General features: G+C 68.5%; 111 protein-coding genes and 1 pseudogene (2 of these 112 only partly in view). 58 read left to right on the top strand and 54 right to left on the bottom strand.

Annotated elements, in window-relative coordinates; all coding sequences use genetic code 11:
- The 3 genes in view from AB8M46_RS16440 to AB8M46_RS16430 are tightly spaced (at most 59 nt apart) and all read right to left on the bottom strand, a layout consistent with a single transcriptional unit that may run on beyond the window.
- Positions 1-199 carry the 5' portion of an ArsR/SmtB family transcription factor gene (locus AB8M46_RS16440; protein WP_394360900.1) on the bottom strand. Its footprint begins 119 nt before the window's first position, so only the first 199 of its 318 coding nucleotides appear in the window; it begins with the start codon at positions 197-199; its stop codon lies off the left edge, out of view.
- A 59-nt stretch (positions 200-258) separates the two neighbouring features.
- Positions 259-957, bottom strand: coding sequence for a lysoplasmalogenase family protein (locus AB8M46_RS16435; protein WP_394360632.1), 699 nt, complete (start codon positions 955-957; stop codon positions 259-261).
- A gap of 52 nt (positions 958-1,009) precedes the next feature.
- Positions 1,010-2,020: a GlxA family transcriptional regulator gene (locus AB8M46_RS16430; protein WP_199750085.1), complete on the bottom strand. Its 1,011-nt coding sequence runs from the start codon at positions 2,018-2,020 to the stop codon at positions 1,010-1,012.
- A gap of 43 nt (positions 2,021-2,063) precedes the next feature.
- Between AB8M46_RS16430 and AB8M46_RS16425 the strand changes: the two genes are divergently transcribed.
- From AB8M46_RS16425 to AB8M46_RS16375, 11 genes are all read left to right on the top strand, one after another.
- Positions 2,064-2,834 carry an NAD(P)H-dependent oxidoreductase gene (locus tag AB8M46_RS16425; RefSeq protein ID WP_037332307.1) on the top strand — a complete coding sequence of 257 codons (771 nt, stop codon included), beginning with the start codon at positions 2,064-2,066 and terminating at the stop codon, positions 2,832-2,834.
- 52 nt (positions 2,835-2,886) lie between these two features.
- Positions 2,887-3,705: an SRPBCC family protein gene (locus AB8M46_RS16420; protein WP_394360631.1), complete on the top strand. Its 819-nt coding sequence runs from the start codon at positions 2,887-2,889 to the stop codon at positions 3,703-3,705.
- Positions 3,706-3,773: 68 nt separating this feature from the next.
- The gene (locus AB8M46_RS16415; protein ID WP_037332310.1) at positions 3,774-4,925 is read left to right on the top strand and encodes a sensor histidine kinase; all 1,152 of its coding nucleotides are present in this window, start codon (positions 3,774-3,776) and stop codon (positions 4,923-4,925) included.
- Positions 4,922-5,584 (top strand): response regulator transcription factor, encoded by a 663-nt coding sequence (locus AB8M46_RS16410; protein WP_037332311.1) that lies wholly within the window; start codon positions 4,922-4,924, stop codon positions 5,582-5,584. Before AB8M46_RS16415 ends, AB8M46_RS16410 begins: the two co-directional genes overlap by 4 nt.
- Positions 5,585-5,993: 409 nt before the next feature.
- A complete protein-coding gene (locus tag AB8M46_RS16405; RefSeq protein WP_037332312.1) occupies positions 5,994-7,631 on the top strand; it encodes an acyl-CoA carboxylase subunit beta in 1,638 nt (545 codons plus the stop codon).
- Complete coding sequence (locus AB8M46_RS16400; protein WP_037332313.1) at positions 7,628-7,846, top strand: acyl-CoA carboxylase subunit epsilon; 219 nt, start codon at positions 7,628-7,630, stop codon at positions 7,844-7,846. Before AB8M46_RS16405 ends, AB8M46_RS16400 begins: the two co-directional genes overlap by 4 nt.
- Positions 7,847-7,907: 61 nt before the next feature.
- Positions 7,908-8,741, top strand: a complete 834-nt coding sequence (locus AB8M46_RS16395; protein ID WP_394360630.1) for a helix-turn-helix domain-containing protein — start codon at positions 7,908-7,910, stop codon at positions 8,739-8,741.
- Between the two features lie 197 nt (positions 8,742-8,938).
- Positions 8,939-9,145, top strand: a complete 207-nt coding sequence (locus AB8M46_RS16390) for a DUF397 domain-containing protein (RefSeq protein WP_378423586.1) — start codon at positions 8,939-8,941, stop codon at positions 9,143-9,145.
- Positions 9,142-9,462 (top strand): hypothetical protein, encoded by a 321-nt coding sequence (locus AB8M46_RS16385; protein WP_394360629.1) that lies wholly within the window; start codon positions 9,142-9,144, stop codon positions 9,460-9,462. The genes AB8M46_RS16390 and AB8M46_RS16385 overlap by 4 nt, the downstream gene beginning before the upstream one ends.
- Before the next feature lie 100 nt (positions 9,463-9,562).
- Entirely contained in the window at positions 9,563-10,189 is a 627-nt protein-coding gene (locus AB8M46_RS16380) for a PadR family transcriptional regulator (protein WP_037332318.1), read from the top strand.
- Positions 10,170-11,780, top strand: a complete 1,611-nt coding sequence (locus tag AB8M46_RS16375; protein ID WP_394360628.1) for a DHA2 family efflux MFS transporter permease subunit — start codon at positions 10,170-10,172, stop codon at positions 11,778-11,780. The genes AB8M46_RS16380 and AB8M46_RS16375 overlap by 20 nt, the downstream gene beginning before the upstream one ends.
- Positions 11,781-11,904: 124 nt before the next feature.
- On the opposite strand, the gene AB8M46_RS16370 is transcribed toward AB8M46_RS16375, so the two are convergent.
- Entirely contained in the window at positions 11,905-13,710 is a 1,806-nt protein-coding gene (locus tag AB8M46_RS16370) for a glycoside hydrolase family 3 protein (protein WP_394360627.1), read from the bottom strand.
- A 166-nt stretch (positions 13,711-13,876) separates the two neighbouring features.
- Between AB8M46_RS16370 and AB8M46_RS16365 the strand changes: the two genes are divergently transcribed.
- Both AB8M46_RS16365 and AB8M46_RS16360 read left to right on the top strand, forming a co-directional pair.
- On the top strand, positions 13,877-14,503 hold the full coding sequence (locus AB8M46_RS16365) for a nucleoside triphosphate pyrophosphatase (protein ID WP_037332324.1): 627 nt from the start codon (positions 13,877-13,879) through the stop codon (positions 14,501-14,503).
- Between the two features lie 100 nt (positions 14,504-14,603).
- Positions 14,604-15,968 carry a dicarboxylate/amino acid:cation symporter gene (locus tag AB8M46_RS16360; protein WP_394360626.1) on the top strand — a complete coding sequence of 455 codons (1,365 nt, stop codon included), beginning with the start codon at positions 14,604-14,606 and terminating at the stop codon, positions 15,966-15,968.
- A gap of 291 nt (positions 15,969-16,259) precedes the next feature.
- On the opposite strand, the gene AB8M46_RS16355 is transcribed toward AB8M46_RS16360, so the two are convergent.
- Positions 16,260-16,943 carry a hypothetical protein gene (locus AB8M46_RS16355; RefSeq protein WP_394360899.1) on the bottom strand — a complete coding sequence of 228 codons (684 nt, stop codon included), beginning with the start codon at positions 16,941-16,943 and terminating at the stop codon, positions 16,260-16,262.
- Between the two features lie 83 nt (positions 16,944-17,026).
- Here AB8M46_RS16355 and AB8M46_RS16350 point away from each other — a divergent pair, with 83 nt between their 5' ends.
- From AB8M46_RS16350 to AB8M46_RS16330, 5 genes are all read left to right on the top strand, one after another.
- The gene (locus tag AB8M46_RS16350; protein WP_037332331.1) at positions 17,027-17,311 is read left to right on the top strand and encodes an SAV_915 family protein; all 285 of its coding nucleotides are present in this window, start codon (positions 17,027-17,029) and stop codon (positions 17,309-17,311) included.
- A gap of 149 nt (positions 17,312-17,460) precedes the next feature.
- Positions 17,461-19,251 carry an acetyl/propionyl/methylcrotonyl-CoA carboxylase subunit alpha gene (locus tag AB8M46_RS16345; protein ID WP_394360625.1) on the top strand — a complete coding sequence of 597 codons (1,791 nt, stop codon included), beginning with the start codon at positions 17,461-17,463 and terminating at the stop codon, positions 19,249-19,251.
- 46 nt (positions 19,252-19,297) lie between these two features.
- A complete protein-coding gene (locus AB8M46_RS16340) occupies positions 19,298-19,762 on the top strand; it encodes a DUF1707 domain-containing protein (RefSeq protein WP_394360624.1) in 465 nt (154 codons plus the stop codon).
- A gap of 41 nt (positions 19,763-19,803) precedes the next feature.
- A complete protein-coding gene (locus AB8M46_RS16335; protein WP_037332336.1) occupies positions 19,804-20,178 on the top strand; it encodes a DUF1707 domain-containing protein in 375 nt (124 codons plus the stop codon).
- A gap of 21 nt (positions 20,179-20,199) precedes the next feature.
- Entirely contained in the window at positions 20,200-20,730 is a 531-nt protein-coding gene (locus tag AB8M46_RS16330; protein WP_125732402.1) for a GNAT family N-acetyltransferase, read from the top strand.
- Positions 20,731-20,808: 78 nt separating this feature from the next.
- Here AB8M46_RS16330 and AB8M46_RS16325 read toward each other — a convergent pair whose 3' ends face one another.
- Positions 20,809-22,272: an aldehyde dehydrogenase family protein gene (locus tag AB8M46_RS16325; protein ID WP_394360623.1), complete on the bottom strand. Its 1,464-nt coding sequence runs from the start codon at positions 22,270-22,272 to the stop codon at positions 20,809-20,811.
- A gap of 97 nt (positions 22,273-22,369) precedes the next feature.
- Positions 22,370-24,109, bottom strand: coding sequence for a glycerol-3-phosphate dehydrogenase/oxidase (locus AB8M46_RS16320; protein WP_052120197.1), 1,740 nt, complete (start codon positions 24,107-24,109; stop codon positions 22,370-22,372).
- Between the two features lie 235 nt (positions 24,110-24,344).
- On the opposite strand from AB8M46_RS16320, the gene AB8M46_RS16315 reads away from it, so the two are divergent.
- The 3 genes from AB8M46_RS16315 to AB8M46_RS16305 all read left to right on the top strand — a co-directional run bounded on the left by AB8M46_RS16315 (position 24,345) and on the right by AB8M46_RS16305 (position 27,323).
- The gene (locus AB8M46_RS16315) at positions 24,345-25,100 is read left to right on the top strand and encodes an MIP/aquaporin family protein (protein ID WP_174492067.1); all 756 of its coding nucleotides are present in this window, start codon (positions 24,345-24,347) and stop codon (positions 25,098-25,100) included.
- Positions 25,101-25,114: 14 nt separating this feature from the next.
- Entirely contained in the window at positions 25,115-26,626 is a 1,512-nt protein-coding gene (gene glpK, locus AB8M46_RS16310; protein WP_394360622.1) for a glycerol kinase GlpK, read from the top strand.
- A gap of 85 nt (positions 26,627-26,711) precedes the next feature.
- The gene (locus AB8M46_RS16305) at positions 26,712-27,323 is read left to right on the top strand and encodes a hypothetical protein (RefSeq protein WP_394360621.1); all 612 of its coding nucleotides are present in this window, start codon (positions 26,712-26,714) and stop codon (positions 27,321-27,323) included.
- On the opposite strand, the gene AB8M46_RS16300 is transcribed toward AB8M46_RS16305, so the two are convergent.
- From AB8M46_RS16300 to AB8M46_RS16285, 4 genes are all read right to left on the bottom strand, one after another.
- The gene (locus AB8M46_RS16300) at positions 27,302-27,844 is read right to left on the bottom strand and encodes a hypothetical protein (protein ID WP_125732397.1); all 543 of its coding nucleotides are present in this window, start codon (positions 27,842-27,844) and stop codon (positions 27,302-27,304) included. The two genes, AB8M46_RS16305 and AB8M46_RS16300, sit on opposite strands and share 22 nt — an antisense overlap.
- A 5-nt stretch (positions 27,845-27,849) precedes the next feature.
- Positions 27,850-28,503 (bottom strand): class F sortase, encoded by a 654-nt coding sequence (locus AB8M46_RS16295; protein WP_378423637.1) that lies wholly within the window; start codon positions 28,501-28,503, stop codon positions 27,850-27,852.
- 151 nt (positions 28,504-28,654) lie between these two features.
- Entirely contained in the window at positions 28,655-29,095 is a 441-nt protein-coding gene (locus AB8M46_RS16290; RefSeq protein ID WP_052120347.1) for a hypothetical protein, read from the bottom strand.
- A 102-nt stretch (positions 29,096-29,197) separates the two neighbouring features.
- Positions 29,198-30,601 (bottom strand): NAD(P)H-quinone dehydrogenase, encoded by a 1,404-nt coding sequence (locus AB8M46_RS16285; protein WP_016331316.1) that lies wholly within the window; start codon positions 30,599-30,601, stop codon positions 29,198-29,200.
- A gap of 127 nt (positions 30,602-30,728) precedes the next feature.
- Here AB8M46_RS16285 and AB8M46_RS16280 point away from each other — a divergent pair, with 127 nt between their 5' ends.
- Positions 30,729-31,181 (top strand): gamma-glutamylcyclotransferase, encoded by a 453-nt coding sequence (locus AB8M46_RS16280; protein WP_179948472.1) that lies wholly within the window; start codon positions 30,729-30,731, stop codon positions 31,179-31,181.
- Positions 31,182-31,243: 62 nt separating this feature from the next.
- Here the strand turns inward: AB8M46_RS16280 and AB8M46_RS16275 are convergent, their stop codons facing one another.
- From AB8M46_RS16275 to AB8M46_RS16250, 6 genes are all read right to left on the bottom strand, one after another.
- Entirely contained in the window at positions 31,244-32,086 is an 843-nt protein-coding gene (locus AB8M46_RS16275) for a DUF559 domain-containing protein (protein WP_378422315.1), read from the bottom strand.
- Positions 32,087-32,324: 238 nt separating this feature from the next.
- Positions 32,325-33,623, bottom strand: coding sequence for an amidohydrolase (locus tag AB8M46_RS16270; RefSeq protein WP_394360620.1), 1,299 nt, complete (start codon positions 33,621-33,623; stop codon positions 32,325-32,327).
- Positions 33,624-33,861: 238 nt separating this feature from the next.
- Entirely contained in the window at positions 33,862-34,161 is a 300-nt protein-coding gene (locus AB8M46_RS16265) for a hypothetical protein (RefSeq protein WP_038519335.1), read from the bottom strand.
- A 57-nt stretch (positions 34,162-34,218) separates the two neighbouring features.
- Complete coding sequence (gene meaB / locus AB8M46_RS16260; protein WP_125732394.1) at positions 34,219-35,217, bottom strand: methylmalonyl Co-A mutase-associated GTPase MeaB; 999 nt, start codon at positions 35,215-35,217, stop codon at positions 34,219-34,221.
- Positions 35,218-35,220: 3 nt separating this feature from the next.
- Positions 35,221-37,389, bottom strand: a complete 2,169-nt coding sequence (gene scpA, locus AB8M46_RS16255) for a methylmalonyl-CoA mutase (protein WP_394360619.1) — start codon at positions 37,387-37,389, stop codon at positions 35,221-35,223.
- The gene (locus AB8M46_RS16250; protein WP_394360618.1) at positions 37,389-39,260 is read right to left on the bottom strand and encodes a methylmalonyl-CoA mutase family protein; all 1,872 of its coding nucleotides are present in this window, start codon (positions 39,258-39,260) and stop codon (positions 37,389-37,391) included. The genes scpA and AB8M46_RS16250 overlap by 1 nt, the downstream gene beginning before the upstream one ends.
- Positions 39,261-39,410: 150 nt before the next feature.
- Between AB8M46_RS16250 and AB8M46_RS16245 the strand changes: the two genes are divergently transcribed.
- Entirely contained in the window at positions 39,411-41,177 is a 1,767-nt protein-coding gene (locus AB8M46_RS16245; protein ID WP_394360617.1) for a serine/threonine-protein kinase, read from the top strand.
- Here AB8M46_RS16245 and AB8M46_RS16240 read toward each other — a convergent pair.
- On the bottom strand, positions 41,121-41,843 hold the full coding sequence (locus AB8M46_RS16240) for a MerR family transcriptional regulator (protein WP_394360616.1): 723 nt from the start codon (positions 41,841-41,843) through the stop codon (positions 41,121-41,123). The two genes, AB8M46_RS16245 and AB8M46_RS16240, sit on opposite strands and share 57 nt — an antisense overlap.
- A gap of 75 nt (positions 41,844-41,918) precedes the next feature.
- Here AB8M46_RS16240 and AB8M46_RS16235 point away from each other — a divergent pair, with 75 nt between their 5' ends.
- The 3 genes from AB8M46_RS16235 to AB8M46_RS16225 are packed head-to-tail and all read left to right on the top strand — an operon-like array spanning position 41,919 to position 44,099.
- Entirely contained in the window at positions 41,919-42,893 is a 975-nt protein-coding gene (locus AB8M46_RS16235; protein ID WP_394360615.1) for a hypothetical protein, read from the top strand.
- The gene (locus AB8M46_RS16230; protein WP_350597188.1) at positions 42,890-43,321 is read left to right on the top strand and encodes an ABA4-like family protein; all 432 of its coding nucleotides are present in this window, start codon (positions 42,890-42,892) and stop codon (positions 43,319-43,321) included. Before AB8M46_RS16235 ends, AB8M46_RS16230 begins: the two co-directional genes overlap by 4 nt.
- Positions 43,314-44,099, top strand: a complete 786-nt coding sequence (locus AB8M46_RS16225; RefSeq protein ID WP_037332359.1) for a purine-nucleoside phosphorylase — start codon at positions 43,314-43,316, stop codon at positions 44,097-44,099. Before AB8M46_RS16230 ends, AB8M46_RS16225 begins: the two co-directional genes overlap by 8 nt.
- Before the next feature lie 72 nt (positions 44,100-44,171).
- Here AB8M46_RS16225 and AB8M46_RS16220 read toward each other — a convergent pair whose 3' ends face one another.
- A complete protein-coding gene (locus tag AB8M46_RS16220; RefSeq protein WP_394360614.1) occupies positions 44,172-45,329 on the bottom strand; it encodes a glycosyltransferase in 1,158 nt (385 codons plus the stop codon).
- A gap of 29 nt (positions 45,330-45,358) precedes the next feature.
- Here AB8M46_RS16220 and AB8M46_RS16215 point away from each other — a divergent pair, with 29 nt between their 5' ends.
- The 8 genes from AB8M46_RS16215 to hisS all read left to right on the top strand — a co-directional run bounded on the left by AB8M46_RS16215 (position 45,359) and on the right by hisS (position 52,797).
- On the top strand, positions 45,359-46,996 hold the full coding sequence (locus tag AB8M46_RS16215) for a phospho-sugar mutase (protein WP_394360613.1): 1,638 nt from the start codon (positions 45,359-45,361) through the stop codon (positions 46,994-46,996).
- Position 46,997: 1 nt separating this feature from the next.
- Positions 46,998-47,450, top strand: coding sequence for a flavodoxin family protein (locus AB8M46_RS16210; RefSeq protein WP_394360612.1), 453 nt, complete (start codon positions 46,998-47,000; stop codon positions 47,448-47,450).
- A 358-nt stretch (positions 47,451-47,808) separates the two neighbouring features.
- Positions 47,809-48,201, top strand: coding sequence for a helix-turn-helix domain-containing protein (locus AB8M46_RS16205; RefSeq protein WP_125732375.1), 393 nt, complete (start codon positions 47,809-47,811; stop codon positions 48,199-48,201).
- The gene (locus tag AB8M46_RS16200) at positions 48,198-48,719 is read left to right on the top strand and encodes a hypothetical protein (protein ID WP_037332365.1); all 522 of its coding nucleotides are present in this window, start codon (positions 48,198-48,200) and stop codon (positions 48,717-48,719) included. The genes AB8M46_RS16205 and AB8M46_RS16200 overlap by 4 nt, the downstream gene beginning before the upstream one ends.
- On the top strand, positions 48,716-49,849 hold the full coding sequence (locus tag AB8M46_RS16195) for an MAB_1171c family putative transporter (RefSeq protein ID WP_394360898.1): 1,134 nt from the start codon (positions 48,716-48,718) through the stop codon (positions 49,847-49,849). The genes AB8M46_RS16200 and AB8M46_RS16195 overlap by 4 nt, the downstream gene beginning before the upstream one ends.
- Positions 49,846-51,024 carry an amidohydrolase family protein gene (locus AB8M46_RS16190; RefSeq protein ID WP_394360611.1) on the top strand — a complete coding sequence of 393 codons (1,179 nt, stop codon included), beginning with the start codon at positions 49,846-49,848 and terminating at the stop codon, positions 51,022-51,024. The genes AB8M46_RS16195 and AB8M46_RS16190 overlap by 4 nt, the downstream gene beginning before the upstream one ends.
- A gap of 60 nt (positions 51,025-51,084) precedes the next feature.
- The gene (locus AB8M46_RS16185) at positions 51,085-51,474 is read left to right on the top strand and encodes a hypothetical protein (protein ID WP_037332369.1); all 390 of its coding nucleotides are present in this window, start codon (positions 51,085-51,087) and stop codon (positions 51,472-51,474) included.
- 36 nt (positions 51,475-51,510) lie between these two features.
- Positions 51,511-52,797, top strand: coding sequence for a histidine--tRNA ligase (gene hisS, locus AB8M46_RS16180; protein WP_394360610.1), 1,287 nt, complete (start codon positions 51,511-51,513; stop codon positions 52,795-52,797).
- Positions 52,798-52,846: 49 nt separating this feature from the next.
- On the opposite strand, the gene AB8M46_RS16175 is transcribed toward hisS, so the two are convergent.
- Genes AB8M46_RS16175 through AB8M46_RS16165 form a run of 3 tightly spaced genes read right to left on the bottom strand, consistent with a single transcriptional unit; the run spans position 52,847 to position 55,255 of the window.
- A complete protein-coding gene (locus AB8M46_RS16175; RefSeq protein ID WP_394360609.1) occupies positions 52,847-53,848 on the bottom strand; it encodes an aldo/keto reductase in 1,002 nt (333 codons plus the stop codon).
- Between the two features lie 25 nt (positions 53,849-53,873).
- The gene (locus tag AB8M46_RS16170) at positions 53,874-54,857 is read right to left on the bottom strand and encodes an aldo/keto reductase (protein WP_394360608.1); all 984 of its coding nucleotides are present in this window, start codon (positions 54,855-54,857) and stop codon (positions 53,874-53,876) included.
- Entirely contained in the window at positions 54,854-55,255 is a 402-nt protein-coding gene (locus AB8M46_RS16165; RefSeq protein WP_037332376.1) for a MerR family transcriptional regulator, read from the bottom strand. The genes AB8M46_RS16170 and AB8M46_RS16165 overlap by 4 nt, the downstream gene beginning before the upstream one ends.
- Positions 55,256-55,339: 84 nt before the next feature.
- Between AB8M46_RS16165 and AB8M46_RS16160 the strand changes: the two genes are divergently transcribed.
- Positions 55,340-55,936 carry a TetR/AcrR family transcriptional regulator gene (locus AB8M46_RS16160; RefSeq protein WP_394360607.1) on the top strand — a complete coding sequence of 199 codons (597 nt, stop codon included), beginning with the start codon at positions 55,340-55,342 and terminating at the stop codon, positions 55,934-55,936.
- Positions 55,937-56,216: 280 nt separating this feature from the next.
- Here AB8M46_RS16160 and AB8M46_RS16155 read toward each other — a convergent pair whose 3' ends face one another.
- From AB8M46_RS16155 to AB8M46_RS16140, 4 genes are all read right to left on the bottom strand, one after another.
- Complete coding sequence (locus AB8M46_RS16155) at positions 56,217-57,497, bottom strand: hypothetical protein (protein WP_394360606.1); 1,281 nt, start codon at positions 57,495-57,497, stop codon at positions 56,217-56,219.
- Positions 57,494-58,087, bottom strand: coding sequence for an RNA polymerase sigma factor (locus tag AB8M46_RS16150; RefSeq protein ID WP_394360605.1), 594 nt, complete (start codon positions 58,085-58,087; stop codon positions 57,494-57,496). Before AB8M46_RS16150 ends, AB8M46_RS16155 begins: the two co-directional genes overlap by 4 nt.
- An 80-nt stretch (positions 58,088-58,167) precedes the next feature.
- Positions 58,168-58,791: a uracil phosphoribosyltransferase gene (gene upp, locus AB8M46_RS16145; protein ID WP_037332384.1), complete on the bottom strand. Its 624-nt coding sequence runs from the start codon at positions 58,789-58,791 to the stop codon at positions 58,168-58,170.
- Positions 58,792-58,809: 18 nt separating this feature from the next.
- On the bottom strand, positions 58,810-59,253 hold the full coding sequence (locus AB8M46_RS16140; RefSeq protein WP_125732363.1) for a protein-tyrosine phosphatase family protein: 444 nt from the start codon (positions 59,251-59,253) through the stop codon (positions 58,810-58,812).
- A gap of 105 nt (positions 59,254-59,358) precedes the next feature.
- Between AB8M46_RS16140 and AB8M46_RS16135 the strand changes: the two genes are divergently transcribed.
- From AB8M46_RS16135 to AB8M46_RS16115, 5 genes are read left to right on the top strand one after another with little or no spacing between them, the layout of a single operon-like run.
- Entirely contained in the window at positions 59,359-59,970 is a 612-nt protein-coding gene (locus AB8M46_RS16135; protein ID WP_037335839.1) for a DUF1707 domain-containing protein, read from the top strand.
- Between the two features lie 24 nt (positions 59,971-59,994).
- Entirely contained in the window at positions 59,995-61,155 is a 1,161-nt protein-coding gene (locus AB8M46_RS16130; protein ID WP_394360604.1) for a serine hydrolase domain-containing protein, read from the top strand.
- A 19-nt stretch (positions 61,156-61,174) separates the two neighbouring features.
- The gene (deoC, locus tag AB8M46_RS16125; protein WP_016331285.1) at positions 61,175-62,149 is read left to right on the top strand and encodes a deoxyribose-phosphate aldolase; all 975 of its coding nucleotides are present in this window, start codon (positions 61,175-61,177) and stop codon (positions 62,147-62,149) included.
- A gap of 3 nt (positions 62,150-62,152) precedes the next feature.
- Positions 62,153-63,586: an aldehyde dehydrogenase family protein gene (locus tag AB8M46_RS16120; protein WP_350573157.1), complete on the top strand. Its 1,434-nt coding sequence runs from the start codon at positions 62,153-62,155 to the stop codon at positions 63,584-63,586.
- The gene (locus AB8M46_RS16115) at positions 63,579-64,445 is read left to right on the top strand and encodes an aldehyde dehydrogenase family protein (RefSeq protein ID WP_394360603.1); all 867 of its coding nucleotides are present in this window, start codon (positions 63,579-63,581) and stop codon (positions 64,443-64,445) included. The genes AB8M46_RS16120 and AB8M46_RS16115 overlap by 8 nt, the downstream gene beginning before the upstream one ends.
- A 116-nt stretch (positions 64,446-64,561) precedes the next feature.
- Here the strand turns inward: AB8M46_RS16115 and AB8M46_RS16110 are convergent, their stop codons facing one another.
- Positions 64,562-65,200, bottom strand: a complete 639-nt coding sequence (locus tag AB8M46_RS16110; RefSeq protein ID WP_037332398.1) for a TetR/AcrR family transcriptional regulator — start codon at positions 65,198-65,200, stop codon at positions 64,562-64,564.
- A 216-nt stretch (positions 65,201-65,416) separates the two neighbouring features.
- Here AB8M46_RS16110 and AB8M46_RS16105 point away from each other — a divergent pair, with 216 nt between their 5' ends.
- Together AB8M46_RS16105 and AB8M46_RS16100 are read left to right on the top strand one after the other, a co-directional pair.
- A complete protein-coding gene (locus tag AB8M46_RS16105) occupies positions 65,417-66,631 on the top strand; it encodes a cytochrome P450 (RefSeq protein WP_037332399.1) in 1,215 nt (404 codons plus the stop codon).
- 8 nt (positions 66,632-66,639) lie between these two features.
- On the top strand, positions 66,640-66,834 hold the full coding sequence (locus tag AB8M46_RS16100; RefSeq protein WP_394360602.1) for a ferredoxin: 195 nt from the start codon (positions 66,640-66,642) through the stop codon (positions 66,832-66,834).
- A gap of 71 nt (positions 66,835-66,905) precedes the next feature.
- Here AB8M46_RS16100 and AB8M46_RS16095 read toward each other — a convergent pair whose 3' ends face one another.
- From AB8M46_RS16095 to AB8M46_RS16080, 4 genes are read right to left on the bottom strand one after another with little or no spacing between them, the layout of a single operon-like run.
- Positions 66,906-67,721 (bottom strand): carbohydrate ABC transporter permease, encoded by an 816-nt coding sequence (locus AB8M46_RS16095; protein WP_037332401.1) that lies wholly within the window; start codon positions 67,719-67,721, stop codon positions 66,906-66,908.
- Positions 67,718-68,653 (bottom strand): carbohydrate ABC transporter permease, encoded by a 936-nt coding sequence (locus AB8M46_RS16090; protein WP_037332403.1) that lies wholly within the window; start codon positions 68,651-68,653, stop codon positions 67,718-67,720. Before AB8M46_RS16090 ends, AB8M46_RS16095 begins: the two co-directional genes overlap by 4 nt.
- Complete coding sequence (locus AB8M46_RS16085) at positions 68,653-69,993, bottom strand: sugar ABC transporter substrate-binding protein (protein ID WP_350595101.1); 1,341 nt, start codon at positions 69,991-69,993, stop codon at positions 68,653-68,655. The genes AB8M46_RS16090 and AB8M46_RS16085 overlap by 1 nt, the downstream gene beginning before the upstream one ends.
- Positions 69,986-70,990, bottom strand: coding sequence for a zinc-dependent alcohol dehydrogenase family protein (locus AB8M46_RS16080; protein ID WP_394360601.1), 1,005 nt, complete (start codon positions 70,988-70,990; stop codon positions 69,986-69,988). Before AB8M46_RS16080 ends, AB8M46_RS16085 begins: the two co-directional genes overlap by 8 nt.
- Positions 70,991-71,119: 129 nt before the next feature.
- Here AB8M46_RS16080 and AB8M46_RS16075 point away from each other — a divergent pair, with 129 nt between their 5' ends.
- A complete protein-coding gene (locus AB8M46_RS16075; RefSeq protein ID WP_394360600.1) occupies positions 71,120-72,100 on the top strand; it encodes a sugar-binding transcriptional regulator in 981 nt (326 codons plus the stop codon).
- Between the two features lie 61 nt (positions 72,101-72,161).
- On the opposite strand, the gene AB8M46_RS16070 is transcribed toward AB8M46_RS16075, so the two are convergent.
- Positions 72,162-72,521: a helix-turn-helix domain-containing protein gene (locus tag AB8M46_RS16070; protein WP_125732343.1), complete on the bottom strand. Its 360-nt coding sequence runs from the start codon at positions 72,519-72,521 to the stop codon at positions 72,162-72,164.
- Positions 72,522-72,597: 76 nt separating this feature from the next.
- On the opposite strand from AB8M46_RS16070, the gene AB8M46_RS16065 reads away from it, so the two are divergent.
- Both AB8M46_RS16065 and AB8M46_RS16060 read left to right on the top strand, forming a co-directional pair.
- Positions 72,598-73,188: an NADPH-dependent F420 reductase gene (locus tag AB8M46_RS16065; RefSeq protein ID WP_037332412.1), complete on the top strand. Its 591-nt coding sequence runs from the start codon at positions 72,598-72,600 to the stop codon at positions 73,186-73,188.
- A gap of 54 nt (positions 73,189-73,242) precedes the next feature.
- Positions 73,243-73,869: a hypothetical protein gene (locus tag AB8M46_RS16060; RefSeq protein WP_394360599.1), complete on the top strand. Its 627-nt coding sequence runs from the start codon at positions 73,243-73,245 to the stop codon at positions 73,867-73,869.
- Between the two features lie 51 nt (positions 73,870-73,920).
- Here the strand turns inward: AB8M46_RS16060 and AB8M46_RS16055 are convergent, their stop codons facing one another.
- Together AB8M46_RS16055 and AB8M46_RS16050 are read right to left on the bottom strand one after the other, a co-directional pair.
- Entirely contained in the window at positions 73,921-74,109 is a 189-nt protein-coding gene (locus AB8M46_RS16055) for a hypothetical protein (RefSeq protein WP_394360598.1), read from the bottom strand.
- A gap of 86 nt (positions 74,110-74,195) precedes the next feature.
- Complete coding sequence (locus AB8M46_RS16050) at positions 74,196-76,700, bottom strand: DEAD/DEAH box helicase (protein ID WP_394360597.1); 2,505 nt, start codon at positions 76,698-76,700, stop codon at positions 74,196-74,198.
- A 151-nt stretch (positions 76,701-76,851) separates the two neighbouring features.
- Between AB8M46_RS16050 and AB8M46_RS16045 the strand changes: the two genes are divergently transcribed.
- Positions 76,852-78,096, top strand: coding sequence for a hypothetical protein (locus tag AB8M46_RS16045; RefSeq protein ID WP_037332421.1), 1,245 nt, complete (start codon positions 76,852-76,854; stop codon positions 78,094-78,096).
- A gap of 20 nt (positions 78,097-78,116) precedes the next feature.
- Here the strand turns inward: AB8M46_RS16045 and AB8M46_RS16040 are convergent, their stop codons facing one another.
- Together AB8M46_RS16040 and AB8M46_RS16035 are read right to left on the bottom strand one after the other, a co-directional pair.
- The gene (locus AB8M46_RS16040) at positions 78,117-79,322 is read right to left on the bottom strand and encodes an MFS transporter (RefSeq protein ID WP_394360596.1); all 1,206 of its coding nucleotides are present in this window, start codon (positions 79,320-79,322) and stop codon (positions 78,117-78,119) included.
- Between the two features lie 65 nt (positions 79,323-79,387).
- Complete coding sequence (locus AB8M46_RS16035) at positions 79,388-80,488, bottom strand: adenosine deaminase (protein ID WP_394360595.1); 1,101 nt, start codon at positions 80,486-80,488, stop codon at positions 79,388-79,390.
- 209 nt (positions 80,489-80,697) lie between these two features.
- Between AB8M46_RS16035 and AB8M46_RS16030 the strand changes: the two genes are divergently transcribed.
- Positions 80,698-81,786 (top strand): hypothetical protein, encoded by a 1,089-nt coding sequence (locus AB8M46_RS16030; protein WP_016331266.1) that lies wholly within the window; start codon positions 80,698-80,700, stop codon positions 81,784-81,786.
- Positions 81,787-82,267: 481 nt separating this feature from the next.
- On the opposite strand, the gene AB8M46_RS16025 is transcribed toward AB8M46_RS16030, so the two are convergent.
- The 8 genes from AB8M46_RS16025 to AB8M46_RS15990 form a co-directional block, all read right to left on the bottom strand.
- Positions 82,268-83,548, bottom strand: coding sequence for a thymidine phosphorylase (locus tag AB8M46_RS16025; protein WP_394360594.1), 1,281 nt, complete (start codon positions 83,546-83,548; stop codon positions 82,268-82,270).
- A complete protein-coding gene (locus AB8M46_RS16020; protein ID WP_394360593.1) occupies positions 83,545-83,934 on the bottom strand; it encodes a cytidine deaminase in 390 nt (129 codons plus the stop codon). The genes AB8M46_RS16025 and AB8M46_RS16020 overlap by 4 nt, the downstream gene beginning before the upstream one ends.
- A 1-nt stretch (position 83,935) precedes the next feature.
- Positions 83,936-85,210: an ABC transporter permease gene (locus AB8M46_RS16015; protein WP_037332425.1), complete on the bottom strand. Its 1,275-nt coding sequence runs from the start codon at positions 85,208-85,210 to the stop codon at positions 83,936-83,938.
- Positions 85,207-86,304: an ABC transporter permease gene (locus AB8M46_RS16010; protein ID WP_037332426.1), complete on the bottom strand. Its 1,098-nt coding sequence runs from the start codon at positions 86,302-86,304 to the stop codon at positions 85,207-85,209. Before AB8M46_RS16010 ends, AB8M46_RS16015 begins: the two co-directional genes overlap by 4 nt.
- Positions 86,301-87,881, bottom strand: coding sequence for an ABC transporter ATP-binding protein (locus AB8M46_RS16005; protein WP_037332427.1), 1,581 nt, complete (start codon positions 87,879-87,881; stop codon positions 86,301-86,303). The genes AB8M46_RS16010 and AB8M46_RS16005 overlap by 4 nt, the downstream gene beginning before the upstream one ends.
- Before the next feature lie 81 nt (positions 87,882-87,962).
- On the bottom strand, positions 87,963-89,102 hold the full coding sequence (locus AB8M46_RS16000; RefSeq protein ID WP_037332429.1) for a BMP family protein: 1,140 nt from the start codon (positions 89,100-89,102) through the stop codon (positions 87,963-87,965).
- A gap of 267 nt (positions 89,103-89,369) precedes the next feature.
- A complete protein-coding gene (locus AB8M46_RS15995; protein ID WP_394360897.1) occupies positions 89,370-91,340 on the bottom strand; it encodes an NPCBM/NEW2 domain-containing protein in 1,971 nt (656 codons plus the stop codon).
- A gap of 33 nt (positions 91,341-91,373) precedes the next feature.
- Positions 91,374-92,132: a Tat pathway signal sequence domain protein gene (locus tag AB8M46_RS15990; RefSeq protein ID WP_394360592.1), complete on the bottom strand. Its 759-nt coding sequence runs from the start codon at positions 92,130-92,132 to the stop codon at positions 91,374-91,376.
- A gap of 632 nt (positions 92,133-92,764) precedes the next feature.
- Between AB8M46_RS15990 and sdhC the strand changes: the two genes are divergently transcribed.
- From sdhC to AB8M46_RS15965, 5 genes are all read left to right on the top strand, one after another.
- Positions 92,765-93,208, top strand: coding sequence for a succinate dehydrogenase, cytochrome b556 subunit (gene sdhC / locus AB8M46_RS15985; protein ID WP_073847418.1), 444 nt, complete (start codon positions 92,765-92,767; stop codon positions 93,206-93,208).
- Positions 93,209-93,210: 2 nt separating this feature from the next.
- Positions 93,211-93,630, top strand: coding sequence for a succinate dehydrogenase hydrophobic membrane anchor subunit (locus tag AB8M46_RS15980; protein WP_007032045.1), 420 nt, complete (start codon positions 93,211-93,213; stop codon positions 93,628-93,630).
- 31 nt (positions 93,631-93,661) lie between these two features.
- Positions 93,662-95,416 carry a succinate dehydrogenase flavoprotein subunit gene (gene sdhA, locus AB8M46_RS15975; protein ID WP_394360591.1) on the top strand — a complete coding sequence of 585 codons (1,755 nt, stop codon included), beginning with the start codon at positions 93,662-93,664 and terminating at the stop codon, positions 95,414-95,416.
- Positions 95,416-96,186, top strand: coding sequence for a succinate dehydrogenase iron-sulfur subunit (locus AB8M46_RS15970; RefSeq protein ID WP_016331256.1), 771 nt, complete (start codon positions 95,416-95,418; stop codon positions 96,184-96,186). Before sdhA ends, AB8M46_RS15970 begins: the two co-directional genes overlap by 1 nt.
- A gap of 145 nt (positions 96,187-96,331) precedes the next feature.
- Complete coding sequence (locus AB8M46_RS15965) at positions 96,332-97,324, top strand: hypothetical protein (protein WP_394360590.1); 993 nt, start codon at positions 96,332-96,334, stop codon at positions 97,322-97,324.
- A 72-nt stretch (positions 97,325-97,396) separates the two neighbouring features.
- Here AB8M46_RS15965 and AB8M46_RS15960 read toward each other — a convergent pair whose 3' ends face one another.
- Positions 97,397-98,614, bottom strand: a complete 1,218-nt coding sequence (locus AB8M46_RS15960; protein WP_394360589.1) for a M14 family zinc carboxypeptidase — start codon at positions 98,612-98,614, stop codon at positions 97,397-97,399.
- Positions 98,615-98,775: 161 nt separating this feature from the next.
- Between AB8M46_RS15960 and AB8M46_RS15955 the strand changes: the two genes are divergently transcribed.
- A complete protein-coding gene (locus AB8M46_RS15955; RefSeq protein ID WP_394360588.1) occupies positions 98,776-99,693 on the top strand; it encodes a hypothetical protein in 918 nt (305 codons plus the stop codon).
- Positions 99,694-100,035: 342 nt separating this feature from the next.
- On the opposite strand, the gene AB8M46_RS15950 is transcribed toward AB8M46_RS15955, so the two are convergent.
- Positions 100,036-101,448, bottom strand: coding sequence for a S8 family peptidase (locus AB8M46_RS15950; protein ID WP_394360587.1), 1,413 nt, complete (start codon positions 101,446-101,448; stop codon positions 100,036-100,038).
- A 78-nt stretch (positions 101,449-101,526) separates the two neighbouring features.
- Positions 101,527-101,781 (bottom strand): SCO4848 family membrane protein, encoded by a 255-nt coding sequence (locus AB8M46_RS15945; protein WP_125732324.1) that lies wholly within the window; start codon positions 101,779-101,781, stop codon positions 101,527-101,529.
- Positions 101,782-101,824: 43 nt separating this feature from the next.
- On the opposite strand from AB8M46_RS15945, the gene AB8M46_RS15940 reads away from it, so the two are divergent.
- Complete coding sequence (locus AB8M46_RS15940; RefSeq protein WP_394360586.1) at positions 101,825-103,063, top strand: D-alanyl-D-alanine carboxypeptidase family protein; 1,239 nt, start codon at positions 101,825-101,827, stop codon at positions 103,061-103,063.
- A gap of 129 nt (positions 103,064-103,192) precedes the next feature.
- On the opposite strand, the gene AB8M46_RS15935 is transcribed toward AB8M46_RS15940, so the two are convergent.
- Both AB8M46_RS15935 and trpS read right to left on the bottom strand, forming a co-directional pair.
- Complete coding sequence (locus AB8M46_RS15935) at positions 103,193-104,215, bottom strand: YhjD/YihY/BrkB family envelope integrity protein (RefSeq protein WP_037332446.1); 1,023 nt, start codon at positions 104,213-104,215, stop codon at positions 103,193-103,195.
- 41 nt (positions 104,216-104,256) lie between these two features.
- Positions 104,257-105,276 (bottom strand): tryptophan--tRNA ligase, encoded by a 1,020-nt coding sequence (gene trpS, locus AB8M46_RS15930; protein WP_125732320.1) that lies wholly within the window; start codon positions 105,274-105,276, stop codon positions 104,257-104,259.
- Positions 105,277-105,439: 163 nt separating this feature from the next.
- Between trpS and AB8M46_RS15925 the strand changes: the two genes are divergently transcribed.
- Entirely contained in the window at positions 105,440-106,186 is a 747-nt protein-coding gene (locus tag AB8M46_RS15925) for a trypsin-like serine protease (protein ID WP_037332450.1), read from the top strand.
- Positions 106,187-106,656: 470 nt separating this feature from the next.
- On the opposite strand, the gene AB8M46_RS15920 is transcribed toward AB8M46_RS15925, so the two are convergent.
- Positions 106,657-106,986: a hypothetical protein gene (locus AB8M46_RS15920; RefSeq protein ID WP_037332451.1), complete on the bottom strand. Its 330-nt coding sequence runs from the start codon at positions 106,984-106,986 to the stop codon at positions 106,657-106,659.
- A 399-nt stretch (positions 106,987-107,385) separates the two neighbouring features.
- Between AB8M46_RS15920 and AB8M46_RS15915 the strand changes: the two genes are divergently transcribed.
- The gene (locus AB8M46_RS15915) at positions 107,386-108,270 is read left to right on the top strand and encodes a glycoside hydrolase family 19 protein (protein ID WP_037332453.1); all 885 of its coding nucleotides are present in this window, start codon (positions 107,386-107,388) and stop codon (positions 108,268-108,270) included.
- Between the two features lie 56 nt (positions 108,271-108,326).
- On the opposite strand, the gene AB8M46_RS15910 is transcribed toward AB8M46_RS15915, so the two are convergent.
- On the bottom strand, positions 108,327-108,830 hold the full coding sequence (locus AB8M46_RS15910; RefSeq protein WP_350595131.1) for a MarR family transcriptional regulator: 504 nt from the start codon (positions 108,828-108,830) through the stop codon (positions 108,327-108,329).
- A gap of 66 nt (positions 108,831-108,896) precedes the next feature.
- On the opposite strand from AB8M46_RS15910, the gene AB8M46_RS15905 reads away from it, so the two are divergent.
- On the top strand, positions 108,897-109,397 hold the full coding sequence (locus tag AB8M46_RS15905) for a cupin domain-containing protein (RefSeq protein WP_394360585.1): 501 nt from the start codon (positions 108,897-108,899) through the stop codon (positions 109,395-109,397).
- Here AB8M46_RS15905 and AB8M46_RS15900 read toward each other — a convergent pair.
- Together AB8M46_RS15900 and AB8M46_RS15895 are read right to left on the bottom strand one after the other, a co-directional pair.
- Positions 109,391-110,245 (bottom strand): hypothetical protein, encoded by an 855-nt coding sequence (locus AB8M46_RS15900; protein ID WP_125732314.1) that lies wholly within the window; start codon positions 110,243-110,245, stop codon positions 109,391-109,393. The genes AB8M46_RS15905 and AB8M46_RS15900 overlap by 7 nt on opposite strands.
- Before the next feature lie 28 nt (positions 110,246-110,273).
- Positions 110,274-111,080: an exodeoxyribonuclease III gene (locus AB8M46_RS15895; protein ID WP_394360584.1), complete on the bottom strand. Its 807-nt coding sequence runs from the start codon at positions 111,078-111,080 to the stop codon at positions 110,274-110,276.
- A gap of 46 nt (positions 111,081-111,126) precedes the next feature.
- On the opposite strand from AB8M46_RS15895, the pseudogene AB8M46_RS15890 reads away from it, so the two are divergent.
- Positions 111,127-111,620 (top strand): annotated as a pseudogene (locus tag AB8M46_RS15890) (MBL fold metallo-hydrolase).
- A gap of 60 nt (positions 111,621-111,680) precedes the next feature.
- On the opposite strand, the gene AB8M46_RS15885 reads toward AB8M46_RS15890, so the two are convergent.
- Positions 111,681-111,733 carry the 3' end of a hypothetical protein gene (locus AB8M46_RS15885; protein WP_081975676.1) on the bottom strand. The gene runs 253 nt beyond the window's last position, so 53 of the gene's 306 nt are visible here — the last part of the coding sequence; the start codon falls outside the window, past its right edge; its stop codon occupies positions 111,681-111,683.

Raw genomic sequence — 111,733 nt, 5'->3', positions numbered from 1 at the left:
GGTGGCAGGTGCGGACCCGCCCCGCCTTCTCCGACCGGACGAGCCCGCTCGCCTCCAGCACCTGGAGGTGCTGCATCACGGCGGGCAGCGACATCGACAGCGGCTGCGCGAGCTCCCCCACCGAGGCGGGTCCCCGGGTGAGGCGCTCGATCATTTCGCGGCGCGTCCCGTCGGACAGCGCTTTGAACACCTGATCCATCCGTTGGTTAGGCACATGCTTAACCATCCACTCACGCCCAGAAATAGTCAAGTAGGTGCTTAACTTTCTGCGGTCATCCCTTCGACGAGCAGCCACTGCGACGCCAGGTACGAGGTCAGCACGAAGGTTTCGAGGTTGGCTCGCACGCGTTCGCTGGTGACGAAGTTGCGGCGGATCAGGATCGCCAGATCCGACGCGGAGAACAGCAGCGCACCGGCGGCGATCCAGGTCCGGCGGTCACCCGACGGGATCACCATCCCGCCCGCGACCTTGGCCTTCGGCGCCAGCACCGGATCCGCCGCAAGGGTCGACGTCGTGCTCAGTAGGCCTCCGTAGACCGAAAGCACCGAAGACACCGGAGACGGCTTCGGCAACGCCATCGCGACCGCGGCCGCCGCCCAGGCCGCCAGCCGCGGCGGCGCGGTCGCCGCGCGCGGACGGGCACCCCGGCGCCACAGCAGCGCGGAATACAGCACCTGCATCACGCCGAACGAGGTCGCGCCCTTGATCAGCTCACCGTCTTCATCAGACCGGCCCATGAAATGGTCGCCCGCCCCGGCCGCGACCAACGCGGCGACGAGCAGCCCCTTCTCCCCCGGCGCGAGCCCCCGCGAACGCGCGACCCGGGCGGCGAGCACCGGCACCGCGGCGGGTTTGGCCGCCAGCTGCAGCTTCCGATTACCCGTCCTGGCGGAGTACACCGTGCCGATCGCGGCGGCGCCGAACAACACCCGTTCGGCGATCTTGAGGGCTTTCACGAACCACCTCCGGAACTTATTTCTGGGTAAGTTACCAGGAGGTCAGTCGGATTCAGACCGCTTCACGGAAGGTGTTCCGGTACGCGCTCGGCGAGACCCCCAGCGCCGCCTGAAGATGCTGGCGCAGCGACGCGGCGGTGCCGAAACCCGCCTCGGCGGCGACCTTGTCCACCGGCAGATCGGTCTCTTCGAGCAGCTGACGCGCCCTTTCGATCCGCTGCTGGGTCAGCCACTGCAACGCCGAAATCCCGACCTCGTCGCGGAACCGCCGCGTGAACGTCCTCGTGCTCATCGCCTCTTTCGCCGCCAGTTCGCGCAGCGTCAGCGGCCTGTCGAGGTTCTCCAGCGCCCAAGCCCGGGCCGCCGCCGTCGACGAGGACTGCGGCTCCGGCACCGGCCGCCGGATGAACTGCGCCTGCCCGCCCTCGCGATGCGGCGAGACGACCGTTCCGCGCGCGACCTCGTTCGCGACCGCGGCACCGTGATCACAGCGGATCATGTGCAGGCAGAGGTCGATCCCGGACGCGACGCCCGCCGCGGTGAGGACGTTCCCGTCGTCGGTGTAGAGCACGTTCGGGTCGAGCGCGACCTTCGGGAACTTCGCCTGGAAGTCCAGCGCCGAACGCCAGTGCGTGGTCGCCTTCCGGCCGTCGAGCAGGCCGGCGGCGGCGAGCACGAAGGCACCCGTGCAGATCGACGCGATCCTGGCCTCCGGCCGGATCAGTTCCAGCGCCCGGGCGAGCGGTTCGGTGAGGTCGTGCCCCGAGGGTTCGTATTCGGTGGAGGACGCCGGGATGACGACGGTGTCGGCCTCGGCCAGCACTTCCGGCCCGTGCGCGACCGAGATGGTGACGTCGGCGTCGGTGCGGATCTGCCCCGGCTCCGGCGTGCAGGTGACGACTTCGTAGAGCGGCTCGCCGTCGGCCGATTTGGCCGTGCCGAACAGCCGGGTGACGATGCCCAGCTCCATCACCAGCATTCCGTGCCGGACCAGCACCGCGACCCGGTGGCGGCCGGGATGCGTGAAAAAGCCCATGGCTCGATTCTTGCACATGTTGTCCATCGGGCCACTCGTTTCGGCGCCGGGACCGGGCGACGGTGGAACCATGAACGTGCTGTGGATCTTCGCCCACCCCGAACCCCGTTCCCTCGGCGGCTCACTGCGCGACGAGGGCTTGCGCACCCTCCGCGCGCAGGGCGCCGACGTCCGGGAATCCGATCTGTACGCGATGAAGTGGAAGGCCGTCGTCGACGCCGACGACTTCGGCCGGGCCGCTTCCACCGAGCGGCTCATCGTCGGCTCGACGTCGAAGGACGCCTTCCGGACGGGCGAGCTCGGCGAGGACATCCGCGCCGAGCACGAAAAGCTGGCGTGGGCGGACACCGTGATCTTCCAGTTCCCGTTGTGGTGGTACGGAATGCCCGCGATCCTCAAGGGCTGGTTCGACCGCGTCTTCGTCAAGGGTTTCGCCTACGGCGTCCAACGTCCCGACGGCCGGACGGCACGCTACGGCGAAGGAGCGTTGGCCGGGAAACGCGCCCTGGTCGTGCTGACCGCGGGCGCGCCGGAGGCCACCATCGGACCGCGCGGCGTGAATGGCGAGATCGGCGATCTGTTGTTCCCGTTGCAGCACGGAACGCTGTGGTACGCGGGCATGTCCGTGCTGCCCCCGTTGACGATCTGCGGCGCCGACCGCGTTTCGCCCGAGCAGTACGAGGCCGCCGCGGAGGCACTCCGCGCGCGGCTGCGGACACTGTCCACTCAGGACCCGATCCCGTTCCGCAGCCAGAACGGCGGCGACTACGACGACGCCCTGGTCCTGCGTGAGGAACTGGCGCCGGGGCGGAGCGGGATCGGCGTCCACCTCGCCGGTTGACCCAATATTACGTCGCGGTTATATTTCCCTCACGGCACATTAGGAGGTAACCGTGAACGCTCGCGCCCGGTTGGAAACCGTCGGAGAACGTCCGGCGCTGCGCATCGACCGCCGTCTCGCGCATCGGCCGGAACGCGTCTGGCGGGCGATCACCGAACCGTCGGAGCTGGCGAACTGGTTCCCCGCCGCGGTCACCGTCGACCTGCGACCGGGCGGGACCATCGAGTTCACCTTCGAAGGCGAAGAGAAGCCGACTGCGGGTGAAGTCCTCGAAGCCGACGAGCCCCGTGTCTTCGCGTTCAGCTGGAACGACGACGTGCTGCGCTGGGAGATCGTCCCGGAGGGTGACGGCAGCCGTCTGCTGTTCACGCATACGTTCGGCCGAGGCGAACCCGCCATCGCCAGGATCGCCGCGGGCCGCACGGCCGCCGGCTGGGACAGCTGCCTCGTCGCGCTCACCGCCCTGCTCGACGGCGAGGATCACGAGCCCCCGCAGGACTGGGTCGGCCCGATCGAGGCCTACATCGAGGAGTTCGGGCTCGCCGAGGGCGAGGTCCTGGAAACCGGCGACGGCAAGGTGATCCGCTTCCGCCGCGATCTGATCTGGAAACCGCTCGACGAGGTCTGGGCCCTTCTCGCCGCCGAAAAGGCCGCGGGGACGGTCATTCGCGAAGAGCCTCCGCGGGTGCTGGAGATCGGCCTGCCGCGAGGCGGCGTCGTCCGCTGGGAGTTCAGCCACTCCGAACTCGACGGCACCATGGTCGAGCTGACCCAGACCGTCCCCGCCGGACAGGACGACGTCGTACCCGAAGCGCTGCGAAGCTGGCGAGAGAAGCTGAAGGAGTTCTTCGCGGCGGCTCACGAGAGCTGATCTCCACCCTGGGGATGACCTCCACCGGACGGACGCGGAGACGCCGCCCGTCTGGTTGAGTTCGCCGTATGAAACAGCCGTCGGCGCTCTCCCAGCGGGTGGCGTACACGATCGACGCGCTCCTCGCGCTGGTGCTCGTCGTGGCCGTCGGCGGGAACCTCGCGGCACAGACCTGGACGTTCCTCGTCGTCATCCCGATGTGGCTCGCCTGGGCGACGGTCGCCGCCAGCGGGATCGCGATCGCGCTACGGCGGCACCGCCCTCTGCTCGCCTACGGCCTCGGCCTGGGCAGCCTCGTCCCGGCGCTGATCGCGGGCAACGGGCTGGCCCCGGCCGCGCTCCTGGCCACCGGATGCGCCCTGTACACCGTGGCGCTGGAACACCCGCGGACCCGCTCGCTGATCGCGATGGGGCTCGGGCTCGTCGTCGTCATGATCTTCGAAGTACTGCGGCTCGGGCCGAACACGATCGCTTCGACGGCCTTCGCGGGCGGCGGCGTCGCGGGCTCGTGGGCGCTGGGCTGGATGACGCGGCAACGACGCGCGAACCTGGCCCAGCTCGCCGAAACCCAGGCCGATCAGGCGGTTTCCGACGAACGGCTGCGTATCGCGCGCGAGATGCACGACGTCGTCGCGCACAGCATGAGCCTCATCGCGGTCAAGGCGGCCGTCGGCAACCACGTCGCGGAGCAACAGCCCGAAGAAGCACGTGAGGCGTTGCGGGTCATCGAACTCACCAGCCGCGAGACCCTCGTCGAACTCCGGCGGATGCTCGGCGTCCTCCGTTCCGGTGACGGCACGCCCGAGGCCGCGCTCGGACCCGCGCCGAAACTCGCCGACCTGCGGGCCCTGGCCGAACGCGCCGGACAGGCCGGGGTGCGGGTCGAGCTGACCGGCGAGGCGGTGGACGACCTGCCCGAGGGTGTCGCGCTTTCGGTCTACCGCATCACGCAGGAGGCGGTGACCAACGTCGTGAAACACGCGGGGCCGTCGGCGTGCCGGGTCACGATCACCGAAGGCCCCGGTGAGGTCAGCGTCGAAATCGTCGACGACGGGCGCGGCGAAGGCTCACCGCCCGCCGTGGGCGGCCACGGTTTGATCGGCATGCGCGAACGCGTCGCCGTCTATGGTGGCGACTTCGAGGCGGGCCCGCTGCCCGCCGGGGGATTCCGGGTGTTCGCGCGGCTTCCGTACGCCGCCAAGGAAGTGGGGACACGATGATCCGCGTACTGATCGCCGACGACCAGGCGTTGCTGCGCGGCAGTTTCCGCGTGCTCGTCGACAGCGCGCCGGACCTCGAAGTCGTCGGGGAGGCGAGCGACGGCGCGGAAGCCGCCGAACTCGCCGAGAAGGAGCGCCCCGACGTCGTGCTGATGGACGTCCGCATGCCCGAACTGGACGGGATCGAAGCGACCCGGCGGATCTGCGCGTCGCCCGCCACCGAAGGCGTCCACGTGCTGATGCTGACGACTTTCGACCTCGACGCCTACGTCTATTCGGCCCTGCGCGCGGGCGCGAGCGGCTTCCTGCTGAAGGACACCCCGCCCGCCGAGCTGCTGACCGCGATCCGCGTCGTCGCGGCGGGCGAAGGACTTCTCGCCCCTTCGATCACGCGAAGGCTCATCGCGGAGTTCGCGCGGCTGCCCGAACCCGGCCAGCGCGTCGCGGCGTCGCTGGACAACATCACCGCGCGCGAACGCGAGGTGCTGAGCCTGATCGCGCGCGGCCTGTCGAACGACGAGATCGCCGGGACCCTGCACCTCGGGCTGGCGACGGTGAAGACGCATATCGGCCATCTGCTGCACAAACTCGCGGCGCGGGACCGGGCGCAGCTCGTGATCGCGGCTTACGAGTCCGGGCTGGTGAGGGCCTCGGTCTAGCGGGTCGAGCCTTCGGGGTTCGGGGCGCTGAACGTCCTGGCTCCTCCACGCAGGGATTCGTTGATGAAGGATTTGGGACAGTGAACGTCCCAAATCCTTCATCGACAACGCTCGACCCGGTCCGGAACGGAGCGAATCCCGCTCACGCACAGGTCAGACGTAGAGCAACAAGTACCGGTCCGTGAAGACCTCCTTGAGGGACTCTGGGTCCCTCAAGGAGGCCTTCACGGACTTGCGAGGCGCCACACGAGCCCCATGAGCACCAGCAGTCACAGCGGCCGCGCGTGAAGGCCTCCTTCCCTCGGCTCAGCCGAGGGAAGGAGGCCTTCATGTACTTCAGGCCCCAGACGCCCAGGACGTTGCCTACGCCACACGCGAAGTGACCGTCGAGTAGCTAGGCTGCGGTTTCATGAGCAGTGCGACGGAGCCGCTCGGGACGCCGCCCGAGGACGAACCGGACATCCACACGACGGCCGGCAAGCTGGCCGACCTGTACCGCCGGTATGACGAGGCGGTGCACGCGGGTTCCGCGAGGGCGGTGGAGAAACAGCACGCCAAGGGCAAGAAGACCGCCCGCGAGCGGATCGACCTGCTGCTGGACGAGGGCTCCTTCGTCGAGCTCGACGAGCTGGCGAAACACCGCTCGGTCAACTTCGGCCAGGAGAAGAACCGTCCCTACGGCGACGGCGTCGTCACCGGTTACGGCACGGTCGACGGCCGCCCGGTGTGCGTGTTCAGCCAGGACGTCACCGTCTTCGGTGGTTCACTCGGTGAGGTGTACGGCGAGAAGATCGTCAAGGTGATGGACCTGGCGATCAAGACCGGCCGCCCGATCATCGGCATCAACGAGGGCGGCGGCGCGCGGATCCAGGAAGGCGTCGTCTCGCTCGGGCTGTACGGCGAGATCTTCAACCGCAACGTCAAGGCGTCCGGCGTCATCCCGCAGATCTCGCTGATCATGGGCGCCAACGCGGGCGGGCACGTCTACTCCCCCGCGCTGACCGACTTCGTGGTGATGGTCGACAAGACCTCGCACATGTTCATCACCGGCCCCGACGTCGTGAAGACCGTGACCGGCGAAGAGGTCTCCTTCGAGGAACTCGGCGGCGGTCGCACGCACAACACCCGTTCGGGTGTCGCGCACTACCTCGGTTCCGACGACGAGGACGCCATCGCGTACGTGAAGGAACTGCTCGCGTTCCTCCCGGCGAACAACCTGTCCGAAGCGCCGCTGTTCGAGACCGACTCGGCGCCCGGAGGATTCTTCGACGACGTCACCGACACCGACCGCGAACTCGACACGCTGATCCCGGACTCGCCGAACCAGCCGTACGACATGCACGAGGTCATCAACCGCGTCGTCGACGACGGTGACTTCCTCGAGGTGCACGAGCTGTTCGCGCCCAACATCCTGGTCGGCTTCGGCCGGGTGGACGGGCGCAGCGTCGGCATCGTGGCGAACCAGCCGACCCAGTTCGCCGGCTGCCTCGACATCGACGCCTCCGAGAAGGCCGCGCGGTTCGTGCGCACCTGCGACGCGTTCAACATCCCGGTGCTGACCTTCGTCGACGTCCCCGGCTTCCTGCCCGGCACCGACCAGGAGTGGAACGGCATCATCCGGCGCGGCGCGAAACTGATCTACGCCTACGCCGAAGCGACCGTCCCGCTCGTCACCGTCATCACCCGCAAGGCGTACGGCGGCGCGTACGACGTCATGGGGTCGAAGCATCTCGGCGCGGACATCAACCTGGCCTGGCCGACGGCGCAGGTCGCGGTCATGGGCGCGCAGGGTGCGGCGAACATCGTGCACCGCAAGACACTCGCCGCGGCCGCCGCCGACGGCAAGGACGTCGACGCGCTGCGGGCCGAGCTCATCCAGGAGTACGAAGACACCCTCCTGAACCCGTACGCGGCGGCCGAGCGCGGTTACGTCGACTCGGTGATCGTGCCCGCGCACACCCGCGGCCATGTCGCGAAGGCGCTCTCGCTGCTCCAGGGCAAGCGTGAGTCGCTGCCGCCCAAGAAGCACGGGAACATCCCGCTGTGACCGCGCCCGAAACCCCGCTGCTGCGCGTCGTCCGGGGCAACCCGGACGACGCCGAGCTCGCCGCGCTGACCGCCGTCGTCGCGGCCGTGGCCGGTGCGCGGGCACCGGAACCGGCGCCGAAACGGGATTCGTGGTGGGCGGACAAGGCATCGCTCGTGCGGGCCCCGCTCGCTCCCGGAGAGGGCGCCTGGCGCGCTTCGGCGCTTCCTCGCTGAGACGGGCCCGGCGGGCTATCGTGGCAGTCCTGCCGACCGCGATCGCCTCAGAAAGCCGTGCGTGACGAACCAGGACCACCTCTCCACCGAGTTGCGCCGTCTGCGCAAGGCCGCCGGGCTGTCCGGTACCGAAGCGGCGAGACTCGGCGGCCTCAGCCAGTCGAAGGTGTCGCGGGTCGAGACCGGTGCGTTCATGCCGACCGAGGAGCAGGTCGTCGCGCTGTGCCGCGTCTATCGCGCGCCCGCGAAGGTCCGGCGGGAACTGGTCGCGATCACCCGGGACCTCCGTGAAGAGGCGTCGTCCGCCCGCGTCGTCCTTCAGCGCGGTGCCTGGCGGATGCAGCAGCGCATCGGCAAGATCGAGACGGCGTCCGCCCGCATCCGGAGTTTCCAGCCGACCATCGTGTTCGGCCTGCTTCAGACCCGCGACTACATCACCGCGCTCTTCGGCGACGCGCTGCCGGAGGACGAGCGCGACCAGACGGTCGAGGCCCGGCTGGAGCGTCAGCGGATCCTCGATTCGAACCGTGAGTTCCATTTCGTGCTCACCGAAGGCGCCCTGCGCTGGAACATGGGCGGCGCGGCGACCATGCTGGCCCAGCTCGGCCACCTCATCGAGATCTCCCGCCGCGATCGCGTACGGCTCGGCGTGATCCCGTGGACCACTCCGGTGTCGGTCCCCGTCCTCCACGGTTTCGACATCTACGACTCGCGCGCGGTGCTCCTCGGGACGCAGACGGCCACGGCCCTCGTCACGGACGAACGCGAAGTCACCGACTACGAAGAGAACTTCGCCGAGGTCGAGCGCTACGCCACCTACGGCGACATCGCCTGCGGGCATCTGACGCGGATCGCCGCCGACTACCGACAGCTCGCGGCCGGTTCACTTCGGTGACCTAAGACCCTTGGCCTTATGCACTCCGAGAGTGCATCGTGTGTAAAGCAGCTGTCGGTGAAGGTCCCTTTCCGTGCGCCGAACGCGATCAGCGGAGCCGCTCACCGACCGATCGGCACAGATCACCCGATCTCGCCAACCTTGCTGCCGCGCAACCCGTCTACTTGCCGAAACAGTCACTGGGGAAAGGCCCTCCTATGACCACCTGGCACGAAAACATGACCGGCTGGCACAAGTCGACCTACACGCACTGGGAAGAGAACGCCTGCGTCGAGGTCGGCACCGCACCCGGCCTCGTGGGCATCCGGGACACCAAACAGTGGGCGCTGCCGGACGAGACCCGGCCGATCCTGGTGGTCCCGGCCGAGTCCTTCGCCGCGCTCCTCGAGCACCTCGGACGATGAACGACGTCGCCGAGCCGTACATGGTCCACGATCCGCGGGAGATGGCGGGCCAGCTGATCAACGGCAACTGGATCGTCGCGCGGTGGGAGCACCTCGGCGCGGACGAGGACCTCGACCACTGGACCGCCGTCCTGCGCGGGCACTGCGAAGAACTCGACGTCGATCCCTATGTCATCAACATCCCGCGGAAGAGCCTGACCATCGTCTTCAACGGCGCGCTCCCCGCGCCGACGTTCGAACAGCTGGAGAACTCGATCGCGGCCATCGAGTACCACCGCTTCCTCGAACGCGAGATCGGGCCGCGACCGCTCGACTAGCGGCCGGCCGAAGCACTGACACCCCCCTTGAAGGTTCAGCCCCGCTTGGCATATATTCCACGTGGAATAATCAGCAGGGAATCTTCCAAGGGGGATATTCATGGCCGCGAAGCTCACCCCGCTCGCCATGGCGGTGCTCGAACTCCTGCATGAGCGGCCCATGCATCCGTACGAGATGGCGCAGCTGATGCGCGAGCGCTTCGTCAACACACGAGTGAAGGTGAAGGCGGGCTCGCTCTACCACACGGTGGATCGCCTGGTGCAGAACGGTTTCGTCGAGGTCGTCGAAACACAGCGGGACGGGAAACGCCCCGAGCGCACCGTGTACGCGATGACGGACACCGGCCGCGACGAGTTCGTCGCCCGGGCGCAGGACATGCTGGCCACGCCCGCCGAGGAGTACCCCGAGTACCTCAGCGCGCTCGCCGTCATCGACGAGCTCGGCCCGGAAATGTCGCTCACCCAGCTCAAACACCGCGTGCTGCGGCTGCAGGCCGCCATCGCCTCCGACCAGGTCGTGCTCGAAAACCTGGTCAACGAGCACAAACTCCCCGAGATCTACTGGCTCGACTGGTCCTACGCCACCGCGCGGCGGGCCTTCGAGCTCGAGTGGACCCAGAAACTCGTCGAAGACCTGGAATCCGGCCGCATCCGGTTCCAGGGCCACTGCACGCCAAAACTGAACCTGGTCACCGAGGACGACAGCGATGAACGCAAGACAAGCTAACCCCTGGGCCGCGCTTTCCGCGCTGTGCCTGGGTTTCTTCATGATCCTGCTGGACACCACGATCGTCTCGACCGCGATCCCCGCGATGCTGCGGGAGCTCGGCGCCGGGCTGAACGCGATCGTCTGGGTGATCAGCGTCTACCTGCTCACCTACGCGGTACCGATGCTGTTCGCCAGCCGCCTCGGCGACCGCTTCGGCCCGAAACGCGTCTACCTGGCCGGGCTCGTGGTGTTCACCCTGGCCTCACTGTGGTGCGGTCTGTCCGGTTCGGTCGAGATGCTGATCGCGGCCCGCGCGGTGCAAGGCCTCGGCGCCGCTTTGATGACGCCGCAGACCCTGGCGTTCATCAGCCATCTGTTCCCGCCGTCGAAGCGTGGCCCCGCGATGGGGCTCTGGAGCGGCGTCGCCGGGATCGCGGCCATCGTCGGGCCGGTGCTCGGCGGCGTGCTCGTCGACCACCTCGGCTGGGAATGGATCTTCTTCGTCAACCTGCCGGTCGGCGTGGTCGCGATCGCGCTGGCGCTGCTCAAGGTGCCGGACTGGCAGCCGAAGCACTCGCATTCCTTCGACGTCCCGGGAATCCTGCTGTCCGGCGCCGGTTTGTTCTGCGTCGTCTACGGCGTCCAAAATGGACAGCACTACGACTGGGGACGGGTGTCCGGGCCGGTCACCGTGTTCGAGATCATCGGCTTCGGTGTCGCCCTGCTGGTCGCTTTCGTGGCGTGGCAACGGTTCAACCGCCGCGAACCGCTGCTCCCGCTCGGCGTCTTCGCGAACCGCAACTTCTCGGCGGGCACCCTGACCTCGGTCACCGTCGGTTTCGCGATGACCGGCATGTTCCTGCCGCTGGTGATCTACATCCAGGCGGTGCTGGGCGAGTCGCCGACGATGTCCGGCCTGCTGTTCGCGCCGATGTCGTTGCTGGCCGGCCTGATCGGCCCGTTCGTCGGCCGCGCTTCGGACAAGGTCAACGGGAAGGTCCTGCTGATCGTCGGGCTCACCGCGCTCGCCGCGGGAATGGGACTGGCGGCCCTGATCGCCGAGGCGGGCGCGAACGCGTGGACGCTCACCCCGGCGCTACTGGTGGCGGGTGTCGGCATCGGCTTCATCTTCCCGCCGATGGGCAATCTGGCGATGAGCTCGGTCGAACCGCGGTTCGTCGGGACCGCGTCGGGCATCTTCAACACGGCCCGGCAGGTCGGCGGCGTACTGGGCAGCGCGGCCGTCGGTGTGCTGCTGCAGGCGCGGATCGGCACGTCGATCGCCGACGAGGCGGCGTCGGCCGCGACCGCGTTGCCGGAGCAGTACCGGGCACCGTTCGCGGAAGGCGTCGCGAAGGCCGCGGAATCGACCGGGGAGTTCGGTTCTTCCGGGGCGGCCGCGTTCCCCGGCTTGCCGTCCGGGGTCGCCGAGCAGGCACAGCGGCTCGCGCTCGAAGCCGTCCACAATGGACTAACCGACGCCGCCCGGGTGACGCTGCTGCTTCCGGCCGCGGTGCTCGTGCTGGGCGTGCTCGCCGCGCTCACCATGCGCCGCACTTCCCGGGCACCACACCCGCCCGCTCGCGAACCCGCCGCCAGCGCCGCCTGACCCTCCTCCCGCATTTAGTCCTCTGAATGCGGGTCGTGGGCCCCACCACCGGTGCAATGAACGGTCCTTTCCTTGCAAATTTCGCAAGGAAAGGACCGTTCCTCTCATCCGCGGGAGGCGGAAGTTACCGGCGGTACCGCAGGCCGTAGCCGTACGGGTACAGCGCCTTCTTGCCGTCACCGACGTTCACCGGTTCCTGCGCCGCACTGACCGGCCAGCTGAACGTCAGCTTCCCGGTCGGGTTGTAGTCGCCGTAAAGGACATCGGCGACGCCGGCGCCTTCACTACCCGGCAGCCAGGCCGCGACGAGCCCGTCGAACTGCGGCAGCTGCGCGGCGATGTCGAGCGGGCGGCCGGACACGGTCACCACGACGACCGGGACACCCGAACTCTTCAGCTTGGCGATCGTGGCGAGGTCTTCCGCGTCGAGTCCGAAGCCGTTCGGCCGGTCTCCCTGTCCTTCGGCGTACGGCGTTTCGCCCACCACGGCGACGGCGACCTGGTAGCTGCCGTCGATTCCGTCACCCGCACGGTCATAGGTCACCGTGGTTCCCTTCCCCGCCCCCGACTTGATGCCGTCGAGGATGGTCGTGCCCGGGATCACCGGGCCGCTCTGTCCCTGCCAGGTGAGCGTCCAGCCGCCCGCCTGGTTGCCGATGTCGTTCGCGTTCTTGCCCGTGACGAAGATCTTGTTGTTCTTCTTCGCCAGCGGCAGCACACCGTCGTTCTTCAGCAGCACCTGGGATTCGCGGACGGCCTGGCGGGCCAATTCTCGATGTTCCTTGCTGCCGAACGTCTTCTGAAGCGACCGGTCGGTGTACGGGTGCTCGAACAGGCCGAGTTCGAACTTCTCCGCCAGGATGCGGCGGTTCGCGTCGTCGATCCGCTCACGCGAGACGCGTCCCGCCTCGACTTCGGCCTTGAGGTAGGCGATGAACTGCGGCGCGTCCCACGGGACCATGAACATGTCGATGCCCGCGTTGACCGAGAGCCGCACCTCTTCGGGGGTGAAACCCTCCTTGCCGTCGATCTGGTTGATCGCGTTGTAGTCCGAGATCACCAGCCCGCGGAACCGCAGTTCCTTCTTGAGGACGTCGGTGATGAGGTACTTCTGGGCGTGCATGCGCACTCCCTGGAAGCTGGAGAACGAGATCATCACCGAGCCGACCCCGCGGTCGATCGCCTCGCGGAACGGCGGCAGATGGATCTGGCGCAGTTCGCGTTCACTCACCTCGGTGTTGCCCTGATCGACGCCGTTCGTCGTGCCGCCGTCGCCGACGTAGTGTTTCGCCGTCGCCAGCACGGATCCCGGTTTCTCGCCGAGCCTGCGCCCTTGGAGCCCGGTGATGGCCGACGCGTTCGCGATGGCGTCACGCGGGGATTCGCCGAAGGATTCGTAGGTCCGGCCCCAGCGGTCGTCGCGGGCGACGCACAGACACGGCGAAAAGTCCCACTGCGGACCGGTTCCGGCGACTTCCAGCGCCGTCGCCCGGCCGATCTTCTCGACCAGGCGCGGATTGTTCGCGGCACCGAGGCCGATGTTGTGCGGGAAGATCGTGGCGCCGTAGACGTTGTTGTGGCCGTGCACGGCGTCGACGCCGTAGAGCGTGGGAATGCCGAGCGGCGTCGAGACCGCCGCTTTCTGATACGAGTCGACCATGTCGGCCCACCCGTTCGGCGTGTTGCTGGCGGGCACCGAGCCACCGCCGGAGAGCAAGGACCCCAGTTTGAGCGCGGCGGCCTGGCCGGGGGTGACCGCGCCGCGTTCGGCCTGGGTCATCTGGCCGATCTTGTCGTCGAGGCTCATCCGCTTGAGCAGGTCGTTCACCCGCGCGGACGTCGAAACGTGCGGGTTCTTGTAGAGCGGCCCAGGGGCGGCGGACGCCACCGGCGTCAGGGCCGAACCGGCCAGGAGCAGTCCTGCGAGCACTGTGGTTTGCGTCGTGCGAAGAGATCTTCTGACGCGGAGGCGGGACGACATTGGTTCCTCCGTAGCTCGAACAATCCATATGTTGCGCGCCACAACAAACTAACTCCACGGTCGGGTGTTCCAGGTCACAATCAGGCAACGGCGAGCCGTCGAGTACCTTCCTCACGTGCGTTTCGTTCTCGCGTCCCAGTCCCCCGCCCGCCTCGGTGTCCTGCGTTCCGCCGGCTTCGATCCGAGCGTCGTCGTGTCCGGCGTCGACGAGGACGCGGTCGCCGCGTCCCTGACCGATCCGGCCCCAGAAGAGCTGGTCCGCGCACTCGCCGCCGCGAAGGCCGAAGCGGTTTTCGAAGCCCTCGACGGGCACTCCGACATGGTCATCGTGGGCTGCGATTCGATGCTGTCGATCAACGGCGAAATGGTCGGGAAACCGATCACGCCGGAAGCCGCGCGCGAGCGCTGGGCGTCGATGGCGGGCAAGACCGGTGAACTCCTGACCGGCCACGCGATCATCCGCGTCGAGAACGGCGAGAGGACGAAGGAAGCCTCCGGGACCGAAGGGACCACTGTTCGCTTCGGCACACCGTCGCAAGAAGAGATCGAGGCGTACATCGCTTCCGGAGAGCCTCTTCAGGTGGCCGGCGGCTTCACCCTCGACGGGCTCGGCGGCTGGTTCATCGAGGGAATCGACGGTGATTTCTCGAGCGTCATCGGGATCAGCCTGCCGCTGACCCGGCGGTTGCTGACGGAGGTCGGCGTGAGTGTCATCGATCTCTGGACCCGTCCCGCATCCTGAGACGACTCCCACACGATCAGGTGATCCGGAAGAGTCCTGCTTCGCCGAACGTTCTTCACGTTCGGGAAATCAGGAAACTTTCACGCACCGGAGTCGCCCCGTGTCTTTCATTCGGACCTACACAAGGCCAAGGGTCTTCGCGGCGGCGGTCCTCGGCTCGCTCGTCGTGGGCGCCCTGCTCGGCGTCCTCGCCAGGACGACCGAGGCGAGCTGGCTGACCGACCTGCTCGACCAGATCGGCACGATCTTCACGACGCTGCTGCAGATCGCGGTGATCCCGCTGGTCTTCACGGCGATCGTGGTCGGCATCAACAGCCTGCGCAACCTCGGCGGCGGCAAGAAGGCCGCGCGACTGGGTGGCAAGACCGTCCTGTGGTTCGCGATCACCTCGTTCATCGCGTCGCTGATCGGCATCGCCGTCGCGAAGCTGTTCAACCCGGGCAGCGGCGGCCTCGGCGAAGGCGTCGCCGCGACCGCGAAGAACGCGGACAAGGCCACCAAGAGCGTCGACAACTGGGGCTCCTGGAGCGCCTTCATCGAAGGCTTCCTGCCGAAGAACTTCTTCGCCGCCTTCACCGAAGGCTCGACGCTTCAGGTGCTGTTCCTCGCCGTGCTGATCGGCGCGGCGGCCTACAGCCTCGGTGACAAGGCCAAGCCCTTCGTCGACTTCACGACCAGCGTCTTCGAGATCATCCAGCGCTACCTCGGCTGGATCGTCCGGCTCGCCCCGATCGGCATCGTCGGCCTGATCGGCGCCGCGGTCGCGAACTACGGTGACGCCCTGTTCCGGCCGCTGTTCACCACCACTCTCGCGGTGTACGTCGGCTGCCTCGTGGTGCTGCTGGTGGTCTACCCGATCCTGCTGCAGTTCGTGGCGAAGGTCAGCCCGCTGAAGTTCTTCTCGAAGGCGGGCACGGCGATCCAGTTCGCGTTCGCTTCGCAGTCTTCGGCCGCGACGCTGCCCCTCACCCGGCAGTCCGCCGTGAACCTGGGCGTCCAGCCCGCGTACGCCGCCTTCGCGACTCCGCTGGGCAGCGCGACGAAGATGGACGGCTGCGCCGCGGTGTTCCCCGCGATCGGCGCCATCTTCATCGCGAACCTGTCCGGGGTTTCGCTGAACATCTGGCAGTACGTCGGGATCGTCGTGGTCGCCGTGCTCGGCGCGCTGGCCACCGCGGGCACCACCGGCTGGCTGACCGCGCTGACCCTGACCACCGCGTTCATCGGCCTCGACGCGCAGCAGGTGGCGCTCGGGATCGCGCTGATCTACTCGGTGAACCCGATCATGGACATGATGCGGACCGCGACCAACGTCGCCGGCCAGATCGTCGTTCCGGTGGTCGTCGCTCGCGGCGAAGGCCTTCTGGACGACGAGGTGCTCAACTCGCCGACGGACCCTTCGCCGACTGAAAGCGGCGAAGCGGCTACTGCCTCCGAGAAGGAGCCTGCCACCGCTGGTGCGTGACGCTTCTGAAGTACATGAAGGCCCCCTTCCTTGCGCCTGGCGCTGTGAAGGGGGGCCTTCATGTACTTGGGCTGGGAGCGGCCGCCCGAGTGGTAGCAAAGGTCCCTTGCTCCCCGCGCTGTGGCGACTGTGTGGATTTCGGGTCATCCAACGCACCAAAATCCACACAGTCCGTACGCATCGCTACGCGGCGTACAGGGTGTGTGGAAATCGGGACACTCAACGTCCCTATTTCCACACACACCCCCGCCTCCCGCCGCCCGAGTGGTAGCAAAGGTCCCTTGCTCCCGGTCAGGGGCAGGCCCGCAGATCCGCCTTCGTCAGCCGGACATCCGGCCAGCCCCTCAGCTCCGAAGGCGCGGTGTACCGCCGCGTGCACCCCACGGAACCGCGGGCGACGTCGTAGACCTCCGCGAGCACCGGCGCCGCCTGGCACCGCGCCGAGCCGGACTGCGCGCCGGGGCATTCGTGCCGCACGACGATGACGTCCGCGACCCCGTCGGCGGTCACGTCGTTCAGGGCGACCGTCCCGGCGTCGGAGAAGTACGGCTTCCCGGTGTCCCGCCAGATGCCGCCGCGCGCGACGAACAGTTCCCCCGCCGCACCGGCACCCGTCTCGCCGCGCACCAGGCACACCGGCGTCGCCCCGTCGACACAGCGCAAAGAATCGCCCTTCAGGGTGACCCCCATGTCGTTGATCATCAGCGGGTACGCGGTGTCCGCGCCGATCCGGACCAGACCCTGTTTCCCCGCGCCGTCGGCCAGCAGCACGACGGGCAGCCCGCCGACGGTCATCGCGCCGATCTCGCGGCAGGCCGAGTCGCCGCAGTTCACCCCGGGCGCGCTCGGGGCGCCATCGGACACCGGAGGCACACCGGGGTCGCCGTCGGGCGTCGGGGCGGCCGGGCGGAGCAGGATCACGGCGACGATCACGCCCGCCGTCACCACCACCGCCAGCAGGGCGGTGAGCAGCACGGATAGTGGCGCCCGCGCTTCCTGTGTCCGCATATCCCAGAGCGTAAGTGATCTAGCGCAGAGTGCACGTCTATGTTGTTCCTGTGACGAACCCCGGACTGCCCACCGCACTGTTCCTTCCGACGGCGAAAAAGCCGAAGGACTACACGAGCGCGGAAATCGAACTCCGCGCGACCAAGGACGGCCGGATGGCGTTGATCGCCTTCAGTTCCGTGCAGCGCCTGGTCGAGTGCTGCGGGCCGCACCAGCCGTGGGCACTGGTGAAATCCGAGCACCTCGGCCGGGTCCACCAGGCCCAGCCGTACGACCTGATCGTGCTCGATTCCGATCTTCCGGAAGAACTGCGGCATCGCGAAGCCCTGGTGTAGGGCCTGTTAGAAGAACTACGCCCCCTCCAGCCGCTGCTATAAACAGTGTCACCGGGTGGCCTTGCTCTCACTAATCAGAGCGGGAACTTCCGTAAACTGCTGCGGAGCCGCATCGGGGCGGCCCGACGTGCGAACGCAGGAGGTACGGCGTGACCGAGCAGGCCGGCACAGGTGGTCCGGTGACCAAGATCCTGATCGCGAACCGCGGGGAAATCGCGGTACGGGTGATCAGGGCGGCGAAGGACGCCGGGCTGACCAGCGTCGCCGTCTACGCCGATCCTGACCGCGACGCACCCCACGTGCGCCTCGCGGACGAGGCCTTCGCGCTCGGCGGCACCACCGCGGCCGAGAGCTACCTCGTCTTCGACAAGCTGCTCGACGCCGCCAAGCGGTCGGGCGCGGACTCGGTCCACCCCGGCTACGGGTTCCTCTCCGAGAACGCGGACTTCGCCCAGGCGGTGATCGACGCCGGGCTGACCTGGATCGGGCCGAGCCCGCAGGCCATCCGCGACCTCGGGGACAAGGTCACCGCGCGCCACATCGCGCTGCACGCCGGCGCCCCGCTCGTGCCCGGCACCAAGGACCCCGTCGCGAACGCCGACGAGATCATCGCCTTCGCCGACGAGCACGGCCTGCCGGTGGCGATCAAGGCGGCGTTCGGCGGTGGCGGCCGTGGCCTGAAGGTCGCCCGCACCCGCGAAGAGATCCCCGAACTCTTCGAATCGGCGACGCGCGAGGCGATCTCCGCCTTCGGCCGCGGCGAATGCTTCGTCGAGCGCTACCTCGACAAGCCGCGCCACGTCGAGGCGCAGGTCCTCGCCGACCAGCACGGCAACGCCATCGTCGTCGGCACCCGCGACTGCTCGCTGCAGCGCCGCCACCAGAAGCTGGTCGAGGAGGCGCCCGCGCCGTTCCTGACCGACGAGCAGCGCAAGCGCATCCACGAATCCGCGAAGGCGATCTGCAAGGAAGCCGGCTACTACGGCGCCGGGACCGTCGAGTACCTCGTCGCCGTCGACGGCACGATCTCGTTCCTCGAAGTCAACACGCGACTGCAGGTCGAGCACCCGGTGTCCGAGGAGACGACGGGCCTCGACCTCGTGCGCGAGATGTTCCGCATCGCGCGCGGCGAGAAGCTGCGCATCACCGAGGACCCGGAACCGCGCGGCCACTCGATCGAGTTCCGCATCAACGGCGAGGACGCCGGCCGCGGCTTCCTGCCCGCGCCCGGCACCGTGACGAAGTTCGTCGCGCCGAGCGGCCCCGGCGTCCGCGTCGACTCGGGCGTCGAGTCCGGCAGCGTCATCGGCGGCCAGTTCGACTCGATGCTCGCGAAGCTGATCGTCACCGGCTCGGACCGGCAGAACGCGCTCGAGCGCAGCCGCCGCGCGCTGGCCGAGATGGTCGCCGACGGGATGGCGACGGTCCTGCCGTTCCACCGCGTGATCGTGAACGACCCGGCCTTCATCGGCGACGAGAACGGTTTCAGCGTCCACACCCGCTGGATCGAGACCGAGTTCGAGAACACCATCGAGCCGTTCGTGGCGCCGGAAACCGTCGAGGCCGAGGAAGAGCAGCCCCGGCAGAACGTCGTCGTCGAGGTCGGCGGCCGACGGCTCGAAGTGTCGCTCCCCGGCGGTTTCTCGCTCGACGCCGGTGGCGGCGGGACGGCTGTGAAGGCCAAGCCGCGCAAGCGCGCGGGCGGCACCAAGGCCGCGGTGAGCGGCGACGCGGTCACCGCGCCGATGCAGGGCACCATCGTCAAGGTCGCCGTCGAAGAGGGCCAGCGGGTCGAGGCGGGCGAGCTGGTCGTCGTGCTCGAAGCGATGAAGATGGAGAACCCGGTCACCGCGCACAAAGCGGGCACCGTCACCGGGCTCTCGGTCGAGGTCGGCGCCGCGGTGACGCAGGGCACGCAGCTGTTCGAGCTCAAAGACTGACGAATGTCGTGGTTGACGGGACCTCGCCCGGCCTATTCTCGAAAGGGTGAGCGAGGTTCCGTCTCCGCTGCTGCGGATCAGTGATCAGGATCGCGAGTCCGCGCTGACCGCGCTCGGCGAGCATATGACCGTGGGCAGGATCGACATCGACGAATTCGGTGACCGGTCCGCCCGGATCACCGCCGCCAAAACCCGCGGCGAGCTGGCCGAAATCTTCCTCGACCTGCCCGAGCCGCACCCCCGCTACGACGCTCCGAAGGCGGCCGTCGGCGAACCGGAGAAACCGGCGTCGCCGTGGGCGGGCATCTCCCCGACGCAACGCGTCATGGGCGCGCTCCTGCCGATCCTGTTCATCGCCACCATCGCGCTGATCATCACCACCGGCATCACCTGGTGGTTCATCCTCGTCCCGATCGGGATCAGCGCCGTCGGCGAGGGCATCTGGGGCAAGGGCTGGGAGAACTCGCACAAGAAGCTCGGGAAGCAGCGTCGGCGGGAACTCGACGGCTGATCCGCCCGTAGACTCGGGACGTGGGTGCCGAGAGACCGGACATGCGGCTGAGCGACGCCGAACGCCAAGACGCGCTCGAGGCGCTGGAAGAGCATGTCCGCACCGGCAGACTCGACCTCGACGAGTTCGGTTCGCGGTCGGCGAAGGTCAGCGCCGCGCGGATGGCGAGCGAACTCGAACCGCTGTTCACGGACCTGCCTTCACCCCGGCCCAGCGCGCTGCTCCCCCTGCCGCCGATGCCCGGCGTCGCGCAGGCGGCCGAGAAGAACGAGATCCAGCCGTCGAAATGGCTGACGGCCAGTGCCGTGCCGATCGCCGCCGCCGTCGCGATCGCGTTGTTCTTCTTCACGCGCGGGACGTTCCTGGTCTTCCTGCTGCCGCTGGCGGTCGCGCTGATCATGAGCCGCCGCCGCTGAAGCGCCGGTTACCCTCGAAGGGTGGAACCGGTGGAGATCAACGCGGGCGAGTACTACCTGCGGCAGCTGCGGGCGGACAAGGCCCTCGACGACCGTCCGGCGCTGGTCGCGGCCTTCGCGGACCCGACGCACCGCAAGTACGTCCTCAACTACCGCTTGCGGGACCTGGACGAGGCGACCGAGTACGTCGCGCTGCGCGCCGCCCAGTGGGCGGGTGACGAGCGCTGTTCCTGGGCGGTGGCCGAGCCGACGACCGGGGATCTGCTGGGCGAGGTCGGCCTGCGGGATCTCGATCTCGACGCCGGGTACGCCGAAGCGTCGGTCTGGGTGCGCGCGGCGTCGCGGGGCAAGGGGGTCGCGAGCACCGCGCTCAACGCGGCCCTGCGCTTCGGTTTCGGCGGGCTCGGCCTGCGCGAGGTCAGCTACCGCTACGAGGAGACGAACGAGGTGTCCGCCTCGGTCGCCCGCAAATGCGGGTTCACCCTGGTCGGGCCCGAACTCGATCCGGCCCCGACCGGGGAACGCCTCATCCGCTGGCGCCGCACCGCCTGACCCCCTTACGCATTTCGTCCTCTGAATGCGGTAGTACGCGACACCAACTACCGCATCCAGAGGACGAAATGCGGGCGGTCAGAAGGGGTAGGTCGGCGGCGGGTTCCGGACGGTGACCCAGCGGGTCTCGGTGAACGCCTCGATGTTCGCCGCCGCGCCGCCGAAGCGGCTTCCGGTGCCCGAAGCGGCGACGCCACCAAAGGGGCTGTTCGCCTCATCGCTGACCGTCTGGTCGTTGATGTGCACGATCCCGGTCGGGACGCGATCCGCGAGCTCCAGTCCTTTGAGGACATCGCGCGTGACGATCCCCAGCGAGAGCCCGTACTCGCTCGCCGTCGCGAGGCGGATGGCCTCCTCCGCGTCGGAGAACCGCACGACCGGCGCGACCGGGCCGAAGATCTCCTGGGCGACCGCGGGCGCCGTCGGCGGCACGTCGGCGAGCACCGTCGCGGAGTAGAACAGCCGGTCGTACTCGGCGCCGGCGGCGACCCGCGCCCCCGCCGTCACGCTGGCCGTGACCAGCTCGTGGATCTTGTCCCGCTGTCCGGCGTCGATGATCGGCCCGAGCGCGACCTCGTCCCGCGCCGGGTCGCCCACCCGCAACGCCGCCGCCTTCGCCGCCAGCCGCTCGACGAAGTCGTCGTAGAGCCGCTCGTGCACGAGGTGCCGGCCGGTGGTCATGCAGATCTGGCCCTGGTGGAAGAACGAGCCGAACGCGGCGACCCCGGCGGCCTCGTCGACGTCCGCGTCGTCGAGCACGATGAGCGCGGAGTTCCCGCCCAACTCCAGATGCGCCCGCTTCAAATGCTTCCCGGCGAGTTCGCCGACCTTGCGCCCGGCACCGGTCGACCCGGTGAACGAGATGACCCGGACCGCCGGATGCGTCACCAGTGTCTCGCCGACGTCCGCGCCGCCCGGCAGCATCTGCAGCACACCCGGCGGCAGCCCCGCCTCCTCGAAGATCCGCGCGAGGATGACGCCGCCGGTGACGGCGGTGCGCGGATCCGGCTTCAGGATGACCGCGTTCCCCAGCGCGAGCGCCGGGGCGACCGAGCGGATGCCGAGGATGATCGGCATGTTGAACGGCGAGATCACGGTGACCACACCGGCCGGGACACGGCGCGCCATCGAAAGGCGCGGCTCCTCGCTCGGCAGGAGTTCGCCGTACGGACGGCCGGGCAGGGCCGCCGCTTCGTAGCACTCCTGCTCCGCGACATGCAGCGAAAAGCCCGCGACTCCCGGCACCGCGCCGACCTCGCGGACGTTCCACCAGCGGATCTCGTCGGCGTACTGCGACCACAACGTGGCCGCCTTGCGCAGGATCGCGGCCCGTTGGACGTGCGGCGTCGCCGCCCAAGCCCGCTGCGCCTCGGCCGCCGTCTCCGCCGCTTTCGCGGCGTCTTCGGCCGAGGCGATCCCGACGCTTCCCAGCACCGCTCCGGTCGCGGGCTCCGTGACGTCACGGACGCCACCGGATCCGGGCACCCAGGCACCGCCGGCGAAGATCCGGTCCGTCCACGTCGACGCGTCGAGAAACACCACAAGGCCGCCTTCCGTCTCGGGAAGGCCGACGCTATGCCAGATTCACCGGATCAGGCAATGATCCCTGCGCGCGTGGCACACCACGCGGCAGCGGCGATCAACTCACCGGCTCGATGATCCCCGAGCGTGCTTCCGGCGCGGCGGAGCGCAACGCGTCGGCGGCCTCGTCGCTCGGCTGCGACTGGGACTCCCGTTCCGCGTCGACCCGTGCCTTGTACACCTCGACTTCCCGCTTCTCCTCGTCCTTCGACCAGCCGAGCACCTCGCCCACCAGCGTGGCGACCTGCGCCGCGCAGTCGACGCCGCGGTGCGCGTACTCGATCGAGATCCGCGTCCGCCGCGCGAGCACGTCTTCCAGGTGAAGCGCGCCCTCGTGGCTGGCCGCGTACACGACCTCGACGCCGAGGTAGTCCGGAGCGTGCTCCAGCGGCTTCAGCAGTTCCGGCCGTCCTTCGCCGAGCGCGAGGACCTCGTGCACCATCGAGCCGTACCGGTCGAGCAGGTGACGCACGCGGTACGGGTGCAGCCCGTGCTCACTGGCCAGATGATCGGCCTGGTTCACCAGCGCGTGGTAGCCGTCGGCGCCGAGCAGCGGCACCTTGTCCGTGATGGACGACTGCGGCCTGCCCGGCAGGTCGACGGCCGCGGCGTCGACGGCGTCGGCCGCCATCACCCGGTACGTCGTGTACTTGCCGCCCGCGATCGCGACCAGTCCCGGTGCGACACGCGCGACCGCGTGCTCCCGCGAAAGCTTCGACGTCTCTTCGCTTTCCCCGGCGAGCAAAGGCCGGAGACCGGCGTAGACGCCTTCGATGTCGTCGTGCGTGAGCGGTGTCGCGAGCACGGTGTTGACGTGTTCGAGGAGGTAGTCGATGTCGTGTTTGGTCGCGGCGGGATGCGCGAGATCGAGGTTCCAGTCGGTGTCGGTGGTCCCGACGATCCAGTGGTTGCGCCACGGGATGACGAACAGCACGGACTTCTCGGTGCGCAGGATCATGCCCGATTCCGAGACGATCCGGTCGCGCGGGACGACGATGTGCACGCCCTTGCTCGCCCGCACGCGGAACCGGCCGCGGCCACCGGAAAGACGCTGCAGTTCGTCGGTCCACACGCCGGTGCAGTTGACCACCGCGGAGGCGTGGATCTCGGTCTCGCGACCGTCCTCGACGTCGCGCACGCGGACACCGGAAATACGGTCCGCCTCGCGGAGGAAACCGACCACCTGGGTGGAAGTGCGCACGACGGCGCCGTAGTGCGCGGCGGTGCGGGCGACGGTCATCGTGTGCCGCGCGTCGTCGGATTGCGCGTCGTAGTAACGGATCCCGCCGATCAACGCGGACCGCTTCAGCGCCGGGACCATCCGCAGCGCGCCCGCGCGGCTCAGGTGTTTCTGGCCGGGGACCGACCGCGCGCCGCCCATCGTGTCGTACATCAGCAGGCCGGCCGCGGTGTACGGACGCTCCCAGATCCGGTGGGTCAGCGGGTACAGGAAGCTGACCGGCTTCACCAGATGCGGGGCGATCGTCGTCAGCATCAGCTCGCGTTCCCGCAGAGCTTCCCGCACCAGCCCGAATTCCAGCTGTTCGAGGTAACGGAGCCCGCCGTGGAAGAGTTTGCTGGACCGGCTCGACGTTCCCGAGGCGAGGTCGCGCGCTTCGACGAGGGCGACCCGCAGGCCGCGTGTCGCGGCGTCGAGCGCCGTGCCCGCCCCGACCACTCCGCCGCCGATGACGACGAGGTCGAATTTGTCCTCACCCAGCCGCTGCCAAGACTCTTCCCGCTTGAGCGGTCCCAGCCTGGCGGGGCTGTTTTCGGCTTCGCGCTGAGAGCTTGCCACGTGACATTCCTCCTTGGTGCCGCTGTGACTCCAGCATCGCACGATCGGCCGCGACCGGTCCGTTATGCGGGTGACACGTGTGGCGTAACCCTCGTCGATCTTGGAAGGATTGGTTCCCGCGACGCCTGGAAGGAACAAATACGCGACGGTAACGTGCCACGGACGTGGGTCGGCAAGGGCGCCGTAGCACACCGTGTTCGACCCTGCGCGGAATGTCCAAAGTGGAGGTCAAGCGGTGAGTGCAGGAGCCATATTCGTCTGGGAGCTGCTGGGAACGGCGGTCCTGATCCTGTTGGGTAACGGCGTGGTCGCCAACCACGTGTTGCGGAAGAACAACGGCCACAACGGTGGCGTCGTGATGATCACCCTCGGGTGGGCGTTCGCGGTCTTCGCCGGCGCGAGCATCGCCGCGCCGAGCGGCGCGCATCTGAACCCCGCGGTCACGCTGGGCCTCGCCATCGCGGACAAGACGAAGTGGGCGGACGTCCCGATCTACTTCGCCGGGCAGATGGTCGGCGCGATCCTCGGCGCCGTGCTCTGCTGGGCCGCCTACAAGCTGCAGTTCGACGACCACCCGCAGCGCGACGAGACGCTCGGCATCTTCTCGACCGCGCCGCAGATCCCGAACAAGGCGTGGAACCTCGTCACCGAGATCATCGGCACCTTCGTGCTGGTCGCGTGGATCCTGCTCAGCCCGGTCTACGCCAACGCCACGGGTGAGGGCGGCACGCCGAACTTCGGCAACTCCGCACTCGGCTACGCGGGTGTAGCGTTCGTCGTGCTGGTCATCGGCCAGTCCCTCGGTGGCCCGACCGGTTACGCCATCAACCCGGCCCGAGACCTCGGCCCCCGCATCGCGTACGCGTTCCTGCTGCCCATCAAGAACAAGGCCAACCCGAACTGGGGCTACTCCTGGGTCCCGGTCGCCGGCCCGCTGGTCGGCGGTGCCCTGGCCGCCCTGCTCTTCCTCGCCGTCCACAACCTCACCTGAGACTGGAGTTTTCGATGACTTCGTACGTAGCCGCGATCGACCAGGGCACCACGTCGACCCGCTGCATGATCTTCGACCACTCCGGCCGGGTGGTCGCCGTCGACCAGCGGGAGCACGAGCAGATCTTCCCGAAGGCGGGCTGGGTCGAGCACAACGCCGAAGAGATCTGGGAGAACACGCGGGCCGTCGCCGCGGGCGCGCTGGCCAAGGGCGACCTGGTCGCGAGCGACATCGTCGCCGTCGGCATCACCAACCAGCGCGAGACCACGCTGGTCTGGGACCGCACCACCGGCAAGCCGGTGTACAACGCGATCGTGTGGCAGGACACCCGCACCGACAAGATCGTCGCCGACCTGGGCGCGCTCGGCGGCGGGCAGGAGCGCTACCGCGCGAAGGTGGGCCTGCCGCTGGCGACCTACTTCTCCGGACCGAAGATCAAGTGGATCCTCGACAACGTTGACGGCGCCCGCGCGAAGGCCGAAGCCGGGGACCTGATCTTCGGCAACATGGACACCTGGGTGCTGTGGAACATGACCGGCGGGGTCGACGGCGGCGTGCACGTCACCGACCCGACCAACGCGTCGCGGACCATGCTGATGGACCTCGACACGCTGACCTGGGACGCGGAGATCGCCGAGGAGATGACGATCCCGCTGTCGATGCTCCCGGAGATCCGGTCGTCGTCGGAGACCTACGGCAAGGTCCGGGAGAAGGGCGCGCTGGCCGGGGTACCGATCTCGGGCATCCTGGGCGACCAGCAGGCGGCGACCTTCGGGCAGGCGTGCCTGTCGCCGGGTGAAGCCAAGAACACCTACGGCACCGGCAACTTCATGCTGCTCAACACCGGCACCGAGAAGGTCATGTCGGACAACGGGCTGCTCACCACGGTCTGCTACAAGATCGGTTCGAACGACACGGTGTACGCGCTCGAAGGTTCGATCGCGGTCACCGGTTCGCTCGTGCAGTGGCTGCGGGACAACCTCGGCCTGATCGGCTCCGCGGCCGAGGTCGAGCAGCACGCCCGGACCGTCGAGGACAACGGTGGCGCGTACTTCGTGCCGGCGTTCTCGGGTCTCTTCGCGCCGTACTGGCGCTCCGACGCCCGCGGCGCGATCGTCGGCCTCACCCGGTTCGTCAACAAGGGACACATCGCGCGGGCGGTCCTGGAGGCGACGGCGTTCCAGTCGCGCGAGGTGATCGACGCGATGAACGCCGACTCCGGTGTCCCGCTGAAGTCGCTGAAGGTCGACGGCGGCATGGTCGTCAACGAGCTGCTCATGCAGTTCCAGGCCGACATCCTCGGCGTGCCGGTGATCCGGCCGGTGGTCAACGAGACCACCGCGCTCGGCGCGGCCTACGCGGCCGGTCTCGCGGTGGGCTTCTGGAAGAGCGAGGACGACATCCGCAACAACTGGGCGCAGGACAAGCAGTGGGACCCGTCGATGGACGAGACCCGCCGCGAGTCGGAGTACCGGAACTGGAAGAAGGCGGTCACGAAGACCTTCGACTGGGTCGACGAAGACTGACCTGCGGTTGTCCGTGAAGGCCTCCTTGAGGGACCCTGCGGCCCTCAAGGAGGCCTTCACTTACTTGGCGCATTCAGAGGACTAAATGCCGCCGCCGGTTTGCGGGGCACCGGCGGGCTTGACCTTCACCTGCGGCGTCTTGCCCGGCGTACCGCACGGCTTCGTCAACGCGGCCGGGACGACCCGCGCCGAACTCGACGACGGCGCGCTGCTGCTCGACGGCGGTTCACTGCTGGACGGCGGCTGGCTGCTGGACGGTGGCTTGCTGCTCGACGGCGGTTTGGTGGGCGTGGTCGTCGGCGGTGGGCAGACGATCTCGAACTCGACGGTCGCCGTTCCACTGGCTGCGGGCAGGTTCGGCCCGCCGTCGCACCGGAAACTCGCCTTGAACTTGCCGGTCCTCCCCGCGGCCTTCCCGTTCCCGGTGTACGCCGCGCCGGCCTGGGCCGAGAGCGTGACCGGACCGGTCAGGCCCGGCGACGTCACGGCGGTGGGCGTGCCATGGCAACTGGCACTGAAGTCCAACGCCTGCCCCGGCGCGACCTTCGCCGGACTGACCGACAATTTCGGCGGTGGCGCGGTGGCCGACGCCTGCGGAGCGAGGAACACTCCCGCCGTCATCGCGAGCAAACCGGCGCCCGCGACGATTCCCTTCATTCCCATGATCTTTCTCCCTCAATGCGAGCCCTCGCACTGAGAACACCATCGGGAAAGGGAATCGGTTGCCCCGGTCTGCGGCGCGCCCACCGGAATTTTCGAAACCTGACGGCCCGAAGCCGGTTTTCCCGGCGAAGAAGGCTTCGGCAGAACTGTCGGCTTCGGCGCAGGCGGTTTACTCGACGACGTCGGCGTTTTGTCCGGCACGATTTCGAGATTCGCCGTGATCTTCGTGGTCTTGCAGATCGCCGTGACCGTGTAGAAGGCAGGCCGTGCCTCGGCGTCGATATGCGCGACGGCGCCCTGGATCACCGGAACCTCGTTGGTCACCGTGAATTCGCCGATGCGGTCGAACACCTTCGACTTCACCTCGCCCAGTTCGCCGACCGGACAGCCGACTGAGACCAGGATCTCCTCCCCCGCCACCGACTGCCGGGGCGAGAGACCGAGGAACGGGTACGGATCCGCCTTCGGGCTCGTGGACGGGGCGTCCTGCGCGTACGCGACGGCCGGGACGACCAGCGCGACCCCGCACGCCAGCACCAGGGCGGACCTGATCATGGAACTCACCTCGCGATCAACCGGGCGAAAACGATGATGTTGTCGAGATAGTTGCGCGACGCCTTGTCGAAGACCCCGCCGCAGGTGATGAGCCGCAGTTCCGGTTCGGCGGTGTCGCCGTAGACGGCGTCGGTCGGGAACTTGTCCTTCGCCACCCGCTCGACCTTCGTGACCGCGAACTCGGCCGTCGTGCCGTCCTTGCGGGCGACCGAGACCTTGTCGCCGGGCGCCAGTTCCTTCAGCCGGAAGAAGATGCCCTTCTGCTTGTTGCCGTCCACGTGCCCGAGGATCACCGACGGCCCGACCTCCCCCGGGGTCGGTCCGTTCACGTACCAGCCCGCCTGCAACGGCCGGGTCACCGGCGGTACCTCGATGGTGTTGTCCGCGTTGAGCCCGAGCGGGATCAGGCTGGACTTCGCCTCGATCTTCGGCACGTCGATCGACACCGGATCGGCCTTCGGCATCCCGCCGACCGGTTCGGCCTCCGGCTCGCTGCCCGGTGCCACCGGCACCTCTGTCCGCTCCGTGCTCGCCGGAGGCGCGGCCTGGCCGGTCTCTCCCGGACCGGACAGGACGATCGCCAGCGTCGCCAAGACGGCCAACAGGACGGCCGCGAGCACCAGCGGCGCCCGTCGCCGCCGCACCCAGTTCGCTTTCATGTCCACCTCCCGGGCGCACCGAGCCGGTCCCGGCCCCCAGACCGGGACCGGCTCGTCGTTCACCCCACGACTGCCAAACGCCTCACGCGGCCCGGCGGTTGCCCGCCAGGGTCACGAAATGATCGCGACCGTCGGTGCGAGAGGACGGAAGTCAGGAGGCCAGGCTGCCGTCGCCCGCGTGGGCGGCGCCCGCGGGTACCGCGCTCACCTGCCGGGGCGGCACGGAAAACGTTGCCGTATAAGACTTTCCGTTGCAGTTGACGGTCAGCGGGTAGCTGCCGGGAGCCGTACCGGCCTTGAGTTCGACGTCGGCGCTGACATTCGCCGGGACCCCGATGAGCGGGCCGTAGTCGTATTTCCCGATGGTCAGCACCGGCGAAGAGAACGTCGTCGACGTCGGTGCCTTCATGCCGTCTCCGCCGGGGCATTGCGCCAGCGCCACGTTGGCGTCGCCGTGCACGTACTTGTTGACGAGCCCGAGTTCGTACGCCGTGTCGTCGTTGAGCTGCACGGTGACACCGGGATCCGGCTGGGGTTGCTGAGCGAAACCGGTCGCCGGCCCAGCCAGCACCGCCGCACCGATCGCCACCACTCCGGCGAGCACCCTGCGAATCACGAAAACCCCTAGCTGTCAACGAAACACCGACACGCGCTAGACGCGGGCACCACCGCGAAGGTTGCTCGGCGGCGAAGATCAGTCCAAGTCGTCGTGCCGCATGAGCTGGCGGCCCGCCTCGGTGATCGACCCCGACAGCGACGGGTACACCGAAAATGTCAGTGCCAGGTGTTCCACTGTGAGCTGGTTCTGGACGGCGAGCGCGATGGGAAGGATGAGTTCGCTCGCCGTCGGCGCCACGACCACCCCACCGACGACCACGCCGGTGGCGGGGCGGCAGAACAGCTTCACGAAACCGCGTCGCAGGCCTTCCATCTTCGCGCGGGCGTTCGTCGCGAGCGGGAGCATGATGGTGCGGGCGGGCACCTCACCCGAGTCGATCGCCTGCTGGCTGATGCCGACGGTCGCGATCTCGGGGTGGGTGAACACGTTGGCGGCGACGGTCTTGAGCTTGATCGGCGCGACACCCTCACCGAGCGCGTGCCACATCGCGATGCGGCCCTGCATGCTGGCCACGGAGGCGAGCATGAGCACCCCGGTGCAGTCGCCTGCCGCGTAGATACCGGGCGCGCTGGTACGGGAAACGCGGTCGACGCCGATGAAGCCGCCGGGGCCGGGCTCGATGCCGACCTTCTCCAGGCCGATGTCGGTGGTGTTGGGCACCGAACCGACGGTCATCAGCGCGTGGCTGGCTTCGATCACGCGGCCGTCGGAGAGGTGGATCTCGACGCCCTTTTCGGTGCGCTCGACCTTGTCGGCGCGGGCCTGCTTGACGACCGTGGTGCCGCGCTGGGAGAAGACCTCTTCGAGCACGGCGGCGGCGTCGGCGTCCTCGTGCGGGAGCACGCGGTCGCGGCTGGAGACGACGGTGACCTTGACACCCATCTCGGTGTAGGCCGAGGCGAACTCGGCGCCGGTGACACCCGAACCGATGACGGCCAGGTGCTCGGGCAGTTCGCGCAGGTCGTAGAGCTGACGCCAGTCGAGGATGCGCTCGCCGTCCGGCACGGCGCCGGGCAGCACCCGCGGCGTGGCGCCGGTCGAGATGAGGACGACGTCGGCGTCGAGCACCTCGGTCGAGCCGTCGGGGGCGGTGACGGCGACCTTGTGCGTGGCGAGCCCGGCCTCTTCGTCGTCGAACCGGGCCTGGCCGATGACGACGCGGACGCCCTCGCGCTGGACGCGGGCGCGGATGTCGGCGGACTGCGCGAGCGCGAGGCCCTTCACGCGGCCGTGGACGGTCGGCAGGTCGACGCTGGTGTCGGCCATGTCGGTGTTGATGCCGAGCTCACGGAGGTCGTGCATGTTCGCGAGCGCGCCGGAGGAGGCGATGAACGTCTTCGACGGGACGCAGTCGTAGAGCACGCACGCGCCGCCGAGACCGTCCCGTTCGACGATGGTGACGTCGGCTCCGTGCTGTGCCGCGACCAGTGCCGCTTCGTAACCGGCGGGGCCTCCGCCCATGATCACGATCTTGGTCACTGGTCTCCTCCTCGCAGCGGTGTCTGTGACTGCGTTTACCGTACGCGGGCGACCGTTGGGCGGATTGAGTGGCCGGACACGGCATGTGCGTCCAGCCGGGTGAGCGGTAGGTCGCTAGGCTGTCGCCGTGCCGTTGTATGCCGCGTATGGATCCAATATGGAGCCCGCCCAGATGCTGGAGCGCGCTCCGCACTCGCCCATGGCCGGCACCGGCTGGCTGGAAGGCTGGAGGCTGACCTTCGGCGGCGAAGACCTCGGCTGGGAAGGCGCGCTGGCGACCATCGTCGAAGACCCGGGCTCCCGGGTCTTCGTGGTGTTGTACGACGTCACCTCGCTGGACGAGCCCAATCTCGACCGCTGGGAAGGCGGCGAGCTGGGCATCCACTCCAAGATCCGCCTCCGCGTGCAAACCATGGACGGCTCCGTGCTGGCGTGGCTGTACGTCCTGGACGCCTACGAGGGCGGCCTCCCGTCCGCGCGCTACCTCGGCGTACTGGCCGACGCGGCCGAGGCCGCCGGCGCCCCCGCCGACTACGTCGACGCCCTCCGCACCCGCCCCTGCCAAGGCATCTCCGGCTGACCCGCGAGTTCCGCCCCCAATCACGCGAGTTCCGCCCTCGATCACGCGAATCACGGCCTCAATCACGCGAGTCGCGCCGTACGACGCTCGAACGCGCCCCGCAACTCCGCCAGTAACCGTCGCGGATCCCGCAGGTCGGCCGCCGTCGCACGAACCGTGATCCACCCGCGTGCCGCCATCCGGGCGTCCCGCTCCGCGTCGTAGTCCTGCCTGCCCTCGTGAGCGGCGTAGCCGTCGTACTCCAGGGCGATACGCAGCTCAGGCCAAGCGAGGTCGAGGACGTACAGCTTCCGCCCGTCGATGGTGTCGATCTCGTACTGGGCCACCGGCACCGGCAGCCCGGCCTCCACGACGATCAAGCGCAGGATGCTCTCCGACGGCGATTCGGCCTCGCCCGTCGCGAGCGCGAGCAGCATCTGTGCCCTGTGGATACCTCGCCGGTCGCGACGGTCGAGAAGGCGATCCCGGACGTTGGTGTGGAGGACTGCCCGATGGTCCGGCGCGAGGTTGTGCATGGCCTCTTCGAGTGCGGCGAACGCTGTTCGCTCGTCGCCGTCGCAGAGATGATCGGCCAGCGCGCGATCCAACGAGAACAGGGGAAGTTCGTCCAGTTCGACGATATCGGACGGGTGAAATTCCGCCCTGTGCACGACGAGCCCGGGCCTCGATCCGACCCGTCTCGAGTACGGGACGGTCAGGTGGACCGTGGTGCCTTCCGCAGCCGAAATCCCATGCAGGGCAAGAGAAGTGACGCCGGACAGGACGGCGGGCGGTCCGATCGCGAGCAGTGCCGCCTGCGCCAGCGTCGGCAGCTTGAGCAGATCGGCGGCGTGGACGACGACGCCTCGCCACGGCTGCGCCAGCGCACCGCGCGCCAAGCCTTCGAGGACGGCTCTCCGCCCCAAGATCCTGTCGGCCTCACCACGCGAGACCACCCCATGACGTCCTCCCCAGTTGATCACGTCTTCGAGAATCGAAGATCGGATCGACCTTGGGAAGCCCCGATTTCCCGAGCTGTGGATAACTCGCCCAGGCTGTGGATAACCCTGTGCGCGGATGTCCGGACCCGTTAGGGCGAACATCCGTGCACAGGGGCGGAACTCGCGTGATTGAAGACGTAACTCGCGTGATTGGGGGCGGAACTCAGGCCAGGGCGGCCAGGGCGGTGTGGACCAGCGTGCGGACTCCGCACAGGAGCGAACGCTCGTCGAGGGTGAAGGTCGGGCGGTGGATGTCGGCCATCGGGCCTTCACCGGACCACACGCCGAGGCGTGCGAAGGCGCCCTGGACGTGCTCCAGGTACCACCCGAAGTCCTCGCCGCCGGACGACTGCTCGGTCCCGGCCACGGCGGTCTCGCCGAGGGCGGCCTCGACGCCGGCCCGCATCAGCGCGTGCGACTCCGGATCGGAGACGACCGGCGGCACGCCGCGGCGGTAGTCGAGGGAGAACCCGACCCCGGTCGGCGCCAGCAGCGACTCCACCGAAGCCGCGACGAGCGGCTCCAGCATCGTCCAGACCTCGTGGTCCGCCGTGCGCAGCGTGCCGCGCAGCACCCCGTCCTGCGGGACGGCGTTCGCGGCCTGCCCGGCGTGCACCGCGCCCCAGACCAGCACGGTCCCGGATCGCGGGTCGACCCGCCGCGAAAGGACCGCGGGCAGCGACGTGATCACGGTGCCGAGCGCGTGCACGAGGTCCGCGGTCAGATGCGGCCGCGAGGTGTGCCCGCCCGGCGACGTGAGCCGCAGCTCGATGAGGTCGGCGGCGGAGGTCAGCGCGCCGACGCGCAGCCCGACCTTGCCGACCTCGAGCCGCGGGTCGCAGTGCAGCCCGTAGATCCGCTCGACGCCTTCCATCGCACCCGCCGCGATCATGTCCAGCGCGCCGCCGGGCATGACCTCCTCGGCGGGCTGGAAGATCAGCCGTACGCGGCCCGGCAGCTCCGGCGCGCCCGCCAGCGCCCGGGCGGCGCCCAGGAGGATCGCCGTGTGCGCGTCGTGCCCGCACATGTGTGCGGCGCCGTCGGTCTTGGAGGCGTACGGGAGCCCGGTGGCCTCGGTCAGCGGCAGGGCGTCCATGTCGGCGCGCAGGGCGACGCAGCGGTCGCCGCTGCCGATGTCGCAGACCACGCCGGTGCCCGAGGGCAGCACCCATGGCTTGAGCCCCACCGAGCGGAGCAGGGACATGACCATTTCGGTCGTGGCGAACTCGTGGCGGGAGAGCTCCGGGTGCGTGTGGATGCGACGACGCCACGCGACGACGTCGGTGGCGTTCGCGCGGAGCCAGTCGTCGAGCCAGAAGGGGCCACGCCCGGCACCCAGATCATGCACAGGTGCCATGCTGACGCCGGCCTCGGAGATCAGCGCGGTGGGCGCCTCGATAGGGGCAACGACGCGACCCTCGGGGTCGCCTGGAATGTCCGGACGTGAATCGAGCACCGTCACGCCGCACCTCCTCCCGCAACACAGTCACCTTCGTCTACCACCGTACGAGTGGTCGCTGAAGGCACGCTGGGTGCCGTTCGATCTGTGATACGCATTTGCGATAGATCGTGCACCATGCGAATGACAAGCCGCTCGTCGAGTGATCGAGCCGGAGACGGCCGGTAGTGGATCTGCGATGAACGGCTGCGAGAGTTCGGCCCGGGCTAAGCGGAGAGTCCTTCTACTTACGGGTAGCGGTTCAGGACTTCTTCTTCTTGGAACGGGAGCGGCGCCCGAGGATCACCAAGCCGAGCAGGATGGCCGCGGCGATACCCGCGATGACCTTGTTCTTGGTCTCCTGGCTGTTGGCCTTGTCGGTCTCGGCGGGGTCGAGCACCGGCCCCGGAGGCGCCTGCTCGAGCGCTTCGTGCACCGCCGCTGCCTGCATGATCACCGGCGCGGGCGCCTGGATCTCAACGGCCTGCGCGACGGGAGCGCAGACGACGAGCCCGGCGGCGACCAGTCCGGCCAGCTGCCCGAGACGAGACCTTTTCGGCATGACTCCCTTTCGTCGGCGTAGCGCGAGTCCGATTCTGCACTCTGCCGGGTTCCCGCGTCAGCCGCCACGCGGAGGACCGGAGAACGCCTCCAGAATCCGTTGCGCGGCCAGCGTCGGAGTCAGCTCACCGTCCCGGACCGCCCGTTCGACGTCCGGAACGACCGCTCGCACGTCCGGATGCGCCGCGAGCCGCCCGAGCAGCTGTTCGCGGACCATCGCCCAGGTCCACTCCACCTGCTGCCGCCGTCGCCGCCCGTCCAGTTCACCCGAAGCGGTCAGCACGTCACGGTGGCGCCCGATTTCGGCCCAGACCTCGTCGAGCCCGACGTCGGTGAGCGCGCTGCAGGTCAGCACCGGGGGCGTCCACTCGGCGTCGCGGCCGTAGATCATCCGCAGCGCGCCCGCCAGCTCGCGAGCCGCGCGTTTCGCGTCGCGTTCGTGGTCGCCGTCGGCCTTGTTGACCGCGATGACGTCCGCCAGTTCGAGGACGCCCTTCTTGATCCCCTGCAGCTGGTCTCCGGTGCGGGCCAGGGTCAGGAACAGGAAGCAGTCGACCATGTTCGCCACGGTCACCTCGGACTGCCCGACGCCGACGGTCTCGACCAGCACGATGTCGTACCCGGCCGCCTCCATCAGCACGATCGTCTCGCGGGTCGCCCGCGCGACCCCGCCGAGCGTGCCCGAAGTCGGCGAAGGGCGGATGAACGCCTTCGGATCCACCGCGAGCCGCGCCATCCGGGTCTTGTCGCCCAGGATCGAGCCGCCGGTCCGCGTCGACGACGGGTCGACGGCCAGCACGGCGACCTTGTGCCCGGCCCCGGTCAGATCCGTGCCGAGCTGATCGATGAAGGTCGACTTGCCGACACCGGGGACCCCGGTGATGCCGACGCGCCGCGCTCCACCCGCGTGCGGGAGCAATTCGACCAAGAGCTCTTGCGCCTGCGCCCGGTGATCGTCCCGATTGGACTCGACGAGCGTGATCGCCCGCGACAGCAGGCCGCGGTCACCCGCGAGGACGCCTTTGGCCAGCGCCCCGACGTCGATCTTGCGCGGCAAGGTTCAGGACTCCTGGGCGGTCAGCTGTCCGATGAGGTCGATCGCCGCTTCGGCGATCACCGTGCCGGGGCCGAAGATCGCCGCCGCGCCCGCCGCGCGCAGCTCCTCGTAGTCCTGCGGCGGGATGACGCCGCCGACCACGACGATGATGTCCTCGCGGCCCTGCTCGGCGAGTTCCGCGCGCAGCGCGGGCACCAGCGAGAGGTGCCCGGCGGCCAGCGACGAAACGCCGATCACGTGCACGTCCGCCTCGATCGCCTGCCGCGCGACCTCGCCGGGGGTGGAGAACAGCGGGCCGACGTCGACGTCGAAACCGATGTCGGCGAAGCCGGTCGCGATCACCTTCTGGCCGCGGTCGTGGCCGTCCTGGCCCATCTTCGCGACCAGGATCCGGGGACGGCGGCCTTCTTCCTCGGCGAACTTCTCGACCAGCTCGCGCGCCTGCTCGACGTTCTCGGTCTTGCCGACCTCCTCGCGGTACACACCGGAGATGGTACGAATCTGGCCGGAGTGGCGCCCCCAGATCTTCTCCAGCGAGTCGGAGATCTCGCCGACGGTGGCCTTCGCCCGCGCGGCGTCGATGGCCAGCGCGAGCAGGTTGCCGTCGGACTCGGCGCCCGCGGTGAGCCGCCGCAACGCGTCCTGAGTGGCGTCCTCGTCGCGCTCTTCGCGCAGCCGCCGCAGTTTCTCCAGCTGCTGCGCGCGCACGCCCGCGTTGTCGACCTTGAGCACGTCGATCTGCTCGTCGTCGGTGACCTGGTACTTGTTGACGCCGATCACCGGCTGGCGGCCGGAGTCGATCCGCGCCTGGGTCCGCGCCGCGGCCTCTTCGATGCGCAGCTTGGGGATGCCGGCGTCGATCGCCTTCGCCATCCCGCCCGCCTGCTCGACCTCGGTGATGTGGCCCCATGCCTTGCGCGCGAGGTCGTAGGTCAGCTTCTCGACGAACGCGCTGCCGCCCCACGGGTCGATGACGCGCGTGGTGCCGGATTCCTGCTGCAGCAACAACTGCGTGTTCCGCGCGATACGGGCGGAGAAATCGGTCGGCAGCGCCAGCGCCTCGTCGAGGGCGTTGGTGTGCAACGACTGCGTGTGGCCCTGGGTCGCCGCCATCGCCTCGACGCAGGTGCGGACGACGTTGTTGTAGACGTCCTGCGCGGTCAGCGACCAGCCTGAGGTCTGCGAATGCGTCCTCAACGACAGGGACTTCGACGATTTGGGTTCGAAGCCCTTCACCAGCTTCGCCCACAGCAGGCGCGCCGCGCGGAGTTTCGCGACCTCCATGAAGAAGTTCATCCCGATCGCCCAGAAGAAGGACAGGCGCGGCGCGAATTTGTCGACGTCCAGCCCGGCCTCGACCCCGGCGCGGATGTACTCGACACCGTCCGCGAGCGTGTACGCCAGCTCCAGGTCGGCGGTCGCCCCGGCTTCCTGCATGTGGTAGCCGGAGATGGAGATCGAGTTGTACTTCGGCATGTTCCGCGAGGTGAACGAGAAGATGTCCGAGATGATCCGCATCGACGGCTGCGGCGGGTAGATGTAGGTGTTGCGGACCATGAACTCCTTGAGGATGTCGTTCTGGATGGTCCCGGCCAGTTTGTCCGGCGTGACCCCCTGTTCCTCGGCCGCGACGACGTAGAGCGCGAGCACCGGCAGGACGGCGCCGTTCATGGTCATCGAAACGCTCATCCTGTCGAGCGGGATGCCGTCGAAGAGCTGGCGCATGTCGTAGATCGAGTCGATCGCGACGCCCGCCATGCCGACGTCACCGGCGACACGCGGGTGATCGGAGTCGTAGCCGCGGTGTGTCGCCAGGTCGAAGGCGACCGAGAGGCCCTTCTGCCCGGCGGCGAGGTTGCGGCGGTAGAAGGCGTTCGACTCCTCGGCGGTGGAGAAACCCGCGTACTGGCGGATGGTCCACGGCTGGTTGACGTACATCGTCGGGTACGGGCCGCGCAGATACGGCGCGATACCGGGATACGTGCCGAGGAAGTCCACTCCGGACAGATCGTCGGCGGTGTACACCGGCTTGACGCCGATTCCCTCCGGCGTCTCCCACGCGAGCGCGTCGGGCCCCTTGCCGGTGGCGGCGTGCAACGCTTCGGTCCACTGAGGACGGTCGCCCGGCTCGGGGCTGCCGAGCTCGATTCCGGCGAAGTTCGGGATGGTCATCACTGCACTCCGAGCTCGTTCAACGTGCCGGTCAGGATTTCCAGGGCGTCGCAGCCCGTGAAGAGGTAGCCCGTGACGTCCGGGTGGTCGCCGGGTTTCCCGGCGAGCAGCACCGACGTCGCGCCCGCTTCCTTCAACGCCTTCGCGACGCTGTCCGCTTCTTCGGCATAGGAAGTGTTGCTGCCGCAGATGCAGGCGATCTTCGTTCCACTGGCCCGGAATTCCGCGACGACGTCCTCGGGCGCGCCGGGGTTCACCGCCTCGATCCCGCCCGCCTGGAACAGATTCGCCGCGAAACTCGCCCGTGCGGTGTGCGCCGCGACCGGGCCGAGCGTGGCGAGGAAGACGCGCGGACGGCTGGGATGCGCGTCCGCCCGGTCTCGCAGCGCCTCGAAGGCCTCGGCGTACCGGTGACGCGGCAGGCCACCGCCCGGCAGGTCGTCCAGTGGGTCGCGGACGACCGCTTTCTCCGTCAGGTTGGGGAATTCGCTGACGCCGGTGATCGGATCACGACGGGTTCCGATCCGCTTCGACCGCTTCTCCCAGGTCTCGGCGAGCCGTGCGGCGAGCGCGCCGGACGCCAGTTCCGCCTCGATCCCGCCCGCCGCCTCGATGGCGGTGAACTCGCGCCACGCGGCCTTGGCCAGCTCGTCGGTGAGGTTCTCGACGTACCAGGAGCCGCCCGCCGGGTCGATGACACCGGCCAGTTTGGACTCCTCCAGCAGCACGGCGTGCGTGTTGCGCGCGATCCGCGCGGAGAACGCGTCCGGCTGGCCGATCGCGGCGTCGAACGGGAGCACGGTGATCGCGTCCGCGCCGCCGACCCCGGCGCCGAAACAGGCGAGCGTGGTCCGCAGCATGTTCACCCACGGGTCGCGCTGGGTCAGCATCGCGGGCGAGGTGACCGCGTGCTGCCGCATACCCGAGCCCTTGCCGCCGGAAACCTCGGTGACGCGGGCCCACAGGCGCCGCGCGGCACGGAATTTGGCGATCGTGAGGAACTGGTCGGCGGTGGCGGCGAGCCGGAATTCGATCTGGCCCGCCGCGGTGTCGACGTCCAATCCCGCTTCGGTGAGCGCCCGCAGATACGCGACGCCCGCGGCGATGGCCGCGCCGAGTTCCTGCGCGTCCGAGCCGCCCGCCTCGTGGAACGGGAGGCCGTCGGCGACGATCGTCCGCACCTTCGGGTGACTGGCGGCGACGCGCGCGGCCAATTCCGCGGCGGGGGCGAGCGGATGCGCGGTGCCGGTGCGCGCGGTCGAGCCGATCGGGTCGGCGCCCAGGGTCGCGGTGACCGCGCTCGCCGGGATCTCGCGCTCGGCGAAGAGCGTGAACAACTCGTTCGCGGCGGCTTCGTACTCTTCGCCCGCGTCGAGCGTGACGGGTGCGAGGTCGACGTACACCTCGTTCAGCGCGTCGCCCAGATCGGTGACGGGAACGCCGGTCGCACCGGCACGCAGCCAGATCGAGCTGACGCCGCCTTCGAGGTCGGCGAGGATCGCGGCGTTCGTGGCCTTGGCGTCGCGGCGCGCGTACCGGGCACGGATGTCCCAGCCGGTCGTCACCGCGCCCTCGGGCCGGGCGCTTCGCACGAACGGCGGAAGGCCGGGGAAACCCGTCCCGTCGACCGTGTCTTCGGCGGTGTAGAGCGGCTGGATCTCCAGGCCGTCGTACGTCCGCGTGACCAGCTTGCTTTCGGGCAGGCCGTCGAAGGACTCGTCGATGGCGCCGCTCTTGCGCAGCACGCCCGCGACCAGCTCGCGCCACTGGTCCCGGCTCGCTTCGGGGAACTCCGCCGCGAGCTCCAATTCTTCCGGCGCGTCGGGCTCGCCAGGGGTCGGCACTGACTCCGTCTCGGCCACTTCCGTCATAGCCAACGATGCTAACGGCCCTCAAGTGGCACCACCTGTGACGCTAGTCGCGCCTAGGGGGTGATTAGGGGGCGATGCCGGGCGGCCCCGTTCACTCCGACAGGGCACGGCGCATAGGGCCGCCACGCGGGCATACGACACAATTGGGTCGTGCCGTCCGACACCACCGAGTCCAACGAGAGTCCCGGCGACGAGAAGCGGGTAGTCGCCGGGCGATATCGGTTGCGCTCGGTCATCGGATCAGGGTCGATGGGCACGGTCTGGTCGGCCTACGACGAGTTCCTGCACCGCCCCGTCGCGGTCAAGGAAGTCCGCCTCCCGCCCGGCGTCCCGGTGTCGCAGGCCGACGAACTGCGCGAACGGACCCTGCGCGAAGCCCGCGCGATCGCCGTCCTGAGCCACCCGAACGTGATCATCCTGCACGACGTCGCGCGCGAGAACGACGAACCGTTCGTGGTCATGGAGCTGCTGCCGTCGCGCAGCCTCGCGCACATCCTGCGCGACCACGGACCGCTGACGGTCGAGCAGACCGCGGCGGTCGGCATCGCGGTGGCGTCCGCGCTCGAAGCCGCGCACGCCGCCGGGATCACCCACCGTGACGTCAAACCGGGCAACGTCCTCGTCGCGGGTGACGGCCGGATCAAGCTCACGGACTTCGGCATCGCGCGCAACGTCTCCGAAGCCACCATGACCCGCACCGGGATGATGCTGGGCTCGCCCGCCTACATCGCGCCCGAGGTCGCTTCCGGCGGCGCCGTCGTCCCCGCCGCCGATCTGTGGGGTCTCGGCGCGACGCTGTTCGCCGCCATCGAGGGCTCGCCGCCGTACGACGCCGACGGCGACCCGCTCGAAACGGTCGGCAAGGTCGTCAACGGGAAGGTGCCGAAGCCCGGCCCCGGTCCGCTGGCCGACGTGATCGGCGCGCTCATGAAGAAGGAGCCGTCGAAGCGGATCACCCTGCGCGAGGTGCGGCGCCGCCTGTACCCGTTGCAGGCGAAGACGCTCATCGACCTGTTCCCCGCCGAGCTGTTCCACACGCCCGACGGCAAGAAGACCACCGCGCATCTCGACGCCACCGACACCCAGGTGATCAAGCCGGTCGCGCCGGAGAAGCCGGGCGAGGGCACGAGTTCCGAACTCGCCGCCGACCCCGGTCCGCTGCCGTTCCTCAACCAGCCCGCGCCGGCGCCTCCCGCCGAGCTCGCGCCGATGCCGACCGTCACGCCACCGCCGCCTCGGCGGCCCGGCCGGTCGACGGTGGGCACCGTGGTGCTGGCGCTCGCGTCGGTCGTCCTGTTCCTGCTGGCCGCGGGCGGCGGTTTCGTCCTGGCCAGGGCCGTCGGCGGGCAGGATCTGCGGCCGCCGGAGAAGCTGCAGCAAGGCGACACGATCATCACCCAGCCGCCGCCGAAGCTGATCACACAGCAGGGTGACGCGAGCACGGTGAACGGCCTCAAGGGCGGCCGGTTCAGCCTCGGCGTCCCGGAGGGCTGGCAGAAGTTCGTCGCGCCGCATATCACCAGGGGTGTGCCGAGCACGGTGGTCCAGTACGTCTCGCCCGACGGCCGCCAGGTCATCCGGGTCGAGCGGCTGAGCGGTTTCCTGGCCGAGAGCCCGCCGCCCGCCTACTTCAGCTGGCTGAGGAGCCAGCATCCGGAGATCGCCCCGATCGGCGGGCCCACCACCGTTCCGGGCCGGGGCGACGACAGCCAGCGGTACACCTACCGGACGACCGAGCGCGCCACCGGCAACCGGGACGCCGTGAACGAGAGCATCACGCGGACGACGTACATGGACCTGTTCAGCGGCGGCACGGATCTGTGGATCCTGTCGGTGACCTCGACGATCGAGCAGGAGAACTCAGCGAAGACCGGGATCTTCGAGCCGGTCGCCTTGTCGTTCATCGTCGACGGCTAGCCCGGCGAAGTACGCCTTCGACGCGCGCTGCTGCGCCAGCCTCCGCAGCACCGAGAGCAGCCTGTCGCCCAGAACCGTCTCCACGACGGCGATCTCGATGATCTGCTCCAGCGACTCGATCCCCGAGATCCCTTCGAGGTCCAGGTCGGCGGTCCGGTCGGCGATCTCGGCGTAGGCGTCGAGTTTCTCGAGATACCAGCCGTGCCCGACCTCGCGGATCGTGCACAGGACGCCGACCAGGGCCTGGATGACCAGGTCGTCTTCGTCCTTGCAGGGCCAGCCGCGGCGGTCGGCGAGGTCGCGGACCGTGGCGAGCGCCCATTCGCGGGCTTCGTCGTCGACGACCCGCTTCGACGTCGTGATGCCCTGCTGGGCGATACCGAGGACGTGGTGGGGGCTGGCCTCCCCGGCGTCGACCGTGGCGAGCACTTCGCCGACCGTCGCGAGCGAAAGGCCGCCGACGTCCATCAGCGCCCTGATCAGCTTGATCCGCTGCACGTGCCCGTCGTCGTACTTCGCCTGGTTCGGGCTGGTCCGCTCGCCCGGCGGAAGCAGCCCTTCCCGCAGGTAGTACTTGATCGTGGCGACCGGGATCCCGGCTTTTTCGCTCAGTTCGGCCATCCGCACGCGTGCGCTCTCCCATCTCGGGGACGGTTCCAGGGTCATCCCTGAAGACTTCTCAGGATGGATAGTTTAGCTTCCCATAACGGAGAGCTTGACTATCCATTCTGGGAGGGGCCCATGACCATCTTGACCGATCTCCGCGAGAGAACCCGCACCTGGCACCGGGGTTCGTATCGCTTCGCCCAGGCCTTCGCCGTGATCACCGTGCTGTGCGTCTTGGCCATGCTGATCGACCAGCGGACGCTGAACGGCGCGCCGCTCTGGGCGAAACCGTTCAAATTCGCCGTCTCCGCCACGCTGTACTTCTTCACCTGGAGCTGGCTCGTCTCCCTGCTGCCCAAGTTCCGGCGGACCGCGAGCTGGCTGGCGAACGTGCTCGTCGTGATCTTCGGCGCCGAGTACGCGCTCGTGATCTTCCAGGCCGCCCGCGTCCGCGCGAGCCACTTCAACAACGCGACGCCGCTCGACAACACGATCTTCCAGGTCATGGGCGGGATGATCGCCGTGCTCTGGGTGGTCAACCTCGTCCTGACGATCGCCGTCATGTTCACCCGGATCCCCGACCGCGCGACGGCGTGGGCGGCCCGGATCGGCGCGATCCTCGGCATGATCGGGATTTCGCTGGCGACGCTGATGAGCAGCCCCACCCCGGACCAGCAGGCCCTGCTCGACGCGACCGGCCAGTCCGCGATGATCGGCGCGCATACCGTCGGCCTCCCCGACGGCGGCCCCGGCCTGCCGATCCTCGGCTGGAGCACGGTCGGCGGCGATCTGCGGATCCCGCATTTCCTCGGCCTGCACGGCCTCCAGGCGCTTCCGCTGCTCGCGCTCGTCCTCGGCGTCCTGGCCGCGCGCTACCCGCGGCTTCGCGACGACGTCCTCCGGCTGCGGCTCGTGGTGATCGCCGGCGTCGGCTACGCGGGCCTGCTCGCGCTGCTCACCTGGCAAGCCCTGCGCGGCCAGTCGATCGTCTCCCCCGACGGCCAGACCCTCACCGCCTTCGCCCTCCTGATCGCGGGCGTCGCCTTTAGCGGGCTGATCGCGATCGGGCGGCCGGCGAAGGACAGGGAGCTGGAGGCCTCGCTGCGATGAGCGTCGAGACCCTGTTCACCTGGACCTTCCCGCTGGCGACGCCGTTCTGGCTGCTGATGATCTTCCTGCCGGGCTGGTCGTGGACCCGCCGGATCATGTCCTCGCCCTGGACGCCGCTGCTGCCGCTGATCCCGTACTTCGTGCTCGCGATCGCGCATTTCGGCGAGCTCTGGACGGCGGTCAGCAGGCCGGACCTCGGCGTGCTCGCCGCGTTCACCGGATCGCCGTACGGGGCGGCCACGATCTGGGCGCATCTGATCGCCTTCGACCTGTTCATCGCGCGCTGGATGTACCTCGAATCCCGCGAGCACCGGATCCATCCGCTGGTGACCGGGCCGATCCTGGCGCTCACGATCTTCCTGTCCCCGTTCGGGCTGGTGGCGTTCCTGCTCGTGCGAACCGTCCGGATACGCTCGTCGCATGAGTGAGAACGAGGTCGCGGCGGCCGCCGCCATCGCCGAACGCACCGGCGTCGAGAAGCACGACATCGCCGTCGTGCTCGGTTCGGGCTGGCGCCCGGCGGCGGACGTCATCGGGGAGCCCGAGGCGGAGATCCCGCTGGGCGAACTGCCCGGATTCGCCGCGCCGGGCGCGGTCGGGCACGGGGGAACCGTCCGGTCGGTCCGCGTCGGCGAGAAGCGCGCGCTGATCCTGCTGGGCCGCACGCATTTCTACGAGGGCAAGGGCATCGACCCGGTGGTGCACAACGTGCGCACCGCCGCGGCCGCCGGGGCCAAGACCGTGCTGCTGACCAACGCCGCGGGCGGCCTGCGTGAGGGCTTCCGCGTCGGGCAGCCGGTGCTGATCTCCGACCACCTGAACCTCACCGCGCGCTCGCCGATCGTCGGCGCGAACTTCGTCGACCTGACGGATCTGTACTCGAAGCGGCTGCGCGACATCGCGCGCGAAATCGACCCTTCGCTGGAGGAGGGCGTCTACGCGGGGCTCACCGGGCCGCATTTCGAGACGCCCGCGGAAATCCGCATGCTGCGGACGCTCGGCGCCGACCTCGTCGGCATGTCGACGGTGCTGGAGGCCATCGCCGCCCGCGCCGCCGGGGTCGAGGTGTTCGGGCTTTCGCTGGTGACCAACCTGGCGGCCGGGATGACCGGGGAACCGCTGAACCACGAAGAGGTCCTCGAGGCGGGCCGCCAGTCCGCCACCCGGATGGGCACCCTGCTGAAGGAACTCGTCTCCCGCGCCTGACAAGTGTCATGAAAGGGCCGTTCAGGACATTTTTCGTCCTGAACGGCCCTTTCATGACATCCGGGGCAGTACTCAGCCGGCGAACTCGGGAAGCCGCTGCGCGACCTCCGCGGGCGAAGGCATCGCGGCGACCTCGTCGGCGAGCCGACGCGCCGCGCCGTGGACGTCTTCGTCGGCGAGCAGCTTGCGCGCCTGCTCGAAGATGACGTCCTCGACGACTTCGGCACCGATCAGCTGCACGCCCACCCCGGCCGCGACGACGGCCTCGGCGTTCGTGAACTGATCCGCCCCCTGCGGCAGCACCAGCTGCGGCAGCCCGGCGCCGAAGGCACCCAGCGTCGTCCCGCTGCCGCCGTGGTGGACCACGAGATCGACATGCGGCAGGAGCTCGACCTGCGGCACCCACATCTCGACCTGGACATTGCCCGGGACTTCGCCCAGTGCCGCCGGATCCACCGTCGGGCCCGCCGCGACGACGACGTCCGCGTCGAGCCGCGCCAGCCCGCCGATGGCCCGCTTCAGCACGTCTTCGTCACCGAACGCCGTTCCGAGCGTGAGGTAGACGAGCGGGCGGCTCTTGTCCCGGCCCACCACGCCCACCGGGAGGTCACCCGGTTCGGCCCAGCCGACCGGACGCAGCGGGATCCGGTTCGCCCCGGCCAGGAATTCCGGCGATTGCACCGATTCCGGGCAGATGTCGACGACGGGATCACCGAAGGACCGCGGATCCAAATCCGGCAAACCGACTTCCGCGGTGAATTCCGCGAGGCGGCCGTAGATGACGTCCATGACGTCACCCGGCGAGAACCGGCCGAAACCGTGCCCGATCGCGGGAATCCCGGCGAGATGGGCGGCGATGGCACCGCCGGCGTTGCCGCTTTCGTAAACGACGAGATCCGGCCGGTGCCGTTCCAGCACCGGTGTGAGATCGGCGACGAATCGCCGGGGCAGCACATTTCCGAACACTTCGCCGATGACGGGATGGAACGACTCGGGCGGGGCGTCGGAGGCGTTGGGTTTGGGAGCGTCGGGCCCGGCGACCCGCTCGAACGCCTCCCGCATCCCGAATCCGGCGCTTTCCACTGCCAGACCGGCCTTTTCGACCACCGTCAGCATGTCGTCCCCGGTGGCGAAGACGACCTCGTGCCCGGCGTCGCGAGCGGCGACGGCGAGCGGTAGTAGGGGATAGAGATGACCATGACTCACCAGAGAAGTGAAGATCAATCGCACCCTCTCCAACGTACCCGTAGGCTGACTCGGTGACGACTTCCTTGACCTCGGAGCTCCGGGATCGGGCGTTCCGCTGGATCGCCGACGACCCGGACGACGATTCCCGCGTCGAGCTGCAGAACATCCTCGCGCGTGCGATGGGCGGCGAAGCCGGTGCGGCGGACGAACTCGCGGACCGCATGGCCGGACCGCTCGAATTCGGCACCGCCGGGCTGCGCGGCCCGGTGCGCGCGGGCCCCAATGGGATGAACGTCGCGGTCGTCACCCGGACGACGGCGGGGGTCGCGGCCTGGCTGACCGCACAAGGACATTCGGGCGGCGTCGTGGTGGTCGGCCGCGACGCGCGGCACGGTTCGGAGGCCTTCGCCAAGGCCGCCGCCGAGGTGCTGACGGCCGCCGGGTTCGCGGTGAAGACGCTGCCCGGCCCGCTGCCGACACCGGTGCTCGCGTTCGCCGTACTGGAACTCGGCGCGGTGGCGGGTATCCAGATCACCGCGTCGCACAATCCCCCGGCCGACAACGGTTACAAGCTTTACGACGCGACAGGCGGCCAGATCGTCCCGCCTTCGGACGGCCAGATCGAGCGCGCCATCGAAGCCGCTCCCCCGGCGATCAGCGTGCCGCGTGAGCCCGGCGCCGAAGTGCTGGGCGACGAACTCCGGGACGCATACCTCGCCAAGGTCGCGCTGCTGCCGCGCAGCCCGGAACGCGCGGTCAAGGTCGCCGCGACGGCGCTGCACGGCGTCGGCGCGGAGACTCTGCGTGCCGCTTTCGAGCGCGCCGGTTTCACCGAGCTGAGCCTGGTCGCCGAGCAGTCCACGCCGGATCCCGACTTCCCGACGGTCGCCTTCCCGAATCCGGAGGAACCGGGCGCGACGGATCTCTTGCTGGCACTGGCCTCCGAGGTCGGCGCCGACCTGGCGATCGCGCTCGACCCGGACGCCGATCGCTGCGCGCTGGGCGTGCGCGAGCGGGACGGTTCGTGGCGGATGCTGCGCGGGGACGAAACGGGCGGCCTGCTCGGCTGGCACGTTCTGTCCACTGTAGACAGTGCCGATCCACTGGTGGCCACGACGATCGTGTCGTCGTCGATGCTCGGCGAAGTCGCGAAGGAATTCGGGGCGCGCTACGCGGAGACCTTGACCGGGTTCAAATGGCTGGTCCGTGCCGGCGAAGGGCTCGTGTTCGCTTACGAAGAGGCGCTCGGCCTCTGCGTGAACCCGGATTTCGTGCGCGACAAGGACGGCATCTCCGCCGCCGTGCTCGCGGCGGGCTTGGCCGCCTCCCTGCGCGCGGCGGGCCGCGGGCCGCTGGACGTCCTCGACGAACTGGCCGTGAAGCACGGCGTGCACGTGACGGATCAGGTCTCGCTGCGGGTCACCGACCTGTCGGTGCGGGAACGCCTGATGGCGGGTCTGCGCGCCACTCCCCCGGCGTCGCTGGGCGGCACCGATGTCACGATGGAGGACCTCCTGCCCGACGCCGACGTCCTCCGCCTGACCGGCGAGGGACTGCGTGTCGTCATCAGGCCGTCCGGGACCGAGCCGAAACTGAAGGCGTACCTGCAGATCAAGGAGCCGGTCGCCGGCGATCTCGCCGAGGCGCGGGCCGCCGCGGACGCGCGGCTGGCGACGCTCCGGGCCGACATCGAGTCCCGGCTGGCCTGACATGCCGAAGCTGCTGATCGTCCACCACACGCCGTCGCCCTCGACGCAGGCGATGTTCGAAGCCGTGCTCTCCGGCGCGAACCATCCGGACATCGAGGGCATCGACGTCGTGCGCCGCGCGGCGCTGGGCGCGACCGTGCCCGACGTCCTGGACGCCGACGGCTATCTGCTCGGCACCCCGGCGAATCTGGGCTACATGTCCGGCGCGCTGAAGCATTTCTTCGACACCGTCTATTACCCGTGCCTGGATTCCACGCGGGGGCGGCCGTTCGGGTTCTTCGTGCACGGCAACAACGACACGTCCGGCACCGTGCGCGGGATCGAGGCCATCACGACCGGCCTCGGCTGGGAAAGCGCGGCCTCGCCGGTGCTCGTCACCGGCGAACCGGGCAAAGCGGATCTCGAGGCCTGTTTCGAATTGGGCGGCACCCTGGCCGCCACGCTCATGCCCTGACCCCCGCCCGCATTTCGTCCCCTGAATGCGATGAAAGTAAAGGGGCCTGTCACCGGAAGCCCTGGGGGTCGACCTCCGGCAACAGGCCTAGGCCAAGGGTTCGCCGTGATGGCGATCAACCTTGGCTGCCTCAGCGTACTACATCCGGCACGATCTTGTGCACCCACCGGGAAAAACGGCTCTCACTCCGGCGTCCGTACACCCCCAGGGCACGGATTCCGGAGCGAGAGACCGGACACGGCACGAAACCGCTTGACAACTGTAAACCACTGCATACATGCGCTGTCAACAGCTGCGGACAGGCTGTATCGCGTTACACTCCAACTACGGAACGGGACTACGGAACGGTTGGGGGGTCATGTCGCCGTATCAGACCTTCGCCCAGAAACTGACCGCGCTGATCGATTCGGCGCGCGCGGACGAAGGCGCCCCGCACAGCTATCGCGAGCTGTCCGCGGCCATCGACCGCGCCGGCGGGCCCACCATGTCGCCCGCGTACCTCCAGCAGCTCGCCACGGGCAAACGGGTCAACCCGAAGATCCACTACGTCGAAGCGCTGGCGAAACTCTTCGGGGTGCCGATCACGTACTTCTTCGACGAGCAGGAGCCCCAACCGGCCGGAGAGGCGACACTCATGGCCATGCGCGCGCAGGAACTGTCCCCGCAGGGCCGTCGCCAGGTGATGGACCTCCTGGAGCTCGTCGAACGCTACGAACGGGCCGAGCGCGAGCAGCCGGAAGAGAACCGATGAAGGAACGGGAACTCCGCAAACGCTGCCGCAAGATGCTGAACAAGCTCGACATCGAGCCGCCGCTCGACGTCGGCGTGCTCTGCGAACGGCTCGGCGAACAGCGCGGCAGGCCGATCCGCCTGATGCCGTATCCGCTGGAGGTCCCCGGCCCGTTCGGCTGCTGGATCGCCACCGGTTCGGCGGACTACATCTTCTTCCAGCAGGAGACCACGAAGTCCCACCAGGACCACATCATCCTGCACGAACTCGGGCATATGCTCGCCGATCACCATCCCGGCGGCGACGCCGAACCCGCCGACTTCCTGCGCGGCCCCGCCCCCGGCCTCGACGACGACGCGGTACACCGCGCTTTACGACGCACCTCCTACGATGAGGCGCACGAATGGGAAGCCGAGACCGTGGCGACCATCATCCTCGAATGGGCGTCGGTCTTGAACTACACGATTCCCCGTCGCGCCGACGACGATGACGTCCGCCGCGTCCAAGGCGCGCTGGGCGACCATCAAGGGTGGCTGTGACTCCACTGTTCTCCCCCATCAACGTCGTGGCGATGGTGCTGTTCGCGACCGCGCTCGCCTGGCGGATCTACCAGACCTACCGAGCACCCCGCCTGCTGCCGAACTGGGCGATCACGATCACGATCGTCTGCGTCGCGGGCTCCTTCCTCGCCCAGCAGAAGGTCATCGTCGGCTGGCTCGACGACCTGACCGGCAAGGGCACCGGCCGCCTGGTCAACAACGTCCTGCTCGCCATCGGCGTCTGCGCGCTGTTGATCGTGTTCCTGGGCTCCGCGCTGGGCCCGCGCCGGCCGGGGCGCGTCCTGTTCGAGCTGATCCCGTTGTCCGCCGCGATCGCGCTGATGCTGGTCGCCATGGCCGTCACCCCGCCGGAGGTACGGGGGCTGGCGCTGAGCCCGAAGCTCGTGCACGTGCCCGGGGTGGCGCTGTTCTACCTCGGCGCCGGGATCTACCTGATCTACGGCCTCGCCGCCTGCGCCTGGTGGATCTTCCGGTACATCCGCACCGCGGACCGCCATCTGAAGATCGGGCTGAAACTCAGCGCCGCCGGGCTGATCTGCCTTTCCGTCGGCAGTGTCTTCCGCGCGCTCTACATCGTGATCGCGTGGGCGTTCGGACCGTCGGTCCCGATTCTGCTCACCGTCGCCGTCCCGCTGGTGCTCCTCGGGATCGTGCTCTTCCTCGCCGGGATCACCTATCCCGGCGCCCGCGCGCGGTTCGCCGCGCTGCGACGGCGCCGTCAGCACCGGCGGCATCACGACGAACTCACCCCGTTGTGGACCGCGCTGGCCGGGATCTACCCGAACATCGTGCTCCGGACCACGCCGCAGGGCGCGTGGGAGCGGTGGCGCCCGCGCACGGTCCACCGCCGGTACTACCGCCGGGTGATCGAGATCCGGGACGGGCTCGTGCAGCTGAGCCCCTATCTGGAAACCGATCTGACCGCACTCGCCGCGGACGATCCGCACGCGGCGGCGGAAGCGCTCAAGCGGGCGATCGCCCGGCAGACCGCGGGCGAAGAGACCGACGGGCGCGCGAAACTCGTGCTCCCCGGTGGCGCCTCCGACATCGAATCCGACGTGCGGCCGTTGCTCGCGCTCTCCGCCGCCGTTTCCAGGAGCGACGCATGACGAAACAGCTTTTGCTGACGGCGAGCCGGATCCTGCCGCGTCCGAGCACGCCGGTCGAAGACGGCGCCGTGCTCGTCGAGGGTGACCGCATCCTCGCGGCGGGCCCGCGCGCCGAGGTCGCGGCACAGGCATCGCCGGAGGCCGAGAAACTCGACTTCCCCGGCGCGACCCTGTTGCCCGGTCTGTTCAACGCCCACGTGCACCTGGCGTTCGACGCCACGCGCGAGATGCTGCCGAACTTCCTGGCGAGCGACGACGAAGCCCTGCGCGCGGGCGCCAAGGATCGCCTGGGGCAACTGCTGCGCAGCGGCGTCACGACGGTGCGGGATCTCGGCGATCGCGGCGCTTTGGGCGCGCGGGTCCGCGCGGAACTCGAAGGCGCGGCCGCACCGCGCCTGCTGACCGCCGGATCGCCGCTGACCGTCCTCAATGGACATTGCCATTTCTTCGGCGGCGAGGTCGACGGCGACGACGCGATCCGCGCCCTGATCGACGCGAACGCGGCCGCCGGCGCGGACGTGATCAAGGTGATGGCCAGCGGCGGCCAGATCACCGAGGGCGGTGCGGAGATGTGGGAGTCCCAGTTCGACGTCCGGGCGCTGCGCCTGATCGTCGAGCACGCGGGGCGCCACGGGCTCCCGGTCGCGGCGCACGCCCACGGCGCCGACGCGATCGAGGCGTCGGTCGAGGCGGGCGTGGCGACGATCGAGCACTGCACCTGGATGACCGGACCGCAGCGGCAGGACCGGCGCGAAGGTGTCGCCAAGCGGATGGCCGCCGAGGGCATCGCGGCCTGTTCGACCAGCAGCCGCAACTGGCGGATGCTCGCCGAGCGCATGGGCGAGGAGCTCGCGAAGACCGTCTACGGCAGGCTCTCCTGGCTGGAGGAGCTGGGTGTTCCGCTCCTCGCGGGCACGGACGCCGGATTGCCCGGTTCGGTCTTCGACGACCCCGTCGGCGCCCTCGAACTCTACGAATGGCTCGGTTTCGGCAGGCGCCGGATCCTCGAGATCGCGACCGAGGACTCCGCCGCCGCGCTCGGCCTCGGCGACGTCACCGGACGGCTCGCGCCCGGGCTGAGCGCCGATGTCCTGGCGGTCGACGGAGATCCGCTCGCCGATCTTTCCGCCCTGCGGAACCTCCGCCTGGTGCTTTCGCGCGGCGTGCGGGCCTGATTCCCGGAAGTGGGACGCCAGTTTGGTGACAGTGTTTTAAAACAGTGTTATGGTTTGCTCATGGAAGGACCGATCAAACTCTTCACCGTCATCGCCCTCGTTTCGCTGCCGACGGTGATGTACGGCGGCTACGCCCTGATGGGTGTCCTGCGCGACAAGAAGCTGACCGAACACCAGCGCGGGATGTTCCGCGCCGGCCACGCGCACGCCGGCGTCCTGCTGGTCCTCGCGCTGGTCGCGCTGCAGATCCTCGGGCAGACCGGGCTCCCGGACACCGCGCGGTGGATCGTCTGCTTCCTGCTGCTGTTCGGCGTGCTCGCCCAGTCCGGCGGCTTCTTCCTGCACCTGGCACCGGGCAAGGGCAAGCTCGGCGGGCGGGTCACCAGCGCCGGGGCGGTCCTGCTCGGGGCGGCGATCCTGACCACCGCGTACGGCGTGGCCTTCCCCTGACAAAAGCGCTGGCAACGGCTCGTTAAGCTTGTTGACGTGCCTGAATACCTGCCGACAGCCCCCGCCAAGGGGACCCGCGACTTCCTGCCCGCCGAGATGTCCGTCCGGACGCAGGTGTTCGGCCATCTCTACGACGTGCTCGAACTGCGGGGTTTCCTCCGCTACGACGGGCCGATCCTCGAACCCGCCGAGATCTACGAGCGGAAGTCCGGGCAGGAGATCGCCGACCAGCAGCTGTACACGCTGACCACCAAGGGCGGCGAGCGGCTGGCGCTGCGCCCGGAGATGACGCCGTCGGTCGCCAGGATGATCGCGGGCAACGCCAAATCGCTGCAGTTCCCGGTGCGCTGGTACAGCCACCCGAACTGCCACCGCTACGAGCGGCCGCAGCGTGGGCGGGTCCGTGAGCACTGGCAGATCAACGCGGACATCTTCGGTTCGGACAGCGCGAACTGCGAGATCGAGATCTTCGAGCTGGTCCACGACATGATGAGCGCGCTCGGGGCGACCCCGGACATGTTCCAGGTGCGGGCCAACGACCGGAACCTGCTCTCGTCGGCGCTCACCGACATCGTCGGTGTGACCGCGGAGCAGTTGCCGCAGGTGTTCACCCTGGTGGACCGCTGGGAGAAGTCGGACCGCACGAAGCTGAGCGACACCGCGACCGAGATCGGGTTGACCGACAAGCAGTTCGAGAAGCTGACCGAGACCCTGTCCTCGGGCGCGGCCCTGCTCGACGAACTGCCGGAGCAGGTCAAGGAGAACTCGAACCTGGTCAAGGTGCTGAACAGCGGCGCCGCGGACCTCATCACGTTCGATCCGATGATCGTGCGCGGGCTCGCGTACTACACGTCGACCGTGTTCGAGGTCTTCGACACCTCGCCGGAGAACCGTCGCGCCCTCTTCGGCGGCGGCCGGTACAGCGACCTGGCGTCGTTGTTCACGTCGCAGCAGATCCCCGGGATCGGCTTCGGCATGGGCGACGTCACGCTGATCGACTTCCTCGACACGCACGGCCTCACCCCGAAGCCGCGCAGCGAGGTCGACGTCGTCGTGATCCCGGTGACCGAAGAGCTCACCGACGCCTCGCGCGAGGTCGCCGGACGGCTCCGCAAGGCCGGTCTGCGCACGTCCACGCCCGTCGAACTCCGCAAACTGGGCAAGGAGCTCACCCGGGCGGACAAGGCCGGGGCGCGGGCCGTGGTGATCGTGGGCCAGGAGGACTGGGACGCCGGGAACGTGACGGTGCGCGGTCTCGCGACCCGCGAACAGCAGACCGTGGCCCTCGACGGCGTGGTCGACGCGGTCAACTCCTCGCTCTGACAACGAAAAAGCCGGCGCCCTAGATCGGGGCGCCGGCTTTTTTTCGTGTTCAGCGGGACAGCGTCCGCATGGACGCTTCGGGGTACCGCTCCCCCGCGACCGCGTCGGCCGGGACCGCCGCCTCGATCGCGGCGACGTCCTCGGCCGTCAGCTTCAGGCCGACGGACGCGACGTTCTCTTCGAGGTACTTGCGGCGCTTGGTGCCCGGGATCGGCACGACGTCGTCGCCCTGCGCCTGCACCCACGCGAGCGCGAGCTGACCGGCGGTGACGCCCTTCTGCTCGGCCAGCGCGCGCAGCGCCTCGACGATCGCCAGGTTCCGCTCCAGGTTGCCCTCGGCGAACCGCGGCTGGGTCGTCTGACGGAAGTCACCGTCCGCGAAGTCCTCTCTGGACTTGAAGCGACCGGTGAGGAAACCACGGCCCAGCGGGGAATACGGCACCAGCCCGATGCCGAGTTCACGGCAGACCGGGACGACCTCGTCCTCGATGTCGCGCGACCACAGCGACCATTCCGTCTGCACGGCCGTCACCGGATGCACGGCGTGCGCCCGCCGGATCGTCTCCGGACCGGCCTCGGACAACCCGATGTGCCGGATCTTCCCCTGCTCGACCAGTGAGGACAGCGCACCCGCGGTCTCCTCGATCGGCACCTCCGGGTCGACGCGGTGCTGGTAGTAGAGGTCGATGTGGTCGACGTCCAGCCTGCGCAGCGAAGCCTCGACCTGTTGGCGCACATAGAATTCGTCGCCGCGGATGCCACGCTTCGAGGGGTCCGCCTCGTCGCGCACGATGCCGAACTTGGTCGCCAGCACGACCTGGTCGCGCTTGCCGGCGAGGGCGCGGCCGACCAGTTCCTCGTTGCGGCCGAAGCCGTACATGTCGGCGGTGTCGATCAGGGTGACACCCAGTTCGATCGCGCGGTGGATCGTCGCGATGGATTCGGTGTCGTCACCTTGGCCGTAGAACTCGCTCATGCCCATGCAGCCGAGCCCTTGCGCGCCGACTTCCAGCGTGCCGAGCCTGCGGGTGGGCAGGGTGGAACCCGTCATGATTTCTTCTCGCACTTCTCTCGGGTTATTTGCCGGCCGCGCGGGCGAGCCGCTCCGGGTAGCGCTCACCGGCGATCGCCTCGACGGGCGCGGCCTTTTCGATGGCTTCGATGTCCACTTCGGACAGTTCCAGGTCCGCGGCGGCGGTGTTCTCTTCGAGGTACTTGCGGCGCTTCGTACCCGGGATCGGGACGACGTCGTCGCCCTGCGCCTGCACCCAGGCGAGCGCGAGCTGTCCGGCGGTGACGCCCTTCTGCTCGGCCAGCGCGCGCAGCGCCTCGACGATGGCCATGTTGCGCTCGAAGTTGCCCTCGGCGAACCGGGGCAGCCCTCGGCGCATGTCGTCCTCCGGAAGATCCTTCACCGACGTCACGCTGCCGGTGAGGAAACCGCGGCCGAGCGGCGAGAACGGCACGATACCGACGCCAAGCTCACGCGCGGTCGAAAGGATCTCGCCCTCGATGCCACGCGTCCACAGCGACCACTCGCTCTGCAGCGCGGTCACCGGGTGGACGGCGTGCGCGCGACGGATGGTCTCGGCACTGGCCTCGGAAATCCCGGCGAAGCGGATCTTGCCTTCCTGGACCAGCTCCGCGAGCGCGCCCCAGGTCTCCTCGACCGGCGTGTCCGGGTCGACGCGGTGCTGGTAGTAGAGGTCGATGTGGTCGACGTTCAACCGGCGAAGGGACTCTTCGCAGCTCTGCTTGACGTACGCCGCGTCGCCGCGGGCGGACATCCCGCCGTCCTTGTCCCAGACGATGCCGAACTTGGTCGCCAGCACGACCTGGTCCCGTTTGCCCGCGATCGCGCGGCCGACCAGCTCCTCGTTCGCTCCCGCACCGTAGACGTCCGCGGTGTCGAGCAGGGTCACGCCCAGTTCGAGGGCGCGGTGGACGGTGGCGATCGACTCCGTGTCGTCGTCGCGGACACCGTAGGCCTGGCTCATCCCCATGCAGCCGAGCCCCTGGGCCCCGACTTCCAGACCGCCGAGCCTCCTGGTGCTGATCACGCTGAAATTCCCTCCACGGTGGCTCCGGTGCCGAGCACCTTGCGTTCCACCTGGTCGTAGTGGTCGATCTTGTAGTCGAGGATGTCGAGGCAGGCCTGCAGCTCGGCGATCCTCTCGGCGACGGAGGCGCGCTGGTCGACGAGGATCGACTTGCGCCGCCCCGCGCTCGCCGCCCCGTGGTGACGCAGGGAGGCGTACTCCCGCATCCGCTTGATGGGCATGCCGGTCAGGCGCAGTTTGGTCAGGAACCCCAGCCATCCGAGGTCGTCGTCGGTGTAGGCGCGCCGGCCCGCGGCGTCCCGCGCCGGGGGCTCGACGAGTTTGATGCGCTCGTAGTACCGGAGAGTGTCGATGGACAGTCCGCTACGTCGCGCGGCTTCCGCTATCGAGTAGCTCATGTCGACGACAGTACGACCTGGAGTGCGCTCCAGGTCAACTCCGAATCCGAGCGATTGATAACAGCGTTGCGTTACGCTGGGCTCATGCCCCGCCCCAGGACGCACGACGAGAACCTCCGGCTGAAACTGCTGGACCGCGCCGGTGAGCTCATCTCGGCCGACGGCCCGAAGGCGCTCAGCCTCCGCAAACTGGCCGCCGACGTCGGCACGTCCACCACCGCGGTCTACTCGCTCTTCGGCGGGAAGACGGATCTCGTCAGCGCGCTCTTCACCGAGGGCTTCCGCCGGTTCGGACGGCGGATGGCGGGGGTCACGCTGAGCGGTGACCCGGTCGAGGACCTGGTGCGGCTGGGCGTCGCGTACCGGGAAAGCGCGCTGGCCGACCCGCACCTCTACGCGATCATGTTCACGAAGTCCGTGCCGGGTTTCGAGCCGGCGGACGAAACGGCGGGCCAGGCGCGCGCCACGATGGCGCCGCTCGAGGAGACGATCCGCAAGGCCGTCGCCGACGGCGCGTTCCTCGACGTGCCGCCCGCGGTCATCGCCGTGAGCTGCTGGGGCATCGTGCACGGGCTCGTGTCGCTGGAGCTGAACGGGAACCTGCCGGACGAGTTCACCGTGAGCGCGGCTTACGAGGCCGCGCTGCGGGCGAACGCCTCGGGCTGGCTGCGTCGCGTTTAGCCCGCTAAACGCGATCCGCCGGCGGGGACCTGCTGCGGCATGCCGTGAAGGCCTCCTTGCCTACCTTCAGGGTAGGCAAGGAGGCCTTCACTACCTCGGCGGTCGGTACCGGATCGCGTTTAGCCTGCTAAACGCGCTCTGCCACTGGCGCCATCCCCAGCCCACGCGCGTGAAGGCCTCCTTCCCTCGGCTGAGCCGAGGGAAGGAGGCCTTCACGCGCACCCCACCCAAGCCCCAAAGCAACGCATCGCGTTTAGCGGGCTAAACGCGATCCGGGCACTCAGTTCAGCGGAAGGCTGCCTTCGTGGAGCGTCTTCCCCTCGGCATCGAGGACGACGACGCCCACCTGCGCGTTCGGGTCCATCGCTCCCGCGAGCTCCGGCCGCCAGACCGCGAAGGTCCCGTCGGTGACCGTCGCGTCGACCTTCTTACCCGCCCCGAAGTCGAGCTTCACCGTGGTCGCGGTCCGCGGGACGACCCCGATGAACGGGGTCTGCGCGTTGCCCGACCCGCCCTGTTCGGCGGCGCCGAGCGTTTCGGTCGACAGTTTGCGCACCGGTGGCCGCTCGGCCGCCAGGTCGGCGAAGACGCGGTAGTACTCGCTCGTTCCGTCGCGGTAGCCACGCCCGCCTTGGCAGACGGCCACCCTGTCGCCGAGCCGCGCGGTCACCACCTTGACGCCGTTGCCTTCGAGCAGCGTTCCGATCTCGTACACGTCCTCGTCCGGCAATGGTTCCGACGCTCCGGCGACGCAGGTCTTGAAGAACTCCCCCGCCGGCGTGTCCCGGATCGGCACCACCGGCGGGATGCGATCGATATCCGTCACGACCGGCTCGGGCGCGGGCAGGAGGACGTGTGGCGCGTCGGTGACGGCGTCGTTCGAGTCCCCGGTGTACGGCCCGACCGAGTACGTCGTCGACGAAGGCTTGGACTGTGAGATCTCCACGAACAGGTTCCCGGGCCGGAACACGCGCACCTCGGTCGAGCCCGCCGTGTCGGCGGTCCGGCCGGAGAGTTTCATCTTGTCCCAGCCGGGGTCGGCCACCCCCGCGACCGTCCCGGCGCGGGTCATCAGCAGCGCGGCGGCCTTGGTCCCCGCCGAGTACGACGGGGAGGCGTCCGGGTCGGACACCGTCACGGTGATCGCCGTGGTTTCGCAGAAGAAGACCTTGTCGCCCGCGCGCACCGCGACGACCGTGATGGACGTCCAGGCGGAAGCGGTGGTGAACTGCGGCACCCACTCGTCACGGGCCGGGAAGCTCGCCGCCCTCCCCTTCTTCTCGATCGCCGCCCAGCACCGGTCCATCGCCGCCACGGCCTTCGGCCAGTCGAGGGAGAAGTCAGGATTCGCGACGACGGGTCCCTGCCCGTCCGGCTCCCGGATGACCACGGTCGCGACCAGCGCACCCGCGAGCACCAGGACGACGGCGGCGGCCGCGGCGACGATCGGCCACCGCCGCCGCGCGGGTTTTCCCATTCCCTCCCGCAGGGCCATCCGCAGGTTGTCCAGCACTTCCGGAGGGAGTTCACGCCTGCCCGGCAGGCCGAGATCGTCGGTCATTTCTCCTCCAGGGCGGCCCGCAGCTGGGCGCGGGCCCGCGAGATGTGGGCGCGAACGGTCACCTCGGCGACGCCGAGCAGTTCGGCGGCGTCCGGCACGGAGAGATCGCCGAGCAGGCAGAGTTCGACGGCTTGTCGTTGCGACTTCGGCAGTTTCGCGACCAAGGCGAGCACCTGCCGGAGACGGTCTTCGCCGTCGAGCTGATCGACGACGGTGTCGGCGTGGTCGGACACCGACCGCGGTTCCGGCAGCCGCCGGACGAGCCGCAGCCGCCGCCCGGCACCGCGGTGTTCGGTGCGCGCGAGGTTGCCCACGACGGTGTACAGCCAGGGCAGCGCGCTGTCGCGGATGAGCGTGATGTCCGCCCTGCGCCGCCAGGCGGTGAGAAAGGCCGCCGACGTCAGGTCTTCGGCCGACGCCCACGACCCCGTCAGCCGGTAGGCGTGGTTCCACACCGACTGGACATGCCGTTCGAACAGCTCGGTGAAGGCCCCGTGATCACCGCCCGCGGCCGTCCGCCACAGCTCCGTGTCGCTCCTGTCGGAAGGAGGTTCGCGTGAGTCCACCGGTACCCCCACCGTTCCGGTCACTGTCCTGGTCACACCTGTCAGTGACCGGCGACGGCGGAGATGTTGCGAATCGCGTTTAGCCCGCTAAACGCGATCCGGGGTCAGACGGCGCCGTACTGCCGGTCCCCCGCGTCCCCGAGGCCCGGCACGATGAACCCGGAATCGTTCAGCCGCTCGTCGATGCTCGCGGTCACCACCCGCAGCGGCAGCCCGGTCTTCTCCAGATGCTCGATGCCCTCGGGCGCCGCCAGCGCGCAGATCGCCGTGACATCGGTGGCGCCGCGGTCGGTGAGCAGCCGGATCGTGTACTCCATCGACCCACCGGTCGCCAGCATCGGGTCGAGCACCATCACCGGCCGGTCGGCGAGCGATTCGGGCAGCGATTCGAGGTACGGCGTCGGCTTGAGCGTCTCCTCGTCGCGGGCGAGGCCGACGAAACCCATCTGGGCGTCGGGGATCAGCTTGTGCGCCTGATCCGCCATCCCGAGCCCGGCCCGCAGCACCGGCACGAGCAGCGGCGGGCTCGCCAGCGCATAGCCGTCGGTGCGCGCCACGGGCGTGTGGATCCGCTCGATCCGCACCGGCATGTCGCGCGTGGCTTCGTAGACCAGCATGACGGTCAGTTCGTGCAGCGCCGCGCGGAAGGCGGCGCTGTCGGTGCGTGCGTCGCGCATGGTGGAGAGCCTGGCCTTGGCCAGCGGGTGATCAACGACGTGCACATCCATGCCGGTCAATTTAGCCGTTCACGCCTGGCGCGCGAACCAGCCGACCCAGCGGCGCTGCCAGGGCGTCTCCACCGAACGCTTGTCGTGGTTGGCTCGCGCCCAGGCCACGGCTTCGTCGGCGCTCAGCCCGGAAAGGGTGGCGAGGCAGGACAGCACCGTGCCGGTCCGCCCGACTCCGCCGTAACAGGCGACCTCGACCCCTTCACCCTTCGCCGCCCGCTCGTGCAGGTCGACGATGCGCCGCCGCGCGTCCGCCCAGTCCGTCGGCAGCAGGAAGTCGGGCCAGCGGATCCACGCCCGCTCCCAGTCCATTTTGTGATCGTGTTTCCGGCGCAGCTTCGCGCCGCCCAAATACAGTCCGAAATCCGGCGAGGGCCCGTCCGGCCAGGGACGCCCCAGGCCCCGTCCGCGCACCTTGATCCCGTCCGGCAGCTCGACGGCGCCGGGTAGTGAGTTCCCCATCTCGGGAGGATGCCACTGTCGACCATAAGATGGACGCTTGGCCCTCCCGTCGGCGCTAGGCTCCTCCGCGTGAGTGAAGAACCGGCCCTGCCGGGCCCCGAACAGATGCGCATCTCCGACGCCGATCGCGAGCAGGTCGCGCAGGTGCTGCACGCGGCGATGTCCGAAGGGCGCATCACCATCAACGAGCTGGAAGAGCGGCTCACCACCGTGTACGCGGCCAAGACCGTCGGCGACCTCAAGCCGGTCACCGCGGATCTGCCGCAGCAGTCACGGTCGGCGATCGAGCCGGCGACCTCGCGCGCGCTCGGCCTGCCCGACGACCGCATCGGCGGGCATCCGGGCTCCGGCGCCTCGATCGCCGTCATGTCCGGCGCCTCGCGCAAGGGCAGCTGGGTCGTCCCGCCGCAGCACAACAGTTTCGCGTTCTGGGGCGGTGCCGAACTCGATCTGCGGCACGCGCGGTTCGCCGAGAAGCATTCGACGATCACCGCGGTCGCGATCATGGGCGGGATCGACATCATCGTGCCCGACGACATCAACGTGGACGTCACCGGAATCGGCTTCATGGGCGCGTTCGAGCTGGAAGACCGGGCCGGGACGCCCGCGGCGCCGCCGACGGCGCCCACGGTGAAGATCACCGGCCTGGCATTCTGGGGTGGGGTCGTCGTCAAGCGGAAGCCACGCAAGAGGGACGTACCTGAAATCGAAGGCTGAAACACAACCTGGGGGATTCATCCGATGCGCCGAACCGTCGTCGCGATCGCTTGTGCCGCACTGCTTTCCGTCACCGCCCTCCCGGCGGCGGCCGCCGGGAAGACCGATCCGCGCCAGACCGCGATGGACGCGGCGGTCGCCGCGGGCATCCCCGGCATGGTCGCCGTCTCCGACGATTTCCGCGGTGTCAGCGGCGTCGCGGACATCGAGCGCCCCGGCAAGCCCGACGCGTCAGGCCGCTGGCGGATCGCGAGTGTGTCCAAGGTGTTCGTCGCGACGCTGGTCCTGCAGCTCGTGGCCGAGAAGCGTGTCGGGCTCGACGAGCCCGTCCAGCGCTATCTGCCCGGATTGCTGCCGTATCCGGAGCCGATCACCGTCCGCCAGCTGCTGCAGCACACCAGCGGCCTCCCGCGTGACCTCGCCCCCGAGGACACCTGGGCGTCCGGTCCGGAGGTCGACACCGAACGCTTCGAGCATTTCGACAGCGACGACCAGATCCGCCTGAGCGTCACGAAGCAGCCGCTGCAGTTCAAACCCGGGACGAGCTGGGCGTACTCGAACACCGGATACAACGTCCTCGGCCTGCTGGTCGAGAAGACCACGCGCAAACCGCTGGAACGCGCGCTCGCCGAGCGGATCACCGGGCCGCTGCACCTGCGCGACACCTCGCTCCCCCGCGACTTCCCGTTCCTGATCCGCCCGGCCGCCCGCGGCTACGAGCAGCTGTACGACGCGCCGCGCGGCCTCACCGACGTCACCACCTACAACTACTCGCGCTACTTCGGCGCGGGCGGCATGGTGTCTTCGGGCAAGGACCTCAACCGCTTCTTCGAGGCGCTGTTCGGTGGCCGCCTGCTGCCCGCGGAGCTGCTGAAGCAGATGAAGACGACGGTCCCGGCGGGCGGCATGGAGTACGGCCTCGGCCTGATGAAGCTGAACCTCAAGACCGCGGGCGCCTGCGCGGACGACCACGTCGTCTGGGGTCACGGCGGCGACCTGCCGGGCTTCAACACCCTCAGCTTCCACGACGACTCCGGCAAGGACATCTCCACGCTGGCCACCGTCGACCTCACCGCGTCGCCGGACGCCGCGCTCAAGCGCCAGCTGCCCATGATCAGCGAGTTCTGCACCCCGGTGGTGCCCTCGACCAGGGCCGTCGCCCAGGCCCCGGTGCCCAGCTTGTAGGCCGCTTACACTCACCCGTATGACAGCTACGACCAGCTCGTCAGCGGCGACGGCCACCCCGTCGCCGCTGGCGGACGCGACTCGCGACGAGGCGAGCCTGCGCCGGTTCCTGCACGGGCTGCCTGGTGTCGACCAGGTCGGCGTCGAGCAGCGGGCGGCGGGACTCGGCACGCGCAGCATCAAGAAGGCCGCCAAGCTCTGGGCGATCGACACCGCCATCTCGATGGTCGACCTGACGACCCTCGAAGGCGCCGACACCCAGGGCAAGGTCCGCGCGCTCGCCGCCAAGGCCAAGCGGCCGGACCCGGAACGGCCGGACACCCCGCAGGTCGCGGCCGTCTGTGTGTACCCGGACATGGTCGAGACGGCTGTCGAGGCACTTCGCGGCACCGGCATCCACGTCGCGAGTGTGGCCACCGGCTTCCCGGCCGGCCGCACGAGCCGCGAGATCAAGCTGGCCGACACCAAGATCGCCGTGGACGCCGGCGCCGCCGAGATCGACATGGTGATCGATCGCGGCGCGTTCCTGGAAGGCCGCTACCTGGAGGTCTTCGAGGAGATCCAGGCCATCAAGGCCGCCTGTGGCAGCGCGCACCTCAAGGTCATCCTCGAAACCGGTGAGCTCGCGACCTACGACAACGTCCGCCGCGCCTCCTGGCTCGCGCTGCTGGCGGGCGGCGACTTCATCAAGACCTCCACCGGCAAGGTCTCGCCCGCCGCGACGCTGCCGGTCACGCACGTGATGCTGCAGGCCGTCCGCGACTGGTTCGTCCAGACCGGTGAACTGCGCGGCGTCAAACCGGCCGGTGGCATCCGGACGACCAAGGACGCGATCAAGTACCTGGTCGCGGTGCACGAGGTCGCCGGCGAGCAGTGGCTGAACCCGGATCTCTTCCGGTTCGGGGCGTCCAGCCTGCTCAACGACCTCCTGCTGCAGCGCCGCACCCAGGCCGACGGCCACTACAGCGGTCCCGACTACGTGACGGTGGACTGATCCATGGGCATCTTCGAGTACGCGCCCGCGCCCGAATCGCGCGACCTCGCGAACCTCAAGTCGCATTACCGGCCGTTCGTGAACGGCGAATTCGTCGACGGCTCCGGTGAGCCGCTCAAGACGATCAACCCGGCCACCGAAGAGGTGCTCGCCGAGGTCGGCACCGCGTCGGTGTCCGATGTGGACACCGCGGTGAAGGCCGCGCGCAAGGCGTACACAGGCGTCTGGTCCAAAATGCCGGGCTCCGAACGCGCCAAGTACCTGTTCCGCATCGCGCGCCTGATCCAGGAGCGGTCGCGGGAACTGGCCGTGCTGGAAAGTCTCGACAACGGCAAGCCGATCAAGGAATCGCGTGATTCCGACGTGCCGACGGCCGCCGCGCATTTCTTCTACCACGCGGGCTGGGCCGACAAGCTCGATTACGCGGGCTACGGCCCGAACCCGAAGCCGCTCGGCGTCGCGGGTCAGGTCATCCCGTGGAACTTCCCGCTGCTGATGCTGGCGTGGAAGATCGCGCCCGCGCTGGCCACCGGCAACACCGTGGTGCTCAAGCCCGCGGAGACCACGCCGCTGACCGCGCTGGTGTTCGCGGAGATCTGCCAGCAGGCCGAACTCCCGCCCGGCGTGGTCAACATCCTGCCCGGCGCCGGGGACATCGGCGCCGCGCTGGTCGGCCACGGCGACGTGAACAAGGTCGCCTTCACCGGCTCGACCGAGGTCGGCAAGGCCATCCAGCGCCAGATCGCGGGTACCTCGAAGAAGCTGACGCTGGAGCTCGGCGGCAAGGCGGCGAACGTCGTCTTCGATGACGCTCCGCTGGACCAGGCCGTCGAGGGGATCGTCAACGGGATCTTCTTCAACCAGGGTCACGTCTGCTGCGCGGGCTCGCGCCTGCTGGTGCAGGAGTCCATCGCCGAGGAACTGCTCGAAAAGCTGCGCTACCGCGTTTCGACGCTGCGGCTGGGCGACCCGCTGGACAAGAACACCGACATCGGCGCGATCAACTCCGCCGAGCAGCTCGCGAAGATCAAGGGGCTCGTGGAGTCCGGCGACGCCGAGGGCGCGCAGCGCTGGACCAGCCCGTGCCCGGTGCCGGAACGCGGTTTCTTCTTCGCTCCCACGGTGTTCTCCGACGTCCAGCAGTCGATGCGCATCGCCCGCGAGGAGATCTTCGGTCCGGTGCTTTCGGTACTGACCTTCCGCACGCCGGACGAGGCCGTCACCAAGGCGAACAACACGCCGTACGGGCTCTCCGCCGGCATCTGGACCGAAAAGGGCTCGCGCATCCTCTGGATGGCGAACCAGCTCCGCGCCGGCGTCGTCTGGGCCAACACGTTCAACCGCTTCGATCCCGCCGCGCCGTTCGGCGGCTACCAGGAGTCGGGTTTCGGCCGCGAAGGCGGACGCACCGGACTGGAGGCCTACCTCGATGTCTGACCGTATTTCGGTGGCGAAGACCTACAAGCTCTACATCGGCGGCAAGTTCCCGCGTTCGGAGTCGGGCCGGGTGTACCCGGTCACCGACACCAAGGGCAAGTTCCTGGCGAACGCCTCGCACGCGTCGCGCAAGGACGTCCGTGACGCGGTTTCGGCCGCGCGCAAGGCTTTCGGCGGCTGGTCGGCGGCGACCGCGTACAACCGCGGCCAGGTGCTGTACCGGGTGGCGGAGATGCTGGAAGGCCGCCGCGAACAGTTCGTCGCGGAGGTGTCCGCGTCCGAAGGCGTGGCAACGAAGAAGGCGCAGTCCATTGTGGACGCCTCGATCGACCGCTGGGTCTGGTACGCGGGCTGGACGGACAAGATCGCGACCGTGCTCGGCGCGGCCAACCCCGTCGCGGGCCCGTACTTCTCCTTCACCGTGCCCGAGCCGACCGGTGTCGTGGGCGTGCTCGCGCCGCAGCAGTCGTCGTTGCTGGGGCTGGTGAGCGTGCTCGCCCCGGTGCTGGCGACCGGCTCGACCGCGGTGGTCGTCTCCAGCGCGGACCGGCCGCTGCCCGCGATCACGCTTTCGGAGGTCCTGGCGACGTCCGACCTGCCCGGCGGCGTCGCGAACATCCTGACCGGCCGCGCGTCGGAGCTGGGCTCGTGGCTGGCGTCGCACGGCGACGTCAACGCCCTCGACCCGACCGGCGCGGAGCCGTCCGCGCGGGCGGATCTGGCGCGTGAGGCCGCGGGCACCGTGAAGCGGGTCCTGACCGTCCCGGACGCCGAGCCGGACTGGACCGCCGACGCCGACATCGCGCGGCTGCGGCGGTACCTGGAGGCGAAGACCGTCTGGCACCCTCTGGGTGTCTAAGCCGGTCCGTTTTCCGCAGTTGGACACCTGACCGCGCGGACAAATGTCAGGAAAGGGCCGTTCAGGACGTTTTATGTCCTGAACGGCCCTTTCCTGACATCCGGGACTTCACTCCCTCACGGATCGAGATCGGCCCCGGTCAGCACCCGGCCCGGCAGCGGCTCGTTCGAGCCCACGGCCCGCAACCCGTCGATCATGATCCCGATGCACCGCCGCGTCGCCATCCGCGCGACCTCCTCGCCCTTGCCGGGCATCTGCCGCAGCAGCGTCGCGAACAGGATCGCGACGTCACCGGTGGCGACGTCCGTCCGGAGCCTGCCCTCCGCCTGCGCGCCCTGGACGAACGAGTCCATCACCAGGAGCAATTCGTCACGCAGGGCCTTGATCGCGGGGTCGCTCTTCAGGATCGCCAGCGCCCGCGGCGAGACCATCGCGAGCTGAATGCTCAGCTGTAGTTCCATCGACTGGTGCAGGAGCCGGATCAGTGCCTCCCAATCCGAGGACTCCTGGTCCTTCGCGGCCTTCGCGTCCCTGAGAACCCGGTCGAAGTTGTCGACGGCGACCGCCCGGATCAGCGCGTCCCGATCCGGGAAGCGACGGTAGAGGGTGCCGACTCCGACGCCCGCCGAGCGCGCGATCTCCTCCATCGGGACCTCGGCGCCCTGGGCGGCGAAGATGACTCTCGCGGCGGCCAGGATCTGATCCCGGTTCCGGCGCGCGTCGGCGCGCAAGCGGGTCTCGGGGTCGGCTGTCATGGTCCTCGCCTCTCGAAGGTCCTTCAGGGCCGTGATTCTCGCACGTAAGGGCGTGCCCTTCACGCCTCCTGGGAAACCACCCCTTCGCGAGTGGACGACCTGTCTCCACTTGAGTACCTTGGGTGCATAAGCGGAATGAAACCATCCGCATACGTTTTGGGGCTCACTGTCCGATATCGCCCGAACCCACCCGACATTCTGGGGAAGGACAACCCGATGACCGACGTCGAGGAAACCACCGCGACCTTGCCGCTGGCGCGTAAATGCCCGTTTTCGCCGCCTCCCGAATACGAGACGCTTCGCGAGAAAAGTCCGATTTCCCGGGTCGGTCTCCCGTCCGGGCAAACGGCTTGGGCACTCACCCGGCTCGAAGACATCCGCGAAATGCTGAGCAGCCCGCATTTCAGCTCCGACCGGCGTAATCCGTCGTTCCCGCTGATGGTGGCGCGCCCGGTCCGCCCGGAGGACGACTCGTTCCGCCCGTCCCTCATCGGGATGGATCCGCCGGAGCACAGCCAGGCCCGGCGCGACGTCGTCGGGGAATTCACGGTCAAACGCATGAAGGCGTTGCAGCCGCGGATCCAGCAGATCGTCGACGACCATATCGACGCCCTCCTCGCCGGCCCCAAACCCGCCGACCTGGTCCAGGCGCTTTCCCTGCCGGTTCCGTCGCTGGTGATCTGCGAACTGCTCGGCGTTCCCTACGCGGACCACGATTTCTTCCAGTCGTGCAGTTCCCGCATGCTCAACCGGGAGGTCAGCGCCGAAGAACGGCAGACGGCGTTCGAGGGCCTCCGGAACTATCTCGACGACCTCGTCACCAAGAAGGAAGCGAACGCCACCGAGGACGACCTCCTCGGCCGTCAGATCCTGAAGCAGCGTGAATCGGGCGAGGCCGACCACGGCGAACTCGTCGGTTTGGCGTTCCTGCTGCTCATCGCCGGCCACGAGACCACGGCGAACATGATCTCGCTCGGCACGGTGACCCTGCTGGAGAACCCGGATCAGCTGGCGAAGATCAAGGCGGATCCGGACAAGACCCTCGCCGCGATCGAGGAACTCCTGCGGGTCTTCACCATCGCGGAGACGGCGACCTCACGTTTCGCCACGGCGGACGTCGAGATCGGCGGCACGCTCATCCGCGCGGGTGAAGGCGTCGTCGGCCTGAGCAACGCGGGCAACCACGATCCGGAAGGCTTCGAGAACCCGGACGCGTTCGACATCGAACGGGGCGCACGGCACCACGTCGCCTTCGGATTCGGTGTGCACCAATGTCTCGGGCAGAACTTGGCGAGGTTGGAACTCCAGATCGTGTTCGATACGTTGTTCCGGCGAGTGCCGGGCATCCGGATCGCCGTACCGGTCGACGAACTGCCGTTCAAGCACGATTCGACGATCTACGGCCTCCACGCCCTGCCGGTCACCTGGTAGGAGGAGCCATGAAGATCATCGCGGACACCGGGAAATGCGTCGGTGCGGGCCAGTGCGTGCTCACCGATCCCGATCTGTTCGACCAGAACGAGGACGACGGGACGGTCCTTCTGCTGAACACCGAGCCCGAGGGCGAAGAGGCGGAGGAGAACGCGCGCACCGCCGTGCACATCTGTCCGGGGCAGGCCTTGTCGCTCGCGTGAGGCGTGGGGGTCGTGAGTGGCGTTTCGGGTTCTAACCCGAAACGCCACTCACGACCACCTGTACCGACGCCTTACTTGACCGCGCCCATCGACAGGCCGCGCACCAGATGGTTCTGCGCGATCCAGCCGACGATCATCACCGGCAGCGACGCGAGCAGCGCGGCGGCGGAAAGCTGCGCCCAGTACAGGCCTTCGCTGGTGATGAAGCCGACCAGGAACACCGGCACCGTCCCGGCCCGCGCGGCGGTGAGGTTGACCGAATAGAAGAACTCGGTCCACGAGAAGATCACGCAGATCAGCGCGGTCGCGGCCACCCCGGGCGCGACCACCGGCATGATGATCTTCCGCAGCAGGACCGGCAGCGTCGCCCCGTCGATCCGGCCGGCCTCGATCATCTCGTGCGGCACCTCCAGGAAGAACGACCGCATCATCCAGATGGCCAGCGGCAGGTTCATCGAGGTGTACAGGATGATCAGCGCCCACACGTTGTCCAGCAGCTGGGTGTTCTGCGAGATCACGTAAAGCGGGATGATCGCCGCCACGATCGGCAGCATCTTCGTCGACAGGAAGAAGCCGAGCGCGTTGCTCGTCCCCTTCACCGGCGCCAGCGACAGCGCGTACGCCGCCGGGATTCCCAGCAGCAGCACGAAAAGCGTCGAAACCACGGTCACGAACGCCGAATTCGACAGGTACGGCAGGAAGCCGCGTTCGAGTACGCCAGCGAACTGGTCGAGGGTCGGGGTGAAGAGCAGCCGAGGTGGATCGGTGTAGGCGTCGGCCTCCTGTTTGAAGGCCGTGAGGATCATCCACAGCAGCGGGAACACGAACAGGATCGCGATCACCCAGGTCGCGACCGTCAGCGCGCCGGGGCCGAAACGGCTTTTCATTTCGCGCCTCCCTGTACCGAGAACGTGCGGAACATCAGCCGCAATGCGAAGGTCGCGACGATCATCGTCAGGATCACGACGATCACGCCCATCGCGGACGACTGCCCGATGTCGAACCCTTGGAACGCCCGCTGGTAGATGTAGAACGGCAGGTTCGTGCTGGCGGTCCCCGGGCCGCCTTGGGTCATCAGGAAGATCGCGTCGAAGCTGTTCACGATGTAGATCGCGCCCAGCAACGTCGCCAGCTGCAGGAACCGGCTCAGATGCGGCAGCGTGATCGCGGTGAACGTCCGCCAGCGGCCGGCGCCGTCGACCGACGCGGCCTCCAGCACGTCCTTCGGCTGGCTCTGCAGCCCGGCCAGGATCAGCAGCATCATGAACGGCGTCCACTGCCAGACGACCTGCGCCATCACGGCGGCCAGCGGGAACTCCGAAAGCCAGTCGACGTCGGTGCCGAACACGAAGTGCAGCAACCCGTACGTCGGGTCGAACATCGTCGTCTTCCACAGCAGCGCGCCCGCCGCGGGCAGGATGAGGAACGGCGTGATCAGCAGCGTCCGGACCACCCCGCGGCCGAGGAACTTGCGGTCGAGCAGGATCGCCAGCCCCAGGCCGAGCAGCAGCGAGAAGAACACGCACACCACCGTGAGCACGACGGTGTTCAGCAGCGCGCCGAGGAACGTCGAGTCGGCGAAGACGTCGATGTAGTTCCGCAGCCCCACGAAATGCCGCGACCCCGGCCGCACCAGGTTCCACGACTGGAACGAGTAGAAGACCGTCAGCACGAACGGCAACTGCGTCACAGCGACGACGAACAACAGCGCGGGCAGCAGCGGCAGCCGTCGTTTGAACGGCGTATCGGTGCCGCGTTTCGGAGCCGCCTTCTTCGCATGGGCGGGCTCTGGACGAGCAGGAGCGGAGATCGTGGCCATCACTGCACCTCCTGATACGACTTGCCGACGGTCTGCGCGTATTCCTGCGACTGCTCGAGCGCTTCGTCCACGGTGATCTGGCCCGCGATCGCCGCCGAAAGCTGCTGGCTCACCCGCGTGCCGAGATCCTGGAACTCGGGGATGCCGACGAACTGGATGCCGGGATAGGGCACGGGATTCGCCATCGCCTTGCGCTGGTCGGCGTCCGCGATACCGTCCAGCGTCGGCTGCGCGTAGGCCTTGGCCGCCTCGCGGTACTGCGGGATGTCGTAGGTCGATTTCCGCACGCCCGGCGGGACACGGTTCCAGTCGCCGAACTCCTTCGCGACCCGCTGCACGTAAGCCTTGTCGGTCATCCAGGCCATGAACTTGAAGGCGGCTTCCTTGTCCTTGGCGACCTTCGGGATCGCCAAAGCCCAGGTGTAGAGCCAACCGCTCGCCTGCGTCTTCTCCACCGGCGCCGGGGCGTAGCCGGACTTCCCGACGACCTTGCTGGCCGACGGGTCCTCGTTCGTACCCGCCATGACCGTGGCGTCGTACCACATCGCGGCCTGGCCCTGGGTGTATCGCGTGCCGCATTCGGAGAAGCCCGCGCTCGACGCGCCGACCTCGCCGTGGTTCCGCACGAGGTTCACGTAGAACTCGGCGGCCGCCTTGAACTCGGGGCTGGTCAGCTTCGCGTTCCAGTCCTTGTCGAACCACTGCGCGCCGAAGGTGTTGGCGACCGTGGTGAACGGCGCGAGGCTCTCACCCCAGCCGGGTTTGCCGCGCAGGCAGATCCCGGCGATGCCCTTGGCCTTGTCGTCCAGTTTCGCGGCGTACTCGGCGATCTGCGTCCACGTCGGCTTGGCGGGCATGGTGATCCCGGCCTGCTCGAACAGATCCTTCCGGTAGGCCAGGAACGACGATTCGCCGTAGAACGGCACCGCGTACATGGACCCGTTGTGCGACAAGGATTCCTTGATACTCGGAATGAAGTCGTCCGCGTCGTAGGACGGATTCGCCGCGATATGCGGGCCGAGGTCTTCGAGCCAGCCGTTCGCGGCCCATTGCGGCGCCTCGTAGTTGCTGATCATGACGACGTCGAATTCGCCGCCCTCGGTGGCCGTCGACGCGGTGATCTTCGCGCGTGCCTGGTTCTCCGGAAGCGACACGAATTTGAGGCTGACGCCGGGATTCGCCTTCTCGAACTCGCCGGAAAGCTCGATGGCGTCCTTCATCTGCGGGTTCGCGACGATCGCGACGACGAGCGTCCGGTCACCGGTGCCGAGCGCGCCCGCACCGGCGCATCCGGTGAGGGTCAGCAGGAGTACCGCGAGCAGGGCGGCCGCTTTACGCACTTTCGCCTCCCGGTATGACCTGCACCTTCAGGCCGGCGCCGCTGCGCATGAGGGCGAGGGCGTCGGGGTACTGCTCCAGCGGAAGGGTGTCGGTGAGCAGCGCGGCGGTGTCGACGGCGCCGTCGGCGACCAGGTCGAGCGCGGCACCGAAGCTGTTCATGACGGCCATCGAGCCGACGACGGTGATCTCGTCGTTGTAGATCCGGAACGGCGAAAGCGCGACGCGGGCTTCGGCGGGCGCGACCCCGAAGACCAGCAGACGGCCTCCGCGCTGAAGCGAATCGAAAGCGGCTTCGATGGCGGGCGCGGCGCCGGTGCAGTCCGCGGCGGCGTCGAACTTCTCGTCGTCGAGGTCCTTCACGTCACCCGCGACCGCGGCCGCGCCGAGGTCCATGGCGCGGCCGAGCCGGGCGGTGTTGCGGTCGACCACCGTGACGTGGGCGCCCGCGCGCTGCAGCAACTGCTGCATGATCAGCCCCATCGTGCCCGCGCCGACGACGAGGAACCGCTCCCCCGCCTCGACCCCGATCCGGCGCACGCCGTGCACCGCGCAGGAGACCGGTTCGACGAGGGCGCCCTGTTCCCAGGTCATCGTGTCCGGCATGCGGTAGCAGTTCGCGGAGGGAACGGCGACGTACTCGGCGAAAGCGCCGTTCACGGTGTCGCCGGTCGCGTTCCAGTTCTCGCAGAGGTTGCCGCGGCCGGACCGGCAAGGCTTGCAGTAGCCGCAGAACAGCGACGGGTCGACGGCCACCCGGTCGCCGATCTTCCAGCCACCCGGCACGTCCGCGCCGAGTTCGACGATCTCGCCGGCGAATTCGTGGCCGGGGACGATCGGATAGGGCGTCGGCGGAAAATGCCCGTCGGCGATGTGGAGGTCGGTCCCGCAGATCCCGCAGGCACCCACCTTGACGACGACCTGGCGATCCCCCGGTTTCGGGTCGGGCACCTCGCCGACCCTGATCTCCCCGGGCTTGTCCACGATCGCGGCACGCATGCCAGCTCCTCTTCTCTCCGCTCAAATGAGCGGGCAGGGCTTATGCTTCGGACTGCATGTCCAGGCATGGTGAACTTTTCCCAGGTGTTACGTCAACCTTTCGGGTTGATTTCGCGTTATAGTGCTCATATGAGCGCTCGTAAACAGGGCCCTGGCCTGGTTGAATCACTACGCCTGGCCGCGGTGGCCCGGCGCTTCTACGAACAGGGCGCCTCGAAACTCGAGATCGCCGAAGAGTTCGGGATCAGCCGGTTCAAGGTCGCGCGAATGCTGGACACGGCCAGGGAAAGCGGCATCGTCAAGGTCGAGTTCCACCTGCCCGCACCGGTCGATCTCGTACTGTCCGAGGAGATCCGGGCCGCGTACCGGCTGGACCGGGTCCTGGTGCTCGAACGAGCGCCGGAACCGGAATCCCGCGAGGTCGCCAGGCGCAAGATCGGCACGCTCGCCGCCCGCCTCCTGGCCGAAATCGTCACCCCCAGCGACGTCCTGGGCCTTTCCTGGGCACGTTCGGTGAACGCGATGACCGACGCGATCGAGTCCTTGCCGAAATGCCCGATCGTGCAACTGTGCGGCGTGCAGGCGGGAATGGACATGCGCGACCGGTCGGTGGAGACGGTCAGCCGGGTCGCCTCCGTCTCGGGCGGAGCGTCGTACCCGATCTTCGGGCCGCTCGTCCTCCCCGACCGCCGCACCACCGAAACGCTGCGCAGGCAGCCGGGTATCGCGGAGACCTTCGGGCAGTTCAAGAACCTGACCAAGGCCGTCGTCAGCATCGGCGCGTGGAAACCCGAAGAGTCGACGGTGTACGACGCGCTCGACGAGGCCGAGCGGAGCGCGATCGCGAAACGCGGCGCCAAGGCCGAGGTCTCGGCCCGCCTGTTCGACACCGACGGCAACCCGATGTCCACCGGCTTGGCCCACCACGTGCTGGCCATCAGCGCCGAAGAACTCCTCGCCGTCCCCGAGGTGATCGCCTTGGGCTACACGGAACCGAAGGCCGAAGCGATAGACGCCGTCCTGCGCTCCGGCATGGTCTCGACCCTGATCACCGACGCCGCCGCGGCCGTCCCGCTACTCCGGCTGGCCGAGGCCCGCCCACTCCCCTGACCCGGTGTCGTCCGCCCAATCACGCGAGATCGCCCTCCAATCACGCGAGATCGCTGCTCAATCACGCGTGATCGCGAAACCGGGCCGCCTCGTCCTGCGCCGCCATGACCTCGTCGCCGTACCGGAACGCCCACTCCCCGAAGGCCTCGATGGGCGCCAGCAACGTGGTCCCGAGATCCGTCAGCGAGTACTCGACCTTCGCCGTCCGCCCGCAGTCGCGCCGGTGGACGAGACCGTTGGCCTCCAGCCGCCGGACCGTCTCCGTGAGCACCTTCGTGCTGATCCCGCCCAGCCGTCGCCGCAGTTCGGCCGGGCGCAGCGGTCCCTCGCGCAGGGCCCACAGCACGACCGGGTTCCACGTGTTCGCCATCAGGTCGAAGGCCAGCCGGGCACGGCAATCGGCGAGGAAGACGTCGTTCATCGGACCTCCGGTAACCATTCGGTACCCGCGCGGCTTTCTACGGTCGGTGTCGTCACTCGATCTTAGGGAGCAGCACATGCGTATCGGAATTTTCGGGGCGGGCGGGATGGCGGAGGCGCTCGGCGGCCAGTGGTCCGGGCACGACGTGATGGTCGCGGCGCGCGATCGGGCCAAGGCCGCCAAGATCTCCGCGCGGGTCGGCACGTGGGCGGAGACCGCCCGCGCGAGCGACGTGATCCTGCTCGCCCTCCCCGCCGCTTCGGTACCGGAAGTCCTTGCCACGGCGGGGAATCTCGACGGCAAGGTGCTGATCGACTGCACGAATGCCGTCGGCCCCGGCGCCGTGCTCACGGTCCCCGATCAGGCCGCCAGGATCGCCGCCGCCGCACCCGGCGCGCACGTGGTCAAGGCGTTCAACCTCTGCGAGGTGGACGTCTGGCGGATGACGCCCCCGGTGTTCGGCGGCCGCCCGCTCGCGGTGCCGCTCTGCGGTGCTCCGGAGGCCGTCGAAGTGGTGAGTTCGCTGGTCCGCGACCTGGGCTGCACGCCGCTGAACGCCGGCGGGCTCGACCGGGCGGGGCTCATGGAGGCGACCATGGCGTTCATGGTCGGTCTCTGGTTCGACGGCCACGACGCCCAGGCCTGTTTCCCGCCCCTTCCGGCCTGATTTCAGGGTCGTCCCCGATGCGCCGGGCCTGGCGGTCGCGCAAATCTGTGCGCCATGCGGACGAAGACCTGGCGGCAGCTGACCGTGTGGCTGCATGTCGTCACCTCGGTGGGCTGGATGGGACAGGCCCTGGCCCTGTTCACCCTCCTGGCGATCGGCCGGACGAGCGCGGACGGTGAGATCCGCGCCGCGGCGACGTCGATGGCGCACGAGATCGACTCGTTCCTGCTGGCGCCGCTGGCCAACGCGTCGGCCTTCACCGGTTTCCTGCTCGCCGCGGCGACGGCGTGGGGATTCACCCGGCACTGGTGGGTGCTGGCGAAGTTCGCGATCACGCTCGTCCAGCTCTACGCCGGGATCTTCCTGCTGTCGGGCGCTTTGCGGGATTCCGTCGACGCCGCCAGGGCCGGTGATCCGCCACCGGTGGCGCTGGTCGCCGGGACCGCGCTGATGGCGAGCGCGTTGGCATTCCAGGCCTGGCTTTCGGTGGCGAAACCGTGGGGCAAGGCCCGTTCCGGCGTGAAACTGCCGACCGCGCCGACGTGGGTGTTCGTCGCCGCGGTCCTCGCGCCGCTCACCGACATCACGGTGGGCCTGCTCCTCGGCTATCCGCTGCCGGCGCTTTCACTGGTGGTGCTGATCGTCCAGCTGGTCCGGCGCCGCGTCGTCACAAGTCCGTGAAGGCCTCCTTGAGGGACTCTGGGTCCCTCAAGGAGGCCTTCACGGAACGAGCTACTTCTTGTACGCGCCGGCCACGATGTCGGCCGAGTTGTCCGAAGCGACGCCGTACTCGACGGTGGTCGCGTCCTCCCCCGGCAGCGAGTACTCGGTCATCGACGCGGCCTGCGCGGCCGCCCCGCCCGCGATTCCCAGTCCCGCCGCGATGGCAACGACGACCAGCGCACGCTTGAAGTCGCCCATGATTCCTCCCAGCCCCTGTGACACTTACCTGACGAATGTAACACCGATCCGCCGGGTCGCACAGTCGTTTCGGCGGAATGCCGAAATCAGAGCTGGTCCACCGCCGTGATCCGGATGACCGCCGAGCCCGCCTCGTCCGAAGCGGCCAGATCGACCTCGGCGCTGATGCCCCAGTCGTGATCGCCCGCCGGATCGTCGAAGATCTGCCGCACCCGCCAGATCTCCGGCTCCTGCTCGATGATCAGCAGCTTCGGCCCGCGCGCGTCCGGCCCGATGCCGAGCGTTTCGTGCTCGTCGTAGTAGTCCTCGATGGCGTCTTCCCACGCGTCCGCGTCCCAGCCCGACGCGGCGTCCAGCTCGCCGAGCGCGTCGTAGGCACGCCGCGAAGCCAGCTCCACCCGCCGGAACAGCTCGTTGCGCACGAGCACCCGGAACGCCCGCTCGTTCCGCGTGACCGCGGGCGGCTCGGACGGCGGCCTCGTCGAAACCGGGCCCTCCTCTTCGGGATGCCGCAACGCTTCCCACTCGTCCAAGAGGCTGGAGTCGACCTGGCGCACGAGTTCGCCGAGCCATTCGATGAGGTCCTGCAACCCCTCGTTCTTGGCCTCGTCGGGCACCGTGTGCCGCAGCGAGTCGTAGGTGTCGGTGAGATAACGCAGCACCAGCCCTTCCGATCGGGCGAGCTGGTAGAAACCGATGTACTCCACGAAGTTCATCGCGCGCTCGTACATGTCGCGCACGACGGACTTCGGCTTGAGCTCGTAGTCCTCGACCCACGGATGCCCTTGCCGGTAGCGGGAATACGCCGCCTCCAGCAGTTCCTCCAGCGGCTTCGGGTACGTGACGTTCTCGAGCAGCTCCATCCGCTCGTCGTACTCGATGCCCTCGGCCTTCATCGCCTGTACGGCCTCGCCGCGCGCCTTGAACTGCTGCTGTGACAGCACCGGACGCGGATTGTCCACAGTGGATTCCACAATGGACACGACGTCGAGCGCATACGACGGCGACTCGACGTCCAGGAGTTCGATCGCGGCGAGCGCGAACGGCGAAAGCGGCTGGTTCAGCGCGAAATCGAACTGCAGGTCCACGGTCAGCCGGACGATGCGGCCCTGTTCGTCGGGTTCGTCGAGCCGTTCCACCACACCGGCCGCGAGCAGCGCGCGGTAGATCGCGATCGCGCGCAGGATCAGCTTCCGCTGGGCGGGACGGTCGGAGTGGTTGTCCTCCAGCAGATGCCGCATCGAGTCGAACGCGTTGCCCGGCCGGGAGATCACGTTCAGCAGCATCGAGTGGCTGACGTGGAAGCTCGACGTCAGCGGCTCCGGCTCGGCCGCGATCAGCCGGTCGAAGGTGCTCTCCGTCCAGTTGACGAACCCTTCGGGCGCCTTCTTGCGGACGATCTTCTTTTTCTTCTTGGGATCGTCGCCGGCCTTCTCCAGTGCCTTGGCGTTTTCGACGACGTGGTCCGGCGCCTGCACGACGACGTAGCCGTCGGTGTCGTATCCGGCGCGGCCCGCGCGGCCGGCGATCTGATGGAACTCGCGCGCCTTGAGATGCCGTTGCCGCACACCGTCGTACTTCGTCAGCGCCGAAAAGACCACCGTGCGGATTGGTACGTTGATACCGACGCCGAGCGTGTCGGTCCCGCAGATCACCTTCAGCAGCCCCGCCTGCGCGAGCTGCTCGACGAGGCGCCGGTACTTCGGCAGCATGCCGGCGTGGTGCACGCCGATCCCGTGCCGGACCAGCCTCGACAGCGTCTTCCCGAACCCGGCCGAGAAGCGGAAGTCGCCGAGCATCTCGGCGATGGCCTCCTTCTCCGCCTTCGAAGTGACGTTGATGCTCATCAGCGTCTGCGCGCGCTCGATCGCCGCGGCCTGCGAGAAGTGGACGACGTAGACCGGCGACTGCCCGCCGTTGAGCAGCTCGGACATCGTCTCGTGCAACGGCGTGAGCGCGTAACGGAAGGTCAGCGGCACCGGCCGCTGCGCCGAGGTGACCACCGCGGTCGGACGGCCGGTCCGACGGGTGAGATCTTTTTCGAAGAACGAGACGTCGCCCAGCGTGGCCGACATCAGCACGAACTGCGCCTTCGGCAGTTCGAGCAGCGGCACCTGCCAGGCCCAGCCGCGATCCGGCTCCGAATAGAAGTGGAACTCGTCCGCGACGACCTGGCCGACCGGCGCGTCGGCACCGAAGCGCAACGCCATGTTCGCCAGGATTTCCGCCGTGCAGCAGATGATCGGCGCGTCGGCGTTGACCGCCGAGTCGCCGGTCATCATGCCGACGTTGTCCGCGCCGAAGATCTCGATGAGCTGGAAGAACTTCTCCGAGACGAGCGCCTTGATGGGTGCCGTGTAGTAGCTGCGGCGGCCGTGTGCGAGCGCGGTGAAGTGCGCCCCGACGGCAACGAGGCTCTTACCCGAGCCCGTCGGCGTCGACAGGATCAGGTTCGCGCCGGAGACCACCTCGATGATGGCCTCTTCCTGCGCGGGGTACAGCTCCAACCCGCGCTCGGCCGTCCAGGTGGAGAAGGCTTCGAACAGCGAGTCGGGGTCGGGATCCGCAGGCAGGAGGTCTGTAAGTGTCATCAGAGGACCTATCGTGCCATCCGTTGGTCGCTTCTTGCCCAGGGGTGATCGCGCCCATCGGCGGAAACCCGTAGGCTTCGCGGTACCGCGCACCTTCCGGGCACCATCACCCGGCCGCGCACACAGGCGGTAATCCGAGAGGGCTAAAGGAATGGCACAGGACATCATCCCGATCGAACTCGGCCTGCCACAGGGTGACGTCGTCACCCTCTGGGCGCCGCGCTGGCGGGAAGACGGCGAGGAATGGGAAGCCTTCCTCGGCGACGAGGAAGACCTGTACGCCTTCCCGGACGCCGCGCATCTCGCCGCCTTCGTGCGGACCTCCGAGCAGCACGACCTGCTCGACCACCCCGCGTGGGAGGTCGTCCCGGCGCTGAACGTGCCCGAGCTCATCCCGGACGACGACCACACCTACGACCTGGTGGGCGTCCCCGAGCTGGTGGCCGAGAAGCCGGACCAGTGGACGCTCGGCGAGCTGGCCGAGATCATCGGCATCGTGCGTTCGCTCGCGGACGTGTGCGAGCTCGAAGAGGTCCACGAAGTCCTCGACGCGCACGAGAGCTTCTCGCTGCTGGACCAGGGCACGCTGCCCTTCTCCGGCCGCGACGGCGAGCGCCTCTGGGCGGACCTGTCGCAGGCGGTCTCCGAGAAGTGGGACACCGTCCTCGACGCGATCGACGGCCTGGTGACCGTCCCCGACGTCGACGAGAAGGTGCTGGAGCAGACCGCGGAGGAGCTCGCGACCTTCCTCGCGGAGTCCGCCGAGGCCGAAGCGGCCGCCGTCGACGCGGACCTCATCGACGACTCGGACGAGGACGACGAGGAAGACGACGAGCCCGTCGGCTTCTGGGGCGAGGTCGGCATCGACCCGATCAAGATCATCACCTCCGGCGCCGAGTACTACACGCTGCGCTGCTACCTCGACGACAAGCCGATCTTCCTCGGCAGCGAAGGCGAGATCGACGTCTTCACCTCCGAGAAGGCCCTCATCCGCGCGATCGCGGACGGCAAGGAGCTGGCGGGCAACGACCTCGCCGGAGTGTCCACTTGGGACGAGGTGACCACGAAGGCCACCGCGGGCGAGCTCGAGATCGAGGTCGACACCGAGAACACCTACGTGCTCAACGGGATCGCCGACGACATCGCCGAAGGCCCGGAGTCGATCGACCCGACCCAGCTGGAGCTGGCCGTCGAGCTGATCACCGACGCCGCCGAGTGGGCCGAGGACGACAGCGTCGAAACCGCGCTGGCCGCCAACGAAAGCCTCGGCTGGCTGGTGTCGTTCGTGCTGCGGCCGGACCCGTCGCGGCTGGAGCCGAGCGCTCCGTTCGACGCCGAGCAGTCGGAGTGGCGCAAGCTCGTCGAGACCTTCGAGAACCGCCTGACGGTTCTCTGATCCACCCGCGAAGGGGCCCCTCAGGTTCGTCCTGAGGGGCCCTTTTCGTCTTTGACGGGCACCAGGGCGACGGCCAGCGCCGGGAAGATCGCGGCCACGCAGAACGCCAGCGCGTACCGCGAATCACCGATCACGAGACCCAGCATCGGCGGGGTCAGCGCGGCGGCGATGTTCTGGCCGGTGTTCTGCGTGCCCATCGCCCGCCCCGCCCACGCGAGCCCGGCCATCTCCGCCGACGCGGTGAACCCGAGCCCGTTGTCGGACACGGTGATCACCGCGGCCAGGACGAGCGCCAGCAGCACCAGCCACGGCCACGTCGCGTCGCCGAGCGCGACCAGCAGCATCACCGCGGCGCTCGCGATCGCCAGCTGCCGCATCGGCCGCAGCCTGCTGCCGACGCGGTCGGACCAGTAGCCCGACACCAGCCTGCCCAGCGCGCCGAGGACCTGGACGGCGCCGACGAACCAGCCCGCGGACGCCGCCGTCCAATCGTGCATGGTCACCAGGTACACGGGAGTGAACGCGGAGACCGTGAACTGCGGGACGACGAGCAGCGCGCTCGCGCCGTGGACCCGCCACAACGCCGGCCTCCGGTACGGCGACGGCGGTTTCTCCCCCGCCGTCCCGGATTCCGGACGCGGCGGGTCGATCAGGAGCCAGGCGACCAGGAGCGCGACGCCGATCGCGGTCAGCGCGGGCAGCAGGAGCGAGACCTGGAAGCCCCAGCGGTCCGCGAGCGGCGGGAGGCCGAAGGCGGCGACGCCCACCCCGAGCGGCTGGGCCATCTGGCGGATGCCCATCGCGAAACCGCGTTCGGCCGGGCCGAACCAGCCCAGGACGGCCCGGCCGCTCGCGGCGTTCACTGACGCGGTGCTCGCGCCGGCGAGCAGGAACACCCCAAAGAGGATCCCGAGCGAGTGGTCACCGGCGGCCGCGTACACGAGGAGTAACCCCGAGACGCCGAGCCCGATGGCCATTACCAAACGCTCTCCGTAACGGTCCGCGGCCGCGCCCCACAGGATCAAGGTGAACAGCAGGCCAAGACTCGGCGCCGCGACCACGGTTCCCGCTTCGGCGAGCGTGAGACCCTCCGCACGCTGCATCGACGGCACCAGGAACGGGAGCCCATAGAGGAACGAGCAACTCGCGGTCTGTGCGGCGAGACCGAGCGCGAGGATGAGCCAGCGTCGTTTGCCGCCGATCCCCACGTCCACGACCTGCGCCATCTTCGCCACCGTTCCACTATTTGGGATATCACTCCTACATAGTGAACGATAGTTGTCGCTGCTAACTAACGCAAGGCCGCGTACCCGGGCTTGATGACCGTGTTGATGATGTCGAGCCGCTGGTCGAAATCGAGGAAGGCGGATTTCATCGCATTGATCGTGAACCACTCGAGATCGGCCGGCCCGAAGCCGAACGCCTCGCTCAGGGCCGCGAATTCGCTGGTCATCGAGCAGCCGCTCATCAGCCGGTTGTCGGTGTTGACGGTGACCCGGAACCGCAGCCTGGCGAGCAGGCCGATGGGATGCTCGCCGATCGAGCGCGCCGCTCCCGTCTGGACATTGGACGTGGGGCAGATCTCGAGCGGGATCCGCCGGTCGCGGACGTAGGCGGCCAACCGTCCCAAATGGACCGTGCCGTCACTGTCGGTCTTGATGTCGTCGACGATGCGCACGCCGTGGCCCAGCCGCTCCGCGCCGCAATGCTGAATCGCCTCCCAAATGGACGCGAGCCCGAACGCCTCCCCGGCATGAATGGTGAAATGCGCATTATTCGTCCGCAGAAACTCGAATGCGTCGAGATTTCTGGTAGGCGGGAATCCGTCTTCCGGTCCGGCGATGTCGAACCCGACCACGCCGGCGTCGCGGTAGCGGACGGCCAGCCCGGCGATCTCCAGCGCCCTGGCGTGCTGGCGCATCGCGCAGAGCAACGTCCCGACGCGGATCCGGCCACCGGCGGCCGCCACTCTCCGTTCACCTTCGGCGAACCCGGCCTGAACGGCCTCGACCACCGCATCGAGTGACAGTCCGCGTTCGACGAAGAGTTCGGGGGCATAACGCACCTCGGCGTAGACGACGCCGTCGGCCGCCAGGTCTTCCACCGCCTCGGCGGCCACTCTGACCAGCGCTTCCTCGGTCTGCATGACGCCGCAGGTATGCGCGAACGTCTCAAGGTACGAGACGAGGGAGCCGGAATCGGCGGCGTCGCGGAACCAGCGGCCGAGTTCCACGGGATCGGTGGTGGGCAAGGCCTCGTAGCCGGTCTGTTCGGCGAGTTCGGCGACCGTCGCGGGACGCAATCCGCCGTCCAGGTGGTCGTGGAGGAGAACCTTGGGAGCGCGGGCCAGTACCGCCTCCGGGACGCGTGGTCTGCTGCTTTCAGAGGACATACGTAACGGTAACCAGCCTGTCATTCCCCTACATGGCTGTAAGTCTCATGCTTGACTTAACCCTCGGCTTTGTGGATCACCGGCTGAATCGGCCATCAGGGCAGAGCTCGGCATTGTCCGATACCCGGGGGCCATACGCAGAGCAATTTCGCAATGGATAAGCTTCACGTCACGTCCCTCCCATTTCCCCGCCCACGAAGGACACCGCAGTGACCACTGACAACCACATTGCAGCCCCGTCCTTCGACCGGATGCGCAACATGCTGGTGCGCGCGGCCGAAGTGCGTGAGAGCGAACAGCAGCAGATCTTCGACGCGCTCGACGACATCTACGCACGTCTGGCCCCCGTCGACTCGCTCGGCGCGGTGCGCAAGCGGCTCTCCGAGATGCCCGACCGCACCGAGACCAGCGTGCTCGCCGAGCGGCTCGACGAGACCATGTCGCGGCTCGAAGCACAGGACACCGCGATCGCCGCGCTGACCCGCGCCGTCGAAAGCATCGTCGACAAGCTGGCCAAGCCGTTCGCTCAGCTCGACGGCCGCCTCGACGGCATGGCCGCGCGTCTGGAAGGCGTCGGGGGCCGGATGGACGGGCTCGAGGACAAGCTCCAGAACATCCACCGCCGTCTCGACGAGCTCGGCGCGCACCTCGACAAGCAGGACGTGAAGACCGACACGCTGCCGCAGTCGGTGATCGGGCCGGTGCGCGAGCGCGTCGAGCAGGCCGAGTCCACCCTGCGGGACCGCGTCGACACCGTCGACCGCGAGCTGCGGACCCGCGTCGAGAACCTCGACAAGGCCACCAAGGAAAGCCTCACCGCCAACACCGAGGCGCTGAAGACCGCGCTGACCGAGACCGGCGAGATGATCGACGCTTCGGAGCGCCTCGACGGCCTCGGCGACCGGCTCGAGAAGGTCACCTCGCGGCTCGACGACCTGGCGGAGCGGCTCGACAAGGTCGAGGACGGCTTCACCGGCCGTCTCGGCGACCTCGACGGCTCGATCCGCTCCGGTCTGTCGAAGGTCGAGAGCACGCTGCAGAAGCAGCCGGACACCGACTCGGTCGACTCGCTGGTGCGCAAGAGCAACGACGAGTCCGTGCGCCGTATCGGCGGCCAGCTGGACGAGGCCATGGCGACCTTCGCGGAGCTGATGCTCGGCGGTGGCCCGGCCGTGCAGCAGATCTCCCCGCCGCCGCCCGCCCCGCGTCAGCCGCGTCGCAGCTCGCGCAACGGCCGGGCGCCCAAGGCGGCCGACGCCAAGGCGAAGGCCGACGGCGGCGACGAGTCCTCGGACTGACGCCCTCGCTTAACGCGTGAAGGCCCCCTTCCCACGGCTTCGCCTGGGACGGGGGCCTTCACGCTTTCTCGGGCCACGACCTGCGTTTCGCGGGCTAATCGCGATCCGGCGGTCCCCCGCGTTTCGTCCTCTAAATGCGGTGCACGCCCTGGGCCCGGCGCCGGCCGGGCCGGACCCGACGTCCCCAATGTGGCATTGGAGGCGCTCAGCGTCCCCAATGCTGCATCGGGGACACCCGCCCCGCGCCGACCTGCGTTTCGCGGGCTAATCGCGATCCGGCGGCCGCCCGCGTTTCGTCCTCTAAATGCGGTAGTTGCACGCGCAAGTACCGCATCCAGAGGACGAAACGCGGGGGTCCGGGGCGCGGACGCGCGAAGGCCCCCTTTGGGACGTTCAACGTCTCAAAGGGGGCCTTCAGGACACAGGGGCCGCGAGCAGGGCAGGGCGACCATCGGATCGCGTTTAGCCCGCGAAACGCAGGTCAGGGGCGCACGGTTTCCAGGACGAGCGGAGCGGAGGCCGGAGCCTCCGAGGAGACGGCGTAGGCGTCTTCGAGCGCAGCGAGAGCCGAAGGAACAGCCTCCGGCGTATCGGTGTGCAGCTCCAGCAGCGGCTGCCCGGCCGACACGGTGTCGCCCGGCTTCGCCAGACACAGGACGCCGGCCGCGGCCTGCACCGGATCCTCCTTGCGTGCCCGCCCGGCCCCGAGCCGCCAAGCGGCGACCCCGACCGCGTACGCGTCCAGAGACGCCAGGACACCATCGGCGGGCGCCGGAACCACGTGCACGTAACGAGGCCGCGGCAAAGCAGCCTCCGGATCCCCGCCCTGAGCGGCGATCATCCGGCACCACGTCTCGTAAGCCCGGCCGGAAGCCAACACCGCCGCCGGGTCCACATCGGACAGCCCGGCCAGCGCCAGCATCTCCCGCGCCAACGCCACGGTCAGCTCGACGACGTCGGAAGGACCGCCGCCACGCAGGACCTCGACCGACTCCGCGACCTCGATCGCGTTGCCGACGGCGTGCCCCAGCGGCACGTTCATGTCCGTGATCAGCGCCGTCGTCGCGACGCCGTGCGCGGTCCCGATCTCCACCAGCGTCCGCGCGAGTTCGCGGGCCTGCGGCAGCGTCTTCATGAACGCGCCCGAACCCGTCTTCACGTCGAGCACCAGCCCGGCCGAGCCCTCGGCGATCTTCTTGCTCATGATCGAGCTCGCGATCAGCGGGATCGACTCCACCGTCGACGTCACGTCGCGCAGCGCGTACAGCTTCTTGTCCGCGGGAGCCAGCCCGGACGTCGCCGCGCAGACCACCGCGCCGACCTCGTCGAGCTGCCGGACGATCTCCGATGTCGACAAAGAGGCACGCCAGCCCGGAATCGACTCCAGTTTGTCCAGCGTCCCGCCGGTGTGCCCGAGCCCGCGCCCGGACAGCTGCGGCACGGCCGCGCCGCACGCCGCGACGAGCGGCGCCAGCGGGAGCGTGATCTTGTCGCCGACCCCGCCGGTCGAATGCTTGTCGATCGTCGGACGGCTGACCTTCAGGTCCAGCCGCTCCCCCGACGAGATCATCGCGCCGGTCCAGCGCGCGATCTCGCCGGAGTCCATCCCCCGCAGGAAGATGGCCATCGCGAGCGCGGCCATCTGTTCCTCGGCGATGTCGCCGCGCGTGTACGCGTCGATCGTCCAGTCGATCTGCTCGTCGGACAGCCGTCCACCGTCCCGCTTCGCGCGGATGACGTCGACGGCGGCGAAAGCGCTCACGGCAGGTCGTCCGGTCCGAACGCGTCCGGCAGCACCGCCGACATCGGCAGGATGCCGCTCGGGGTGTCCACCAGGCAGTCGGAACCGCCGTGTTCGAACAGGATCTGACGGCAGCGCCCGCACGGCATCAGCAGCGCGCCTTCACCGCTGCGGCACGCGACGGCGACGAGTTTGCCGCCGCCGGTCAGCCGCAGCTGCCCCGCCATCGTGCATTCCGCGCACATTCCCAAGCCGTACGAAGCGTTCTCGACGTTGCAGCCGACGACGATCCGGCCGTCGTCCACCACGGCCGCGACACCGACGTGCAGGCCGGAGTACGGCGCGTACGCCGACTTCGCCGCCTCGATGGCCTGCGCCCGCAAGGATTCCCAGTCGTACTCCGCCATGTCAGTCCTCACCTCGTCGGTACAGCGCGCCGTCGGCCTTCGGCGGCCGCAGCCGCTGCGAAGCCACCGCCAGCACGATCAGCGTCACGAAGTGCGCCGTGTACGGGATGAGGTCGCTGGGCAGGTCGTCGTTGGTCCAGTAGATCGCGTACAGCGCGGCGGCGCCGACGACACCGAGCGCGGCGGCGATCCACTGGCGGCGGAACAACTGCACCGCCACGATCACGGCCAGCAGGATCACCGCGCCGTACAGCAGCGCGAGCACCGCGGTGCCGCCACCGGCGAGCTGGAGACCGTCCGCGTAGCCGAACAGCGCCGCACCGCCGAGCAGGCCGCCCGGCCGCCAGTTGCCGAAGATCATCGCCGCGAGGCCGATGTAACCGCGGTTGTTGGTCTGGTTCTCCAGGTAGTCCGCGCCACCCGCGAGCAGCACCAGCGACGCGCCACCCATGCCGGCCAGCCCGCCGGAGATGATCATGGCGACGTACTTGTGCAGGTAGACGTTGACGCCGAGGGATTCCGCCGCCACCGGGTTCTCACCGCACGACCGCAGCCGCAGGCCGAACCGCGTGCGCCACAGCACGAAGTAGCTGATCGGCACCAGCGCGATCGCGATCATCGTCAGCGGCGCGACCTCGGTGATCAGGCCGTTGAGGATGCCGGCGAGGTCGGAGATGAAGACGCGCTGCATCTTTTCCAGATCCGACAACCAGTCCGAGAGGAACGTCGCCGAGTACGTGTCGAACTTCGGCACCGGCGGCGACTGGCGCGGGTTACCCGAAAGCGGGGTGAACACCAGGTTCGCCAGGTACTTCGCGACACCAAGACCCAGCAGGTTGATCGCCACACCGGAGACGATGTGGTTGACGTTGAAGGTCACCGTCGCGACGGCGTGCAGCAGCCCGCCGAGCGCGCCGAACACGACCGCCGAGATCAGCCCCGCCCAGACCCCGCCGTGGTACGCGCCCCACGCGGCACCCCAGGTGCCGAGGATCATCATGCCTTCGAGGCCGATGTTGATCACGCCCGCGCGTTCGGCCCAGAGCCCGCCGAGCGCGCACAGCAGGATCGGCAGCGCCAGCCGCAACGCGGTGTGCGCGGTGTTGGTCGAGGTCAGCGTGTTGACGCCGGTGGCGTACGACGCGATCGCGAGCACGCCGACCGCCAGCAGACCCCAGATGGCGCCCTTGAGCCAGCCCGGGATACGCCGCTTCGGCGGCTTCACCGGCATGGTGGTGCCGCCCGTGTTGGGCGAAAGAACGTCCGCGGTGGTCACACCGCACCTCCCTCGGACACGCTGGAACCCTTGCGGCCGTTGCCCGCCAGCGCGCGACCCACGCGGCGTTGCTCGGCGGCCAGGTCGGCGCGGCGCACGATCTCGTACGCGATGACGACCGACAGCACGATCACGCCCTGCATGATCGTGGCGATCTCTTTGGACACGTTGATCTGCTCCAGCGAAACGGCCGACCGGTCGAGGAACGCCCACAGCAGGGCGCCCAGCGCGATCCCGGCCGGGTGATTACGCCCGAGCAGGGCGACCGCGATGCCGGTGAAGCCGTACATCTGGGTCGAGGTGATGCCGTAGCTGAAGTCGCGGCCGAGCAGTTCCGGCATCGCGACCAGACCGGCGACACCACCGGAAAGCAGCATCGCGATCAGCGTCATCTTCTTGGCGTTGACGCCACCCGCCGCGGCGGCCGTCGTCGATTCGCCGGAGGCCTTGAGTTCGAAGCCGAACCGGGTCCGGTTGAGCATGAACCAGTAGGCCCCGCCGATCAGCGCCGCGATGAGCACGAAGCCGAACAGCTCGCCGGACCCGATCGGGATACCGGGGATCCGGCCGGTCTCGGCGATCTCGCGGGTGGCGATGTTGTTGCCGGTCTGCACGCCGAACTGGTCCGCGTTGACCAGGAACGCCACGATGCCGCCGACGATCGCGTTCAGCATGATCGTCGAGATGACCTCGGAAACCCCGCGGGTCACCTTCAGCACGGCGGGAATCGCCGCGTAGAGCATGCCGCTGGCCACCGCGACGATCAGGATCGCGAGCACGTGGATCACCGGCGGCAGCTGCAACGCCCCGCCGATGATGGCGGTGACGATGGCGGCGAACCGGTACTGACCCTCGACACCGATGTTGAAGAGGTTCATCTGGAAGCCGATGGCCACCGCGAGCCCGGACAGGTAATAGACCGTCGCGAGGTTCACCGTGTCGACGGCCGTCGAGCCCTTGAAGAGCTGGCCGATCATCGTGCCGTAGGCCTGGAGCGGATCCGCCCCCGAGATGATCAGCGCGATGGCCGTCAGGATGACTGCGAAAACGATCGCGAGCAGAGGCGGCAGCAGCCTCGTACGCCAGGAACTCACGCCGCACCGTCCTCTTCGGAGTCTTCGGAAGCACCCGTCATCGCGGAGCCCAGTTGCTGCGGGGTCACGGTCGCGGGGTCGGCCTCGCCGACCAGCCGTCCGCGAAGCATGACCTGAATGGTGTCGGAAAGCCCGATCAGCTCGTCGAGGTCGGCCGAAACCAGCAGGACGGCCAGCCCGGCGGCACGCGCCTGGCGGATCTGTTCCCAGATCAGCGCCTGCGCGCCGACGTCGACACCACGCGTCGGATGCGACGCGATCAGCAGGACGGGGTTGCCGGAGAGCTCGCGCCCGACGATCAGCTTCTGCTGGTTACCACCCGAAAGCGCGGCGGCGGGGACGTCGATACCCGGTGTGCGGACGTCGTACTCCTCGACGATGCGGCGGGTGTCCTCCCGCGCGCCGTCGATGTCGAGCAACTGTCCTTTCGCGACCGGCTTGCGCGTCTGGTATCCGAGGATCCGGTTGACCCACAAGGGTTGCGTGAGCAGGAGGCTGTGCCGCGTGCGGTCTTCGGCGATGTAGCCGATGCCCGCCTCGCGGCGGGCGAGCGTCCCCAGTTTGTGCAGTTCGACGACCTTGCCGTCGGCCTCGGTCAGTTCGATCCGGCCGCCGCCCTTGCGCATGCCCATGATCGTCTCGACGAGTTCGGTCTGGCCGTTGCCCTCGACGCCGGCGATCCCGAGCACCTCACCCGCGTGCACGGTGAAGGAGATGTGGTCGAGCACGTTCCGCTCGGAACCCTCGACGCTCAGGCATACGTCGTCCAGGCGGAGGACGTCCCGATCGGTGACGGTGGATTCGCGGGTCTCCGGGCTGGGCAGCTCCGTGCCGACCATCATCTCGGCCAGCTGCCGTGAGGTGATCGTCTTCGGATCCGCCGTGCCGACGGTGGTGCCGCGGCGGATCACGGTGACCGTGTCGGCGATCGCGCGCACCTCGTCGAGCTTGTGCGAGATGAAGATGAAGGTGAAGCCGTCCTTCTGCATGGCGCGGACGGTCTCGAACAGCGCGTCGACCTCCTGCGGGACGAGCACCGCGGTGGGCTCGTCGAGGATGATGATCCGCGCGCCGCGGTAGAGCACCTTGACGATCTCGACGCGCTGGCGGTCGGCGACGCCGAGCTCTTCCAGCAGCGCGTCCGGGCGGGCGCGCAGGCCGACGCGTCCGGCGAGTTCCGCCAGCTTCGCCCTCGCCGCACGGCCGATGCCGTGCAGGTTCTCCGCGCCGAGGAAGACGTTCTCCCCGACGGTGAGGTTGTCGGCCAGCATGAAGTGCTGGTGGACCATCCCGATCCCGGTCTTGATGGCGTCCTGCGGGTTGCGCAGTTTCACCGGTCGACCGTTGATCGCGATGTCGCCCTCGTCCGGCTGCTGCATGCCGTAGAGGATCTTCATCAGGGTCGATTTGCCCGCGCCGTTCTCGCCGCAGACTGCGTGCACCTCGCCCTTGGTGACGGTGAGGTTGACGTCGGAGTTGGCCACGACACCGGGGAATCGCTTCGTGATCCCGGTCAGCTGCACGGCCGGTTCACCCCGGTCGGGGGCGTCGGTGACCTCGGCCTGGGGAGCGCTCATGAAAAAGCCATCCAGTTCTGGGGGTAAACAGGTGGGGGCTCGGAAGGGGTTACCCTCCCGAGCCCCGCTGCCAGACGAACCTTACTTCTGCGGCTTGTCCGAGACGGTGATCGCCCCGGAGACGATCTGCGCCTTGTAGCCGTCGAGGACGTCCTTGATGTCGTCGACCTTGCCGCCGGAGGTGGCGTAGCCGATGCCGTCGACCTTGAGGTCGAACCGCTTCGGCAGCGACGTCAGGTCGCCCTTCGCCAGCGCGCGCAGGTAGTCGAACACCGCCACGTCGACGCGCTTGAGCATCGAGGTGATGATGACGTCCTTCGACGCCTCGACCGTCTTCTGGTTGTACTGGTCGGAGTCGACGCCGATGGCCATGGCGTTGTTGGACTTGGCCGCCTCGAAAACGCCCTTACCGGAGGCACCGGCGGCGTGGTAGACGACGTCCGCGCCCTTGGCGATCTGGGCGGCGGCCTTCACGTTGCCCTTCGCCGGGTCCTGGAACCCGGAGAAGTCACCGGCCGGGGTGAGGTACTCGTCCTCGATCTTGGCCTTGCTCGACGCGGCCTTCACACCCTGGAGGAAGCCGGCCTCGAACTTCTGGATCAGCGGCGTGTTCACGCCACCGACGAAGCCGACGTGGCACTTCTTCGACTTGTAGGCGGCGGCGACACCGGCCAGGAACGAGCCCTGCTCCTCGGCGAACACCAGCGGGGTGACGTTCGGCGCCTTGACGGAGTCGTCGTCGACGATCGCGAACTGGGTGTTCGGGTACTTCGGCGCGATGGCGCCGACGGCCTTGGCGTAGGCGAAGCCGACCGCGATGACCGGGCTGAAGCCCTGCGAAGCGAGCTGGTCGAGACGCTGCGACTTCGCGGCCTCGTCCTCGGTCGCGGCGGCGGTGCTCTCGGTCACCGAGGTGACGCCGAGTTCGCTCTTCGCCTTGTCGGTACCGGCGGCGGCGGAGTCGTTGAACGACGCGTCGCCACGGCCGCCGACGTCGAAGGCCAGCGCGACCTTGAGCTTGCTGCCGTCGACCTTCTCACCGGCCTGGCTGGAGCTGGTCGAGGCGGCCGCCGCGGCAGGCGGCTTCGGCGCCGTCACGCAGCTGGCGGACTGGTCCCCAGTGCTCGCGTTGTTGTTGTTCCCCGCACCCGAATCCTTCGCGCACCCGGCCAGTACCAGTGCACCGGCCATGGCGGCGGCGGCCAGCGCGGTTCCACGCATGCGACGCAACGTGTGTCTCCCTCCCCGCTGATCCAGCGGATGGTCCGAAGAAAGCGACCCGGCGACACTGCCGGGTTCGACCGAGGAACGGTACCTAACGGCCGCTTTGCCGCCATAGGAAAAGCACGCTACGTAACACAAACGTTTACTCATGAGTCGTAAGCGCGACGAATGGAGTACTTACGGTGATCACAACGGAGTAGTCGCGAGCAGGCCTTCTCCCCCGTTCGGGCGCGGGGGAGAAGGCGCTCACGCCCTGTTCAGGGCCTACTCGCAGGTGAGCAGCGGCGAGGCCCAATCACCCCGGTCGTACTGGACACCGTCGCCACCGTCGGTGAGCACGAGCCGCAGGTAGCGGGCCCCGGTCACGTCCGCGGTCAAGGTGGTCGCCGGATCCGCCCAGGTCTTCACACCGGATCCGGCGGCCTTGGTCCCGTCCGCGTAGACCTCGAACTCCGCCGAACCTTGTTTCGCCGTCGGCTCCTTCTCGTCGTCGATCCCGACGTCGGTGCTGAACGCCGAACAGCGGCCGCCGAGATAGAACACGACTTCGGCGCTCGCGTGCGTCCCCAGGCCTTTGGCGTGTTTCGCGCCGTTGATGGTCAGCGGCTTGCCGTCACCGGCCGGGATCCCGCCGTTCGACATGTCCTTCTCGACCGGCCCGTACCCGTTCCGTTCGGCGGCGATGGCGACATCGCTGGCCCAGACCCGGCCGGACGGCGGCGCCGCGGGCACCGTCACCGGTGAGTCCGTGGCTCTCGTCACCTTCTCGAACCGTGTCGTCCGGTACGCGAGTGCGCCGGTGAGCACGGCTTTCGTACCGGCCGCCGCCGGTGGCGGAGTGAGCCGCCATCGTCCGGTCGCCGACTCCCCCGTGGTCAGCACCACCGGCCGCGGCAGGGCCACTCGCTCGGTCTTCCACCCCTCCGGTGCCGTCAAGGAGACCTCCGGGGCGAACACCGGGACGCGGGCCTCGTTGGTCGCGCGGACCGTGACCTCGACAGGTTCACCCGGAGGAAGGATTTCGGCGGGGATGCCCGGCACCGGGGCACGGAGTTCGAGCCCACCGCTGACCAGCGGTGGGTGCCGGAACCAGTCGCCACCCGCCTTGACCCGGTAGATCACCGTTTCGTGCGGGCCGACGACCGCGGAGATCCGCCCGGCGGTCTGCAGGTTTTCGTGCCGCCACAGATCCCGCAGGGTGTACCCGGCCGCGGACGGCAGGCCGATCTCCCGCGCGCTGGTCGAGATCGTCGCGTTCGCCGAGTTCTCGTTGAACAGGGCCACCGCGACGTCGCCGTTCGCCAGTGGTTTCGCGAAGACCCATTTCCCGTCCACGGTGGACAGCACCTTCGCCTGGACACCCTTGCGGTCCTGGTCGACCGCGATGATCTCGTCGTTGCGGAGGATGTCGAAATGCTCGGCCGACACCTTCCGCAGGTCGGCGCCGATCAGCAGCGGCGCGGCCATCATGGCCCACAGCGCGAAATGCGTCTGGTACTCGGCCGTGGTCATGCCGCCGTTGCCGACTTCGAGCATGTCCGGGTCGTTCCACCGGCCCGGTCCGGCGTAGGCGTCCAGCGGCGCGTTCTGCTTCATCAGCTGGAGCATCCGCGACCAGTTGTCCTTGATGTCGCCGGTGGTCCGCCACAGATGGCCGACGTCCGCACCCCACTGCCACGGCTTGTTCTCGCCCCACTCGCAGATCGAGAACACGATCGGTCGACCGGTCCTCTTCAGCGCGTCCCGCATCTTCGTGTACCGCTCCAGCGCGGGGCGGCCCTGGTTGTTGCAGTTGTCGTACTTGAGGTAGTCGACACCCCAGTCGGCGAAGGTCCGCGCGTCGACCTCTTCGTGGTCGAGCCCGCCCGGCATCGTCTTCGCGCAGGTCACCGTGCCGGCGCTGGTGTAGATGCCGAACTTGAGCCCCTTCGAATGCACGTAGTCGGCGAGTGCCTTGATACCGCTCGGGAATCGTGTCCTGTGCGCTTCCAGCTTTCCGTCGGCGTCGCGCAGCGGCTCCGCCCAGCAGTCGTCGACGTTGACATACTCGTAGCCGGCGGCCTTGAGTCCCTTCGAGACGAAGATGTCCGCGGTGTCGCGGATCAGCTTCTCGTCGACGTCGCAGCCGGTCGTGTTCCAGTTGTTGAACCCCATGGGCGGGGTCGGCGCCAGTCCGTCCGGCAAGGCCTCCGCGGTGGGAGCCGTCACCAGCACGGCCAGCGCGACCGCCGCCATCAGCGTCGCTCCGGTCTTCCGCACGCCGCCCCCTCAGACCAGCTGGTAGGACTTGAGACCACGGATGTTCTGGTGACAGTTCTTCAGGCCGGACGAGTTGAGGCTGCGGTAGATACCCCATTTCGGCCGCAGATAGTTCTTGTCCCGCCACAGATCCGCCGGTTTCCGGACGTCGGCGACGGTGCGGGCGCCGTCTTTGAGCACGCAGCGCAGGTACCCGGTGTGCGAGGCCTTGAACTCCCACGACACGTCGATCCACTTGTTCTGCAGGGGCGCGTAGTCGGCGAGGTCGGCCTCCGCGCCCGAGTCACCGGCGATCGTCAGCACCCCCTTCCCGCCCTTCTGGCGCGGCGTGAGCGTCCACTGTGGAGCGCCGACGTCGGGCACCTTCATCTGGAACAGATGCGTGAACGACGTCGTGGCGGTCAGCTCGGTGGGCCAGTAGGCCTGGTAGGAGATCCTCCAGGTCTGGTTCTGGAGGATCTTGTAGGTGGTGTCGCCGTCGCGCATCCCCTTCGACTCGTTGCGCTGCCGATCTGTCGATGTGTCGACATCGCGGGTGTGCATGTCGAACCGCCAGTGATCGCCCTCTGGATAGATGTGCTTGACCCCGGGATGCGAACCCGCGCGATCGTCCTCCAGTCCTTCGAACGCCCTCAGCCCGTCTTCGGCGGGATCGGGACTCCATCGCAAGGTCCAGGTCGCCGCCCGCGCCGTCCCGGCGCCGAGCGCGACCGCGCCGAACACGCCGGCGCCCAGGACGAGCGCCTTCCGGCGATCGATGTTCTCCATGACGGTTTTCCCTTCGTCGGGGGACAGGGTGACGGCGGAAGGGATCGCGTATCCGCCGTCCACATAGGACCTGCGGATCCGGGAAGCGGCACCGGCCTGCGGCGATACTCGTGAGTTCACTCATCGGCGTGAGCGGGGCCCGCGCGGCGCGACGGCCCGCTCATCCCGGGAAGCGGGCGGATGACCCTGAGGCTGGCCCATGGTCACCCCATCGTGAACTCGGCCTAGTGATCAGATGTCTACCCGGCCGAACGTAAGATATGAAATACGATACGTCAATCCGCCCCGGCTGAAGCAACCCCTTCGGCCGATCCACGCTTACCCCGAGGCGATGTCCCACTGAAAGAGATCGGATGTTCGCGGCCTTCAGCGGCCCAAATTGGCGCGTAAGCGGCGAATCGGGGCGGATCCGCCGCCGTCGCCCGCGACGGGGCGTGATGTCTGGTCCATCACACACACGAACCCGGAGGTGAGCCCACCGTGAGGTGCGGGTCTAGCATCCTTTTCATCCACGCTCGATGACCATGATCTCGGCACCGTCGCCGGAGCCGTCCCCAGGTGGACGTCCCGGCGGCAGGCGCGGAAACCAGCGGTCAGCGGGCCCAAGCCATGACGTTGGAGGCCGTTCACCGATGTCCACCACGGCTAGCACCGCCACTGAGGCGGCCGCGAGCGATCGGGCGGGTGCCTCACGCCGGCAAGGGACGTTCTACCGGGGAGACCCCGGTATGTGGTCCTGGGTGCTGCACCGCATCACCGGCGTGCTGACATTCTTCTTCCTCTTCGTGCACGTGCTCGACACCGCGCTCGTGCGCGTGTCGCCCGACACGTACAACGAGGTCATCGAGACCTACAAGACCCCGCTGGTCAACCTCCTCGAGGTCGGCCTGGTCGGCGCGGTGCTGTTCCACGCGCTCAACGGCATCCGGGTCATGCTGGTCGACTTCTGGGAGAAGGGACCGAAGTTCCAGAAGCCGATGCTCTGGACCATCCTGGCCATCTGGGTCGTGGTGATGATTCCGGGCGCGTTCTTCATGATGAAGCGCACCGTCGAGACGCTCTTCGGGGGTAACTGACCATGGCATCCGAAGTCCTCACCCTCGACAAGCCGCGCTCGCCGAAGCGCCCCGCCGCCCGCCGCAGCAACTTCGAGCTCTACAGCTGGCTGTTCATGCGCATCTCGGGCCTCGCCCTGATCGTGCTGGTGCTCGGCCACCTGTTCATCATGAACATCCTCGACGGCGGCGTGCACCGCATCAACTGGGGTTTCGTCGCCGGCCGCTGGGCCTCGCCGTTCTGGCAGTTCTGGGACCTGTCGATGCTGTGGCTCGCCGAGATCCACGGCGGCAACGGCCTGCGGACGATCATCGACGACTACGCCCGCAAGGACAGCACCCGGTTCTGGCTGAAGATCGTGCTCTACGTCTCGATGGTGCTGATCCTCGCCGTCGGCACGATGGTGATCTTCACCTTCGATCCCGGCATCTCGGCCAACTGACGCCCCACCACACGTTCAAAGCGGAGTCCTCATGCAGTTCCACAAGTACGACGTGGTGATCGTCGGCGCCGGTGGCGCCGGCATGCGCGCGGCCATCGAATCCGGCCAGCGTGCCCGCACCGCGGTCCTCACCAAGCTCTACCCGACGCGTTCGCACACCGGCGCCGCGCAGGGCGGCATGTGCGCCGCGCTCGCGAACGTCGAAGAGGACAACTGGGAGTGGCACACCTTCGACACGATCAAGGGCGGCGACTACCTGGTCGACCAGGACGCGGCCGAGATCATGGCGAAGGAAGCCATCGACGCGGTCCTCGACCTCGAGAAGATGGGCCTGCCGTTCAACCGGACGCCCGAAGGCAAGATCGACCAGCGCCGCTTCGGCGGGCACACCCGTGACCACGGCAAGGCCGCGGTACGCCGCGCCTGCTACGCCGCGGACCGCACCGGGCACATGATCCTGCAGACGCTGTATCAGAACTGCGTCAAGCACGGCACCGAGTTCTTCAACGAGTTCTACGTGCTCGACCTGGTGCTGACCCCGGACGAGAACGGCAACCCGGCCGCTTCCGGCGTCGTCGCCTACGAGCTGGCGACCGGCGAGCTGCACGTCTTCCAGGCGAAGTCGATCGTGTTCGCCACCGGTGGCGCGGGCAAGATCTTCAAGACGACGTCGAACGCGCACACCCTCACCGGTGACGGCCTCGGCATCATCTTCCGCAAGGGCCTGCCGCTGGAGGACATGGAGTTCTTCCAGTTCCACCCGACAGGTCTGGCCGGGCTCGGCATCCTCATCTCCGAGGCCGTGCGCGGCGAAGGCGGCATCCTCCGCAACGCCGACGGCGAGCGGTTCATGGAGCGCTACGCCCCCACCATCAAGGACCTCGCGCCGCGCGACATCGTCGCCCGGTCGATGGTGCAGGAAGTGCTGCAGGGCCGCGGTTGCGGGCCGAACAAGGACTACGTCGTCCTCGACGTCACGCACATCCCGGAAGAGACGCTGAACGCGAAACTCCCGGACATCATGGAGTTCTCGCGGACGTACCTGGGCGTCGACCCGGTGACGGAGCCGGTGCCGGTGTTCCCGACCTGCCACTACGTGATGGGCGGCATCCCGACCAACGTCCACGGCGAAGCGTTGCGGGACAACGAAAACGTCATCCCCGGCCTGTACGCCGCGGGCGAGGTGGCGTGCGTGTCCGTGCACGGCTCAAACCGGCTCGGCACGAACTCGCTGCTCGACATCAACGTGTTCGGCCGTCGCGCCGGCATCGCGGCCGCCGAGTACGCGCTGGCGCACGAGCACATCGAGCTGCCGGAGAACCCGACCAAGGTCGTAGAGGACCAGCTCGCGCTGCTGCTCTCGGAACACGGTGACGAGCGCGTCGCCGACATCCGCACCGAGCTGCAGCGCACGATGGACTCGCACGCTTCGGTGTACCGCACCGAGGACACGCTGAAGCAGGCACTGACCGACGTGCAGGCGCTGAAGGAGCGGTACACCCGGATCACCGTGTCGGACAAGGGGAAGCGGTACAACACCGACGTCCTCGAGGCCGTCGAGCTGGGCTTCCTGCTCGAACTCGCCGAGGTCCTGGTCGTCGGCGCCCTGGCGCGCAAGGAATCCCGCGGCGGGCACGCGCGCGAGGACTACCCGAACCGCGACGACACGAACTTCATGCGGCACACCATGGCCTACAAGGAGGGCGAAGGTCTCACCGCCGACGTCCGCCTGGACTACAAGCCGGTGACCTTCACCCGCTACGAACCGATGGAGCGGAAGTACTGATGACCACGGCCACCCCCGAGAAGTCGGAGGCCGTGTCCTCCGACCACACGCCGATCACCGTCACGCTGAAGATCCTCCGGTTCAACCCCGAGATCGACAACGAGCCGCACTGGGAGTCCTACGACGTCCCGGCGCAGCGCACCGACCGGCTGCTGAACCTGCTCTTCTACGTGAAGGACTACATCGACGGGACGTTCTCGTTCCGGCGCTCGTGCGCGCACGGCGTCTGTGGTTCCGACGCGATGCAGATCAACGGCATCAACCGGCTGGCGTGCAAGGTCCTGATGAAGGATCTGCTCGAGACCAACGGCAAGAAGACGACGATCACCATCGCGCCGATCAAGGGCCTGACGACGCTCAAGGACCTTTACGTCGACATGGACCCGTTCTTCGAGGCGTACAAGGCCGTGAAGCCGTACCTGATCGCCTACGGGAACGAGCCCACGCGCGAGCGGATCCAGTCGCAGGCCGACCGCGACCGGTTCGACGACACGACCAAGTGCATCCTGTGCGCCTGCTGCACGTCCTCGTGCCCGGTGTACTGGAACGACGGCTCGTACTTCGGCCCGGCCGCGATCGTCAACGCGCACCGGTTCATCTTCGACTCGCGTGACGAAGGCGCCGAAGAGCGTCTCGACATCCTGAACGACTCCGAGGGCGTCTGGCGCTGCCGGACGACGTTCAACTGCACCGACGCCTGCCCGCGCGGTATCCAGGTGACGAAGGCGATTCAGGAGGTTAAGCGCGCTTTGCTCTTCAAGCGCGTCTGACGCTTCTGCTTTGCGCGTGAAGGCCTCCTTCCCTCGGCTGAGCCGAGGGAAGGAGGCCTTCACGCGCATCAAGGAGTTATCCACAGCGGGCTAGTTATCCACAGGGCCAGGCAAAGGGGCTGGCGCAGGACTGGCAACCGCGCCCATGCTGATCGACATGGTCAACAGGGGGAGATGGGCTCAGCATCCCGAACTGCTGCTGGCTAGAAGCAGAAATGGCGTCATCCGGGTCGCCGACCTCGAGTCGGAGGACATGAGCAGCAGCACGATCTACGCGCGCTGTCTGCCGGGCGGCCCGTGGCAACGGCCCCTCCCGGGGATCGTGCTCTTGCACAACACAGAGCCGAAACCCGAAGAACTGGTCAACGCGGCACTGCTCTACAGCGGGGCCGAAAGCATGCTCACCGGCGTCGCCGCCTGCCGTCTGCATGGACTACGTCCTGCGGCGCTTCCCAAAGGCGACGATCTGCACATGCTCATCCCACATGAACGGAAGGTCCGCAGTACCGGTTTCGTCACCATGGAACGGACGACCAGATTTCCGGAGCCCAGGATGATGGGTGACGTACCCGCGGCGCCCCTGGTACGCGCGACCACGGATGCGGTACGGCGGCTTCGTGCATCAGGCCCGGTGGAAGAAGTGCTGATCGAAGCGATCCAAAGTGGTCGCTGCGCACCGCAAGCCCTCCTCCAGGAACTCAATCGCGGCACCCAGCGAGGAACGGCCATCCCCCGCCGGCTGCTTTCGAACTGGATCGACATCCGTTCGATGGCTGAATCCCGTGCACGCACGCTCAGCCTCCGCTTGCCCTCGCCACCGAGCCATTGGAACTGCAAGGTCTTGGATCAGCGTGGCAAGTACCTGGGGCGCCCGGACGCCTGGTGGGACGACATCGGCCTCGCTTGGGAAATCGACTCGTTCGACTTCCACTTCCGACGAGCCGACTACTCGCGAACGTTGAAGCGGAACACCCGCTACACGGCCTCGGGCATCCTTGTCGTGCAGACGCTTCCCTCCAGGATCCGAGACGATCCCACCGGAGTGGTCAATGAACTGATCACCGCGCACGAAGCCGCCTCCGCTCGCCCACGTCCTCCTGTCAGGGTTGTGGACATCGATACCGCCGACGCCGCGTGAAGGCCTCCTTCCCTCGGCTCAGCCGAGGGAAGGAGGCCTTCACGCGCATCAAGACGGAGGAGAACAGCCGCGCTATTCCAGCACGCGAGCCAGAGCGGCTGCGGAGTCGGCGGTGCCGGGCAGCAGGTCGAAAGCCTCCGGGTCGATGCGGTCCACAGCGCCCGTGCTCACATCCCGCAGCATGTTGTACAGCCCCGCCATCACCGCGCGCGTGAAGTGCTCCCGGTGCTGCTGCCCGAGCGTCTGCGTCTGCCCGCGCACCTCGAACAGCACCGTCCCCGTCCCGTTCAACGCGAACGAGCACCGCGCCTGCCCGGGCAGATCACGATCCGCGCCATGCGGGTACCGCGCCCCGACGAAGCCACGCGACGTCATCCCGTTGAAGCCGCTGATCGCCAGCTGCCGCGATTCGTCCTTTGTGTACACGTCGCGGTACTTCGCGTATTTCTGGCCGGGCTCGAAGAACTTGTCCGGCAGCGGCGGGTAGTCGATGCCGACGTCGAGGAGCCGGTTGCTGCCTTCCTGGCGGACGCACGCGCCTTGGTGGTGCAGATCGACGTAGACGTCGGGCACCTTCCCGCGCCGGGCGGTCAGCTCCATGTACACAGACCGCAAAGCCCGCGACTCGGGCGTGATGAACCAGCCCGGCTGATCCGGCGCGCCCGGGAAGTCCTCCGCGCGCGGGACGTAGTTCAGGTCCGGATTGAAGTCGCGGTTGACGTCGAACCCGGGCCGCTTCCGGTAGTCGTCGCCCTGGAGGACGTCGCTGAGGTAGTTCCAGGCGGGCGGCCGGCCCTTCAGCTGGGGGAACTTGCGCTGCACCTCGGCCCACGACAGGTCGTTGCCGCGCCGATCGAGTTCGGCGCCGTCCGGGTTCAGTTTCGGCACCGCGACGAAGGTGATGGTCTTCCGCAGCCGCTCGGCGTCCCGCGACTCCGAGGTACCGAGGTAGTCCAGGATCCGGAGCAGGGCGTCGGTGCCGGTCTTCTCGTTTCCGTGGATCTCGCTGGAGACCACGAAGACCTTCGGCCCGGTCCCGACGGTCGCCTGATGGATCACCCGGCCGCGGTTGGACCGCCCGGCCTCCTCGACCGCCACGCGCCCCTTGCTCACGCGCTCGAGCCTGCCGAGTTCCCGCACCATTTCGCGGTAGTCGGTGAACTCGTCGATGGGCAGCTCCCGCGGCTCCTCGCTGCAGGGCGTCACCGGAGCCGCCGCCGCGGGCGTGCTGACCAGCGGGAGCATCGCCAGCCCCACCACCACGGGAACCAACCGACCGAACACCGACATCGTGAACTCCCCACTGTCGAAGGTGTTCACAACGTAGCGAGAACGCACCGGTCGCGAATCCGGCGAAAGGTGCTTCGCCGCCAAGAAGACCGTTGGAAACGGTGTGTGACTGAGATAGCCTGGAGAGTCACCAAGCCGGGTGATCGAGGGGCGGCGAGGCGATGGGTGCTGGTTCGGAGCTGCGCGCGATCCTTTCGCAGCGACTCGTGCCTCTGATCGCGGAAATCGAAGAACTGGTTTACAAACACGGCTACATTCGCGTATTCGGAAGCACGATCACCATGCTGGGTACGGTCGGCTTGCTCGGCCAGGTGCTCGGCATCGCCTGGCTCAGAACGGCTTTCGCCACCGCCGCCGGCGCGTTGTTCGTCTTGGCCGCGCTGGTTTCGTTCGCGGGAACGCAACGGCAACGCAACAGACTCGTCAACGTGGAGAACATCCTTCACGACTACGCCGACAGCATGCACACGGATTCACCGATCGTCCTCCGTGAATGGCGGCAAGAAACCATCGTCGAGAACAACGGTGACGTCTACTGCAAACGCAACATGATCCTCAGCGCCGCCTCGGACGGTAAGCCGAGATACGTTTCGCTCAAAATGACCTACTACGGAATAACCCCGTTGACCGCCAGAGCGAAACGACGCATCTCGTGCAAGGCGTACCACGCGAGACCGGAAAGCGCGTCCGAGCGCACACGGGCGAAGGCCACGTCGGTCTGGAAGAACTCGAAGGCGGGCAAACCCCGTCTCGACATCTACGTCCACTTGGGAAACCGGGTCGCGGACGGCGATCTCGTGACCGTCGAGTGGTGGTGGCCGAAGATGTCGGCGGACCTGATGAGCGGTGCGGAGCCGGAGGACTTCGACGTGGTCTTCGACAAGCAGGTCTGCAAGTTCACCCACCGGGTCGTCTTCCGCAACGTCCCGAACCCCGCGTCTCTCACCGTGCGCAATCAGGGGGCCCGCAATTTCAAGAAGAAGGTGCGGAACAACGATGTGATCGTCGAGTACTCCGCCCGCGAGCCCCGGTTGAGCGAGCACATGGGCTTCGTCGCGGACTACACGCGTAACGGCTGACGCTCCGGCACGGGTTTCATGCCGGAGCCAGGCGGTGGCTAGTTGCCACCCGTCTCAGAACCGCCGGTCATCATGTGCATCCATTCGCGAGGTTGATTGGTCGCCCCCATCGGTGCCGATGTGGTGGACGGCACAGTAGCCGAAGTCGCTCGATCTTCACTCGGCACCTACCCCATTGGGGTTTCACCTATACGAGTTTACCGCGCTCACGGGCCACCAAGACCGGAAAATCCGGCACGTGTTCGGGTGGTCACCGAACGGATCTTGCCTTTCCGCAAGCGACCGGAACGCATTCGGGGCCGGCCCACCACGTGGACCGGCCCCGAATATTCGGAAATCCTTTTACTTCACCGCGTCCAGGGCGTTGACGCGGCCGTGCCCGTAGTACGAGTTGTCCTTCGCCGGGCCTTCACAGACCGGCGCCGCGGTCCCGCAGGGAACCTCGTCCGCCTGGTGCTCCAGCAGCCAGGTCAGCAGCCGCGGCGGAGCGTGGCGGTAGCGGGAAGCCAGCAGCGCGGCGACACCGGCGGCGTGCGGGGACGCCATCGAGGTGCCGCACTTGGCGCCGTAGCCGCCGTTGAAGATCGTCGACAGCGGGCAGCCCACTCCCTGGCCGGCGGGCGGCAGCTGGGCGCGGTCGCCACCGGGGGCGGTGACCGAAACGTCGTCGCCGTAGTTGCTGTACGACGACTTCGTGCCCGCGTAGCCGATGGCCGAGACGTTGACGACGCCGTCGATGGCCTTGGGCAGGATGCCGCAGCTCTCGTCGACCGGGTGCGGGCGGTTCGGGTCGGTGGTCTGCTTGTCCGGGTCGAAGCCGCTGTTACCGGCGGCGGCGACGTTCAGCACGCCACGTCCGGTCGAGTAGGTCACCGCGCGGCGGACGGCCTCGAACGCGGCCGCGTCGCCCGGCTCCTTCGCGCAGTAGAACATGCCCGGGTCGATGTAGTAGCTGTTGTTCGTGACCGGGAAGCGGTGCTTCGCCGCCCACATGAACCCGCACACCGCGGCCTCGGGGAGGATCAGGCCGTCGTCGTTCACGACCTTCACCGACGCGAGCTTGACGCCGGGCGCCACACCCGTGAAGCCGCGCGAGGCGTCCTTGCCCGCGATCGTGCCGGCGACGTGCGTGCCGTGGTCCGAAGTCGTGGGCGCCCAGGCGGCGGGCGTCGTGTCGGGCGCGCCGCTGTTGCAGCCTGCCGACACGGTCGGGTCGAGGGCCGCCTTCAGCGCGGGGTGGGTGGGCTCGATGCCCGAGTCCAGCACGCCGACGGTCACCGAGCTGCTGCCACCGGAGATCTTGTTCGCCTCGGGAGCCTGGATCGCCCGCATGTCCCACTGCTGGGCCGACAGATCCTCTTCGACCGCGACGCTGGTGGTCTCTTCGTTCTCCTTGGTGTCGACCACGGCGGAGCGGGTCGCGCGGGCGGTGGCCGCCGGCGGGAACGCGACGTCACGGCCGCCCGAGTAGGCGCGGAAGACGCCGATCTTCGCCTGGAAGTCGGCGTTGCGCGAGGTCGCCACCGCGACCCCGATCTCCGGGTAGTACGCGACCTTCTCGCCGCACTTGGCGCGCAGCTCGCTGTCGACCTTGCGCTCCGGCGTACGCGGGTTGTAGAGCACCACGTAGTTGAACGGCGCGCTCGCGGTGTCGCACTGCGGCGCGGGCGCGGCGCTCGCCGACGGGGCCGCGAACACGCTTCCCGCCGCCGCCGCGACGAGCGCGGGGACGAGCAGGCGTCTGATCCGGGACATTCCACCTCCATGATTCGGTGGAGTGAACGTAAGCGAGCCGAAGGCGGGCCACCACCGTCAAAAGGACGACAAACCGGATCAGGCGTCAGCCTTCTCCGCGTCCCGTGACTTGGCGCCACGAAGCGTGCGCAGACCGATGACGCCGATGATGGTGCCGAGCACGAACGAGACCACCGTCAGCACCGCGTGCACGATGAAGTAGGCGGTGGGCGAGCCGTCCGCGGCCCAGGCGCGGTCACTGTCCCAGAGGTTCTTGGCGAACGTGATCCAGATGATCCACGACCACACGCCGAAACCCAGCAGGAACATCGAAGTACCTCGCGAAATGCGCATGCCCCTGAGTATGCAGCGGGCCCGGCGACGCTACATTGCTCGGGTGCACAGCGCTATCTCCCGGTCGCTCCTGGTCCTCGTTTCCGGTGTGCTCGCCCTCGCGGTGACGCCGGTGGCCACAGCCGCCCCGAAGCCACCAGCCCAGGCGCAGCCGTGCGCGAACAAGACGACGCCTCCCCCGCCCATCGACACCTCCGAGAAGCCGCGTCCCGGTGAGGCCGCGCCGGCCCCGCTGCCGGTCCCGCCGGTCCCGGTGGGCGGCGACCGGATGGCCGAATGCGGGCTCGTGCTCCCGAAGCGTGCGCTGAACCCGCCCGAGGGGAACACCTCCGCGTCGTGGGTGCTGCAGGATCTCGACAACGGCGACATCATTGCGGCGAAGGACCCGCACGCGCGCCAGCGGCCGGCGTCGCTGATCAAGGTGCTGCTCGGGCTGGTCGTGGTCACCGAACTCCCGCCGGGCAAGAGCATCGTGCCGACCAAGGAGGACGCCGAGCAGGAGTGCACCTGCATGGGCATCGCCGCGGGCGGTCAGTACACAGTGGACCAGCTGCTGCACGGCCTGCTGATGCATTCGGGCAACGACGCGGCGCACGCGCTCTCCACCGTGCTCGGCGGGGTGGACGCGACCGTCGCGAAGATGAACGCGCTGGCCACCCGCATCGGCGCCACGGACACCCGGGCCGCGACGCCGTCCGGGCTCGACGGCCCCGGTATGTCGACGTCGGCCTACGACATGAGCCTGATCTTCCACTACGCGATGAAGAAGCCCGAATTCGCCAAGGTGGTCAAGACCAAGACCTTCGAAATCCCGCCCACGGCGGGAAAGCCGCTCATCACGATCTACAACGACAACAAACTCCTCGGCACCTACCCCGGGTTCACCGGCGGGAAGACCGGTTTCACCGACGACGCGCGCCACACCTACGCGGGCAGCGCGGTCCAGAACGGTCACCGGATCGGGGTCGTGATGCTGCGCGCCGAGCAGCGCCCGACGCGGGTCGTCGAGCAGGCGGCGAAACTCCTCGACTACGGCATCGCGCTGCGCGACGCCAAGGCCGAATCGGTGGGGCGCATCGAATACCGGTCACCGGAAATCGTGAACGCGGACCCGGCGAACGCCACGCCGAACGGGGACGGAGCGTCGAACAGCGGCGCCGCGGCCGCGGCCGAAGACCCGTTCGGGGTGACGGGCTGGATCATCACGCTGGTCGTGTTCCTGATCATCGTGGCGTCGTTCGTCGTCGGTCACCAGCGGAAAAAGGCCATGCCGGGCGAGTAGACCGCGGAAACGAAATCGGCGGACAACGACGGCCGCGACCGCTGACCTTCGGTCTCCACCCGCGCGCCGTTACCAAGAAGGCCGCGCAGGCGCAGCCGGCTCCGGTCACGCAGGAGCCCGGCCGGTAAGTCAGGACCTCCGGCGGCCGAACCAGCCCAACAGGGCACCGGTCGCGAAAGCCCCGCCGACGGCACCGAGCCCCGGCCCCTGCTGCACGGTCACCCTCGGGTGGATCAGCACCGGGGCCGGCGGCTCGATGACCGTCTGCTGGTTCTCCTTCGCCGTCGCCGTCCACGCGGTGACGAACAACAGGAACCGCGACACGAGGTTCGCGAACACGAGCAGACCGATCACCGGGCCGAACAGCGTGAACGCCGGTGATTTCGTGACGCTGCCGAGGTAGACGGTCGCGGCCTGCTGGAGCACGATGAACCCGACGGCGGCGAAGATCGCGCCCTTGACCGCGCTGCGCAGCGCGACGTGCTCACGAGGCAGCCTCGCGATGACCCACAGGAACACCAGGGTGTTCGCGAGAAGACCGAGCAGGATCGTCGCGACCTTCAACAGGAAAACGGCCCAGCCCTGGTTCTCGAGGCCGACCAGTTCGAGCAGGAACCGCCCGACCCCGCTGCCCGCCGCGGTGAGACCGAACGAGACCACCAGCGCGAGACCGAGCCCGACGAGGGACAGCAGGTCCTTGATGGTGGTCGAAACCAGCGGAAGCTTCTGCTTTTCCTGCCCCCATTGGGCGGTCAGCGCGTCGCGCAGGTTCGACATCCAGCCGACGCCCGAGTAGAGGGCGAGCAGCAGACCGAACACTCCGATGCCGCCACCGGATTTCAGCGCCGCGCCGATGATCTCGCCGACGAGACCCCGTAGCCCGTCCGGTACGGACTTCGTGATGCCGTCGACGAGCTGGTTCGTCACCGCGGTGTCGCCCTTGAGCACGATCCCGACGATCGCGAAGGCGACCATCAAGATCGGGATCACCGAAAGCACACTGAAGTAGGTAATGGCGGCCGCGTAGTGGTTGCCGTAGCGCTCGGTGAAGGCGTCATTGGCCCGGATGAGGTGATCGAGCCAGGCGTACTTGCGCCTCAGGCGCGGTAGCAGCTTGTCCTCTTCCGGCTTCGCGCCGTCGTCTTTCGCCACCTTGAAACGCTAACCACACGGCCGCGGCCGCGCAGCGCGAATCAGCCTGCCGGGGGAAGGAACCCGATGTTCTCGTAGACGTTCCGCAAGGTCACCGAAGCGACCTCCCTGGCCCGTTCCGCACCGAGCGCCAACGCCTTGTCGAGTTCGGCGACGTCGTCCAGGTAGGACCGGACGCGCTCCTGCACCGGCGTGACCCACTCGACGAACGCCTCGCCGACGCCCTTCTTCAGGTCGCCGTAGCCCTTGCCCTCGTAGGCGTTCTCGAGTTCGGCGACCGGCTGGTCGGTCAGGGCGGACAGGATCGTCAGCAGGTTCGAGACGCCCGGCTTGTTCTCGGCGTCGAAGACGATCTCGCGGCCGGTGTCGGTGACCGCCGAGCGCACCTTCTTCGCCGACTTCTTCGGGTCTTCGAGCAGCTCGATGAGGCCGTTGCCGGTCGACGAGGACTTGCTCATCTTCGCCGTCGGGTCCTGCAGGTCGTAGATCTTCGCCGTGTCCTTGACGATATGCGGCTCCGGCACGGTGAACGTCTTGCCGTAGCGGTTGTTGAACCGCTGCGCGAGGTTGCGCGTCAGCTCCAGGTGCTGCCGCTGGTCCTCGCCGACGGGGACCTCGTTCGCCTGGTACAGCAGGATGTCCGCGGCCTGCAGGACCGGGTACGTGAACAGGCCGACGCTGGCGCGATCCGTGCCCTGCTTCGCGGCCTTGTCCTTGAACTGCGTCATCCGGCTCGCCTCGCCGAACCCGGTCTGGCACTCCAGCACCCAGCTCAGCTGGGCGTGCTCGGGCACCTGGCTCTGGACGAACAGCGCGCTGCGGGCGGGGTCGACCCCGAGCGCGAGCAGCTGCGCGGCCGACCGGCGCGTGCGCTCACGCAGCACCTTCGGGTCCTGCTCGACGGTGATCGCGTGCAGGTCGACGACCATGTAGAAGGTGTCGTGGGTGTCCTGCAGCCGCACCCATTGCCGCAGCGCACCCAGGTAGTTGCCCAGGTGGAACGAGTCGGCGGTCGGCTGGATCCCGGAGAGTACGCGCGGGCGCTTCTGTTCGTCGGACACGCCCGGATTCTGTCAGGCCACGCCACGGCGGGTCATCCGGCCTCGGCCCGGCCGAACGGGCTAAACGGTTAAACGCCACATACTTCCGACGGTTCTGGGCGCGGTGTCCGATTCCTAGCGTTCATGGCACCGGATCTTCCGGCCACACCGAAGGAGAACCCAGATGAAGGCACGATCCCTGCTGATGGGCTTGGCCATGGCGGCTGCGGCCGTCTTCTCGCTTTCCGGCGTCGCGGCGGCGGCCGAGCCCACCGGAGGCGTCCAGCCGAACATCGTCGGCGGCGGCAACGCGACCCAGGTCTACTCGTTCATGGTGTCCCAGCAGTCGAGCTCCGGCAGCCACCAGTGTGGTGGCTCACTGATCAGCTCGACCTGGGTGGTCACCGCGGCGCACTGTGGCACGCCGTACCAGGTGCGGGTCGGCACCACGAACCGCACCAGCGGCGGTTCCGTCGCCCGCGTCGCCCAGCGCATCGCCCACCCGAGCGCCGACCTGGCGCTGCTGCGTCTCTCGACGGCGGTGTCGCAGGCGCCGGTCACGATCGCCGCTTCGTCCGGGGCCGTTGGCACCGCGACGCGGATCATCGGCTGGGGCCAGACCTGCCCCGTCCGCGGTGGTTGTGGCGCCCCGATCAACCTCCAGGAGCTGAACACCTCGATCGTCGCCGACACCCGGTGCAGCGGCATCAACGCCGCCAGCGAGATCTGCACCAACAACCCCAACGGCAACTCGGGCGCCTGCTACGGCGACTCGGGCGGCCCGCAGGTGAAGCAGGTCAGCGGTGTCTGGCAGCTGGTCGGCGCCACCAGCCGCGCCGGGAACAACAGCAGCACCTGCGCGACCGGGCCGTCGATCTACGTGGACGTCCCCTACTTCCGCAGCTGGATCCGCACCAACTCCGGCGTCTGACCCGGTCCCCGCGTCGCCCCACCGCCCCCGGGGGCGACGCGGGCCCAGCCGGTTCAGCAAGGAACCGTGCGGTAGTTCGAAGAGCCGCTCCAGCAGCGCGACCGCCTTCAAGGAGTCGCACCGCTCGGGGCGGCTTCTTCCTGTCCGCCAGTAGCTCAAGGTCGCGACACTGATCCGGACTCCCTGCTGGGCGAGCCGGTGCCGGATCCGGTCGAGCCCGAGGCCGCTTTCCGTGATCGCCCGGTCCAGGGCGCGGGGGAAGGGGTCACCGGGCCGGCTGCGACGCCGCGTCACCGTCATGGACCCGAGCGTGGCGATCAGCGCGCGGCGAAACAATCCGGGCGGGACTAGGTGTACCTACCCAAGAAATCCGCCGACCTGCGTTTCGCGGGCTAACCGCGATCCGCCGGGCCCAGGGCACCCACCTGCGTTTCGCGGGCTAAACGCGATCCGAAGCGGGGGAAAGCAGGTCAGGGGCGCTGCTGGCGAGTGAGGGCGTCGTCCGCGAGCACGGCCTCGGCCATCGCGGCCACATGCGGGGCGGCGGGCTGCGGCGGGACGACGGGAGCGGGGGCGACGGCGGCCGCGCGGGCCTTCCGGCGCTGGCGGAACACACCGAAGGCCATGCCGACGATGCCGAGCGCGACGGCGATCAGGCCGACCGGGCCCAGCAGGCCGAACGCCATCTCCGAACGTGACGCCGACTCCGCTGCCGACGCCGGAACGGCGCCAGCGACGAGCAACGCGACCGGGATCGCGATGACCGCCGCGGCCCGGGCCGCGGGCACGGACGATCGCATCAGGAGATGAACTGGGTTCCGCACCGGAGTGCCTCCCGTGACGTGACTTTGCCGAACCGGAACGCTAACCCGAACGAGTGAGCATTTCCAGGTTGCTGGTCAAAAAACTACCGAGCGTGTCAAGACCTGTGGGTTCTGATCAACTCGGGGCCCGAGACTAGCCCCTCACAGGGGGGATGTTTCGAGCACCCCTCGCCTCAGAGTTGCCATGCGGGGAATCGGTTTTTGACAAAACCGGACAGGGGTTAGGCCATTCGGCTGTCGCACGCGGCCGAACAGGCACGATCCGACTTTCCCCGGTTGGTTTCTTGTGCGCAATGGTCTATACCTGTTGGCCATACCCCTTAAAAGGTATAGACCAATCTCCCTGCATGGTCCCCTCGTACGAAGGAGCCACCGATGTCTCTTCGACGTATTCTCGCGGCGGTCGCCGCAACCTTCGCCGCCACCACCGTCGCCGTCGTCCCGGCCCAGTCCGCCTCCGCCGCGGACTGCGTGGCGCCGTGGAACGCGAGCTCGGTCTACTGGGGCGGCAACACCGCCTCCTACAACGGGCACAACTGGTCCGCGAAGTGGTGGACGCAGAACGAAACCCCAGGTACGGCGCAGGTCTGGGCCGATCAGGGCGCCTGCGGCGGCGGGACAACCAACCCGCCGAACCCGTCCGGCTTCGTGGTCAGCGAGGCGCAGTTCAACCAGATGTTCCCGAGCCGGAACCCCTTCTACACCTACAACGGCTTGGTCACCGCCCTCAGCGCGTACCCGGCCTTCGCGGGCACGGGCAGCGACACCGTGAAGAAGCAGGAAGCGGCGGCCTTCCTGGCGAACGTCAGCCATGAGACCGGCGGCCTGGTCCACATCGTCGAGCAGAACGAGGCGAACTACCCGCACTACTGCGACACGAGCCAGTCCTACGGCTGCCCCGCCGGCAACGCCGCGTACTACGGCCGCGGCCCGATCCAGCTCAGCTGGAACTTCAACTACAAGGCCGCCGGCGACGCGCTGGGCCTGCCGCTGCTGACCAACCCGTGGCTGGTGCAGAACGACGCGGCGGTCGCCTGGAAGACCGGCATCTGGTACTGGATGACCCAGAACGGTCCCGGCACGATGACCCCGCACAACGCGATGGTCAACAGCCGCGGCTTCGGCGAGACGATCCGCAGCATCAACGGGAGCATCGAGTGCAACGGCGGCAACCCCGCCCAGGTGCAGAGCCGCGTGAGCAAGTACCAGCAGTTCACCGGCATCCTCGGCGTCGACCCCGGAGGCAACCTGTACTGCTGATCCGTCCAGGGAACTGAAGGGGCCCTTCGCTGCATGTGACGCGGCGAAGGGCCCCTTCAGTTTTCGTCGAGGGACGCCAGTAGCCGACGCAGCGAAGCGTCGAGGACGCCGAGGTCCTCACCCAGCGGCGAGAGCAGCTTCGCGACGTTCGCCGTGTGCTCGGTCATCGCGGCGTCGACGACCTCGAAGCCGCGCTCGGTCAACGTGACCCGGAAGCTGCGCCGGTCTTCGGGATCGAGCGCCCGCTCGACCAGCCCGGCCGACTCGAGCCGGTCGATCCGGCTGGTCATCCCGGCCCTGGACATCATCAGGGTCGCGGACAGTTCGGACGGGATCAGCGTGTACGGCTTCCCGGACCGCCTCAGCGCCGCGAGCACGTCGAACTCCCCTTGCTTCAAGCCGTGTTTGGCGAAGACGGCCTCGACCATCGGCGTGGTCAGCATCGTGACGCGGCCGAGCCGGCCGGCGACCCCGATCGCGGTCAAGTCCAGCTCCGGCCGCTCGCGGTGCCAGGCGTCGACGACGGCGTCGATCGCGTCCGCGCTTCCTTGTTCACTCACGAAACGCAGTCTATTCGACGGGAGATAGTTTGACAGCGAACTATCAGCAGTGGAACTATCTCGGTCATGACACAGCGCATCGAAACCCGCGAACCCGTCCTCGTCCGCGCCGCCGAAGCCGAGACCGTCGGCGCGGCCCCCACCCTCGTCACGCTGCTCGCCGACGTCTCGACCACAGGCGGAGTCATGAGCAGCGCGAGAACACAGCTGGGCGTCGGCGCCGACGGCGCGGCGCCGCACTACCACACCGGCTCGTCCGAGATGTTCTTCATGCTCGGCGGAAAGCTGGAAGTCCTTGTGGGAGAGGAGATCGTGACCGTTTCCGAAGGCGACATGCTCGTCGTGCCGCCGCTGACCACACACGCGTTCCGGGCGGCTGTGGACTCGGCGGCGGACGTTCTGATCGTGTTCATCCCCGGCGTGGAACGGTTCGACTACTTCCGACTACTGGAGAAGGTCGGGCACGGCGAGGCGACCGTCCAGGATCTCTTGGACAGTCAGGAAAAGTTCGACAACCACTTCGTCGAAAGTCCAGTGTGGACGGAGAGCGCGAAGTCCCGTCAGTAGCCGCGCGGCGGGTATCCCGGCGGCGGATACTGCGGCGGGTACTGCTGTGGCGGATAGTGCTGCGGCGGGTGTCCCGGATATTGCGGCGGATACGGTGGCTGACCGTACTGCGGCGGGGGCGGGTACTGCGGCGGATACCCGGGGTTCTGCGGCGGATACTGCTGTTGCGGCGGATGGTAAGGCTGCGGCGGAGGCGGCGCGGCGGGCTGCCCACCGAGGTGGAACGGCAGCAGCGACACGAGCTGCGCGAGCCTCCCGAGCGTGGAGAGCACGTCGTCCGGTTTGGTCCGGCCGAAGGTCGGGTTCTCGACGTAGACCAGTTCCGCGCCCACCAGCGACCAGGTGTGCAGCTTCGACGACCGCATCGTGGCGGCGACCTGCGGCGTCAGCACGGCGACCGCGACGTTCGGGTCGGTGTCGATCAGCTTGTACCAGCGGTTGAACTTCCGGTCGGCGGTGGCGGGCTCCGGGTACTGATCGACGTCCCAGGCGGACTCGATACTCGACACGATCTGGAAGTTCGGCATCGGTGCGGGCAGGGTGACGACCCAGACCGTGTCGATCGAGATCGTGTCGAGCTCGTTGACCTTCTTGTTGGTCCACCGCGTGTGCACGCTCGTGACCGTCGGGCGGCGGTGGTAATCGAAGACGCTGAAGCGAAGGCCGTTGTACGCGCCGCTCAGCGCGCCGAACGCCATCCGCTTGTCGCCGCGCTGGTTGAACGGCAAGACCGTCCAGCGCTCCAGCAGGTTCGGCGCGTCCGGGCTGAACTCCCACCCGTACTGGCCGGACATCGCGTAGCGCTCGGCGTTGGTCGCCTCGATACGCCTGGCTTCGTTCGTCTCCATCGCAACCCCCGGATCTCCTGCGCGCAGGTTATCCGGAGTACGTCGCCGTCACCGGCGCGTGGTCGGACCAGCGCTGGTCGTAGGTCGCGGCGCGCTCGACCACGACGGAGGTGCACCGCTCGGCCAGGCCGGGAGTGGCGATCTGGCAGTCGATGCGCCAGCCCGTGTCGTTGTCGAACGCCTTCCCGCGGTACGACCACCACGTGTACGGGCCGGGGCCTTCCGGGTCGAGCTTGCGCTGCACGTCGACGTAGCCGGCCTCGCTGAACACGCGGCCGAGCCACTCCCGTTCCTCCGGCAGGAAGCCCGAACTCTTCTGGTTCCCGCGCCAGTTCTTCAGGTCGATCTTGTCGTACGCGATGTTCCAGTCGCCCACGACGACGACCTCGCGGCCACCGGCCTCGGCCTTGGCACGCAGGTCGACGAGGTACGGCAGGAACGCCGCCATGAAGCGCTCCTTCTCGTCCTGGCGCGGTGTCCCGACATCGCCACTGGGCAGGTACAGGCTCGCGACGACGACGTTCGGCAGGTGGATCTCGGCGTAGCGGCCGCTGTCCTCGAATTCGGGCTCGCCGAAACCGATGCGGACCTCTTCCGGCTCCGCCCGGCTGAAGAGCATGACGCCGTTGCGCCCCTTCTGCACGGACGGCGCGTGCACCACGTGCCAGCCCTCGGGCGCGGCGGCACCGGCCGGGAGCTCCTTGAGCTCGGCCCGGACCTCCTGACAGGCGACGACGTCCGCCTTCGTCGAGCCCAGCCACTCGACGAAGCCCTTTTTCGCGGCGGCACGGAGGCCGTTGACATTCACAGTGGAGACGGTCAGCACCCTTCGCACGCTACCCGGGGGGTCCGACAGAAACGGCACTGGGAGACTCGCGCGCATGAGCGAGCTGACCGTGCTGGGCAGCTGCGGCGCCTGGCCGGAACCCGGCCGGGCCTGCGCCGGCTTCCTCCTGGTCCACGAGGGCTTCAAGCTGGTGCTCGACCTCGGCCCGCCGCGCGACGTCGGGCCGTTCCGGATGACGACGTTCCTGCTGCCGCACCACGTTCCGAACTACGGCGCGCGCCCGGGCTGACCGTCGCCTACACCGGCGACAGCGGGCCCAGCCCGATCCTCGCGGAGCTGGCGCGCGACGCCGACCTGCTCATCGCCGACGCCACGCTCCAGGGCCCCTCCTCCGACGAGACGCCACGCCTGGTGTCGACGGCGGGCGAGGCCGGGTACTGGGCCGAGCGCGGAGGTGCCCGGCGGTTGCTGCTCACCCACTTCTGGCCCGGCTCCGACCGCGGGATCTCGGTGGCCGAAGCGCGGCAGGAGTTCAGCGGCGAGGTCCTGGCGGCCGCGGAAGGGGCCCACCTGCGTTTCGCGGGCTAATCGCGAAGCCGCAGGTCAACGCCCACGTCGCCTTTCGCGGGCTAAACGCGATCCCGCAGGTCACGGGCCACATTTCGAACCTTGGACCGGCGGCGCGAACTCGGCCGAAACCC

This window comes from Amycolatopsis sp. SB7-3, assembly GCF_041021335.1.
Taxonomy (GTDB): domain Bacteria; phylum Actinomycetota; class Actinomycetes; order Mycobacteriales; family Pseudonocardiaceae; genus Amycolatopsis; species Amycolatopsis japonica.
The sequence above is the reverse complement of the archived record's forward strand: the minus strand, read 5'-3'. Positions and strand labels throughout refer to the sequence as shown.

What these genes read in the sequence shown, in the direction of transcription:
- AB8M46_RS16430 (WP_199750085.1), bottom strand. Translation starts at nt 2,020, where the DNA reads ATGGACAACATGTGCAAGAATCGAGCCATGGGCTTTTTCACGCATCCC.
- AB8M46_RS16425 (WP_037332307.1), top strand. Translation starts at nt 2,064, where the DNA reads ATGAACGTGCTGTGGATCTTCGCCCACCCCGAACCCCGTTCCCTCGGC.
- AB8M46_RS16415 (WP_037332310.1), top strand. Translation starts at nt 3,774, where the DNA reads ATGAAACAGCCGTCGGCGCTCTCCCAGCGGGTGGCGTACACGATCGAC.
- AB8M46_RS16410 (WP_037332311.1), top strand. Translation starts at nt 4,922, where the DNA reads ATGATCCGCGTACTGATCGCCGACGACCAGGCGTTGCTGCGCGGCAGT.
- AB8M46_RS16405 (WP_037332312.1), top strand. Translation starts at nt 5,994, where the DNA reads ATGAGCAGTGCGACGGAGCCGCTCGGGACGCCGCCCGAGGACGAACCG.
- AB8M46_RS16390 (WP_378423586.1), top strand. Translation starts at nt 8,939, where the DNA reads ATGACCACCTGGCACGAAAACATGACCGGCTGGCACAAGTCGACCTAC.
- AB8M46_RS16385 (WP_394360629.1), top strand. Translation starts at nt 9,142, where the DNA reads ATGAACGACGTCGCCGAGCCGTACATGGTCCACGATCCGCGGGAGATG.
- AB8M46_RS16380 (WP_037332318.1), top strand. Translation starts at nt 9,563, where the DNA reads ATGGCCGCGAAGCTCACCCCGCTCGCCATGGCGGTGCTCGAACTCCTG.
- AB8M46_RS16375 (WP_394360628.1), top strand. Translation starts at nt 10,170, where the DNA reads ATGAACGCAAGACAAGCTAACCCCTGGGCCGCGCTTTCCGCGCTGTGC.
- AB8M46_RS16335 (WP_037332336.1), top strand. Translation starts at nt 19,804, where the DNA reads ATGCGGCTGAGCGACGCCGAACGCCAAGACGCGCTCGAGGCGCTGGAA.
- glpK (WP_394360622.1), top strand. Translation starts at nt 25,115, where the DNA reads ATGACTTCGTACGTAGCCGCGATCGACCAGGGCACCACGTCGACCCGC.
- AB8M46_RS16305 (WP_394360621.1), top strand. Translation starts at nt 26,712, where the DNA reads ATGCCGCCGCCGGTTTGCGGGGCACCGGCGGGCTTGACCTTCACCTGC.
- AB8M46_RS16300 (WP_125732397.1), bottom strand. Translation starts at nt 27,844, where the DNA reads ATGATCAGGTCCGCCCTGGTGCTGGCGTGCGGGGTCGCGCTGGTCGTC.
- AB8M46_RS16295 (WP_378423637.1), bottom strand. Translation starts at nt 28,503, where the DNA reads ATGAAAGCGAACTGGGTGCGGCGGCGACGGGCGCCGCTGGTGCTCGCG.
- AB8M46_RS16265 (WP_038519335.1), bottom strand. Translation starts at nt 34,161, where the DNA reads ATGCCGAAAAGGTCTCGTCTCGGGCAGCTGGCCGGACTGGTCGCCGCC.
- scpA (WP_394360619.1), bottom strand. Translation starts at nt 37,389, where the DNA reads ATGACCATCCCGAACTTCGCCGGAATCGAGCTCGGCAGCCCCGAGCCG.
- AB8M46_RS16250 (WP_394360618.1), bottom strand. Translation starts at nt 39,260, where the DNA reads ATGACGGAAGTGGCCGAGACGGAGTCAGTGCCGACCCCTGGCGAGCCC.
- AB8M46_RS16240 (WP_394360616.1), bottom strand. Translation starts at nt 41,843, where the DNA reads ATGACCCTGGAACCGTCCCCGAGATGGGAGAGCGCACGCGTGCGGATG.
- AB8M46_RS16235 (WP_394360615.1), top strand. Translation starts at nt 41,919, where the DNA reads ATGACCATCTTGACCGATCTCCGCGAGAGAACCCGCACCTGGCACCGG.
- AB8M46_RS16230 (WP_350597188.1), top strand. Translation starts at nt 42,890, where the DNA reads ATGAGCGTCGAGACCCTGTTCACCTGGACCTTCCCGCTGGCGACGCCG.
- AB8M46_RS16225 (WP_037332359.1), top strand. Translation starts at nt 43,314, where the DNA reads ATGAGTGAGAACGAGGTCGCGGCGGCCGCCGCCATCGCCGAACGCACC.
- AB8M46_RS16210 (WP_394360612.1), top strand. Translation starts at nt 46,998, where the DNA reads ATGCCGAAGCTGCTGATCGTCCACCACACGCCGTCGCCCTCGACGCAG.
- AB8M46_RS16205 (WP_125732375.1), top strand. Translation starts at nt 47,809, where the DNA reads ATGTCGCCGTATCAGACCTTCGCCCAGAAACTGACCGCGCTGATCGAT.
- AB8M46_RS16200 (WP_037332365.1), top strand. Translation starts at nt 48,198, where the DNA reads ATGAAGGAACGGGAACTCCGCAAACGCTGCCGCAAGATGCTGAACAAG.
- AB8M46_RS16190 (WP_394360611.1), top strand. Translation starts at nt 49,846, where the DNA reads ATGACGAAACAGCTTTTGCTGACGGCGAGCCGGATCCTGCCGCGTCCG.
- AB8M46_RS16185 (WP_037332369.1), top strand. Translation starts at nt 51,085, where the DNA reads ATGGAAGGACCGATCAAACTCTTCACCGTCATCGCCCTCGTTTCGCTG.
- AB8M46_RS16175 (WP_394360609.1), bottom strand. Translation starts at nt 53,848, where the DNA reads ATGACGGGTTCCACCCTGCCCACCCGCAGGCTCGGCACGCTGGAAGTC.
- AB8M46_RS16165 (WP_037332376.1), bottom strand. Translation starts at nt 55,255, where the DNA reads ATGAGCTACTCGATAGCGGAAGCCGCGCGACGTAGCGGACTGTCCATC.
- AB8M46_RS16160 (WP_394360607.1), top strand. Translation starts at nt 55,340, where the DNA reads ATGCCCCGCCCCAGGACGCACGACGAGAACCTCCGGCTGAAACTGCTG.
- AB8M46_RS16155 (WP_394360606.1), bottom strand. Translation starts at nt 57,497, where the DNA reads ATGACCGACGATCTCGGCCTGCCGGGCAGGCGTGAACTCCCTCCGGAA.
- upp (WP_037332384.1), bottom strand. Translation starts at nt 58,791, where the DNA reads ATGGATGTGCACGTCGTTGATCACCCGCTGGCCAAGGCCAGGCTCTCC.
- AB8M46_RS16140 (WP_125732363.1), bottom strand. Translation starts at nt 59,253, where the DNA reads ATGGGGAACTCACTACCCGGCGCCGTCGAGCTGCCGGACGGGATCAAG.
- AB8M46_RS16135 (WP_037335839.1), top strand. Translation starts at nt 59,359, where the DNA reads ATGCGCATCTCCGACGCCGATCGCGAGCAGGTCGCGCAGGTGCTGCAC.
- AB8M46_RS16130 (WP_394360604.1), top strand. Translation starts at nt 59,995, where the DNA reads ATGCGCCGAACCGTCGTCGCGATCGCTTGTGCCGCACTGCTTTCCGTC.
- deoC (WP_016331285.1), top strand. Translation starts at nt 61,175, where the DNA reads ATGACAGCTACGACCAGCTCGTCAGCGGCGACGGCCACCCCGTCGCCG.
- AB8M46_RS16120 (WP_350573157.1), top strand. Translation starts at nt 62,153, where the DNA reads ATGGGCATCTTCGAGTACGCGCCCGCGCCCGAATCGCGCGACCTCGCG.
- AB8M46_RS16115 (WP_394360603.1), top strand. Translation starts at nt 63,579, where the DNA reads ATGTCTGACCGTATTTCGGTGGCGAAGACCTACAAGCTCTACATCGGC.
- AB8M46_RS16110 (WP_037332398.1), bottom strand. Translation starts at nt 65,200, where the DNA reads ATGACAGCCGACCCCGAGACCCGCTTGCGCGCCGACGCGCGCCGGAAC.
- AB8M46_RS16105 (WP_037332399.1), top strand. Translation starts at nt 65,417, where the DNA reads ATGACCGACGTCGAGGAAACCACCGCGACCTTGCCGCTGGCGCGTAAA.
- AB8M46_RS16100 (WP_394360602.1), top strand. Translation starts at nt 66,640, where the DNA reads ATGAAGATCATCGCGGACACCGGGAAATGCGTCGGTGCGGGCCAGTGC.
- AB8M46_RS16095 (WP_037332401.1), bottom strand. Translation starts at nt 67,721, where the DNA reads ATGAAAAGCCGTTTCGGCCCCGGCGCGCTGACGGTCGCGACCTGGGTG.
- AB8M46_RS16090 (WP_037332403.1), bottom strand. Translation starts at nt 68,653, where the DNA reads ATGGCCACGATCTCCGCTCCTGCTCGTCCAGAGCCCGCCCATGCGAAG.
- AB8M46_RS16080 (WP_394360601.1), bottom strand. Translation starts at nt 70,990, where the DNA reads ATGCGTGCCGCGATCGTGGACAAGCCCGGGGAGATCAGGGTCGGCGAG.
- AB8M46_RS16075 (WP_394360600.1), top strand. Translation starts at nt 71,120, where the DNA reads ATGAGCGCTCGTAAACAGGGCCCTGGCCTGGTTGAATCACTACGCCTG.
- AB8M46_RS16070 (WP_125732343.1), bottom strand. Translation starts at nt 72,521, where the DNA reads ATGAACGACGTCTTCCTCGCCGATTGCCGTGCCCGGCTGGCCTTCGAC.
- AB8M46_RS16065 (WP_037332412.1), top strand. Translation starts at nt 72,598, where the DNA reads ATGCGTATCGGAATTTTCGGGGCGGGCGGGATGGCGGAGGCGCTCGGC.
- AB8M46_RS16060 (WP_394360599.1), top strand. Translation starts at nt 73,243, where the DNA reads ATGCGGACGAAGACCTGGCGGCAGCTGACCGTGTGGCTGCATGTCGTC.
- AB8M46_RS16055 (WP_394360598.1), bottom strand. Translation starts at nt 74,109, where the DNA reads ATGGGCGACTTCAAGCGTGCGCTGGTCGTCGTTGCCATCGCGGCGGGA.
- AB8M46_RS16050 (WP_394360597.1), bottom strand. Translation starts at nt 76,700, where the DNA reads ATGACACTTACAGACCTCCTGCCTGCGGATCCCGACCCCGACTCGCTG.
- AB8M46_RS16045 (WP_037332421.1), top strand. Translation starts at nt 76,852, where the DNA reads ATGGCACAGGACATCATCCCGATCGAACTCGGCCTGCCACAGGGTGAC.
- AB8M46_RS16040 (WP_394360596.1), bottom strand. Translation starts at nt 79,322, where the DNA reads ATGGCGCAGGTCGTGGACGTGGGGATCGGCGGCAAACGACGCTGGCTC.
- AB8M46_RS16035 (WP_394360595.1), bottom strand. Translation starts at nt 80,488, where the DNA reads ATGTCCTCTGAAAGCAGCAGACCACGCGTCCCGGAGGCGGTACTGGCC.
- AB8M46_RS16020 (WP_394360593.1), bottom strand. Translation starts at nt 83,934, where the DNA reads ATGGCGGAGTACGACTGGGAATCCTTGCGGGCGCAGGCCATCGAGGCG.
- AB8M46_RS16005 (WP_037332427.1), bottom strand. Translation starts at nt 87,881, where the DNA reads ATGAGCGCTCCCCAGGCCGAGGTCACCGACGCCCCCGACCGGGGTGAA.
- AB8M46_RS16000 (WP_037332429.1), bottom strand. Translation starts at nt 89,102, where the DNA reads ATGCGTGGAACCGCGCTGGCCGCCGCCGCCATGGCCGGTGCACTGGTA.
- AB8M46_RS15995 (WP_394360897.1), bottom strand. Translation starts at nt 91,340, where the DNA reads ATGGCGGCGGTCGCGCTGGCCGTGCTGGTGACGGCTCCCACCGCGGAG.
- AB8M46_RS15990 (WP_394360592.1), bottom strand. Translation starts at nt 92,132, where the DNA reads ATGGAGAACATCGATCGCCGGAAGGCGCTCGTCCTGGGCGCCGGCGTG.
- sdhC (WP_073847418.1), top strand. Translation starts at nt 92,765, where the DNA reads ATGTCCACCACGGCTAGCACCGCCACTGAGGCGGCCGCGAGCGATCGG.
- AB8M46_RS15980 (WP_007032045.1), top strand. Translation starts at nt 93,211, where the DNA reads ATGGCATCCGAAGTCCTCACCCTCGACAAGCCGCGCTCGCCGAAGCGC.
- sdhA (WP_394360591.1), top strand. Translation starts at nt 93,662, where the DNA reads ATGCAGTTCCACAAGTACGACGTGGTGATCGTCGGCGCCGGTGGCGCC.
- AB8M46_RS15970 (WP_016331256.1), top strand. Translation starts at nt 95,416, where the DNA reads ATGACCACGGCCACCCCCGAGAAGTCGGAGGCCGTGTCCTCCGACCAC.
- AB8M46_RS15965 (WP_394360590.1), top strand. Translation starts at nt 96,332, where the DNA reads ATGCTGATCGACATGGTCAACAGGGGGAGATGGGCTCAGCATCCCGAA.
- AB8M46_RS15960 (WP_394360589.1), bottom strand. Translation starts at nt 98,614, where the DNA reads ATGTCGGTGTTCGGTCGGTTGGTTCCCGTGGTGGTGGGGCTGGCGATG.
- AB8M46_RS15955 (WP_394360588.1), top strand. Translation starts at nt 98,776, where the DNA reads ATGGGTGCTGGTTCGGAGCTGCGCGCGATCCTTTCGCAGCGACTCGTG.
- AB8M46_RS15950 (WP_394360587.1), bottom strand. Translation starts at nt 101,448, where the DNA reads ATGTCCCGGATCAGACGCCTGCTCGTCCCCGCGCTCGTCGCGGCGGCG.
- AB8M46_RS15945 (WP_125732324.1), bottom strand. Translation starts at nt 101,781, where the DNA reads ATGCGCATTTCGCGAGGTACTTCGATGTTCCTGCTGGGTTTCGGCGTG.
- AB8M46_RS15925 (WP_037332450.1), top strand. Translation starts at nt 105,440, where the DNA reads ATGAAGGCACGATCCCTGCTGATGGGCTTGGCCATGGCGGCTGCGGCC.
- AB8M46_RS15920 (WP_037332451.1), bottom strand. Translation starts at nt 106,986, where the DNA reads ATGCGATCGTCCGTGCCCGCGGCCCGGGCCGCGGCGGTCATCGCGATC.
- AB8M46_RS15915 (WP_037332453.1), top strand. Translation starts at nt 107,386, where the DNA reads ATGTCTCTTCGACGTATTCTCGCGGCGGTCGCCGCAACCTTCGCCGCC.
- AB8M46_RS15905 (WP_394360585.1), top strand. Translation starts at nt 108,897, where the DNA reads ATGACACAGCGCATCGAAACCCGCGAACCCGTCCTCGTCCGCGCCGCC.
- AB8M46_RS15900 (WP_125732314.1), bottom strand. Translation starts at nt 110,245, where the DNA reads ATGGAGACGAACGAAGCCAGGCGTATCGAGGCGACCAACGCCGAGCGC.